This is a genomic window from Rhodococcus rhodnii NBRC 100604 (assembly GCF_001894925.1).
GTDB lineage: Bacteria > Actinomycetota > Actinomycetes > Mycobacteriales > Mycobacteriaceae > Rhodococcus_F > Rhodococcus_F rhodnii.
The window spans coordinates 172,475-287,817 of sequence record NZ_BCXD01000003.1 but is presented as its reverse complement, the minus strand read 5'-3'; the positions used below and the strand labels follow the sequence as shown (position 1 = coordinate 287,817).

Here is a 115,343-nt window from a genome sequence, read left to right as displayed (position 1 = left end):
GCCGATCGTGCGCAGTCGCCGGACACCGTGCGCCGCGGCGTGACCGCGGGGCGAGCGCTCGGCGCCGATCCCGTCGCGCGGTTGCGCGAGCATCACCGTCACGCGTGCGAGACCTTGCAGCGGCTCGACGACGACTGGATCGTGGCCACTCCCGTCGGCGGAATGCGGGTGTCGGAGTACCTGCGGACTCGCACGTTCGAGCTCGCCGTCCACACGCTCGACATCGCGACGGCCGCGGATGTCGAGGCCGCTCTGCCGACGCCGGTCGCCGACAGCGCCCTCGCCCTCGCCGGGGAGATCGCGGTCCGCGCGGGTGAGGCCCGCACCGTGTTGTTCGCGCTGACCGGCCGATCCGGGCTGCCCGAGGGCTTCGGTGTGCTCGGCCACGCCCGCGCGGGAGAGGTGGCGTCCGGCGGTTAAGCTGGACGGCGCGTGTGTGACCCGCACGCCCCTTCGCATGCCTCGCCGCCGAGGGGGACCTTCTCGCGACCAGATGCCCGCGACCGGAGAACAAGGACCGTTTCAGTGCAGACCCACGAGATTCGCAGGCGCTTCCTCGACCACTTCGTCGAGGCCGGCCACACCGAGGTGCCGAGCGCTTCGCTGATTCTCGACGATCCGAACCTCCTGTTCGTCAACGCGGGCATGGTGCAGTTCGTGCCGTACTTCCTCGGTCAGCAGACCCCGCCGTTCGACACCGCGACGAGCGTCCAGAAGTGCGTGCGCACCCTCGACATCGAGAACGTCGGCGTCACGACGCGGCACAACACGTTCTTCCAGATGGCGGGCAACTTCAGCTTCGGCGACTACTTCAAGGAGGGCGCGATCACCAAGGCGTGGTCGCTGCTCACCGGCTCGCAGGACGACGGCGGGTACGGGTTCGACCCCGAGCGCATCTGGGTGACGGTCTACCTCGACGACGACGAGGCGCTCGGGATCTGGCGCGACGTCGTCGGCGTTCCGGAGGAGCGGATCCAGCGCCGCGGGATGGCCGACAACTACTGGTCGATGGGCATCCCGGGTCCGTGCGGCCCGTGCTCGGAGATCTACTACGACCGTGGCCCCGAGTACGGCGCCGACGGCGGTCCCGAGGCCGACGAGGATCGGTACCTCGAGATCTGGAATCTCGTCTTCATGCAGAACGAGCGCGGCGAGGGCATCGGCAAGGACGACTTCGAGATCCTCGGTCCGCTGCCGAAGAAGAACATCGACACCGGGATGGGTGTCGAGCGTGTCGCGTTCCTGCTGCAGGGCGTCGACAACGTGTACGAGACCGATCTCGTGCGTCCCGTCATCGCGAAGGCCGAGGAGCTCTCGGGTCGCGTCTACGGCGCCTCGGACACCGACGACGTCCGGTTCCGGGTCATCGCCGATCACGCCCGCACCGCCGCGATGCTCATCGCCGACGGCGTGAACCCGGGCAACGACGGCCGCGGCTACGTGCTGCGCCGGCTGCTGCGCCGCATCGTGCGTTCGGCCCGGCTGCTCGGGGCCGAGGGCGCGACGATGCTCGAGTTCATGACGGTCGTCCGCGACACGATGGCGCAGTCGTATCCCGAACTCGCGAGCGACTTCTCGCGCATCTCGACGGTCGCCGTCGGTGAGGAGACGACATTCCTCACCACTCTCGCCTCCGGATCGAAGCTCTTCGAGGGCGCGGCGGAGACGGTCCGTGCGTCGGGCGGCAGCACGATCGGCGGGGAGCAGGCGTTCACGCTCCACGACACCTACGGCTTCCCGATCGACCTCACCCTCGAGATGGCGTCCGAAGCGGGTCTCACGGTGGACGAGGAGGGCTTCCGGTCGCTGATGGCCGGGCAGCGGCGCCGGGCGAAGGAGGACGCGCAGTCGCGTAAGCACGCGCATGCCGATCTCTCCGTCTACAAGGAGTTCGTCGACCGCGGTCCCACCGAGTTCACCGGCTTCGAGGAGCTCGTGTCCGAGGCGACCGTCCTCGCGATTCTCGACGGCGGCGTCCGCGTCCCGGCCGCGACCGCGGGCTCGAGCGTCGAGGTGATCCTCGATCGCAGCCCGCTCTACGCCGAGTCCGGTGGCCAGATCGCCGACCTCGGCACCATCACCGCTCCCGGCCTCACGGCGAAGGTCGACGACGTCCAGAAGATCGCGAAGACCGTGTGGGTGCACAAGGTCACGATCGGCGAGGGGCAGCTCACCGAGGGCGACACCGTCGTCGCGTCGGTCGATCCGCAGTGGCGCAAGGGTGCGACCCAGGGACACTCCGGAACGCACATGGTCCATGCGGCACTGCGAGAGGTGCTCGGCCCCAACGCGGTCCAGGCCGGCTCGCTCAACAGGCCCGGCTACCTGCGCTTCGACTTCTCGTGGCAGGGACAGCTCGCCGAATCGCAGAAGCAGGAGATCGAGGCCGTCGCGAACGAGGCGATCGCCGAGAACTACGCAGTCAACACCTTCGAGACCGATCTCGACAAGGCGAAGAAGATGGGCGCGATGGCGCTCTTCGGCGAGAACTACGGCGACCGCGTCCGCGTCGTCGAGATCGGCGGCCCGTTCTCGATGGAGCTGTGCGGCGGCACGCACGTCGCGACGTCCGCCCAGATCGGTCAGGTCACGCTGCTCGGTGAGCAGTCGGTCGGCTCGGGCGTGCGCCGCGTCGAGGCGTACGTCGGGCTCGACGCGTACCGCCATCTCGCGAAGGAACGCGCACTGCTCGCCGGGCTGTCGTCGTCGCTCAAGGTTCCCGCCGAGGAGATCCCCGCGCGGGTCGAGTCGCTCGTCGATCGCCTGCGTGTCGCGGAGAAGGCGCTCGACGCCGAGCGTGCGAAGGCGGTGCTCTCCGCGGCCGGCACGTTCGCGGACAAGGCGGAGCGGGTCGGCGACGTCCGGCTCGTCGCCGAGGCGGCACCGAGCGGTGTGAGCGCCGCGGATCTGCGCACCCTGGTGGGCGACATCCGCGGTCGCATGGGTGCGGACGCGGCGGTCGTCGTGCTGCTCGGCGACGCCGACGGCAAGGTTCCGTTCGTCGCCGCCACCAACCGCGCCGCACAGGATCTCGGTGTGAGCGCAGGCGATCTCGTCCGTGAGTTCGCGCCGCTCGTCGGCGGACGCGGCGGCGGCAAGGCCGACATGGCACAGGGGGCAGGGTCCGACCCGACGGGCATCCCGCAGGCGCTGGGCGTCGTTCGGGACCGGGTCGCCGAGATCGCGGGCTGAGCGTGCCGGAACCCGACCGGCCCGGGGTGGACGACCCGGGCCGCGGCCGGCGCATCGCGATCGACGTCGGTTCCGTGCGCATCGGTGTCGCGTCGAGCGACCCCGACGGCATCCTCGCGACGCCCGTCGAGACGGTCCCGCGCTCACGCGAGCGCGGCCTGGCGGCACCGGATCTGCGACGCCTCGCCGCGATCGTCGAGGAGTACGAGGCCGTGGAGGTCGTCGTCGGCCTGCCCCGGACGCTGAAGGGACGCCAGGGGACCTCGGCCGACGCCGCGATCGCGTTCGCCGAGCGACTCGCCCGCGTCGTCGATCCGGTCCCGGTTCGACTCGCCGACGAGCGCCTCACTACGGTGAGTGCGTCGCGCGCCCTCCGCGAGAGCGGAGTGACGGCACGGGGACAGCGATCGGTCATCGATCAGGCCGCCGCCGTCGCGATCCTGCAGGCGTGGCTCGACGAGAGGTCGCGAACGCGGCCCGACTGACGGAGGGAGTGGGATCGGTGAGCGCAGTGGGCTCGGTGAACACGCAACTCGCGCCGGACGGCGTGGGCGAGGACGGAACGGTCGAGTCCGCAGCGATCGGGGCGAACACACGTGAGCGGGGGGCCACCGATGGGTGACCACGGCCGCCGGGGCGGCGACTCCGGCTGGAATCCCTATCGGCGCGACGAGAATCCGGACGAGACTCCTCGCCATGGGGATCAGCAGTACGGGGATCATCGGTACGAGGATCATCAGTACGGGGATCAGCAGTACGGGGATCATGAGTACGGCGATGCTCGTCACGGCGATGCCGGTGAGCCGTACGAGTACGAGTACGACGCACGCCGCGACGATCCGGAGCGCTTCGCGAACGACGAGACGCAGGTGATCCCCGCATACCGCGACGACATGCCCGACTCGCACGACGGATACGCCGCCGGCGCGTACGAGGGGCACGGCTACGAGGGCGACGAGTACGGCCACGCCCCGTACGACCCCGATGCGGTCGACACCGGGTACGCGCGCGACGAATTCGAGCGAGACGAACCCGCGCGCGACGAGTTCGATCCCGACGACGACTGGGACGACGGCTCCGATCGCGCCGCGCCCGCCGCGGTGGGCGGCCGCGCCGCCCGCCGTACCTCCACCCGCCGCCGGCGGGGGAAGGTCGTCGGTGGCCTTGCCGCCGTCCTGATCCTCGTCATCGGTGCCGGACTCGTCATGGTGGGCGGCCGTGCCTTCTTCGGCGACGATCCGGCCGATTTCGCGGCAGGAGAGGCGGGGGCGGACACCGTCATTCGCGTCCATCCCGGCGACACCGCCGAACAGGTCGCGGTCGAGATGGCGGACAACGGCGTCGTCGCGAGCAGTGCGGCGTTCTACCGCGCGGCGCTCGCGAGCGAATCGATGAACGCCCTGCAGCCCGGCTTCTACTCGATTCCCACGACGATTCCCGCGAGCGAGGCCGTGGAGCTGCTCGCCGATCCGGAGTCGCGCGTCGGGCAGATCATCATCTCCGAGGGGCGCCAGCTCCACGACAGCGCCGACGTGCAGACGGGCGCCGTGAAGAAGGGCATCTACACCCTCATCTCCGAGGCGAGCTGCGTCGGAGATTCCGGTGCCGAATCGTGCATCACGCGCGACGAACTCGACGCCGCGGGTTCGGGTGACCCTGTGGCTCTGGGGGTTCCGGACTGGGCGATGGATCGTGTCGCGACCGTTCCCGACCGGGTGCGTCAGCTCGAGGGCCTCATCGCGGCCGGAAGCTGGGATTTCGATCCCACTGCCTCGCCCACCGAGATCCTCGCCCATCTGGTCACGTCGAGCGCCGAGCGCTACGAGGAGACCGGCCTGCGCAGTGCCGGCGACTCGGTCGCGATGTCGCCGTACGATCTGCTGATCTCGGCGTCGCTCATCGAGCGCGAGTCGATGCCGGGCGACTTCGCGAAGGTCTCGCGCGTCATCGTCAACCGGCTCGAGGTGGGACAGCCGCTGCAGTTCGACTCGACGGTGAACTACGCCCTCGACACCACCGAACTCGCGACGACGGACGACGACCGCGCCGAGATCACGCCGTGGAACACGTATGCGAGCGCCGGACTGCCCGCGACGCCGATCGCGTCGCCGAGCATCGAGGCGCTGCAGGCGGCGGAGAATCCCGAGCCGGGGGACTGGCTGTACTTCGTGACGATCGACGCGCAGGGCACGACTCTGTTCACGCACGACTACAACCTCCATCTCGACAACACGCGTCATGCGCTCGACGCCGGGATCCTCGACAGTGGACGCTGATCGGTGAACGGAGTCCCCGCATGACGGACGAACGGCGCCGTGCCGCGGTGCTCGGCAGTCCCATCGAGCATTCGCGCTCGCCCGCACTGCATCTGGCGGCGTACGCGGCCCTGGGTCTCCGTGGCTGGACGTACGAGCGGATCGAATGCGACGGCACGCGCCTGCCCGAGTTGGTCGCGTCGCTCGGCGACGAGTGGATCGGTCTCTCGGTGACGATGCCGGGCAAGGTCGCCGCGCTCGAGTTCGCGAGCGAGCGGACCGATCGCGCGGTGGCGGTGGGCTCGGCGAACACGCTCGTGCGCACCGCGACGGGCTGGCGTGCCGACTGCACCGACATCGACGGCGTGATCGGGGCGCTGCGCGACGGCGGACTCGGCGACGTGACAGGCCGCGCCGCGGTCGTCGTGGGTGCGGGGGGCACGGCGCGTCCGGCTCTGCTCGCCCTCGCCGAGCTCGGCGTGCGCGAGGTCGCTCTCGTGGCCCGCGACGCCGGACGCGCCGAGCCGACCCTCGCGTGCGGTACCGGAGCGGGCCTCGACACGACCTTCGTGCCGATGGACTCGCCGGACCTCGCGGAGCGGTGCGCGGCGTCCGCTGTGCTCGTGAGCACGGTTCCCGCGGTGGGCGCCGCCCCCGTCGCCGCGGCGCTCGCCCGTGCGCCGTTCGTGCTCGACGCGATCTACGATCCGTGGCCCACGCCGCTCGCCACCGCGGCCGAGCGCAGCGGCGCGGTTCTCGTGGGCGGGCTCGCGATGCTCGTCAACCAGGCGTACGGCCAGGTCGAGCAGTTCACGGGGATGCCCGCGCCGCGCGAGGCGATGCGGGCCGCGATCACGACCCCGGGAATCGATCCACAGCTCCTGGGCAATCCCCAGAAGCACTGATCGGGCGGCGGGCACACGCCGCCCGCGGGTGAGGATCGGCGGATGGATCCGCTGCCCCTCGCCACGGTCGCCGTGGCTCTGGCCGCCGGTGCCGGAATCGGCCGGGCGTCACGTGTCTACGCGGCACGGGTGACCGGCGCGGTCCCGCCGCCTCTCGTCGCGGAATCGGTCGGTGCCGCAGCGGGCCTCGTCGTCGGGGCGTGGGGGCTGACGGTCTCCGCGGCGACGGCACCGCTGGCGGCGTGGTGCGTCGTGCTCACGGTGTGCGATCTCGCGTCGCGCCGGCTCCCGAACGCGCTGACGCTCGGGGGAGCGGCCGCGGTCGCACTCGCGGGCGTGGTGTCCGCGCGCCCGACGGCGGTCCTGCTCGGTGCCGGCCTGCTGGGCGGTGCGTATCTCGTCGTCCACGTCGCGGCGCCGGGCGGACTGGGCGGCGGCGACGTCAAACTCGCCGCACCGCTCGGCGGAGTGACGATGCTCGCGGGACCCGAACAGTGGGTCGGCGCGGCGATCGCGGCCCCGCTCGTGACGGCCGCCGTCGGCCTCGCGTTCGTGATCGCCCGCGGCCGGGCGGGGGTGCGCACGCCTGTCCCGCACGGTCCCGCGATGTGCGCGAGCACGCTGGTCGCGGTGTGCGTGCGCCCGTGGTGAGCGTGGTGGGACTCCCGTGCGGGCCGCACCGCGCGCTCATGGAAAGATGAATGCGTGCTGCGTTGGACAACCGCCGGAGAATCCCATGGTCCCGCCCTCGTGTCGATGCTCGAGGGCATGGTCGCGGGCGTCGAGACGACGTCGCAGGACATCGCGACCCAGCTCGCGCGACGGCGCCTCGGCTACGGCCGCGGCGCACGCATGAAGTTCGAGGCCGACGAGGTCTCGATCCTCGGTGGCGTCCGCCACGGCCTCACGCTGGGCGGTCCCATCGCGATCCGCATCGGCAACACCGAGTGGCCCAAGTGGGAGACCATCATGGCCGCGGACCCGGTGGATCCCGCGGAGCTCGACGGCCAGGCGCGTAACGCGCCGCTGACGCGCCCGCGCCCCGGGCACGCCGACTACTCGGGCATGCTCAAGTACGGCTTCGACGACGCCCGCCCCGTGCTCGAACGTGCGAGCGCCCGCGAGACCGCGGCCCGCGTCGCCGCGGGCACCGTCGCCCGCAACTTCCTCCGTCAGCTGTTCGGCGTCGAGGTGCTCTCGCACGTCGTCTCGATCGGCGGCTCGACGCCGTACACCGGCCCCGTCCCGGGGATCGGCGACGGCGCGGCCATCGACGCGAGCCCCGTGCGCGCGTTCGGCGAGGAGGCCGGCGCCGAGATGATCGCCGAGATCGACGCCGCCAAGCGCGACGGCGACACGCTCGGCGGTGTGGTCGAGGTCGTCGTCCACGGTCTGCCGATCGGGCTGGGCTCGTTCGTGAGCGGTGCGGAACGGCTCGACGCGCGGCTCGCGAGCGCACTCATGGGCATCCAGGCGATCAAGGGCGTCGAGGTCGGTGACGGTTTCGAGACCGCGCGCCGCCGCGGCAGCCTCGCGCACGACGAGATGGTCCCCGGCCCGGACGGCGTCGTCCGCTCGACCAACCGCGCGGGTGGCCTCGAAGGCGGCATGACCAACGGCGAGGCGCTGCGGGTGCGTGCCGCGATGAAGCCGATCTCGACCGTGCCGCGCGCGCTCGCGACGGTCGACATGGCGACGGGCGAGGAAGCCGTCGCGATCCATCAGCGCTCCGACGTGTGCGCGGTGCCCGCGGCGGGTGTCGTCGCGGAGGCGATGGTCGCGCTCGTCGTCGCACAAGCGGCGCTCGAGAAGTTCGGTGGCGACTCGCTCGCGGAGACGGCCGGCAACTTCCGGCGCTACGCCGAGACGGTCGCGGAGCGCCCGCCACGATGACGCCGCGTGCCGTGATCGTCGGCCCGCCGGGAGCCGGCAAGTCGACGATCGGCCGCCGTCTCGCGAACGCGCTCGGCGAGCCGTTGCTCGACACCGACGCCGCGATCGAGGCGCGGGTCGGGTCGTCGATCCCGGAGTTCTTCGCCGCACACGGCGAGCCCGCGTTCCGCGTGATCGAGGAGGAAGAGGTCGCCCGGGCGCTCGCCGAGCACACGGGAGTCGTGTCGCTCGGCGGTGGAGCCGTGCTGTCCGAGCGCACACGCGCCGCACTCGCGGGGCATGTCGTCGTGTCGCTCGAGATCAGTGTCGCGGAGGGGCTGCGCCGGACGGGCGCGAGCTCGGGACGCCCGCTGCTCGCCGGTGGCGACGTCGGTGCGAAGTACCGCGCCCTCATGCGCCGCCGCCGCCCGCTCTACCGGGAGGTCGCGACGGTTCGGATCCGTACCGACGGCCGCAGCCCGGCGCGCGTCGTCGCCCATCTCGTGGACAAGCTCGACCGGCTCGGCGCGACGCCGGACCGAACGCAGGAAGGAACCGACCAGTGACAGAACCCGTGACCATCGAGGTGCGCACCGCCGAGCCCTACCCCGTGGTCGTCGGCCGGGGCCTGCTGTCGGACATCGTGGAGTCGGTCGCCGGGACGCGGACCGTCGCGATCATCCACCAGCCGCCGCTCGTCGAGACCGCGAAGGTGTTGCGCGACAAGCTTCTCGACGCGGGGATCGACGCTCACAGCGTCGAGATCCCCGACGCCGAGGACGGCAAGGACCTTCAGGTCGCGGGATTCTGCTGGGAGGTGCTGGGCCGCATCGGGCTCGGCCGCCGTGACGTCGTCATCGGCCTCGGGGGCGGTGCCGCCACCGACCTCGCAGGCTTCGTCGCCGCGACGTGGATGCGCGGTGTGCGCGTCGTCCACGTCCCGACGACGCTGCTCGCGATGGTCGACGCCGCCGTCGGCGGGAAGACCGGCATCAACACGGAGGCGGGCAAGAACCTCGTGGGCGTGTTCCACGAGCCGTCGGCGGTCTTCGTCGACCTCGCGACACTCGAGAGTGTGCCGCGCAACGAGCTGATCTCGGGTATGGCGGAGATCCTCAAGGCCGGATTCATCGCCGACCCGGCCATCCTCGATCTCGTCGAGGCCGACCCGGAGGCCGCGCTGGACCCGTCGGGGAGTGTGCTTCCCGAACTGATCCGGCGGTCCATCCAGGTCAAGGCCGACGTCGTCGCCGTCGATCTGCAGGAGTCCGACCTGCGGGAGATCCTCAACTACGGCCACACGCTCGGTCACGCGATCGAGCGCCGCGAGCGGTACCGGTGGCGTCACGGCGCCGCCGTCGCCGTGGGCATGGTGTTCGCCGCGGAACTCGGCCGGCTCGCGGGCCGGCTCGACGACGTCACGGCGGACCGGCATCGCACGATCCTCGCGTCCGTCGGGCTGCCGACGACGTACGACGCCGACGCGTTCTCGCAGCTCTACGAGGGCATGCAGACCGACAAGAAGAACCGTGCGGGACTGCTGCGGTTCGTCGTGCTCGACGGGCTCGCGCGTCCGGGTCGCCTGGAAGGGCCCGAGCCGAGCCTGCTGGCCGCTGCCTACGCCGCCGTCGGACGCGAGCCCGACGGCTCGGGATCGGGCGCGATCCTGCTCTGAACCGACGCGATCCTGCTCCGAACCGAACAGGGGTGGTCGGCGGACGCGAACGTCAGCGCGGAGCCGACCACCCGCTGTCGTCGGTACGGGCGTCGCGCGGATCCTCGACGCGCGGGATGACGGACGTCGCCGCGTCGTCGCTGTCGTAGCCGGTGGAGTCGTCGTGATCGGCGGGCGCCGCGGCGGTTCGGTTGTCGTCCGTGCCGGAACGGGACTTGAGGCGTAGCAGCAGGCGGGTGAGACCGCCCGCGGCGACGGCGGGCAGGAACACCGCGAGAATCGTGAACGCGGCCCCCGACGTCAGCTCGAAGAACAGGCCGTTCTGGGTCGCGAGCACCCCCGGGATCAGCGTGACCAGCCAGCACAGCAGGCCGCTCGCGAATCCGGTGACGACGGCGGCCTTCAGCCACACGATCGTGGCGACGGGCGCACTCTCGTCGTCCTGCAGCTCGGGCTCGCTGCGCGCGTCCCGAACCCCCCACCACGCCGCCACGGCGATCACGACGACGAAGCCGATCGTGCGCGACACGACGCCCTGGAGCGGCCACTGCACGATCGCGAACCCCAGCAGGACACGTACGACGACGTGCACGGCGGTCATCCCGATCGCGCGGATCCGCCACGAGGACTGCGAGTCCGCGGCCGACCGCGACGCCGTCAGCCTGCTCGCCCACCCGCCCGTCGACCCGGCGGCGTTCTTCGCCCAGGAAGTCATGGAGGGAGCGTACTTCGTGTGTGTCTCGGCGCACACCGCCGGGCAGTGCGCGCGTCCACGCACGAGTAGGTTGAGGGAATGCCTGCCGATCACGCCGCGCGCCGCGCCCGACTGCGCGCTCTGCTCGACGGTGCCGGGGTCCGGAGCCTCCTCGTCACCGATCTGCTCAACATCCGGTATCTGACGGGATTCACCGGGTCGAACGCCGCGCTGCTCGTCGACGGCGCCGGTGACGACCGCACCGTCGTGTGCACCGACGGCCGCTACGTGACGCAGATCGCGGAGCAGGTGCCGGGGCTGCGGGTCGAGATCGCCCGCGGCAGCGCGCGGGCGCTGATCGAACTCGCCGTCGCCGAGAACGTCGACAGCGTCGGCTTCGAGAGTCACGTCGTGACGGTCGAGCAACTGGAGCAGTGGCAGGCCCTGCCTGGTGCGGTGCCGCTGGTCCCCGCACCCCGGCTCGTCGAGCAGTTGCGCATGATCAAGGACGAGTTCGAGGTCGGGCAGCTACGCGCCGCGTGCGCCGCGGCCGACGCCGCGCTCGCGGACCTGATCGCGCGGGGTGGACTGCGGCCCGGGCGGACCGAGCGCGAGGTGGGTCGCGAACTCGAGTCGCTCATGCTCGACCACGGCGCGAACGGCATCTCGTTCGAGACCATCGTCGCGGCCGGAGCGAACTCCGCCGTGCCGCATCACCGGCCGACGGATGCCGTCCTCGCGGACGGCGACTTCGTCAAACTCGACTTCGGCGCGGAGGTCGGTGGCTACCACTCCGACATGACGCGGACCTACGTGCTGGGCCGCGCCGCTGATTGGCAGCGCGAGGTGTACGACCTCGTCGCGGCCGCGCAGGCGGCGGGCCGCGCGGCGCTCGCACCCGGTGCCCTCGCGCGCGACGTCGACGCGGCGGCGCGCGCCGTGATCGTCGAGGCCGGGCACGGTGAGCTGTTCCTGCACGGTCTCGGGCACGGCGTCGGGCTCGAGATCCACGAAGCGCCGGGAATCGGCCAGCTCGGCACCGGTACACTTTCGGTCGGTGAGGCCGTCACCGTCGAGCCCGGCGTGTACTTCGAGGGCCGCGGCGGTGTGCGGATCGAGGACACGCTCGTGGTGCGCGACGACGAACCCGAGCTGCTCACGCTCACCACCAAGGAGTTCACGGTCGTCTGACCGGACACCGCCCGCGACGGGGACTGCCCGTCGCTCGGCGCGGCCGACCACGGTGGCCCGCCCGAGTCCCATCACCGACGTACGTACATCGAGGAGACGCGAAGCAAGTGGCTTCCACCAGTGATTTCAAGAACGGCCTGGTTCTGCAGATCGACGGCCAGCTGTGGTCGATCGTCGAGTTCCAGCACGTCAAGCCTGGCAAGGGGCCGGCCTTCGTTCGCACGAAGCTCAAGAACGTGATGTCGGGCAAGGTCGTCGACAAGACCTTCAACGCGGGTGTGAAGGTCGAGACCGCGACGGTCGACCGCCGCGACATGACGTACCTCTACCACGACGGCACCGACTACATCTTCATGGACGGCGACACCTACGACCAGATCCCGATGTCGGAGGAGACCGTCGGTTCCGGCGCGAAGTTCCTGCTCGAGAACACCGAGGTCCAGGTCGCGACGCACGAGGGAACGCCGCTGTTCGTCGAGCTCCCGGTGACGGTCGAACTCGTCGTCCAGCACACCGATCCCGGCCTGCAGGGCGACCGCTCGACGGGTGGCACGAAGCCCGCGACGCTTGAGACGGGCGCAGAGATCTCGGTCCCGCTGTTCATCAACACCGGCGACAAGCTCAAGGTCGACTCCCGCGACGGCTCCTACCTCGGGCGAGTGAATTCCTGAGTGTCCGCTTCCGAGAAGAAGGCGGCGCCCCACAAGAAGCTGGGCGCCCGCCACAAGGCACGCAAGCGTGCCGTCGACCTGCTCTTCGAGGCGGAGGCGCGTGACGTCGACGCCGCCGACCTCGCTCGCGAGCGAGGCGAACTGGCCCGCAGCGACGACACCGTCACTCCGGTGCCGGCCTATGCGCTGACGCTGGTCGACGGTGTCGCGGACAATCTCGACCGCGTGGACTCCGTCATCGAGTCGCATCTGACGGACTGGACCCTCGACCGCCTGCCCGCGGTCGACCGGGCCATCCTGCGCGTCGCGGTGTACGAGCTGTTCCACACCGAGGACGTCCCGCCCGTCGTGGCGGTGGACGAGGCGGTCGAGCTCGCGAAGGCGCTCTCGACCGACGAGTCGCCCGCTTTCGTCAACGGCGTCCTCGGCCGCATCGTGCTGCTCGCGCCGCAGGTGCGCGCGGCAGCGGCCGCGACGGCACGCGACGAGTCCGCACAGGCGGAGTCGAACGGCACGGAGTCGAACGGCACGGAGTCGAACGGCACGGACACGGGTAGCGCGGAGTCGAACGAAACCGGGCCGGACGCGACCACCGGCGACGAGGACTCGGCCCGCGACTGACGCGGTGCCGGGCGGCGATGCCCGGACCTGCGGCAGGTGACGCCCGTCGCAGTCCGGGGCGGCCCGGCCCGGCCGCTCCGGCGCGGTATCCGGTCGCTGATATTCTGAACAGGTCAGGCATCCTTTAACGATCCGTCCCGTGAGGCGGAGAAGGAGGTCGTTGTATGCGTGCGTCCGACGAGGCACACTCCGCCGGCTCCGATCCGGCGGCAACACCACCCCACGATTCCCGCGACGTCACGCGCTCCGCGTCCGACGACGCGCGGGAGTTGCTCTCCGCGGCCGACGTAGGCCGCACCATCGCGCGCATCGCGCACCAGATCATCGAGAAGACGGCGCTCGACGGCGGTGAGCCCGCCCACGTCGTCCTGCTCGGGATTCCGACGCGCGGCACGATCCTGGCGCAGCGCCTCGCCGAGAAGATCCAGGACTTCGCGTCGGTCGCGCCGCCGACGGGTTCGATCGACATCACGCTCTACCGCGACGACCTGCGCATCAAGCCGCATCGTCCGCTCGAGCGGACGTCGGTTCCGGAGGGCGGCATCGACGACGCCCTCGTCGTGCTCGTCGACGACGTCCTGTTCTCGGGGCGGTCGGTGCGGTCCGCGCTCGACGCACTGCGCGATCTCGGTAGGCCGCGTGCCGTCCAGCTCGCGGTTCTCGTCGATCGAGGCCACCGTGAGCTGCCGCTGCGCGCCGACTACGTCGGCAAGAACGTGCCGACGTCGCGCAGCGAGGACGTCAGCGTGCTGCTGACCGAGATCGACGGCCGTGACGGCGTGCTCATCTCGGGCGGCAAGAACGGCGGGGGTGCCGCGTGAAGCATCTGCTCTCGATCGCCGATCTCACCCCGGATCTGGCACGCGGGATCCTCGACGACGCCGAGCAGTTCGAGCAGACGTTGCTGGGCCGCGAGGTCCGCAAGCTGCCGACGCTGCGCGGACGCACCGTCATGACGGTCTTCTTCGAGAACTCGACGCGCACCCGCGTGTCCTTCGAGATCGCCGGCAAATGGATGAGCGCCGATGTGATCAACGTGTCGGCGTCGAGTTCGTCGGTCAAGAAGGGCGAGTCGCTGCGCGACACCGCGATGACGCTCCACGCAGCGGGCGCGGACGCGCTCGTCGTGCGGCACCCGGCTTCGGGCGCCGCGCATCAGATCGCGCGGTGGATCGCGGCCGAGGACGGCAGCAGCCCGTCGGTGATCAACGCCGGGGACGGCACGCACGAGCACCCCACCCAGGCCCTGCTCGACGCGCTCACACTGCGGCAGCGGCTCGGCGGGATCGAGGGCAGGCGCGTCGTCATCGTCGGCGACATCCTGCACTCGCGCGTCGCGCGGTCCAACGCGCTGCTGCTGAGCATGCTCGGTGCCGAGGTCGTTCTGGTCGCGCCGCGGACGCTGCTGCCGGTCGGTGTCGACGAGTGGCCGGTGACGGTCTCGCACTCGCTCGACGCCGAACTGCCCGGCGCCGACGCGGTCGTCATGCTGCGGGTGCAGGCCGAGCGCATGAACGGCGGTTTCTTCCCGTCGGCACGCGAGTACTCGATCCGGTACGGCCTGAACGAGCGGCGCCTCGCCGCGCTGCCCGATCACGCCGTCGTGCTGCATCCCGGACCGATGCTGCGCGGTATGGAGATCGCGTCCGCGGTCGCGGATTCGCCGCGCGCCGCGGTCCTGGACCAGGTCACCAACGGTGTCCACGTCCGGATGGCGGTGCTGTTCCGGCTGCTCGCGGCCTCCGACGAACCGGGGGTGGCGCTATGACCGGTAGTCACGACACAGCCACGCACCTGCATTCCGAGTACAGCGAGACGGGAGAATCCGTGTTCCTGCGAGACGTCCGGCCGTACGGCGAAGGCGATCCGGTCGACGTCGCGATCGAGAACGGCGTGATCGCCGAGATCGGTGCCGGTCTCACGCCGGCCGAGGGCGCCGAGGTGATCGAGGGCCGCGGCCAGATCCTGCTTCCCGGATTCGTCGACATCCACACGCACCTGCGCGAGCCCGGCCGCGAGGACACCGAGACGATCGACTCGGGTTCGGCGGCGGCCGCACTGGGTGGCTACACCGCGGTGTTCGCGATGGCGAACACCGATCCGGTCGCCGACACCGCCGTCGTCACCGATCACGTGTGGCGCCGCGGCCGCGAGGTCGGGCTCGTCGACGTGCATCCCGTCGGTGCCGTCACCGTCGGACTCGCGGGCACGCAGCTCGCCGAGATGGGAGCGATGGCGTCGGGCGCCGGCGGCGTCCGGGTGTTCTCGGACGACGGCCACTGCGTGTCCGACTCCCTCGTGATGCGCCGTGCGCTCGAGTACGCGGCGTCGCTCGACGTCCTGATCGCCCAGCACTCCGAGGATCCCCGGCTCACCGACGGCGCCGTCGCGCACGAGGGCCCGACGGCTGCGCGGCTCGGGCTCGCGGGCTGGCCGCGCGCCGCCGAGGAGTCGATCGTCGCGCGCGACGCGCTGCTCGCCCGCGACGCCGGTGCGCGCCTGCACGTGTGCCACGCCTCGACGGCGGGCACTGTCGAACTGGTGCGGTGGGCGAAGGGCCAGGGCATCGCGATCACGGCCGAGGTCACCCCGCACCACATCCTGCTCGACGACTCACGGCTCGAGACCTACGACGGCGTCAACCGCGTGAACCCGCCGCTGCGGGAGCGTTCCGACGTCCTCGCACTGCGCCGCGCCCTCGCGGACGGCGTGATCGACTGCGTCGCGACCGATCACGCACCGCACGCGGAACAGGACAAGTGCTGCGAGTTCGCGCTCGCGCGCCCGGGCATGCTCGGACTCGAGACGGCGCTGTCCATCGTCGTCGCCACGCTCGTGCGGCCGGGCGATCTCGACTGGCGCGGCGTCGCCCGCGTCATGAGCGAGCGCCCCGCACAGATCGTGCGCCTCGGCGACCAGGGCCGGCCGATCGCGGCCGGAGAGCCCGCGAACCTGACGCTCGTCGATCCCGACGTCGAGTGGACGGTGACCGGCCCCGCACTCGCGTCGATCGCGGACAACACCCCGTACGAGTCGATGACGTTGCCCGCGAAGGTGACCGCGACGATCCTGCGCGGCAGGACGACCGCGCGCGACGGGCAGGTACGGAATCACGAACCGACACGGGGGCACGAACGCGCAGGAGGTACCCGCTGATGGATCTCGAACGCTGGTTGTGGGTGATCGGCTGCACCCTCTTCTGGATCGCGATGATCGCCCTCATGTACAAGGGCTGGCGCGGCCGCGCCCGACGACAGACCGAGCAGATCGGCGAGTTGCCGGCGGTGCCGGAGAGCCTCGGCGAACCGATCGTCCGCGGCGTCACGGGACTGTACGTCGGCAGCACGCTCGCCCCGAGCTGGCAGGACCGCGTCGTCGTCGCCGACCTCGGCGAACGCGCCAACGGCGAGCTCACGCGCTTCGCGACGGGCATCCTCCTCGACCGTGACGGCGCGATGCCGATCTGGATCCCGCAGGACGCGATCATCGCGGTCCGTACCGAACGCGGGCTCGCGGGGAAGGTCATGACGAAGGACGGCGTGCTCGTCGTCCGGTGGGCGCTGCCGAACGGCACCGAGCTCGACACCGGCTTCCGTGCCGACGACAAGAGCGTCTACCCGGACTGGACCGCCCCGCTCGCCACCACGACACCGGACGCCCCGCAGGCCACCGAGCCCGGCGCGAGCGCGTCCACCACGAACGACAGCAGCAACGGAGAACACGCATGAGCGGCACGGACCGCATCCACGACACCCTCGCCGTCCTCGCGCTCGAGGACGGGAAGATCTTCCGCGGCACGGTCTTCGGTGCCGTCGGGCAGACCCTCGGCGAGGCGGTCTTCAGCACCGGGATGACCGGCTACCAGGAGACGCTCACCGACCCCAGCTATCACCGGCAGATCGTCGTCTCGACGGCGCCGCAGATCGGCAACACCGGCTGGAACGACGAGGACGACGAGTCGGTCGGACCGGACGGCGCGTCGTCGGGCGCCCGGATCTGGGTCGCCGGCTACGTCGTGCGCGATCCGTCGCGCCGCGTCTCCAACTGGCGCGCCACCGGCTCGCTGCAGGACGAACTCGAACGGCAGGACGTCGTCGGGCTCGCGGGCATCGACACCCGCGCGCTCGTGCGCCACCTGCGCACGCGCGGGTCGATGCGTGCCGGAATCTTCTCGGGAGACGCGCTCGCGACCACCGCGGACGGCGCGCTCGACACCGACGAGCTGGTGCGCCGCGTGCGCGAGCAGCCGTCGATGCTCGGCGCCGACCTCGCGGGCGAGGTCACGACGTCCAGCGGGTACGTCGTCGAGCCCGACGGCGATCCGCTGTACACCGTCGCCGCGATCGACCTCGGCATCAAGACGAACACGCCGCGGATGTTCGCGCAGCGCGGCGTCCGGGTGCACGTGCTCCCGGCCACGGCGACGCTCGAGCAGATCCGGGACGTCGAGGCCGACGGGGTCTTCCTCTCCAACGGCCCGGGCGACCCCGCGACCGCCGACGGCGCGGTCCGGCTCACCGAACAGGTACTCGGCGAGCGGATCCCGCTGTTCGGCATCTGCTTCGGCAACCAGATCCTCGGCCGTGCCCTCGGCCGTAGCACCTACAAGATGAAGTTCGGTCATCGCGGCATCAACATCCCGGTCGTCGATCACGAGACCGGCCGCGTCGCGATCACGGCGCAGAACCACGGGTTCGCGCTCGACGGCGAGGCGGGGGAGGAGTTCGACACCCCCTTCGGCCGCGCGATCGTGAGCCACACGTGCGCGAACGACGGCACCGTCGAAGGCGTCCGCCTGCTCGACGACTCCGCGTTCTCGGTGCAGTACCACCCCGAGGCCGCCGCTGGCCCGCACGACGCCGCGTACCTGTTCGACCGCTTCACCCGCCTGCTGTCCGCACGAACCGGAGTCACGAAGTAATGCCACGCCGTACAGATCTGTCCCACATCCTCGTGATCGGCTCGGGCCCGATCGTCATCGGCCAGGCCTGCGAGTTCGACTACTCGGGCACGCAGGCGTGCCGGGTGCTGCGCGAAGAGGGCCTGCGCGTGTCGCTGGTCAACTCCAACCCGGCGACGATCATGACCGACCCCGAGTTCGCCGACTCGACCTACGTCGAGCCGATCACTCCCGAGTACGTCGAGAAGGTCATCGCCCGCGAGGCGGAACTCGGCCGGCCGATCGACGCCCTGCTCGCGACGCTCGGCGGCCAGACGGCCCTGAACACGGCCGTCGGGTTGTACGAGAACGGTGCGCTCGAACGCCACGGCGTCGAACTCATCGGCGCCGACTTCGACGCGATCCAGCGCGGCGAGGACCGGCAGAAGTTCAAGGACATCGTCGAGAAGGTCGGCGGCGAGTCCGCGCGCTCGCGTGTGTGCCACACGATGGAGCAGGTCCACGAGACCGTCGCCGAACTCGGCTACCCCGTCGTCGTGCGCCCGTCCTTCACGATGGGCGGCCTCGGCTCCGGCATGGCCTACGACGAGACGGACCTCGACCGGATCGCCGGCGGCGGGCTCGCGGCGTCGCCGACCGCGAACGTGCTCATCGAGGAGTCGATCCTCGGCTGGAAGGAGTACGAGCTCGAGCTCATGCGTGACGGCCGCGACAACGTCGTCATCGTGTGCTCGATCGAGAACGTGGATCCCGTCGGCGTCCACACCGGCGACTCCGTGACGGTCGCTCCCGCGATGACGCTCACCGACCGCGAGTACCAGAAGATGCGCGATCTCTCGATCGACATCCTGCGCGAGGTCGGCGTCGACACCGGCGGATGCAACATCCAGTTCGCACAGGACCCGCGCGACGGCCGGCTCGTCGTCATCGAGATGAACCCGCGCGTGTCGCGGTCGTCGGCGCTCGCGTCGAAGGCGACCGGCTACCCCATCGCGAAGATGGCCGCGAAGCTCGCGATCGGCTACAACCTCGACGAGATCGTCAACGACATCACCGGGGAGACGCCGGCCTGCTTCGAGCCGACGCTCGACTACGTCGTCGTCAAGGCGCCGCGGTTCGCGTTCGAGAAGTTCCCGGGCGCCGACGCGACCCTCACGACGACGATGAAGTCGGTCGGCGAGGCGATGTCGATCGGCCGCAACTTCACCGAGGCGCTCGGCAAGGTCATGCGGTCGCTCGAGACGAAGCGCGCCGGCTTCTGGACGGGCCCCGACGTCGAGGCGCAGTCGCTCGACGAGCTGCTCGACGAGCTGCGCGTGCCGCACGACGGCCGCCTCTACGGCATCGAGAAGGCGTTCGCGCTCGGGGCGACCGTCGAACAGCTCTACGAGGCGACGGCCGTCGACCCGTGGTTCCTCGACCAGATCCTGCAGATCCACGAGCTCGGCGAGAAGCTGCGCGACGGCGGTGAACTCGACGAGCACACGCTGCGCTTCGCGAAGCACACCGGGCTGTCGGATCGCCAGATCGCGGCACTGCGTCCCGAGCTCGCGGACCAGGACGCCGTCCGCGCGCTGCGCGAGCAGTGGAACGTGCACCCCGTCTACAAGACGGTCGACACGTGTGCGGCGGAGTTCGAGGCGAAGACGCCGTACCACTACTCGACGTACGAGCTCGACCCCGCGGCGGAGAGCGAGGTCGCCGAGCAGCGGGACAAGCCGAAGGTGCTGATCCTCGGTTCGGGACCGAACCGGATCGGGCAGGGCATCGAGTTCGACTACTCGTGCGTGCACGCAGCGCAGACGCTGTCGGAGGCCGGGTACGAGACCGTCATGGTCAACTGCAACCCGGAGACGGTCTCGACCGACTACGACACCGCGGACCGGCTCTACTTCGAGCCGCTGACCTTCGAGGACGTCTTCGAGGTCTACCGCTCGGAGACGCAGTCGGGCACCGTCGCGGGCGTCATCGTGCAGCTCGGCGGGCAGACTCCGCTGAGCCTCGCGAAGAAGCTCGAGGCCGCCGGTGTGCCCATCGTGGGGACCTCGCCCGCCGCGATCGACCTCGCGGAGCACCGCGGCGAGTTCGGCCGCGTTCTCACCGAGGCCGGCCTGCCCGCGCCGAAGTTCGGGACGGCGACGTCGTTCGCCGAGGCACGCGCGACCGCGGACGCGATCGGCTACCCCGTGCTGGTGCGGCCCTCGTACGTGCTCGGCGGGCGCGGCATGGAGATCGTGTACGACGAGACGTCCCTCGAGGACTACATCTCGCGTGCGACGGAACTGACGCCCGAGCATCCGGTCCTGGTCGACCGCTTCCTCGAGGACGCCGTCGAGATCGACGTCGACGCGCTGTTCGACGGCGAGCAGGTCTACCTGGGCGGTGTCATGGAGCACATCGAGGAGGCCGGCATCCACTCGGGCGACTCGGCGTGTGCGCTGCCGCCGATCACGCTCGGCCGCGCGGACCTCGAGAACGTGCGCCGCTCGACCGAGGCGCTCGCCCGCGGCATCGGCGTGCGGGGCCTGCTCAACGTGCAGTACGCGCTCAAGGACGACATCCTGTACGTCCTCGAGGCGAACCCCCGCGCCAGCCGCACCGTGCCGTTCGTGTCCAAGGCGACGGCGGTGCAGCTCGCCAAGGCGTGTGCGCGCGTCATGCTCGGCGAGTCGATCGCGCAGCTGCGCGAGAACGGCATCCTGCCCGCGACCGGCGACGGCGGCGACGCCCCGATGTCGGCGCCCATCGCCGTCAAGGAGGCGGTCCTGCCGTTCAACCGGTTCCGCCGCGCCGACGGCAGCAGCATCGACACGTTGCTGAGCCCCGAGATGAAGTCGACGGGCGAGGTCATGGGTATCGACGCCGACTTCGGGACGGCCTTCGCGAAGAGCCAGACCGCGGCCTACGGTTCGCTGCCGAGTTCGGGAACGGTCTTCGTGTCCGTCGCGAACAAGGACAAGCGCTCGCTGATCTTCCCGGTCAAGCGGCTCGCCGATCTCGGCTTCCGGATCGTCGCGACCGACGGCACCGCGGATGTGCTGCAGCGCAACGGCATCGTGTGCGATCGCGTGCACAAGGCGTCGGGCGAGGATCTGCCCGAGGGCACGCGCACGATCGTCGATCTCATCAAGGACGGCGAGATCGCGATGATCGTCAACACGCCCTACGGCAACGCGGGCCCGCGTGTCGACGGATACGAGATCCGCAGCGCCGCGGTGCGTCGCAACGTTCCGTGCATCACGACGGTGCAGGGCGCGTCGGCCGCGGTGCAGGGCATCGAGGCGGCCCGGCGCGGCGAGATCGGCGTGCGGTCGCTGCAGGAGTTGCACGCCAGCATGAAGGGCGTCGGGGCATGAAGGGCGTCGGGGGCATGACCGGTCTCGGCGCGGGGGGAGAGCGCGCATGAGGCCGGCCGGATGAGCGAGCCGGACGCACGCCCCTGGAGCGAACGTCTGCGGTCGGCCGTCGCCGGCCGCGGACGGCTCTGCGTCGGGATCGATCCGCATCCCGAACTGCTCGACGCGTGGGGGCTGCCGCACACGCCCGTGGGGCTCGAGACCTTCGCGCACACGTGTGTCGAGGCGTTCGGCGGCGAGGTCGCCGTCGTCAAGCCACAGGTGGCGTTCTTCGAGGCGTACGGCAGTGCCGGGATCGCGGTCCTGGAGCGCACCCTCGCGGACCTCGTCGAGCTCGGTGCCCTCGCCCTTGCGGACGCCAAGCGCGGCGACATCGGGTCCACGATGGCTGCATACGCGGGCGCCTGGCTCGGCGACGGTTCGCCGCTGGCCGCCGACGCAGTGACGCTCTCGCCGTACCTGGGCTTCGACGCGCTCGCGCCCGCGCTGGACGTGGCCGCACGGACGAGTCGCGGCGTGTTCGTGCTCGCGCGCACGTCGAACCCGGAGGGTGGCGACCTGCAGCGGTCCGTCGGCTCCGGTGGTGTCGGTGTCGCGCAGTCCGTCGTGGCCGCGGCAGCCCAGCGCAACCGCGAGACGGCCGATCTCGTGGGCCTCGTGGTCGGTGCGACACGCGGACACGGGCTCGACCTGGGAGAGTTCGAGGGACCGGTGCTCGCGCCGGGGGTCGGCGCACAGGGAGCGACGGCGAGCGATCTCGCCTCGGTCTTCCCCGATCATCGGGAACTGTTGTTGCCCAACGTCTCTCGAAGCGTGCTGCGTGCCGGACCCGATCCGGCAGCACTGCGAGAGGCTGCCGTGCGCACCCGCGACGAGATCGAGGCCGCACTGCGTTGACCGGCACCCAATAGCGCACCGGGAGCACGCGATCGTGGCCGGGGGGCGGGTTCGCAATCCCGCTGCGTGCTGGGTACGGTCGCTATCGCCGCTGGTTATCCGGCGGTACGAGTGTTTTTTGCCAACGACGAGACGGAGGAACCGTGGCCCTTCCCCAGTTGACCGACGAGCAGCGTGCCGCTGCTCTGGAGAAGGCGGCTGCAGCGCGTCGAGCCCGGGCCGAGCTCAAGGACCGGCTCAAGCGCGGCGGCACCGACCTCAAGCAGGTCCTCAAGGATGCCGAGAGCGATGAGATCCTGGGCAAGATGAAGGTCTCGGCGCTGCTCGAGGCCCTGCCGAAGGTCGGCAAGGTCAAGGCGCAGGAGATCATGACCGAGCTCGAGATCGCCCCGACCCGCCGGCTGCGCGGGCTCGGCGATCGCCAGCGCAAGGCCCTGCTCGCCCGGTTCGACTTCGACGCCTGACCGAGGCGTGAACGAGAACGCGAACACGAGGGGTCGGCTGGTGGTACTGGCCGGCCCCTCGGCCGTCGGCAAGTCGACGGTCGTGCGAGAACTCCGTCGCCGCCTGCCCGAACTGCACTTCTCGGTGTCCGCGACGACACGAGCACCCCGGCCCGGAGAGGTCGACGGAACCGACTACCGGTTCGTCGGCCGCGACGAGTTCCAGGCGATGATCGATCACGGGCAGCTGCTCGAATGGGCCGACATCCACGGCGGGCTGCAGCGATCGGGTACCCCCGCCGAACCGGTCGAGACCGCCCTCGCGGCAGGTGAGCCCGTGCTCGTCGAGGTCGACCTCGCCGGTGCGCGCGCCGTGCGGGCCGCCAAGCCCGAGGCGACGCTCGTGTTCCTCGCACCGCCCAGCTGGGAGGTTCTCGTCTCCCGGCTCACCGGCCGCGGCACCGAACCCGCGGAGGTCGTCGAACGCCGGCTCGCCACCGCGCGGGTCGAACTCGCGGCCCAGCAGGAGTTCGACGTCGTCCTGATCAACGACGATGTCGAACGCGTCTGCGACGAATTGGTACGATTGTTGGTCGGACAGCCCGACGACGCCGCCGAACGCTTCTGAGCGTTCGCGCACCACGCCGATCCCACCGTCCGTCCACCCGCTCTCGACGTTCAGGAGACACCCGAGTGAGCAGCAGCACCACTGCGCCGAACATCCCGTCGCCGGGCGAAGCCCCCGTGTACGACACCCCGCTCGGAATCACCAACCCGCCCATCGACGAACTGCTCGAACGCACGTCGTCGAAGTACGCGCTCGTGATCTACGCGGCCAAGCGGGCTCGGCAGATCAACGACTACTACAACCAGCTCGGCGACGGCATTCTCGAGTACGTCGGCCCCCTCGTGGAGCCCGGCCTGCAGGAGAAGCCGCTGTCGATCGCGATGCGTGAGATCCACTCCGACCTCCTCGAGCACACCGAAGGCGAGTGACGCGCGTACGGGGGAGCGAGGCCGTGACCGACAGCGACACGCCGACCGACAGCACAGCACCGAGCGTCGGCACAGCACCGAGCGTCAGCACGGCAGCGGGCGACGGTGAGACGCCGCCGCATGCGCGCCGGCGCATCGTCGTCGGTGTGGGCGGCGGGATCGCCGCCTACAAGGCGTGCTCGCTCGTCCGCCTCTTCACCGAGGCAGGACACGACGTCCGGGTGATCCCCACCGAGTCGGCGCTCGAATTCGTGGGCGCCGCGACCTTCGAGGCCCTGTCGGGCCACCGCGTCGACACGGGCGTCTTCGAGGACGTTCCGGCGGTGCCGCACGTACGGCTCGGCCAGCAGGCCGATCTCGTCGTGGTGGCGCCGGCGACCGCGGATCTGCTCGCGCGCGCCGCGCACGGCCGCGCCGACGACCTGCTCACCGCGACGCTGCTGACGGCGCGGTGTCCGGTCGTCTTCGCGCCCGCGATGCACACCGAGATGTGGGAGCACCCCGCCACCGCCGAGAACGTCGCCGTCCTGCGCCGCCGCGGCGCGACGGTGATCGAGCCGGCGTCCGGACGGCTCACCGGCAAGGACACCGGCGCAGGCAGGCTGCCCGAGCCCGCCGAGATCGCGACGATCGCCACGCTGCTGCTCGAACGCGACGACGCCGTCCCACGCGACCTCGAGGGCGTGCGGGTGCTCGTCACCGCGGGCGGTACCCGCGAACCGGTCGATCCCGTCCGTTTCCTCGGCAACCGCAGCTCCGGGAAACAGGGCTACGCGCTCGCCCGGCTCGCCGCGCAACGCGGCGCACGGGTCGTGCTCGTCTCCGGCTACACCGCGGGCCTCGACGAGCCCGCCGCCGTGGACACCGTGCACGTGAAGACAGCCCTCGACATGCGCGAGGCCGTCGAGAAGCACGCGGCGGACGCCGACGCGATCGTCATGGCCGCCGCCGTCGCCGACTTCCGGCCGACCGTCACGGCCGTCAGCAAGATCAAGAAGGGCGACGGCGAACCGGACGCGATTCCGCTCGCCAAGAATCCCGACATCCTCGCGGGGATCGTCGAGTCCCGCAGCGCCGGAACCCTCGACGCGGACACCGTGATCGTCGGTTTCGCCGCCGAGACCGGGGACGAGAACGGTGACGTCCTCACGTACGCGCGGGCCAAGCTCGCGCGCAAGGGCTGCGATCTGCTCGTCGTCAACGCCGTCGGTGAGGGCAAGGCCTTCGAGGTCGACGACAACGACGGCTGGCTGCTCGGCGCCGACGGCTCCGAGTGCGCGCTCGAGCACGGCTCCAAGTCGCTCATGGCCAGCCGCGTCCTCGACGCCGTCGCGCAGCGCGTCGTCCGCTCGCGTGACGAACACACCTGAGCGCAACACTTCACCGCGGTCCGGCCGCGCGCTATGGTCCGACGGGCCGCGTTTCAGCACTTCTCCCCATCACACGTTCGTCGAGAGGACATTCTCCGTGAGCACGTCCGGTAGTCGCCTATTCACCAGTGAGTCCGTGACCGAAGGCCACCCGGACAAGATCTGCGACGCGATCAGCGACTCGATCCTCGACGCACTGCTCGCGGAGGATCCGCACGCCCGAGTCGCCGTCGAGACCCTCGTGACGACCGGTCAGGTCCACGTCGCGGGCGAGGTCACGACGAGCGCCTACGCGGACATCCCGAAGATCGTCCGCGACACCGTGCTCGAGATCGGCTACGACTCCTCGGCGAAGGGCTTCGACGGCAACTCGTGCGGCGTCAACGTCGCGATCGGCGCGCAGTCGCCCGAGATCGCGCAGGGCGTCGACACCTCGCACGAGGCGCGCACCGGCGGACTGTCCGACGACGAGATCGAGCGGCAGGGCGCGGGCGATCAGGGCCTGATGTTCGGCTACGCGACGACGGACACGCCCGAGCTGATGCCGCTGCCGATCGCGCTCGCCCACCGGCTGTCGCGGCGGCTCACCGCGGTCCGCAAGTCGGGGATCCTCCCGTACCTGCGCCCCGACGGAAAGACCCAGGTCACCATCGAGTACGACGGCGACACGCCGGTCCGCCTCGACACCGTCGTCATCTCGACGCAGCACGCCGCGGACATCGATCTGGACAACCTTCTCACGCCCGATCTGCGCGAGAAGGTCCTCGGCTCGGTGCTCGCCGAACTCGACATGCCCTCGCTCGACACCTCCGAGATCCGGTTGCTCGTCAATCCCACGGGCAAGTTCGTGCTCGGCGGGCCGATGGGCGACGCGGGCCTGACCGGCCGCAAGATCATCGTCGACACCTACGGCGGCATGGCCCGCCACGGCGGCGGCGCGTTCTCGGGCAAGGATCCGTCCAAGGTCGACCGCTCGGCCGCGTACGCGATGCGCTGGGTCGCCAAGAACGCGGTGGCCGCCGGTCTCGCGGAGCGCATCGAGGTCCAGGTCGCGTACGCGATCGGCAAGGCCGCGCCCGTCGGGCTCTTCGTCGAGACGTTCGGGACCGAGAAGGTCGATCCCGCCGCGATTCAGCGCGCGATCGGCGAGGTCTTCGATCTGCGCCCCGGCGCGATCATCCGCGATCTCGACCTGCTGCGCCCGATCTACGCGCAGACCTCGGCGTACGGGCACTTCGGCCGGACCGACATCGACCTGCCGTGGGAGAGCACCGACCGCGCCGACAAGCTGCGCGCCGCCGCGGGGCTCTGATCCTGCCGCGCCGATGGTGACGGGCGCACGCACGGCCGCGCCCACCGCCCCCGTCGCCCGGGTGCTGCCGCTGCTTCCGCTGCCGCACCTCGATCGCGAGTTCGACTACCTCGTCCCCGAGGAGTTCGACGGCACCGCACGGCCCGGCGTCCGGGTGCGGGTGCGGTTCGCGGGACGGCTCGTCGACGGATTCCTGCTGGGACGCACCGACGCGAGCGAGCACACCGGCAAGCTCGGGTGGCTCGAGCGCGTCGTCTCCGGCGAGCAGGTCCTCACCGACGAGATCGCAGACCTGGCCGAGCGGGTCGCCGCCCGCTACGCCGGAACCCGCGCCGACGTCCTGCGGCTCGCGATACCGCCACGCCATGCGCGCGTCGAGTCCGACGCGCCGCCGGAGCCCGCCGTCGTCGACGAGAGCGCGGTCGACGCCACGCCGTGGGGGCGCTACCGCCACGGCGACGCCTTCGTCGACGCCGTCCGCAGCGGGCGAGGCCCCCGGGCGGTGTGGCAGGCGACGCCGGGCGAGGACTGGCCGCGTCGGCTCGCCGAGCTGGCCGCGCTCGCCTCGACGGACGGTCGCTCGGCCGTGATCGTCGTCCCGGACCAGAAGGATCTCGACCGCGTCGTGGCCGCGGCGAGCGACGTCGTCGGTGCGGGCGGCGTCGTCGGGCTCGCGGCCGGACTCGGGCCGTCGGCACGCTATCGCCGCTGGCTCGCCGCGTTGCGCGGAACCGCCCGGATCGTCGTCGGTCCCCGCAGTGCCGTGTTCGCGCCGGTGCCCATCCTCGGTCTGCTCGCCGTGTGGGACGATGGCGACGAATCCCACGCGGAGCCCCGCGCGCCCTACCCGCACAGCCGTGAGGTCGCGGCGCTGCGCGCGTACGCGAGCGGCTGCGCCCTCGTCGTCGGCGGCCACGCCAGGACCGCGGAGAGCCAGCTGCTCGTCGAGACGGGGTGGGCGCACGATCTGGTCGCGCCACGCGAGACCGTCCGGCACGAGATGCCCGCCGTGACGGCGCTCGCGGACAGCGAGCGTGCGCTCGCACGTGATCCGCTCGCGCGCGCCGCCAGGCTGCCTGCCATCGCGTTCGCGGCCGCGCGTGCGGCCCTGGAGCGCGACGAGCCCGTCCTCGTCCAGGTACCGCGCCGCGGCTACGTGCCGTCGCTCGCGTGCGCGCGCTGCCGTACGCCGGCGCGCTGCCGGCGATGCAACGGCCCGCTCGAACTGCCCGACACCGCGGACGCGGACGGTGCCGCGTCGCCGACGTGCCGATGGTGCGGCACGGCCGACGCGGGCTACCGGTGCGGGACCTGCGGTGGCCGCGCGCTGCGCGCCGTCGTCGTGGGCGCGGGCCGCACCGCGGAGGAGCTGGGCAGGGCGTTCGCGGGCGTCCCCGTCCGGACGTCGGGTGGCGACGCCGTGCTCGCGGACGTCCCCGGTGGCGCGTCGCTCGTCGTCGCGACGGTCGGGGCCGAGCCGTACGCCCCGGACGGCTACGGTGCCGCGCTGCTGCTCGACGGCTGGGCGCTGCTCGGCCGCCCCGACCTTCGTGCCGCCGAGGAGACCCTGCGCCGCTGGACGGCCGCGGCCGCGCTCGTGCGGCCCGGCCGAGACGGCGGGAGTGTCGTCGTCGTGGCGGACTCGTCGATCCCGACGGTCCAGGCACTCGTGCGTTGGGACCCGGTCGGTCATGCCGCGGGACAGCTCGCCGAGCGCGTCGAGGTCGGGTTCCCGCCCGCGGTGCATCTCGCCGCGATCGACGGCACGGCGGCAGCGATCGCCGACATGCTCGAGGCCTCGGAACTGCCCGAGGGGACCGAGCGGCTCGGCCCAGTGCCGTTGCCGGCCGGTGCGCGCCGGCCGTTCGCGGGTGACGACGCCGATCCCGCGGACGTCGAGCGCATGCTCCTGCGGATTCCGCGCGGCGGTGGCCGCGCGCTCGCCGCGGCTCTGCGGGCAGCGCAGGCGGTACGGGGCGCGCGCAAGGCGGCGCACCCGGCGCGCGTGCAGATCGACCCGTTGCACATCGGCTGACGCCGCTCCCGGCTCGTCGCCGGACGTTGCCACCTTCCCGACGCCGATATATCGTTGATGCATCTCGATAGAAAGGAGAAGCATCATGGAACGGATGCAGCGAGAATTCCCATATCGCGACCCGCGCGGCCACGGCCGCGGACGAGGCGGTCGCGGACCGTACGGTGGCCCCGCGGACTTCGGGGGCGCAGGGTTCGGACCCGGTGTCGGGCCCGGCCAGTTCGGCCCCGGTGGACGGGGCCGAGGCAGAGGCGGCCGTGGCCGGCGCGGCGATGTCCGCGCCGCGATCCTGCTGCTGCTGAAGGAACGCCCCATGCACGGGTACGAGTTGATCCAGGAGATCGCCTCCCGCAGCGACGGAGTCTGGCGCCCGAGCCCCGGCTCGGTGTACCCGGCACTCTCGCAACTCGAGGACGAGGGGCACGTCGTCGTCGAACGACTCGCCGGCCGCAAGACCGCGCGGCTCACCGAATCCGGGACGGAGTACGTCGAGGCGACCGACCTCGGGACGCCCTGGGACGACGTGCGCGCCGCCGCGGACGACGGAGGAGGCGACCTGCGCCGCGCAGTGGGCGCTCTCACGGGCGCGGCCGGACAGGTCGCCGTCGTGGGAACCGACGCGCAGCGGCGACGCGCGGTCGAGATCGTGGACGAGGCGCGCCGGTCGCTGTATCGGCTCCTCGCGGACGACCTCGATCCGGAGCGCACCGACTCCGCCGACGGCGCGGACCTGTCGCCACGCGGAGGCGGCGAGCAGACCGCCGAGTGACTGCGACACGATCGCCGCGCACTCGTGGCCGAGCGGTGACCGCGTCCGGGCACGCCGCGGCCGGCGGTGCGCGACGATCACGACATGCGGATCGTCCGGGAAGCGGTGTCGGGAGTCGTCGTTCCGCTCGTCGTCGTGTCGATCCTGGTCGGCGCCGTGATCCTCGGCACCTCGGAGGCGAACGCGGCTCCCGCACCCCAACTCCCCGTGGGTGCGACCGTGCCCACCGAGCCCGGTCCGCGCCAGTTCGGTCGTAGCGAGGCGACGCGCTACGACCGTGACCGTCCCGGCGCGGCGCCCGCGGGCACCAACGACTTCGGGTGCGTCCCGAGCGCAGCCCACCCGCGCCCGGTGATCCTCGTCCACGGCACCGATGCGAGCGCCTACTCGGACTGGGCGATGATCGCCCCGATACTCGTCGACGACGGCCGGTGCGTGTTCGCCCTCGACTACGGGCGCGTGCCGGACCGCGACGGCAACGCACTCGGCGACATGCGTACCAGCGCACACCAACTCGCCGCGTTCGTCGACGTGGTGCGCGAGCGGACGGGAGCGGAGTCCGTCGATCTCGTCGGCTACTCGCAGGGCGCGAACGTCGCCCGGTGGTACGTCAACCTGCTCGGCGGCGCGGCCGTCGTGGAGCGGTGGGTCGGGCTCGCGTCGCCGTCACGCGGCAGCATCGCGTACGGCCTCGCCCCGCTGCTCGCGGCGATCCCCGGCGGACCCGATCTCGTCGAGGCGCTCACCTCGCTCGCGGTGCGGCAGCAGATGGCCGGGTCTCCCGAACTCGCCGAACTCAACGCGGGCGGTGACACCGTCCCCGGCGTGACGTACACGACCATCGGCTCACGTGTGGACGAGATGATCCAGCCCGCGTCGTCGATGGCGCTGGACGGGCCGGACACGCACGCCGTCTTCGTGCAGGACGGCTGTCCGCAGGACCTCTCGGGCCACTTCCTCGCACCGTACGACCCCTACGTCGCCGACCTCGTGCGCCTCGCGCTCGACCCGTCCGCCGAGCCGCGCGCAGCGTGCGTCCCCGTCCGCCTCGGTACCGGTATCGCGCAGGTCGTGCTCGATTCGCACTCGTAGCAGTGCCTGCTCGCGCAGCGGTGGGAATCGCGGGGCGTGCGCACCCATAGAATCGGGAGAATGCGCATCGTCTTCGCCGGGACTCCCGACGCGGCCGTTCCCTCCCTGGAACGGCTCCTCGCGTCACCACGCCACGACGTCGTCGCCGTGGTGACGCGACCCGACGCCGCGTCAGGTCGCGGTCGGCGCGTCGTACGGTCGCCGATCGGCGCCCTCGCCGACGAGGCTGGCATCGAGGTGCTCATGCCGTCGCGGCCCTCCGACGAGGACTTCGTCGCGCGGCTCACCGAACTGGCTCCGGACTGCTGTCCCGTCGTCGCGTACGGGGCGCTCGTCCCGCCGCACGTGCTCGCCGTCCCCCGGTACGGCTGGGTGAACCTCCACTTCTCGCTGCTGCCCGCGTGGCGCGGCGCCGCGCCCGTCCAGGCCGCGATCGCGGCGGGCGACGAGATCACCGGCGCGAGCGCCTTCCGGCTCGAGGAGGGGCTCGACACCGGGCCCGTGTTCGGCGTGGCGACCGAACGCGTCCGGCCCGACGACACGTCCGGCGTGCTGCTGGACAGGCTCTCCCACAGTGGCGCCGCGTTGCTCGAATCCGTACTCGACGGCATCGAGGACGACACCGTCCACGCCGAACCGCAGCCCGCCGAGGGCGTCTCGTACGCACCCAAGATCACGGTCGAGAACGCCCGCGTCGACTGGACGACTCCGGCCGCCGCCGTCGATCGCCACATCCGTGCCGTGACACCGGCACCCGGCGCGTGGACGTCGATCGGGGACACGCGCGTCAAGCTCGGCCCCGTCCGGGTGACCGACGACGTCGTACCCGCGGGCACCGTCGTGGTCGAGCGAAAGCGGGTGCTCGTCGGCACCGCGTCGACGGCCGTCGAACTCGGCACCGTCCAGCCGCAGGGAAAGAAGCAGATGATCGCCGCGGACTGGGCCCGCGGCGCACGACTCGACGGTGAGGTGACGGCGTCGTGAGCGACACCGAGAGTGGACAGGGCAGCGGCGGCAAGGGCAGTGGTGGCCGTCGCGGGGTGCGCAGCGACCGCAGCGGCGACAGCAGGCGCCCGGCGCGCGGCAGCGGAGCGGCCCCCGGCCGGGGACGCTCCGGCGGCCGTGGCCCCGCGGCTCCCGCACGCCCGGCCGAGAGCGATCCCGCCCGCGCGGCGGCCCGCGACGTCCTGCGCGCCGTGCGCGAACGCGACGCCTACGCGAACCTCGCACTCCCGAAGCTGCTGCGCGAGCGCCGGATCAGCGGCCGCGACGCGGCGTTCGCGACGGAATTGACCTACGGTTCCGCGCGTGCGCTCGGCTTCCTCGACGCCGTGATCGCCGACGCCGCGGGCCGGCCGGTCGCCGACATCGATGGGCCGCTCCTCGACATCCTGCGGCTCGGCACCTATCAGCTGCTGCGCACCCGGACGCCCACCCACGCGGCCGTCGCGACGAGCGTCGACATGGCGCGCACCGAGCGGGGCAAGGGCGGCGCCGGATTCGTCAACGCCGTGTTGCGGAAGGTGAGCCGGTCGTCGGCCGACGAGTGGATCGACGCTCTCGCCCCCGACGCCGCGAAGGACCCCGTCGGGCATCTCGCGTTCCGCTACGCGCATCCGCGGTGGATCGCGCAGGCGTTCGCCGACGCGCTCGGTTCCCGTGCCGACGAACTCGAAGCGCTGCTGACTGCGGACGACACGCGCCCCGCCGTGCATCTCGTCGCACTGCCGGGACGCATCACCGCGGAAGAACTCGCGCTCGTCGTCGGCGGCACCGAGAGCGAGCAGTCGCCGTACGCGGTGCATCTCGACGGCGGCGATCCCGGGTCGCTCGAACCCGTCCGCGACGGGCTCGCGCGCGTCCAGGACGAGGGCAGCCAGATCGTCGCGCGCGCACTGACTCTCGCGCCACTGGAGGGCGAGGACGGCGGCCGCTGGCTCGATCTGTGCGCCGGCCCCGGCGGCAAGTCTGCGCTGCTCGGCGCGCTCGCCGACATCGACGGCTTCCGCGTCGACGCCGTCGAACCCGCCGAGCATCGCGCCGAACTCGTGCGTAAGGCGGTCTCCGATCTGCCGGTCGACGTGCACGTCGTCGACGGCCGCGACTCCGGGCTCGAGCCGGGCTACGACCGCATCCTCGTCGACGCTCCGTGCACAGGTCTCGGCGCATTGCGCCGCCGTCCCGAAGCGCGGTGGCGGCGCGAACCGTCCGACGTCGGGCCGCTCGTCACGCTGCAGCGCGAACTGCTCGCGGCGGCAGCGGAACTCGTGCGGCCGGGCGGCGTCGTGCTCTATTCGACGTGTTCGCCGCACCTGTCGGAGACGGTGAGCGTCGCCTCCGATGCCGCGCGGCGTCACGGGCTCGTGGAACTCGACACCCGTGAGCTGATCCCGGGAGTGGGGGAGACGGGTGACGGCCCGTCCGCACAGCTGTGGCCGCACCGTCACGGCACCGACGGGATGTTCCTCGCCGCGCTGCGCAAGCCGCTGTAGCCCGCACCGAGCGGGCCGTTTCCGGAGCATCGGCCGAGTGGCGGTCCCGCCCACCGCCCGCTCGGCGAGTGGAGTCAGTCGTGGTGGGCAACGATGTTGATCACCGCGCCGTCGGGAGCGCGGACGAAGAATCGCCGCACACCCCACTCCTCGGTGGTGAGTGGATGCACGATCTCGACACCGGCGGCGACCGCTTCCTCGTACGCGGCATCGACGTCGTCCACGTGCAGCGAGAGCACCGAATCCGCGGGCGCGGTCGCGTCGTGGGTGACCAGTTGCACGTGCGCTCCGGTCTCGGGATCGGTGAAGCGCGCGACCCAGCCGAGGTCGAACTCCTTGGTGCTCAGACCGAGGAAGTCGGTGTAGAACGGTGCAGCGCTGTCGATGTCGGCGACCGGCAGATTCGTGGTGACGCGCATGACTCGCATCACCCGATCGTCGTCCCGGTACGCCCCGGATGTCCAGGGTCCGCTGTGTCCAGGGCCCGCCGGCTCCGCGCCGTGCTCGATAGGCTGGCGTCATGCGTGGTGACTGCTGATGCGTGGCGAATACAAGGTCCCCGGCGGCAAGCTCGTCGTCGTCGACGTCGAGGTGGCGGCCGGCAGGCTCTCGCAGGTGTCGCTCTCGGGCGACTTCTTCCTCGAACCCGACGAGGCGCTCGGCGACATCACCGCCGCCGTCACGGGCATGCCGACGACCGCCGACGCCGCGCAGCTCGGGCACGCGATCTCGGGCGCCCTCGGCGACGGCGCGTCGCTGATCGGGTTCACGCCCGAGTCGGTGGGTGTCGCGATCCGTCGTGCGCTCGGACACGCGACCGGCTGGTACGACCACACCTTCGACGTGATCGAGCCGGTGGTCCTCGATCCCGCGATGCACGTCGCGCTCGACGAGGTGATCACCCGCGAGGTCGCGACGGGGGAGCGGCCTCCGACCCTGCGGTTCTGGGACTGGGACGCTCCGCTCGTCGTCATCGGCTCGTTCCAGTCGGTGCGCAACGAGGTCGACGAGGCGGCCGCCGCGCGCCACGGCATCGGCATCGTGCGCCGCATCTCCGGCGGCGGCGCGATGTTCATGGAACCGGGCAACTGCATCACCTACTCGCTCGCCGTCCCCACCTCGCTCGTCGACGGGCTCACGTTCGAGCAGTCGTACGCGTTCCTCGATCAGTGGGTCATGGGCGCGCTCGCGGACGTCGGCATCACCGCCCGCTACGTTCCGCTCAACGACATCGTGTCCGACCAGGGCAAGATCGGCGGCGCCGCCCAGAAGCGGTTCGCGGCGGGCGCCGTGCTGCACCACGTGACGATGTCCTACGACATCGACGCCGACAAGATGTCGGAGGTGCTGCGGATCGGCCGGGAGAAGATCTCCGACAAGGGAATCACGAGCTCAGGCAAGCGCGTCGACCCGATGCGCTCGCAGACGGGCATGGCACGCGACGCCATCGTCGCCGCGTTCCTCGCACACTTCCGCGCCCGCTACGAGACCCGGACCAGTACCTACACCGACGCCGAACTGGCGGCCGCCCGCGATCTGGTCGAGTCGAAGTTCACGACGACGGACTGGACGAATCGCGTCCCCTGAGACCCCGTGCGGGTACGCCCGAACCCCCGGGATCGGTAGCCGCGATGCGCCGTAGACTGCGGGCGTGGCCCACCCGATGATCGCCCCGTCCATCCTGTCCGCCGACTTCGCGCGGCTCGCCGACGAGGCGGCCCGCGTCGAGGGCTCCGAGTGGCTGCACGTCGACGTCATGGACGCGCACTTCGTGCCCAATCTGACGCTCGGCCTTCCCGTCGTGCAGAGCCTGCTCGCCGCGACGGACATCCCGCTCGACTGCCACCTCATGATCGACGATCCGGGCCGCTGGGCGCCGGGCTATGCGGAGGCGGGCGCCTACAACGTCACCTTCCACGCCGAGGCGACGGACGACCCGCGGGCGGTCGCCCGCGACATCCGAGCCGCGGGCGGCAAGGCCGGTCTGTCGGTGAAGCCGGGGACACCGATCGAGCCGTACCTCGAGATCCTGAAGGACTTCGACACGCTCCTCGTGATGAGCGTCGAGCCCGGCTTCGGCGGCCAGTCGTTCATTCCCGATGTCCTCGGCAAGGCGCGGGCCGTACGCGAACTCGTCGACTCCGGCGAGCTGACCCTCGTCGTGGAGATCGACGGCGGCATCAACGCCGACACCATCGAGGCCGCGGCCGAGGCGGGCGTGGACTGCTTCGTCGCAGGTTCCGCCGTGTACGGCGCGCAGGATCCGGCCCTGGCCGTCCGTGCGCTGCGCGAGCAGGCCGCGGCGGCTTCGCCCCACCTGACGCTGGCCTGACGGTGGCGGCTTCGCGCGGAGGTGCCGCAGCGCGCTCGCGGCACGACGCCGACGAGATCGACGCCGCGATGCAGATCGCGATCGGCGCGTCCGAGACCGTCCGCGGCTCGACGAGTCCCAACCCGCCCGTGGGCGCGGTGATCCTCGACCGTGACGGCCGTATCGCCGGTGTCGGCGCTACGCAGCCCCCGGGCGGCCCGCACGCCGAGATCGTCGCGCTCGAGGCCGCGGGCAGGGCGGCGCGCGGCGGCACGGCCGTCGTCACGCTCGAGCCGTGCGATCACCAGGGCAGGACCGGGCCGTGCAGCCGGGCGCTCGTCGACGCCGGCATCGCCGAGGTGCACTTCGCGGCGGCGGACCCCAACCCGCGTGCCGCGGGCGGGGCAGGGACGCTCGCGGAGGCCGGCGTCTTCGTCTCCCGCGGGGTGCGCGAACGCGACGTGGAGACCGGGCCGCTGCAGGCGTGGCTCCATCGCGAACGGACCGGTCGGCCGCTCGTCCGCTGGAAGTACGCGGCGTCGCTCGACGGGCGCAGCGCCGCCGCCGACGGCACGAGCCAGTGGATCACCGGCCCCGCCGCGCGTGCTGTCGTGCACGCCCAGCGCGCGACGCTCGACGCGATCGTCGTCGGCACGGGAACCGTGATCGCCGACGACCCCTGGCTCACCGCCCGCACCCCGGAAGGCGACCTCGCAGCGCATCAGCCGGTGCGCATCGTCGTCGGCCTGCGGGACATCCCGGAGGGCGCGCGCGTACTCGACGACGCCGCCCCGACCGTTCTGGTGCGCACCCACGACCCGGCGGAGATCGCGGCCGCGCTCGCCGACTACACCGACGTGCTCGTCGAGGGTGGGCCACGCCTCGCGGGCGCCTTCCTCGCCGCGGGCCTCGTCGACCGGATCGAGGCGTACATCGCGCCGATCGTCCTCGGCGACGGCCCGGCCGCCGCGGTCTCGGCCGGCGTGACGACGCTCGCGCACGCCCACCGCTTCCGATTCGAATCCGCGGAATCCGCCGGACCCGACGTGCTGTTGCACTACGTGCGGGACGAGGCCACCGACAGCGCGACGCCGGCAGGCGGCCGCGACCAGCAGACGAGCGAAGGGACGTGACGGCGAGTGTTCACCGGAATCGTGGAGGAACGCGGCGAGATCACGGCGAAGGACGACCTGCCCGACGCGGCACGGTTCACGGTGCGCGGCCCGGTCGTGACGTCCGACGCCGGCCACGGTGACTCGATCGCGGTCAACGGCGTGTGCCTCACCGTCGTCGAGGTCCTCGCGGACGGTGCCTTCACCGCGGACGTGATGCAGGAGACCCTCGACCGGTCGAGCCTCGGCGCGCTCCGTGTCGGCAGCCACGTGAACCTCGAGCGTGCCGCCGCCGTCGCGAGCAGGCTCGGCGGCCACCTCGTCCAGGGACACGTCGACGCGACCGGCCGCGTCCTCGAACGGCGCCCGTCCGAGAACTGGGAGGTCGTGCGGATCTCGCTGCCCGACTCCGTGTCGCGGTACGTCGTCGAGAAGGGGTCCGTCACCGTCGACGGCGTCTCGCTGACCGTCTCGGCGGTGAGCGAGCCGAACGCGGCCGACGGGTGGTTCGAGATCTCGCTCATCCCGACGACCCTCGACCTCACGACGCTCGGCTCCGCGGAGCCGGGAACCGCCGTCAACCTCGAGGTGGACGTCATCGCGAAGTACGTCGAGCGGCTGCGCGCGAGCGGCCACTGACCGCAGGGCGTCCACGCCGGGCGGGGGCGTACGCATCAGGGGAAGTAGTGTTGACACGCACGCCGGGCGACGATTCCGAGTGGCGCAACGATCCGAGTGGAGTGGAAGTGACCAGGTTCGACAGCATCGAGCGCGCCGTCGCCGACATCGCGGCGGGCAAGGCGGTCGTCGTCGTGGACGACGAGGACCGTGAGAACGAAGGCGATCTGATCTTCGCCGCCGAGAAGGCGACGCCGGAGCTCGTCGCGTTCATGGTCCGCTACACCTCGGGCTACCTCTGCGTCCCCATGACGGGCGCCGACTGCGACCGCCTCGGCCTGCCGCCGATGTACGCGACGAATCAGGACAAGCACGGCACCGCGTACACCGTGACGGTCGACGCGAAGGACGGCATCGGCACCGGCATCTCGGCGTCCGACCGCGCGACGACGATGCGCAAGCTCGCCGACGAGACGACGGGTGCCGCCGACTTCACGCGTCCCGGCCACGTCGTGCCGCTGCGGGCCAAGGAGGGCGGCGTGCTGCGCCGTCCCGGGCACACCGAGGCGGCCGTCGATCTGGCACGCATGGCCGATCTGCGTCCCGCGGGCGTGATCTGCGAGATCGTGAGCCAGAAGGACGAGGGCGAGATGGCCCGCACCGACGAGCTCCGCGTGTTCGCCGACGACCACGACCTCGCCCTCATCTCCATCGCCGACCTCATCGCGTGGCGCCGCAAGCACGAGAAGCAGGTCGTGCGCGTCGCGTCGGCCCGGATCCCGACGCGTCACGGCGAGTTCACGGCCGTCGGCTACAAGAGCCTCTACGACGACGTCGAGCACGTCGCGCTCGTGCGCGGCGACGTCGCGGGCCCGGACGGCGACGGCGCCGACGTGCTCGTCCGCGTCCACTCGGAGTGCCTCACGGGTGACGTGTTCGGCTCGCTGCGGTGCGACTGCGGTCCGCAGCTCGACGCCGCGCTCGACATGGTCGCGCAGGAGGGCCGCGGGATCGTGCTCTACATGCGGGGCCACGAGGGCCGCGGCATCGGGCTGCTGCACAAGCTGCAGGCGTACCAGCTGCAGGACGCCGGCGTCGACACCGTCGACGCGAACCTCCAGCTCGGGCTCCCCGCGGACGCCCGCGACTACGGCACCGGCGCGCAGATCCTCGTCGACCTCGGCGTGACGTCGATGCGGCTGCTCACGAACAACCCGGCCAAGCGGGTCGGACTCGACGGCTACGGGCTCGAGATCGTCGATCGCGTCGCGATGCCGTTGCGTGCGAACTCGGAGAACCTCACCTACCTGCGCACCAAGCGCGACCGCATGGGGCACGACCTCGTCGGGCTCGACGAGTTCGAGGTCGACACCCCCGCCGAGCCGGGCGACTACTTCCAGGCGAGCGGGCAGGGAGACGCGCCGTGAGTGGTGAGGGCCGCCCGGAGCTGCAGCTCGCGGACGCCAAGGGTCTCAAGCTCGGCATCGTCGCCGGACGGTGGCATCACGACATCAGCGAGGCACTGCTCGCCGGTGCGCTGCGCGTCGCGCAGGCGTCCGAACTCTCCGACGAGGACGTCACCGTCGTTCGCGTCGCCGGTGCGATCGAGCTCTCCGTCGTCGCGCAGCAACTCGCCCGCACCCACGACGCCGTCGTCGCGCTCGGCGTCGTGATCCGCGGCGGGACCCCGCACTTCGAGTACGTGTGCGACGCCGTGACGGCGGGCCTGACCCGCGTCGCGCTCGACGAGAGCACCCCCGTCGGGAACGGCGTGCTCACGACCGACACCGAACAGCAGGCAGTCGACCGGTCCGGATTGCCCGGCTCGGTCGAGGACAAGGGCGGCGAGGCGTGTGCGGCGGCGCTCGACGCCGCGGTGAGCCTGCGCCATCTCCGCCAACCCTGGACCGAGAGCTCGTTCTGAGCGCTGGGTCGTGGGGACGACCGTGAACGACCCGGCCGCGCCCCGACGATCGACGGCCCGAACATCGAGAGGTACCCATGACGCCGTCCGGCCAGCCCGAGACCGACATCGAATGGACGACGATCGGACGCCCGCGCAAGACGACCCGGTACGCCGTCGCGGTCGCGGTGGGCCTCGTGATCCTGCACGTCACGTTCGCGATCCTGCTGCGCGGTGACACCAGCACGGGCGTGTTCTTCCGCCCCGCCGATCAGCTCGCCTTCGTGGGCATCGGCATCGTGCTCGCCGCGGGTGTGCTCACCCTCGCGCGGCCGCGGCTCGCGGTCTCGCCCGCGGGCGTGCGCGTGCGCAATCCGTTCACCGAACGCACCTTCGCGTGGCACGACGTCCACGGAATGAGCTTCCCCGACGGCGCCGCGTGGGCGCGTCTCGAGCTTCCCGACGACGAGTTCATGTCGGTGATGGCGGTCCAGGCCAACGATCGCGAACGCGCCGTCGACTCCGTCCGGTCGTTCCGCGAGGCGGAGGCACGCTACACGCGGGAGTGACGGACCGGGCGGCTACCGTGGGTGTCGTGCCCGATCCGTCGACCTACCGCCCCGCCCCCGGAACGATCCCCACCGATCCCGGTGTCTACAAGTTCCGCGACGTGCACGGCCGCGTCGTGTACGTCGGCAAGGCGAAGAACCTCCGGTCGCGGCTGACGTCCTATTTCGCGGACGTCGCGAGCCTGCATCCCCGGACCCGGCAGATGGTGACGACGGCCGCGAGCGTCGAGTGGACCGTCGTCACGACCGAGGTCGAGGCGCTGCAACTCGAGTACAACTGGATCAAGGAGTTCGATCCGCGGTTCAACGTCCGCTATCGCGACGACAAGACGTACCCGGTCCTCGCGGTGACGCTGAACGAGGAGTATCCGCGACTGTTCGTCTACCGCGGTCCGCGCCGCAAGGGCGTCCGGTACTTCGGCCCGTACTCGCACGCGTGGGCGATCCGCGAGACGCTCGATCTGCTGTTGTGGGTCTTCCCCGCGCGCACGTGCTCGGCTGGAGTGTTCAAGCGCCACAGCCAGATCGGCCGGCCGTGCCTGCTCGGGTACATCGACAAGTGTTCGGCGCCGTGCATCGGCAGGGTGAGCGCCGACGAGCATCGCACGATCGTCGACGACTTCTGCGACTTCCTCGCGGGCCGCACCGACCGCATGGTGCGCGAGCTCGAACGCCGGATGCGCGTCGCCTCGGACGACCTCGACTTCGAGACGGCGGCGAGGCTCCGCGACGACATCGGGGCGCTGCGGCGTGCCCTCGAGAAACAGGCGGTCGTGTTCGGCGACGGCACCGACGCCGACGTCGTCGCGTTCGCCGACGACGAGCTCGAGGCGGCCGTCCAGGTGTTCCACGTGCGCGGCGGCCGCGTGCGCGGCCAGCGCGGGTGGGTCGTCGAGAAGGCGGGCGACGTCGTCGATCGCTCACTGCTCGCCGGGACCGACGACGCAGCGCCGCAGGACCGGGCGCCGCACGACGGCACGGATGCGGGCAGCAGGGACCTCCCGCTGCTCGTCGAGCAGTTCCTCACCCAGTTCTACGGCGAACAGGCCGCGCTCGCGGACGCCGCCGCCGGCACGGAGGCGGCGTCCGCGGTGCCGCGCGAGGTCCTCGTCCCGGTCCTGCCGCCGGACGCCGAGCAACTGCAGGAGTGGCTCACCGAACTCCGCGGGAGCAGGGTCCGTCTTCGGGTGCCGCAGCGCGGCGACAAGAAGGCGCTCGCCGAGACCGTCGCGCGCAACGCGGGGGAGGCGCTCGCGCAGCACAAGCTGCGCCGGGCCGGCGACTTCACGTCGCGGTCCGCGGCGTTGCAGGGGATCCAGGAGGCGCTCGGACTCGACTCCGCACCGCTGCGGATCGAATGCGTCGACATCAGCCACGTCCAGGGCACCGACGTCGTCGCGTCGCTCGTCGTGTTCGAGGACGGGCTGCCCCGCAAGTCCGACTACCGGCACTACGCGATCAAGGAGGCCGCGGGCGACGGCCGCTCCGACGACGTCGCGAGCATCGCCGAGGTGACGCGGCGGCGCTTCCTGCGGCACAACCGGGACCTCCAGTCGCTCGCCCAGCAGACGGGCGCCGGGGCCGTCCCCGACGCCGAGGACCTGCGGGACGAGAACTCCGGGGGAGACGGCGGCGATCTGGCGCCCGAGGCGGCGATCGACCCCAAGACCGGCCGCCCACGCCGGTTCGCGTACCCGCCGAACCTCTTCGTCGTCGACGGCGGTGCGCCGCAGGTCGCCGCGGCGGCGGCCGTCCTCGACGAACTCGAGGTCACCGACGTCGCCGTGATCGGGCTCGCGAAGCGGCTCGAGGAGGTGTGGGTCCCCGGCGAGGAGGACCCCGTGATCCTGCCGCGCACCAGCGAGTCGCTGTATCTGCTGCAACGTATCCGCGACGAGGCACACCGGTTCGCGATCACCTTCCACCGGAGCAAGCGCTCGCGGCGGATGACGGCGTCGGCGCTCGACTCCGTCCGCGGGCTCGGCGACACCCGGCGCCGGGCGCTCGTCGAGCACTTCGGGTCCGTCGCGCGCATCCGCGAGGCGTCCGTCGACGAGATCACGGTGGTGCCGGGGATCGGTGTCGCGACCGCCCGGGCCGTGCTCGCGGCGCTCGGTGGCAGCGATCCGCGACACGACGACGCCGGACCGGTGACGGACTCCGCCGCCGTGGGTGAGAATTATGCTGCCGATCGGCCGTCCACCACCACGACGGCGGCGGCGGCGGACGACGGCGATCCCCAGCCGCGTGTCGGACACGTCCCACGAAGCCTCACGAGAACGGAAGCGGAGTGAAGAACCAGGATTCGTCAGTGCCGGTCGTGCCGCCCCGGGCGCCGATGGATTTTCTGCTCGTGACCGGCCTGTCCGGCGCGGGCCTGCAGACCGCGGCGAAGGTCCTCGAGGATCTCGGCTGGTACGTCGCCGACAATCTCCCGCCCGAACTCGTCGCCCGGATGGTCGACCTCGGCATCGAGAGCGACTCGCCGATCGAACGGCTCGCCGTCGTCATCGACGTCCGCAGCCGGCTGTTCACCGGCGATCTCGTGTCGGTCCTCGACGTCCTCGGCAGCAAGCCCGTCCACGTGCGCGTGCTCTATCTCGACGCCGACGACGCCGTCCTCGTGCGCCGCTTCGAGCAGGTGCGGCGCTCGCATCCGCTGCAGTACGACGGCATCGACGGGACGCTCTCGGAAGGCATCGCCGCCGAGCGTGCGCAGCTCGCGCCGATCAAGGCGACCGCCGATCTCGTGATCGACACGTCGTCGCTGTCGGCGCAGCAGTTGCGTCACCGGCTCGAGGACGCGTTCGCGACGGACATCGATCACGCCGTCCAGGTGACGGTCCAGTCGTTCGGATTCAAGTACGGCCTCCCCATCGACGTCGACGGCGTGTGCGACGTCCGGTTCCTGCCCAATCCGCACTGGATCCCGGAACTGCGGCCCCTCACGGGCCAGTCCTCGGCGGTGAGCGAGTACGTTCTCGCCCAACCCGGCGCGCAGGACTTCCTCGACACGTATCGTCACGTGCTCGAGCTCACGGTCGCGGGGTACCGGCGGGAGGGGAAGCGCTACATGACGATCGCGGTGGGATGCACGGGCGGCAAGCATCGCAGTGTCGCGATGACCGAAGCCCTCGCGCAACGGTTGCGCGACGATCGCGGCCTCGCGGTCCGCGTCGTGCACCGGGACGTGGGGCGCGAGTGAGCGCGGCGGTGAATCCCGAGCCCGCCGAACGGCAGGTTCTTCCGGAACGTCACGATTCCGCCGGCGGAGCCGAGGGTCCCTCGATCGTCGCGCTGGGCGGCGGCCACGGCCTGTACGCCACGCTGCGTGCCGCCCGGCGGGTCGCCGACGCCGTGACCGCGGTCGTGACGGTCGCCGACGACGGCGGCTCCTCCGGCCGGCTGCGTGCCGAACTCGGCGTGATCCCGCCCGGCGATCTCCGGATGGCGCTGGCGGCCCTCGCGGACGACGCGTCCGACGTCGCCGAGTGGACCGAGACCATCCAGCACCGCTTCGGTGGCACCGGCGCGCTCGCGGGGCACTCCGTCGGCAATCTCCTTCTCGCGGGGCTCACCGAGGTGCTCGGCGATCCCGTCGAGGCGCTGGACCGGCTCGCCCGGTTGCTGCGGGTGCGCGGCCGCGTCCTGCCGATGTCGCCGGTCGCTCTCGAGATCGAGGCCGACGTGCAGGGCCTCGAATCGGATCCGCGGGTGAGCCGCTGCATCCGCGGCCAGGTCGCGGTGGCGACGACCCCCGGCAAGGTCCGGCGCGTGCGGTTGCTGCCGCACGATCCGCCCGCCTCGCCCGCGGCGGTGAGTGCCGTCGAGTCCGCCGACATGGTGGTCCTGGGCCCGGGCTCGTGGTTCTCGAGCGTCATCCCGCACGTCCTCGTGCCGGAACTGTTCGAGGCGCTCCGCACGACCCCCGCGCGCAAGGTCCTGGTACTGAATCTGGCGCCCGAGCCGGGCGAGACCACCGGATTCTCCGCGGAACGCCATCTGCACGTACTGTCGCAACACGCACCGGGATTCACCGTCGATCACGTCGTCGTGGATTCCGCGTCCGTTCCGTACGGGCGCGAACGCGAGCACCTCGCCCGTGCCGCGCGCGGGCTGAACGCGGACGTCGTCTACGCCGACGTCGCCGCCACGGGAACGCACGTTCACGACGCGGCGGCACTGGCCGCCGTCCTCGCCGACCTCGCGTCCGCGCCGCGCGGTCGTACGGCGATCGCACCGCAGGGAGAGAGGAAGAGCGCTTCGTGGCAATGACAGCGGAGGTCAAGGACGAACTGAGCAGGCTCGTCGTGACGCAGGTGAGTTGCCGCAAGGCGGAGGTCGCGTCGCTGCTGCGATTCGCCGGGGGCGGCGGACTGCACATCGTCGGTGGCCGGGTCGTCGTCGAGGCCGAGGTCGACATGGGCTCGATCGCACGCCGGCTCAAGCGCGACATCTTCGATCTCTTCTCGTACAACGCCGATGTCCACGTGCTCGGCGCGGGCGGACTGCGCAAGTCCGCGCGCTACATCGTCCGGATCGCGAAGGACGGCGAGGCGCTCGCGCGCCAGACGGGCCTGCTCGATCTCCGCGGCCGCCCCGTCCGCGGCCTTCCCGCCCAGGTCGTCGGCGGCACGGTCGGCGACGCCGAGGCGGCGTGGCGCGGCGCGTTCCTCGCTCACGGATCGCTCACCGAGCCCGGCCGCTCGTCGGCGCTCGAGGTGAGCTGCCCCGGCCCCGAGGCCGCGCTCGCCCTCGTCGGCGCCGCCCGGCGGCTCGGCATCTCGGCGAAGGCGCGCGAGGTGCGCGGCGCCGATCGCGTCGTCATCCGCGACGGCGAGGCCATCGGCGCCCTGCTGACGCGAATGGGTGCCCAGGACACCCGCCTGGTGTGGGAGGAGCGCCGCATGCGGCGCGAGGTGCGGGCGACCGCGAACCGGCTCGCGAACTTCGACGACGCGAACCTGCGCCGGTCCGCGCGCGCCGCCGTCGCCGCGGCCGCACGCGTCGAACGCGCCCTCGAGATCCTCGCCGACGAGGTCCCCGATCATCTCGCCGCAGCGGGGCAACTGCGTGTCGAGCATCGGCAGGCGTCGCTCGAAGAACTCGGCCAGCTCGCCGATCCGCCGATGACCAAGGACGCCGTCGCGGGCCGCATCCGCCGGCTGCTCTCGATGGCCGACCGCCGCGCGAAGGAACTCGGTGTCCCGGACACCGAATCCGCCGTCACCGCCGAGCTGCTGGACGACGCCTGAGCGCTGCGCGCACGTGACGGACGCGCGCTGCACGCATGTGTGGGTAGGCGTCACGGCGCCACCGCGTCCGCATTAGGGTGGAAGACGACGTCGGCGGCCGCATCCGGCCCGTCGGCGCGACCGGCATGCAGCCCCGCGCCACGGCACGACTGCACGTCCACACACTGCCGCACACTGGTACGCAACACTGGTTAAAGGAGCACACTGTGACGATCCGCGTAGGCGTGAACGGTTTCGGCCGAATCGGACGCAACTTCTTCCGGGCCCTCGACGCGCAGAAGGCGTTGGGAACCACCGACATCGAGATCGTCGCGGTCAACGACCTCACCGACAACGCGACCCTCGCCCACCTGCTCAAGTACGACTCGATCACGGGCCGGCTGCCGTACGACGTCTCCGTCGACGGTGACGACATCGTCGTCGGTGACCAGATCATCCGCGGCCTGTCGATCAAGGAAGGCCCGGCCGCACTGCCGTGGGGCGACCTCGGCGTCGACGTCGTCATCGAGTCGACCGGCATCTTCACGGACGCCACCAAGGCGAAGGGGCACCTCGACGCGGGTGCCAAGAAGGTCGTCATCTCCGCTCCGGCGAAGAACGAGGACATCACCATCGTCATGGGCGTCAACGACGGCGACTACGACGGCAGCCAGAACATCATCTCCAACGCGTCGTGCACGACGAACTGCCTCGCGCCCGTCGCGAAGGTCCTCGACGACACCTTCGGCATCGAGCACGGCCTCATGACGACGATCCACGCGTACACCGCGGATCAGAACCTGCAGGACGGCCCGCACAAGGATCTGCGTCGTGCGCGCGCCGCCGCGCTGAACATCGTGCCCACCAGCACGGGCGCCGCGAAGGCCATCGGCCTCGTCCTCCCGCAGCTCGTCGGCAAGCTCGACGGCTACGCGCTGCGCGTGCCCGTCCCCACGGGCTCGGTCACCGACCTCACCGTGACGCTCGGCAAGTCGGCGACCGCCGAGGACGTCAACTCGGCGATGAAGCAGGCGTCCGAAGGCGCGCTGAAGGGTCTGCTGAAGTACACCGAGGACGAGATCGTGTCGAGCGACATCGTCACCGATCCGCACTCGGCGATCTTCGACTCGAAGCTCACCAAGGTCAACGGCGGCGAGGTCAAGGTCGTGGCGTGGTACGACAACGAGTGGGGCTACTCGAACCGTCTCGTCGATCTCGTCGGCCTGGTCGGCAAGTCGCTCTGACCCACCGCCGCTCGGCACGAGACCCGCATCGCACGACCCGCATCGCACGAGACACGAAGTGAGAACCACTGTGACTACATCGAGCACGTCGCCCGGCGCGTCGGTGCCGACCCTCGAGGATCTGCTGGAGGCCGGCGTCGCCGGCCGCGGCGTCCTCGTGCGGTCGGACCTCAACGTCCCGCTCGACGGCGACCGGATCACCGATCCGGGCCGGATCATCGCGTCCGTCCCCACCCTGAAGGCGCTCGCGGAGGCCGGCGCGAAGGTCGTCGTGACGGCGCACCTCGGCCGCCCGAAGGGCGAGCCGGATCCGGCGTTCTCGCTCGCGCCCGTCGCGGCGCGGCTCGCCGAGGAACTCGGACGCAACGTGCAGCTCGCGTCCGACGTCGTCGGCCAGGACGCCCTCGCACGGTCGGAGGGGCTCACCGACGGTGACGTCCTGCTGCTCGAGAACGTCCGGTTCGATCCGCGCGAGACGAGCAAGGACGACGCCGAGCGGGAGGCCCTCGCCCGCGCGCTGGTCGAGCTCGTCGGCGACGACGGCGCGTTCGTGTCGGACGGCTTCGGTGTCGTGCACCGCAAGCAGGCGTCGGTGTACGACGTCGCGAAGCTGCTCCCGCACTACGCGGGACGGCTCGTGGCGGCCGAGGTCGAGGTGCTGCGGACCCTCACCGAGGATCCGGAGCGGCCGTACGCGGTCGTGCTCGGCGGCTCCAAGGTGTCGGACAAGCTCGCGGTGATCGAGGCGCTCGCACCGAAGGTCGACACCCTGGTCATCGGCGGCGGCATGTTCTACACGTTCCTCGCGGCGCAGGGCCTGGAGGTCGGCAACTCGCTGTGCGAGGAGTCGATGATCGACACCTGCCGCGAGTTGCTCGACCGGTTCGCGGACGTGATCCACCTTCCGGTGGACGTCACGGTCGCCGACGCGTTCGCGGCGGATGCGGACTCGAAGGTCGTCGCGGCCAACGCGATCCCCGAGGGCTGGATGGGGCTCGACATCGGCCCCGACTCGGTCGCGCGGTTCGCGACGATCCTCACCGGTGCGCGCACCGTTTTCTGGAACGGCCCGATGGGCGTGTTCGAGTTCCCGCGGTTCTCGGCCGGGACGCGCGGCGTCGCGGAGGCCATCGCGCAGGCGACCGGCAAGGGCGGCTTCTCGGTCGTCGGCGGCGGCGACTCCGCTGCCGCGGTGCGTCAGCTCGGCCTGCCCGACTCCGGCTTCTCGCACATCTCGACCGGAGGCGGTGCGTCGCTCGAGTACCTCGAGGGCAAGACCCTTCCCGGCCTGGAGGTGCTCACCGATGGCGCGTAAGCCGCTGATCGCCGGCAACTGGAAGATGAATCTGAACCATCTCGAAGCCATCGCGCTGGTGCAGAAGGTCGCGTTCTCGTTGCCCGCGAAGTACTTCGAGAAGGTCGATGTCACGGTGATTCCGCCGTTCACCGACATTCGCAGTGTCCAGACGCTCGTCGAGGGCGACAAGCTGCTGCTCACGTACGGCGCGCAGGACGTCTCGCAGCACGAGTCCGGTGCCTATACCGGTGAGATCAGTGCCGCGATGCTCGCGAAGCTCGGCTGCACGTACGTCGTCGTCGGGCACTCGGAGCGTCGCACGCTGCACGCCGAGACCGACGAGGTCGTCCTCGCGAAGGCGAAGAAGGCGCTCGAGCACGGGATCACGCCGATCGTGTGCATCGGCGAGGGTCTCGAGGTGCGCGAGCAGGGCGATCACGTGTCGTACTGCGTCGACCAGTTGCGGGCCTCGCTCGCCGGGCTCTCGGCGGACGATCTCGCGAAGATCGTCGTCGCGTACGAGCCGGTGTGGGCGATCGGCACCGGCAAGGTGGCGACCCCCGCCGACGCGCAGGAGGTGTGCGCTGCCGTCCGTTCGGCGCTCGCCGATCTCGCCGGCGCGGACGTCGCGGCGGGTGTCCGCATCCTGTACGGCGGCAGCGTCAGCTCGAAGAACGTCGGCGACATCGTCGGGCGTGCGGACGTCGACGGAGCTCTCGTCGGCGGCGCGTCGCTCAAGGCCGACGACTTCGCGACGCTGTCCGCGATCGCGGCCGGCGGGCCGCTGTAGGCGCTTCGCGCTCGTGCGCGACTTTCCGGTCTCCAGGCCGGAAAGTCGCGCACGACCGCGGGCTTGTAGGGTGTACGGAGAGTTCGTACGCGACCCGTCCCTGTTCCGACCGTTCCGATTCGAGGGTGGACCGAAAACGCCATGGCGCTGTTCCTGGATGTTCTGCTGGTGATCACCAGCGTGCTGCTGATCCTGCTGGTGCTGCTGCACCGTGGCAAGGGTGGCGGCTTGTCCAGCCTGTTCGGTGGTGGCGTCCAGTCGAATCTGTCGGGCTCGACCGTCGCGGAGAAGAACCTCGACCGTCTCACGGTCTTCACGGCCCTGATCTGGGTCATCGCCATCATCGGCATCGGGCTCGAGATCCGCTTCGGCTGACGCCTCGTCGCCTTTCCTGCGGGCGCACGCGCCCCGTTCGATACTGGAGTCATGACCTCCAGTGACTCGACCTCACCCGACTCGCCCATGGGGGCCGTCGCCGATCGCAAGGTCGGCAGTGTCCACGACACGCCGCGCGACGCCCCCGAACCCCTCCGTCAGGACATCCGGCTCCTCGGCGGGATTCTCGGGTCGATCGTCCGCGACCATGCCGGTGAGCGCGTCTTCGATCTCGTCGAGGCCGCACGCACGTCGGCGTTCGCGGTGCGGCGCTCGGAGCTCGATCGCCAGGACCTCGCCGAGCAGCTCGCGGCCGTCTCCGACGACGACGCCGTCGAGATCGTCCGCGCCTTCAGCCATTTCGCGCTCCTCGCGAACGTCGCCGAGGACATTCACCGTGAGCGTCGCCGCGCCGTGCACGTCGCGGCGGGGGAGCCCGCACCGGACAGCACGCTCACCGCGACGTGGCGCAAGCTCGACGCGGCGGGGCTCTCGGCCGAGCACGTCGCCGCGGTGCTGCACGACGCCGTCGTGTCGCCCGTCGTCACCGCTCATCCCACCGAGACCCGTCGCCGCACGGTGTTCGACACCCAGTCGCAGATCTCGGCGGCGATGCGCGAGATCGATCGCGGTGGCCTGACGCCCGGTGAACGCGAGCGGCTCGAGCAGGCTCTGCGCCGGCACATCCTCACGCTGTGGGACACCGCGCTCATCCGGCTCTCGCGGCTGCGGATCCAGGACGAGATCGAGGTCGGGCTGCGCTATTACGACGCCGCGTTCTTCGAGGTCGTCCCGCAGGTGAACGACGAGGTCCGCGACGCGCTGCGGGCCCGCTGGCCGGAGGTGGGGCTCGGCGGCGCGCCGACCGTGCGGATGGGCTCCTGGATCGGGGGAGACCGCGACGGCAATCCCAACGTGACCGCCGACGTCACCATGCGGGCGACGCAGCGGGCGGCGCAGGTCGCTCTCGAGCACCATCTCGGCGAACTCGCGCACCTCGAACAGGAGTTGTCGATGTCGGCGCGCATCGTCGAGGTGTCCGCCGAGCTCGATCTCCTCGCGTCGGCGTCCGGCGACGACGCCGAGAACCGGCTCGACGAGCCGTACCGTCGCGCGGTGTGGGGACTGCGCGGACGCCTCTCCGCGACCGCCCGCCGCATCCTCGGATTCGTTCCGGCACACGGCGTCACGGCCGACCTCGAGCCGTACGACGGCCCCGGCGAACTCGCCGCGGATCTCACCGTGATCGACACCGCGCTGCGGCGCTCGGGAAGCGACGTCATCGCCGACGACCGCCTCGCGCGGGTGCGTTCGTCGGTCGCGACCTTCGGGTTCCATCTGAGCGGCCTCGACCTCCGGCAGAACTCGGACGTGCACGAGGAGGTCGTCGCCGACATGCTGGCGTGGTCGGGCGTCCACACGGGATACGCCGACCTGGGCGAGGACGACCGCATCGCGCTGCTCTCGGACGTCCTCGCGACGAGACGTCCGATCACGGCGCCCGGCGCACGGCTGAGCGACCTCGCGGCCAAGGAACTCGCGATCGTGCGGGCCGCCGCGGACGCGGTCGCCGCCCTCGGGCCCGACGCGATCCCGAACTACGTCATCAGCATGTGCACGTCCGTCTCCGACATGCTCGAGGTCGCACTGCTGCTGAAGGAGGCCGGGCTGTTCGATCCCGGCGACGACGACACCGAGCCGTCGTGCCCGGTCGGCATCGTCCCGCTGTTCGAGACGATCGACGATCTCGCCGGTGGCGCGAGCACTCTCGAAGCGGCACTGCGGATTCCGCTGTATCGGCGGCTCGTCGCGGCTCGCGGTGGCGTGCAGGAGGTGATGCTCGGCTACTCGGACTCGAACAAGGACGGCGGCTACCTCGCCGCGAACTGGGGGCTGTACCGGGCAGAACTCGAACTCGTCGAGGCGGCCGCCCGCGCGGACGTCCGGCTGCGGTTGTTCCACGGGCGCGGCGGCACCGTCGGGCGCGGTGGTGGACCGAGCTACGAGGCGATTCTCGCGCAGCCGCCCGGCGCGGTGCAGGGGTCGCTGCGGCTCACCGAACAGGGCGAGGTGATCGCCGCGAAGTACGCGGAACCGCCGCTCGCACGCCGCAACCTCGAGGCCCTCGTCGCTGCGACGCTCGAGTCGTCGCTGCTCGATCTCGAGGGACTGGGCGACGACGCCGAGGAGGCCTACGCGATCCTCGACGAACTCGCCGTCCTCGCACGCGGCGCATACGGCGACCTCGTCCACGACACCCCGGGATTCGTCGAGTACTTCGAGACCGCTACCCCGGTCGGCGAGATCGGCGCCCTCAACATCGGATCACGCCCCGCGTCCCGCAAGCAGACGACGGCGATCTCCGATCTGCGGGCGATCCCGTGGGTCCTCGCCTGGACCCAGTCGCGGGTGATGCTGCCGGGCTGGTACGGCACGGGCACCGCCTTCGAGCAGTGGATCGACGGTGACGACGCGAAACGCGAGCGGCTCGCGGATCTGTACCGACGCTGGCCGTTCTTCCGCTCGGTGCTCTCGAACATGGCACAGGTGCTGGCGAAGTCCGATCTCGGGATCGCCGAGCTGTACTCGCGGCTCGTCCCCGACGAGGACCTGCGACGGCGCGTGTTCGACCGCATCACCGCGGAACACGAGCGCACGCTCGCGATGTACACCGCGATCACGGGCAACGACACGCTCGTCGCCGACAACCCGTCGCTCGACCGGTCGGTGCACAACCGCTTCCCGTACCTCGAACCGCTGAACCTGCTGCAGGTCGAGATGCTGCGCCGCTACCGCGCTGGCGACGACTCGGACAAACTGCGTCGCGGCATCCTGCTCACGATGAACGGGCTGGCCACCGCGCTGCGCAACAGCGGATAGCGCGGGGCGAGGCGGCCGGACGTACGTGAGCGGGGGAGGGAACCGAACGCCCCGCGCGTGCGTCTGTTGCAGTATCGGGCCCGACACCCGGGCCGGCATCCGCAGCAGGAGGCACCGGTGAGCCGACAGGACGAACTGCGTTTCCACAGGCGATCGCGCTCGAACGGCCGCATGGTGTGGCCGTGCACCGCGGTCCGCGTGCCACGCCGCGGAGATCTGCCGGACGGCGGCGCGAGCGAACCCGCGACGACTCCGGCCGACGACGAATCCTGAGCCGGCTCAGCTCTCGGGCAGCTCGGACGCCGCCGCGGTGTCGAGGAACCACACCGTCGCGGACCGTCCGCGGGCACCGGCCGCGGGCACCTCGTGGACGTCGGCGTCGCCACCGATCGCCGCGGCGGCCGGAGCGGCCTTGTCGGAGCCCGTCACGAGGAACCAGACCTCGTCGACGTTGCGCAGCGCCGGATACGTCAGCGTGATGCGGACCGGCGGCGGCTTCGGGGAGTCGTGCACGGCGACGACCGCCGCGGTCTGCTCGTCGAGCGCGGCGTGGCCGGGAAACAGCGACTCGATGTGACCGTCGGGGCCCATGCCCAGCAGATGCACGTCGAACTCCGGCGCCGGATCGCCCCGGCGCGCGAGCAGTTCCCCGTAGGCCCGTGCCGCGGCCTCGGCGTCGTCGCCGAACTCGCCGCCCGCCGCAGGCATCGGGTGCACCCGATCGGGATCGACGTCGATGTGCTCGAGCAATGCACGACGAGCCTGCAGTTCGTTGCGGTCGCCGTCGTCCTCGGGCACGAATCGCTCGTCGCCCCAGTAGATGTCGACGTGACGCCAGTCGACGTCCGACTGCGATCGGCGCACGTGGTCGAGTACGGCGATACCGGCACTGCCGCCGGTGAGGACGATCGAGCACACACCGCGCTCGGCCTGCACCGCGGCGATCTTCTCGACGAGGCGTTTGCCCGCGGCCTGCGCGACGGCGTCGAGGTCGTCGAACACTTCGATACGAACGGTCACGGCCTGTCTCCTTCGGTCGTGTCGGTGGTGAAGGTCGTGTCGGTGAAGGTCGTGCGGTCAGCGGGTCAGGACGTCACCTTCGCGAGGCCCGCGAGCGCTCCGGCGTAGATCTCGTCCGCGTCGAGGCGCCGCAGTTCCTCGGCGAGGCAGTCGTGCGTCGGCCGCCGCCCGAGCGCGACGAGCGCATCGGGTGCGCCGGTCCGCGACACTGTGGCCGTGGTTCCGGTCTGCGGCCGGCTGATCGTGAGCGATCCGCCGCCCTCGAAGTTCAGCTGGGCGTAGAGCGGACCCTCCTCGCGGCGGACCGGGACGTCGCCCAGCCTGCTCGCGAGCCAGCCCGCGAGCATGTCGACCGCGGGTTCGGTGGCGAGTCCGGAGACCGTCGCACCGACGACGGTGGCGTACGGCGGCTGATCGAGCGCGGAGACGAGCAACGCGCGCCAGCCGGTGACCCGGCTCCACGCGAGATCGGTGTCGCCGGGCGTGTACGTCGCGAGTCGCGCACGGATCACCGCACCCGGATCGGGGGCGCCCGTCGCGTCGGTGATGCGGCGCACCGCGAGCCGGCCGATCGGGTCGGTCGCGGGACTCGGCGGTGCCTCCTCCGGCCACCACGCGACGACCGGTGTGTCGGGCAGCAGGAACGGCACGACGACGCTCGACGCATGATCGGCGAGCTCGCCCGAGAGCCGCAGCACGACCACCTCGGATGCTCCCGCGTCGCCACCGACCCGGATCTGGCCGTCGAGCCGGCGCGGCGCGTCCCGGTCACCGCGGACGACGACGATGACGCGGCACGGATGCTCGCGGCTCGCCTCGTTCGCGGCGTCGATGAACTGCTCGGACTCCTCGCTCTCGCGGAACGACACCACGAGCGTCAGGACGCGGCCGAGCGTGACCGCGCCACCGATCTTGCGGAGCTCGACGAGCTTCTTGGAGACGTCGACGGTCGTCGTCTCCGGCATGTCGACGATCATGAGCTCACGGCCTCCTCCACTCGCGTCCCGCACGGGCCAGCATCTCGTCCGCCGACGACGGGCCCCACGTGCCCGCTTCGTACGGCTGCGGACGTCCCGCCCGTGCCCAGTGCTCGAGGACCGGATCGAGGATCGACCACGACAGTTCGACCTCCTCGTTGCCGGGGAACAGCGACGGCTCGCCCAGCAGCATGTCGAGGATGAGGCGTTCGTACGCCTCGGGCGACGTCGTGGTGAACGCCTGACCGTAGCTGAAGTCCATCGTCACGTCGCGGACCTCCATGCCCGACCCGGGGACCTTCGAGCCGAAGCGCAGCGTGACGCCCTCGTCCGGCTGGATCCGGATGACGAGCGCGTTCTGCCCGAGTTCCTCGGTCATCGTCTGATCGAACGGCAGATGCGGTGCACGCTTGAAGACGATCGCGATCTCGGTCACCCGCCGCCCGAGCCGCTTGCCCGTCCGCAGGTAGAAGGGGACGCCCGCCCATCGGCGCGTGTCCACCTCCACGGTGATCGCGGCGAACGTCTCGGTCGTCGAGTCGGCCGCGAAGCCCTCCTCCTCGAGCAGCCCGACGACGGGGAGCCCGCCCTGCCAGCCCGCCGCGTACTGCCCGCGCGCCGTCGTCGTGTCGAACGGTTCGACGGGCCGTGTCGACCGCAGTACCTTGATCTTCTCGGCCTGCAGCTCGGTCGGCTCGAAGCTGATCGGCTCCTCCATCGCGGTGAAGGCGAGCAGCTGCAGCAGGTGGTTCTGGATGACGTCGCGCGCCGCGCCGATGCCGTCGTAGTACCCGGCACGGCCCCCGAGACCGATGTCCTCGGCCATCGTGATCTGGACGTGGTCGACGTAGTGCGCGTTCCACAGCGGATCGAACAGCTGGTTCGCGAAGCGCAGCGCCAGGATGTTCTGGACCGTCTCCTTGCCCAGGTAGTGATCGATCCGGAACACGGCGTCCTCCGGGAACACCGAGTTCACGAGCGCGTTGAGTTCGCGCGCGCTGCCGAGATCGTGCCCGAAGGGCTTCTCGATCACGACGCGGCTCCACCGATCGTCCGTCGCGTCGGCGAGCCCCGTACGGGAGAGCTGTTCGAGCACGACGGGAAACAGTGTCGGCGGGATCGCGAGATAGAAACCGTGATTGCCGCCCGTGCCCCGTTCGCGATCGAGGGTGCCCAGTGTGTCCGCGAGCCGCCGGTACGCGTCCGGGTCGTCGAAGTTGCCCTGCACGAACCGGAGTCCGTCGGCGAGGCGTTCCCACACGTCCTCACGGAACGGCGTGCGGGCGTGTGCGCGCACGGCGTCGTGGACGATCTTCGCGAAGTCGTCGTCCTCCCACTCGCGCCGGGCGAACCCGACCAGCGCGAACCCAGGCGGAAGCAGCCCACGGTTCGCGAGGTCGTAGATCGCCGGCATGAGCTTGCGGCGCGCGAGATCGCCTGTGACGCCGAAGATCACGAGCGCACCGGGCCCCGCGACCCGCGGCAGCCGCTTGTCGCGGGCATCACGCAGCGGATTGACCGGACGCGCGGTGCGAGGGCCGTCGGACGGGGATGCGGGGTGCCGGTGCGCTCCGCTCACCGCCGTCAGCTCTTCTGACCGTGTTCGCGCAACTGCTCGGCCGTCGCGTCGAGCAGCTGCTCCCACGACTTCTCGAACTTGTCGACACCTTCGGTCTCGAGCACGGTGAAGACGTCGTCGAGATCGATCCCCGCCGCGGCGAGGTCGTCGAACACCTGCTGCGACGCGGCGGCCGTCCCCGACACGGTGTCGCCGTGGACATCCGCGTGATCGGCGACGGCGTCGAGCGTGGCCTCGGGCATGGTGTTGACGGTGTGCGGCGCCACGAGCTCGGTCACGTAGAGCGTGTCGGAGTAGTCGGGGTTCTTGACCCCGGTCGACGCCCACAGCGGACGCTGCGTCCGTGCGCCCTGCTCGGCGAGCACCTGGAACCACGGCTGGATCTCGAAGACCTGCTCGTACGCCGCGTACGCGAGCCGGGCGTTCGCGAGCGCCGCCTTGCCGCGCAGGGCGAGCGCCTCGTCGGTGCCGATGGCCTCGAGCCGCTTGTCGATCTCGGTGTCGACGCGGGAGACGAAGAACGACGCGACGGAGTGGATCGTCGCGAGGTCGTGCCCCGCCTCCTTCGCCGCCGACAGGCCGTCCAGGTAGGCGGCCATCACCATCTCGTAGCGCTCGACCGAGAAGATCAGCGTCACGTTGACGCTGATGCCCTCGGCGAGGACGCGTGTGATCGCCGGGACGCCGGCGAGCGTCGCGGGAATCTTGATCAGGAGATTCGGGCGGTCGACGATCTTCCACAGCTCGACCGCCTGCGCGACGGTCTTGTCCGAGTCGTGCGCGAGCCGCGGATCGACCTCGATGGAGACCCGGCCGTCGACACCACCCGACGCCTCGTACTGCGGTGCGAGGACGTCGCACGCGCGGCGGACGTCGTCGGTCGTGACGGTCCGGATCGCCGCGTCGACGTCGGCACCGCGCGCTGCCAGCTCGCGGATCTGATCGTCGTACGCGTGGCCCTTGCTCAGGGCGCCCTGGAAGATCGTCGGGTTGGTCGTGACGCCCACGACGCTCTTCGTCGCGATCAGGTCGGCGAGATTGCCGGACTCGATCCGATCGCGTGAGAGGTCGTCGAGCCACACCGACACACCCGCGTCGGACAGTGCCTTCAGGTTGGGGTTCTGTGCGGCCATGCTCATCCCTTCACTCGTGCGAGCGAACGCTGCGCTGCGGCAGTGACGGTCTCGGGGGTGAAACCGAACTCGCGGAACAGGGTCTCGAAGTCGGCGGAGGCACCGAAGTGCTCGATCGACACGATCTCGCCCTCGCTGCCGACGTAGCGGTACCACGGCATCGCGATACCGGCCTCGACGACGACACGTGCCTTGACGGTGGGCGGGAGCACGCCGTCCCGGTAGGCCTCGTCCTGCTCTTCGAACCATTCGAGGCACGGCATCGAGACGACACGCGTCGGGACGCCGTCGGCCTCGAGCGTCTCGCGCGCGGCGACGGCGAGCTGCACCTCCGAGCCCGTCGCGACGAGGATGACCTCGGGCACGCCGTTCGACGCGTCGGTGAGCACGTATCCGCCGCGCTTGACGCCGTCGTAGCTCGTGCCCTCGAGCACCGGCACGTTCTGGCGGGTGAGCGCGAGGCCCACCGGTCCGCGGGTCTGATCGATCGAGCCGCGCTCGAGCGTCGTGCGCCACGCGTGGACGGTCTCGTTCGCGTCGGCGGGACGCACGACCGACAGTCCCGGGATCGCACGGAGCGCCGCGAGATGCTCGATCGGCTGGTGCGTCGGACCGTCCTCGCCGAGCCCGATCGAGTCGTGCGTCCACACGTAGGTGACGCCGAGCTTCATGAGCGCAGCGAGCCGGACGGCGGGACGCATGTAGTCGGAGAACACGAGGAACGTGCCGCCGTACGGACGCGTCGGGCCGGCGAGCGCGATGCCGTTGAGGATCGAGCCCATCGCGTGCTCGCGGACGCCGAAGTGCAGCGTGCGGCCGTAGGGGCGCGCCGACCACATCGTCGTCGAGATCGACTCGGGACCGAACGAATCCGAGCCCTTGATCGTGGTGTTGTTGCTCTCGGCGAGGTCGGCCGAACCGCCCCAGAGCTCGGGGAGCACGTCGCCGACGGCCTGCAGGAACGACGCCGACGCCTTGCGCGTCGCCATCCCCGACGGGTCGGTGTCGAAGGCGGGAAGCGCGTCGGTCCAGCCGTCGGGCAGCCCGTACGTGCTCAGCCGCTCGAGCAGGGCGGCGTTCTCGGGATTGCGCTCGGCCCAGGCGTCGAACGAGCCCTGCCACTCGCGGTGCGCGGTGGCACCGCGCACGAGTGCCTCGCGGGTGTGCGCGATCACCTTCTCGTCGACCTGGAAGTTCTGCTCGGGGTCGAAGCCGAGGACCTCCTTGACCTTCGCGACCTCGTCCGCGCCGAGCGCGGCACCGTGCGCGGCACCCGTGTTCATCTTGTCGGGAGCCGGGAACCCGATGATGGTGCGCAGCAGGATCAGCGACGGCTTGTCGGTGACCTCGCGCGCGGCCTTCAGCGCGTTCTCGATCGCGACGACGTCCTCGCCGCCCTCGACGACCTGCACGTGCCAGCCGTACGCCTCGTAGCGTGCCGCGGTGTCCTCGGTGAACGCGATCGTGGTGTCGTCCTCGATCGAGATCTTGTTGTCGTCGTAGATCACCGTCAGGTTGCCGAGTTGCTGGGTGCCGGCGAGCGACGACGCCTCCGACGTCACGCCCTCCTGCAGGTCACCGTCCGAGGCGACGACGTAGACGTGATGATCGAACGGGCTCTCGCCGGCCGGAGCCTCCGGGTCGAACAGGCCGCGCTGGCGCCGCGCGGACATCGCCATCCCGACCGCCGACGCGAGTCCCTGGCCGAGCGGGCCCGTCGTGATCTCGACGCCACGGGTGTGGCCGTGCTCGGGGTGTCCCGGTGTCTTCGAGTCCCACGTGCGGAGCTGCTCGAGATCGGACAGTTCGAGCCCGTAACCGGCGAGATAGAGCTGGATGTAGAGGGTCAGGCTCGAATGCCCGCACGACAGGACGAACCGGTCGCGGCCGATCCAGTCGGCGTCCGCGGGATCGTGCCGCATCACACGCTGGAAGAGCGTGTACGCGAGCGGCGCGAGGCTCATCGCGGTGCCCGGGTGTCCGTTGCCGACCTTCTGCACCGCGTCCGCAGCCAGCACGCGGACGGTGTCGACGGCCTTGGTGTCGAGTTCGGTCCAGTCCTCGGGGTGGACCGCTGTCGTGAGGTCGCGAATCTCGTCTGTTGTCGACACGAGCGGGGGTCTCCTGACGTAGGTACTTGAACGATGGGTACGTGAACGGTGGGTACGTGATCGGTGGACGTTCGGCCCACGAGCGCCTCGGGTTTCGAGTGGCCCGCATGCTTTCCTAGCGTAGCCCTACGCCACGCCGGGAAAGTGGGCTGCACGAATCGCGAGCGTCGGGGCGATTCGGGCCGGTGGTGCCCTGGCGTCTACCATCGTTCGTAGTAGAGGTGGAGGTCCGCGACAGCCCGGGCAGAACCTCCCGATTCTCGCGGGTCGCCCAGTGCGTCGAAGCCGCGGGGAAACACGCGTACGACGTCGAGGTGTGTGCAAACGGTGCGAGGAGAGAACGTGCGGACAGGGCAGGGCCCGACCGGACACGGATTCGGCAGCCCGGCGGCCGCGCCGGTGGGTGCGCGCCCGGACACGGTGTGGGGCCGGATCGGCGCCACGGTGCTCGCGTACCTGGCGCTCACCAAGCCACGAGTCATCGAGCTGCTGCTCGTCGCGACGATCCCCGCGATGCTGCTCGCCGATCGCGGCGGCGTCGACATCGTGCTGATCCTCAGCACGCTGTTCGGCGGCTGGATGGGCGCGGCGTCGGCGAACTCGCTGAACTGCGTCGTCGACGCCGACATCGACAAGGTCATGAAGCGCACCGAGCGCCGCCCGCTCGCTCGTTCCGCCGTCCCGACCAGGAACGCCCTCGTCTTCGGGCTGGCGCTGGGCGTGGCGTCGTTCGTGTGGCTCTGGTGGCGCGCGAACCTGCTCGCAGGCGTGCTGGTCGTCATCACGATCGCGTTCTACGTGCTCGTGTACACGATGGTCCTCAAGCGCCGCACGTGGCAGAACGTCGTGTGGGGCGGCGCCGCCGGCTGCATGCCGGTGCTCGTCGGCTGGGCGGCCGTGACGGGATCGCTCTCGTGGGAGCCCGTCCTGATGTTCCTCGTCGTCTTCTTCTGGACGCCGCCGCACACGTGGGCCCTCGCGATGCGCTACAAGGAGGACTACCGCGCCGCGGGCGTCCCGATGTTCCCCGTGGTCGCGAGCGAAGAGCGCGTCACGCTGCACATCATGATCTACACGTGGGCGACGGTCCTGACCACCTTCGCGCTGATCCCCGCCGCGGGTGCGCTCTACGCCGTCGTCGCCGTCCTCGCCGGACTGTGGTTCATCGTCATGGCGACCCAGCTCTACCGCAGCGTCCGTGGCGGCGCGCCGGTCAAGCCGCTGCGCCTGTTCCTGCAGTCGAACAACTACCTCGCGATCGTCTTCGTGGGTCTCGCCGTCGACTCGGTGCTGGGGCTCACGACGATCGCGGAGATGCTCTTCTAGCTCCGGCCTGTCGGTTCGCCTCGTTCCCCCCTCGTCTCGTTCGCCTCAGGGTCTCGTTCGCCTCAGGGTCTCGTTCGCCTCAGGGGACGAGGACGATCGACCCCGTCGTGCGGCGGCCCTCGAGGTCGCGGTGCGCGTCCGCGGCGTCGGCGAGCCGGTAGCGCGCACCGACGCGCAGCCGGAGCCGCCCGTCCGCGAGCGCGGCGAACACGTCACCCGCACGCCACTCGAGTTCGGCGCGGTCCCGGATGTGGTGCACGAGCGTCGGCCGGGTGAGGAAGACCGAGCCGGCCGCGTTGAGCCGTTGCGGATCGACCGGCGGCACGGGGCCCGACGCCGCACCGAACAGGGCGAGCGTTCCCCGGATCCGGACGCACTCCAGGCTCGTGTCGAACGTCGCCGCGCCCACGCCGTCGTAGACGGCCGCGGCGCCCTCGCCGTCCGTGAGCTCGCGGACGGCGCCGGCGACGTCGTCGTCGTAACGCAGCACCAGCTCGGCGCCCGCCTCGCGGGAGAGCCCGGCCTTCGCATCGGTGCTCACCGTCGTCACCACCCGTGCGCCCCGTGCGACGGCGAACTGCGTCAGCAGCAACCCGACACCACCGGCGCCGGCATGCACGAGCACGGTCTCGCCCGGCGCGACGGGATGCGTCGAGTGCGACAGGTAGTGCGCCGTCATCCCCTGCAGCAGGGCGGACGCCGCGACGTCGTCGGCGACGCCGTCCGGAACCGCGACGGCGGCCGCGGCGGGAACCACGACGCGCTCGGCGTAGCTGCCCGACGCCGACGCCCATGCCACGCGGTCACCCACCTCGATGTCGCGCACCCGCGACCCGGCGGCGATCACGACACCCGCGCCCTCCTCGCCCGGGACGAAGGGGAGGGCCCGGGGATACGCGCCCGAGCGGTGATAGGTGTCGATGTAGTTGACGCCGATCGCGGCCGGCGCGACGAGCAGCTCGTCGTCGCCGGGCACCGGCTCCGCGGTCTCGGTGCTCACCAGCGCTTCGGGGCCGCCCGTCTCGGTCACCTGTATCGCCCGCATGCGACTGTTCTAACACGCGGGTGCTGTGCGGGGTCGCTGCACGACTCCGGTGCGCCGCACGTATTCTCGGAGCATGAGCACCGAGACGGCCGGCACCGCGACAGCACCGGAGCACATCGTGAAGGTCCTCGACGCGTTCGCGTCACGGCACGGCGGGTCGGCCAGCGCCGTCCTGCAGCCCGTCAGCCGCGGCAAGGTCCGCATCACCCTCGTCGGCGAGGACGGCGTCATCGGCGATCAGCTGGTGCAGGACGTCGCGACGGCGGAGGCGGCGGTCAACGCGGCCGATCACGTCACGACGTCGGACGGCTGGACGCGCGAGCTCACCTCGATCGCCGAGCCCGCCCCCGGGCATTGGGCCAAGATGGCGGCCTGGGTCGCTCACCAGACCCGTTTCCCCAAGCCGCGCGGCGAGCGCTGACGAGCCCCTGCCCCCGCCGGGTGGTTCCACCCCGGCTCTCCCACCGCAGCAGAAGACCCCCGCACCGATCGTCGGTGCGGGGGTCTTCCGTTCGTGGGGTGGTGCGGGTCAGGCAGTCGGCACCGACTGCTCTGACGGCACCTTCTCCCGCGTGCGACCGGCGGCCCACAGCGCTGCGGTCGCGGCCGTGCAGGCACCGGCGCCGGCGACGTGGAGGATCACGAGGACCTCGGGGACGCCCGTGAAGTACTGCACGAGTCCGATGAGCGACTGGGCGACGACGAGCGCGATGACGACCGCGAGCCGCTTCTTGATCGCCGCACTCATGCCGACCGCGGCGAGGCCGAACGACAGGCCGACCAGGAGCGCTAGATACGCGATGAGGAGTTCGGCGTGCAGGTGCACGAGGGAGACGATTTCGATCTCCAGTCGCGGGACCGGGTTCTCGATGCTCTTGTCGCCCGCGTGCGGACCCGCACCGGTGACCATCGTTCCCGCGACGAGCGTCCCGGCCAGCGCGAGCCCGCTCAGTGCCGTGAGGATGCGCAGTGGCTGCGGGATCGTCTGCACGGTCTCCGCGTCGTCGTCGGGCTCGCCGACCTTCGCGTAGAGCACCGTCGCGAGCCAGACCATGAGCATCGACGCGAGCATGTGGATCGCGACCGTCCACCACACCAGCCCTGCCAGCACCGTGATCCCGCCGATGATCGCCTGCAGGACGGTGCCTGCGGGCATCAGCCATGCGTAGACCAGGATCTCGCGACGCCGTCGGGCGCGGGTGACGGCGAGCACGATCGCGGCCGCGGCGAGCACGACGACGAAGGTGAGCAACCGGTTGCCGAACTCGACGACCTGGTGAAGGACGGCGACCTCACCGTGCCCCACCGGCGTGAAACTGCCGGGGAAGCACTGCGGCCACGTGGGGCAGCCGAGGCCCGACGCAGTGACGCGGACGACGGACCCCGTGATCGCGATGCCACCCTGCGTGAGGATGACGATCAACGCGGTGATCCGCTGTGCCCTCAACGAGGGAAGGGGAAGACGGTCGACGAGGCTCAGAAACCCGCGGTACAGCACGGGTTCGATGGTAGTCGAGGTCAACTACACGCTGTCGTTGGGGCCGGTGTCGTCGAGGCCGCCCGCGACGGGGTCGCGCTCAGGAGAGGAACTCGGCGCCGATCTTGCGCGCCCATTCCTCGGCCTGTGCGGTGGGCTTCACCGAACCCGACGCGTCGTGGCGTGCGTGTTCGCCGACCTGCTCGGCACCGAGCGAGACGAGTTTCGCGGCCATGATCTCGCCACCACGATTGAACGTGTCGTAGACGCTGTCGCCCATCCCGAAGAGGGCGAAGCGGACACCCGTCAGATCCGGCTCGTCGTCCTCGAGAGCCTCGTGGAAGGGTTCGGCACCCGTCGGCAGTTCGCCGTCGCCGTACGTCGAGCACACGACGACGTGGAAATCCTCGGGATCGAGATCGCCGGGGTCGTAGTCGGTCATGTCGTACAGCGCGACGTCTCCGTCGCCGAACTCGCTCAGCACGTCGACGAGGTGCTCGGCGACCTGCTCGGCCGTTCCGGCTTCGCTGCCGTAGAGGATGACCACTGCCATGGGTGTGCTCCTGTTCGTTCCCGGTGCTCGGTGTGTGCGGTCAGTAGACGTCGCGCACGTAACGCTTGGTGGTACGGAGGTCGGCGACGTAGTCGCTCGCGGCGCCGGGCGTCGCACCGCGGTGTTCGGCGACGAGCGAGACGAGGGTGTCGTCGACGTCGGTGGCCATCGTGGTGTCGCCGCACACGTACAGGTGGGCGCCGCGGTCGAGCCACGCGACGAGTTCGTCGCCGCGCTCGCGCATGCGGTGCTGCACGTACTGCTTGGCGGTGGGATCGCCGTCGCGTGAGAACGCCAGATCGAGTTCGGTGAGGACGCCGCGATCACGGAAGTCGGCGAACTCGTCGCGGTAGAGGAAGTCGTGCTCGCGCGTACGGTCGCCGTAGAACAGCCAGGCGCCGCCCGTCGCGCCGCGCGCGTCACGTTCCTGCAGGAAGGCGCGGAACGGTGCGACGCCCGTGCCGGGACCGATCATGATCACGGGCGCGGCGTCGTCGGCGGGAAGCCGGAACGACTTGTTGCGGACGAGGAAGATCGCGGCCTCGCCGCTCTCGCCGAGCCGGTCGGCGAGGTGCGTCGAGCACGCACCGGAGCGGGGGCGGTCGGTCGCCGCGCCGCGCACCGTCGAGACCGTCAGGTGCACGACACCGGGATGGACACTCGGCGCCGAGGAGATGGAGTACGTGCGGTGCGCGAGCGGGCCCGCGAGCGCGACGAACTCCTCGACGCTCGGCGGCGACGGGAGCAGGTCGAGGACGTCGGCGGCGTCCTTGCCGCGTCGCCACAGCTCGCGCGTGGTGCGGTCGGCGGCGATGTCGAGCAGCTCCGGCGGACCGCCGTGCGTCGCGACGTACTCGAGCAGGTCGCGGCTCGGCAGCGTCAGTTCACGGCGCGTGCGCAGCACGTCGGCGAGCGGCAGCTCGTATCCGGCGACCACGGCCTCGGGGCTCGCGCCGAGCCGCGTCAGGACGGCGTCGACGAGGGCGGGGTCGTTGACCGGATGGATCCCGAGGCCGTCACCGGGTTCGTACTCGATGCCGCTGTCGGCGAGATCGAGGACGTGGTGGCGGACGTCCTTGGACGATCCGGGGCCGGTGAGCCGGGTCGACGTCACGACGCGTGCCGCGAACGGATTCTTCCGGTTCCAGGGTGACCGGGACGCGCGGGCGCTGCGGCGGACGGCACTCGTCACGGCTGTTCACTCCTGCTTCGCTCGGGTGGACGGGGCTCTCGCGTGCCCGTCGGCGGTGGTCGGGCCCCGACGGCAGTCGTGCGGGCGACGACGCGCCAGATTAGTCGGGCCGAACTCGCCGGTGCAACCGCCTCGTGCTCACGTGAACCGGAAGAACCGGACCGCCGCGGCTGCGCTCACCGCGGCCCACAGCGCCAGCACCACGAGCGAGATCCAGTCGAGCGAGCCCGCGAGCGCGGCGTCGAGCGCATGGGCCATCGCGCCCGACGGCAGCACCCGCGCGGCGTCGATCCACAGCTGCGGTACGTCGCCGCGGAGCATCACGAGGCTGCCGACGCCGAGCAGCACGAACCACACGATGTTCGCGAGCGCGAGGACGATCTCGGCGCGCAGCGTGCCGCCGAGCAGCAGGCCCATCGCGGCGAACGTCACGGTGCCGACGGCGATGACGACGGCGCCGAGCGCGAGGCCGGCGGCGTCCGGACGCCAGCCCAGCGCGACACCGATCGCCCCGAGCAGCAGCGACTGGAGTGCGACGACGACGAGCACCGCGCCGCTCTTGCCGCCGATGATTCCCCAGCGGGGGAGCGCGGTCGCGCCGATACGCTTGAGCGCGCCGTAGCGGCGGTCGAAGCCGACGGCGATCGCCTGTCCCGTGAACGCGGTCGACATCACCGCGACCATCATCACCGCGGGGAGCACCGTGGCGACGCGGGTGTCGCCGAGGTCGCCGATCGGGATGAGGGTGATCCCGACGAGCAGCGTGATCGGGATGAACATCGTGAGCAGCAGTTGCTCGCCGTGCCGCAGCAGCAGTTTGAGTTCCATCGCGATCTGCGCCCGCAGCATCGCGGCGGGCCGCGCGGGGACCGGCCGCGGGGTGAAGGTTCCTGGTGGGAACCGGTTGTCGGTGCCAAGGTCTCGCGTGTTCACGACAGGGTCGCCTCGTTCGTCGTGCCGAATGTGCTGATGTCGCCGAATGCGCGCGGCGCGCCGATGCTCGTCATCCGCGCAGCTCGCGACCGGTGAGGTCGAGGAAGACGTCTTCGAGGCTGCGCTGATCCACGCGCAGCTCGTCGACGAGAACGTCGTGGTCGGCACACCATCGCGTGACGAGGGCGACGAGTTCGGGTTCCACCGGGCCGGCGACGACGTACGTTCCGTGGGTCGCCTCGGCGGCGGTGAAGCCTGCGGGAAGCCGCTCCGTGAGGGCCGCGACATCGAGGCCCGCGCGGGTGGTGAGGCGCAGCGTTCCCTCGGCGCCCCGGCTCGTGACCTCGCTCGGCGAGCCGGACGCCACGACGCGGCCGTGATCGATGATGACGAGCTGATCCGCGAGTTCCTCGGCCTCGTTCATCAGATGAGTCGTGAGCAGGACCGACACGCCGTCGCGCCGCAGTGCGTCGATGAGCTCCCACACCAGCAGCCGGGCCTGCGCGTCGAGACCGGCGGTCGGCTCGTCGAGGAAGACGAGTTCGGGACGGCCGACGAGCGCGCACGCGAGGGCGAGCCGCTGCTGCTGGCCGCCTGAGAGCCGCCGGTAGGGCGTGCGGCGCGCCTCGTCGAGGCCGAGCCGGTGCAGCAGCCAGTCGGGATCGAGCGGGTCGTCGCTGTAGGACGCGACGAGCGAGAGCATCTCGCCGGCCTTCGCGCCCGGGTAGGCGCCGCCGCCCTGCAGCATGACGCCGATGCGCGGGCGCAGTCGTGCGGAGTCGGCGACCGGATCGAGCCCGAGGACGCGCACGGTGCCCTCGTCGGGCGACGCGAAGCCCTCGCACATCTCGACCGTCGTGGTCTTGCCGGCGCCGTTCGGGCCGAGCAACGCGAGAACCTGCGCGTGCTCGACGGTCATGTCGAGGCCGTCGACCGCCGCGACGCCACCGAAACGCTTGACGACATTCGACACCTGGACGGCCGCGGACGCGGTGGATCGGACGGTCACGGACAATCAGCGTAGGCCCCGGTCGTGAGCGCCACGCCGCCCGGACCCCGTCGTCGTGACCCCGGGCACGTCGGGGTCGGTGGTGGACTCGCCGGCCGCGCCGTCGCGACCCGGTGGGTCGACGCGCCACGGCAGCGTGCTCCGCGTCGCGACGATGAGCAGCCCGACGGTGAAGACGGTCGCGATCGCGGCCTGCACGATGACGAACGGCGGGTACTCGCCGCCGTTCGGCATGAGGATGACGCTGACGATCGACGAGAACGCGACGGCGGGAACGCGGAAGGCGGGTGCTGTCGCCCACGCGGCGAGCGGGATCACCGCCCACAGCAGGTACCAGGGCTGCACGACGGGGAAGAGCAGGACGACGGCGCCGAGCGACAGACCGAGTGCGCCGACGGCGTGGACTCGGCCGAACAGCGTCGCGAGCAGCATGCGGAGCGTGACGACTGCCGCGACCACCGCCGCGATCGGGCGGGTCAGCGACAGGACGGCGGTGGTGTGGTCGCCGAGCCCGAGCAGGACACCGACCGCGCCCGTCGCGACGCCGAGCAGGGTCGGAATGGACATCCAGCTGCGGACGGCGCTCGCGGTGCCGAGCGTCCCGAGCCACCCGAAGCCGAGGCCGGACGCGAGGCTCACGCCGACCAGCACGACCACGACGACGCCGGCGAGCGCGAGTGCCGCGCGCAGGACGTCGCGCCACGTACCGCCCCACCGCCGAGCGAGGGCCATGCCGACGAATCCGAGCGCGAGCAGCGACGGGATCTTGATCGTCGCCGACAGTGCGACGAGGGCGGCGCCGCCGACGAGCAGCCACAGCGTGCGGCCCCGGATCGGGCCGGTGGATTCGATCGCGCGCAGCGCGAGTTCCATGCCCGCGAGCATGAGCCCGATCATGAGCGCTTCGTTGTGGATGCCGGCGACGAGATGGAAGAGCAGCAGCGGGTTCGCGGCGCCGAGCCACAGCGCCGTGACGGGGGCGACGCCGCACCGCCGCGCGAGCCGCGGCAGCGCCCACACGATCAGGGCGACGCCGGCGAGCGCGAGGACGCGGTGCAGCAGGATCCCGGCGATGATGTTCTCGCCGGTGAGCCACGTGATCCCTTCGCCCATCCACAGGAAGCTCGGGCCGTAGGGTGCGGGCGTCTCGCGCCAGATGTTGGGGACGGTCCTGGTGAGGACGTGATCGACGCCGAGCGCCTGGGCAGGTCCGATCGCGTAGGGGTCGAGGCCGCGCGCGGCGATCTCGCTCTGGGCGAGGTACGAGTACACGTCCTTGCTGAACATGGGCGGGGCGACCGCGAGCGGCACGATCCACAACAGCAGGGTGCGATCGAGCTGGCGGCGGCCGAGCCGGTGCCGGACGCCGTCGCGGACGGTGCCGATCGCGAGCCGCCCGAGCAGCAGCCACGCGAGGACGACCATGACGGTGCCGCACATCGTGAGCGTGAGCGCCGCGCCGGGGATGCGGCTGGGCAGACCGAGCAGACGGAGTCCCTGCACGGGGTTCTGCAGCACGGGCTGCGCGCCGGCCCCGAGGGCGCCGATCGCCATGAGCAGCGTTCCGGTGGCGCCGAATCGTCGGATGTTGCGGAGGCCGCGGAGTTCGGCCGTACCGAGTCCGGGTGCGGCGCTCTCGTCGCCGTGCAGGCTCCCCGTCACCCCTGCTCGAGAGGCGGCATCGAGGCCGAGAACGCGACGGCCGAGGTGCACCGTGCGCGACGCGACCGTACGGGCGAGCGTCGCGGTCGGCCGAGCGGCCGGCCCGGGGTCGGGTGTCGGTTCGGTCGAGCGCTCGGGCGGGGTCGGCACAAGGGAGAGGGTAACGGCGCGGCCCGCGGCCACGAGCGCCCGCGCTCCCGTCGTGCAGGTCACACGTGGGGTTCCGGTAGGGCACCCTTAGTGGAATCACGTCCGGAATTACGTCACACTGGTGTTGTGAAATCCGATCCGACGACTGCCGACACGCGTGGCGACGCCGCGCTCGCCGGCGCGGGGACGGCACACGGCGCCACCACACCCGGGGCCGCCACGCACGAGGGCGACACCCGGACCGCCGTGGTGGACATGCTGCTGCAGCAGGGCCCCGTCACCGCGAGCGAGGTGGGGCGTGCCCTCGGCCTCTCCGCGGCGGGCGTGCGACGGCACCTCGACGCGCTCATCGAGGCGGGGGAGGCCCGCGAGGTCTCCCACCGTCACCGCGCGTCCCGCGGCCGCGGGCGGCCGGCGAAACGATTCCAGATCACGGCCCAGGGGCGCCGCAGGCTCGGCCACGCGTACGACGACCTCGCGGGCGCCGCGCTGCGTCAGCTCCGCGAGGTCGGCGGCGACGCCGCGATCACCGAGTTCGCGCGGCGCCGCGTCGACACCATCGTCGATCGCGTCGCACCCGCCGACGGACCCCGCGACATCGCCCGCGCCGCCGACGAGGTCGCGGACGCGTTCAACGACGCCGGGTTCGCGGCGTCGACGCGCCCCGTCGGGCACGGCGTCCAGATCTGTCAGCACCACTGCCCGGTCTCGCACGTCGCCGAGGAGTTCCCGGAACTGTGCGACGCCGAGCGCGAGGCCCTCACCGAGATCCTCGGCACGCACGTGCAGCAGCTCGCGACGATCGCGAACGGCGACGTCGCGTGCACGACCCACGTCCCGCTCGTGTCGCCACCGGACCCGGCGGAGCCCGAGCCGACGGCGCGTGATCGATGACCGAGATCACCCGCCCCAGGAACAACAGCATCTCCGACAACGTTGTCACTCACCGGCGACCAGCCCTCGCCGGACACCGCACCAGCCTCCGGAAGGAGACCGTATGACTGTCACACCCGATCAGGTGACACCCCCGAACGAGCCGCTGACGCAGGAAGAGACGATCGCGTCGCTCGGGAACTACGGCTACGGCTGGGCGGACTCCGACGCCGCCGGTGCCGCCGCGCAGCGCGGCCTGAACGAGGCCGTCGTCCGCGACATCTCGTCGAAGAAGAGCGAACCCGAGTGGATGCTCGAGGCACGCCTGCGCGCGCTGCGCACCTTCGACAAGAAGCCGATGCCGAACTGGGGCAGCAACCTCGAGGGCATCGACTTCGACAACATCAAGTACTTCGTGCGCTCGACGGAGAAGCAGGCACAGTCCTGGGAAGAGCTGCCCGAGGACATCAAGAACACGTACGACAAGCTCGGCATCCCCGAGGCGGAGAAGCAGCGCCTCGTCGCGGGCGTCGCGGCACAGTACGAGTCCGAGGTCGTCTACCACCAGATCCGCGAGGACCTCGAGAGCCAGGGCGTGCTCTTCCTCGACACCGACTCGGGTCTGCGCGAGCACCCCGAGCTGTTCCAGGAGTACTTCGGCACCGTCATCCCCGCAGGCGACAACAAGTTCTCGGCGCTCAACACCGCGGTGTGGTCGGGCGGCTCGTTCATCTACGTCCCGCCGGGCGTCCACGTCGACATCCCGCTGCAGGCCTACTTCCGGATCAACACCGAGAACATGGGCCAGTTCGAGCGGACGCTCATCATCGTCGACGAAGGCGCGTCCGTGCACTACGTCGAGGGCTGCACCGCACCGATCTACAAGACCGACTCGCTGCACTCGGCGGTCGTCGAGATCATCGTGAAGAAGGGCGGCCACTGCCGCTACACGACGATCCAGAACTGGTCGAACAACGTCTACAACCTCGTCACCAAGCGCAGCAAGGTCGAGGCCGGCGGTTCGATGGAGTGGATCGACGGCAACATCGGCTCCAAGGTCACGATGAAGTACCCGGCCGTCTGGATGACCGGCGAGTACGCCCGCGGCGAGGTCCTCTCGGTCGCGTTCGCGGGTGAGGGCCAGCACCAGGACACCGGCTCGAAGATGCTCCACCTCGCGCCGCACACGTCGTCGACCATCGTGAGCAAGTCGGTCGCCCGCGGCGGTGGCCGCGCGTCGTACCGCGGGCTCGTCCAGGTCAACAAGGGCGCGCACGGGTCGAAGTCGACCGTCAAGTGCGATGCGCTGCTCGTCGACCAGATCAGCCGCTCCGACACGTACCCGTACGTCGACATCCGCGAGGACGACGTCACGATGGGTCACGAGGCCACCGTGTCGAAGGTCAGCGACGACCAGTTGTTCTACCTCATGAGCCGCGGCCTGACCGAGGACGAGGCGATGGCCACCGTCGTCCGCGGCTTCGTCGAGCCGATCGCGAAGGAACTCCCGATGGAGTACGCGCTCGAGCTCAATCGCCTGATCGAACTGCAGATGGAAGGGGCCGTGGGCTAAGTGACTTCTCCCGCGACAGGAGTGCAAGACGCCGTTCGGGGCGAGAACCCGGGTTCCGCGAGCATCGTGCCCGCATCCAACAAGGGCGAACGGTTCACGTCGTTCGACGTCGATGCCTTCGAGGTCCCGCACGGCCGCGACGAGGAGTGGCGGTTCACCCCGCTGCGGCGGCTGCGCGGCCTCCACAACGGCACGGCACCCGCGACGGCGACCGCGACGGTCGACGTCGAGGTGCCCGCCGGCGTCACCGCCGAGACGGTCGGCCGCGACGACGCGCGCCTCGGTGAGGGCGGCGTGCCGTCCGACCGCATCGCCGCGCAGGCGTACTCGAGCTTCGGCAGCGCGACCGTCGTGACGATCCCGGCGGAACTCGAGACCGCCGAGCGCATCCTCGTGCGCGTCACCGGCCCGGGCGAGGGCGAGACCGCCTACGGCCACGTCCAGATCCGGATCGGCGCGTTCGCGAAGGCCGTCGTCGTCCTCGACCAGGTCGGCAGCGGCACCTATGCCGAGAACATCGAGTTCGTGCTCGGCGACAGCGCGCACCTCACCGTCGTCGCCGTTCAGGACTGGGCCGACGACGCCGTGCACGTCGCGCAGCATCACGTGCGCGTCGGCCGCGACGCCGTGCTGCGGCACACCTCGGTGAGCCTCGGCGGCGACCTCGTCCGCATCACGGGCACCGTCGAGTACGCGGGCCCCGGCGGCGACGCCGAACTGCTCGGCCTGTACTTCGCCGACGACGGCCAGCATCTCGAACAGCGACTGCTCGTCGACCATTCGCAGCCGCACTGCAAGTCGAACGTCGTCTACAAGGGCGCGCTGCAGGGCGATCCCGAGTCGGACAAGCCCGACGCGCACACCGTGTGGATCGGCGACGTCCTCATCCGCGCCGAGGCCGAGGGCACCGACACGTTCGAGCTCAACCGCAATCTGGTGCTCACCGACGGCGCCCGCGCCGACTCGGTGCCGAACCTCGAGATCGAGACCGGCGAGATCGTCGGCGCCGGGCACGCGAGCGCGACCGGCCGGTTCGACGACGAGCAGCTGTTCTATCTGCGTGCTCGCGGCATCCCGGAGGAGCAGGCGCGCCGCCTCGTCGTGCGCGGGTTCTTCCACGAGATCATCCAGAAGATCGCGGTGCCCGACGTGCGTGAACGGCTCGAAGCCGCGGTCGAGGCCGAGCTCGCCGCGATCGGCGCCTGACCGACCTTTCTCTCATTTCTCGCAAAGGAACTTCCATGACCGACCAGACCCCCTCCGTTCTCGAGATCAAGGATCTGCACGTCGACGTCGCGCAGACCGACGAGAACGCCGAGCCGATCCACATCCTCAAGGGCGTGAACCTCACGGTGCGCTCGGGTGAGACGCACGCGATCATGGGCCCCAACGGCTCCGGCAAGTCGACGCTCTCGTACGCCGTCGCCGGGCACCCGAAGTACCAGGTGACCTCGGGCTCGATCACGCTCGACGGCGAGGACGTCCTCGAGATGAGCGTCGACGAGCGTGCCCGCGCGGGCCTGTTCCTCGCGATGCAGTACCCCGTCGAGGTGCCCGGCGTCTCGATGTCGAACTTCCTGCGCACGGCGGCGACCGCCGTCCGCGGCGAGGCCCCCAAGCTGCGGCACTGGGTCAAGGAGGTCAAGGGTGCGATGACCGACCTCGACATCGACCCCGCCTTCGGCGAGCGTTCCGTCAACGAGGGCTTCTCGGGCGGCGAGAAGAAGCGCCACGAGATCCTCCAGCTCGGGCTGCTGCACCCCAAGATCGCGATCCTCGACGAGACCGACTCGGGTCTCGACGTCGACGCGCTGCGGGTCGTCTCCGAGGGCGTGAACCGCTACAAGGAGACCGACCACGGCGGAATCCTGCTCATCACGCACTACACCCGCATCCTCCGGTACATCCACCCGGAGTTCGTCCACGTCTTCGTCGACGGGCGGATCGTCGAGTCGGGTGGTCCCGAACTCGCCGACGAGCTCGAGGAGAAGGGCTACGTGCGCTTCCAGCAGGCTGCCGCGCAGGGCGCCTGATCCGTACTCCGACAGCAGGTCCACACCTCGACAGCAGGGAGGCACCGTGACGACGGAGCTCACCGACGTGCGCCGTTCCGGGGCATTCGACATCGCGGCGATCCGTGCCGACTTCCCGATCCTCGCGCGTACCGTGCGTGACGGGAAGCCGCTCGTCTATCTGGACTCGGGCGCGACGTCGCAGCGTCCGGTGCAGGTGCTCGACGCCGAACGCGACTTCCTCACGACGTCGAACGCCGCGGTGCATCGCGGCGCGCATCAGCTCGCCGAGGAGGCGACGGACGCGTACGAGGGAGCACGGGCGGCGATCGCCCGGTTCGTCGGTGCCGGCGCCGACGAACTCGTGTTCACGAAGAACGCGACCGAGGCCCTCAACCTCGTGACGTACACCCTCGGCGACGACCGCTGGGACCGTGCCGTCGGGCCGGGCGACGAGATCGTGATCACCGAACTCGAACACCACGCGAACCTCGTGCCGTGGCAGGAACTCGCGCGCCGCACCGGCGCGACGCTGCGCTGGTACGGCGTCACCGACGACGGCCGCATCGACCTCGACTCGCTCGAGCTCACCGATGCCGTGAAGGTCGTGGCGTTCACGCACCAGTCGAACGTCACCGGCGCACTCGCGCCCGTCGGCGAACTCGTGCGCCGCGCCCATGCGGTCGGCGCGCTCGTCGTCCTCGACGCGTGCCAGTCGGTCCCACACATGCCGGTCGACTTCCACGCGCTCGGCGTCGACTACGCGGCGTTCTCGGGCCACAAGATGCTCGGGCCGTCGGGCGTCGGCGTGCTCTACGGCCGGCGTGAACTGCTCGCCGCGATGCCGCCGTTCGTGACGGGCGGATCGATGATCGAGACCGTCACGATGGAGGGCTCCACGTACGCGCCGCCGCCGCAGCGGTTCGAGGCCGGCGTCCCCATGACGTCGCAGGTCGTCGGGCTCGGCGCGGCGGTCGAGTACCTCGAGGCGATCGGGATGGACGCCGTCGCCGCCCACGAGCACGCGCTCACCGAGGCCGCGTTGCGCGAACTCGGCGCCATCGAGGGCGTCCGGATCGTCGGGCCGACCACGACCGAGGCACGCGGCGGCGCGGTGTCGTTCGTCGTCGACGGCGTTCACGCGCACGACCTCGGCCAGATCCTCGACGACGACGGCGTCGCGATCCGCGTCGGTCACCACTGCGCGTGGCCGCTGCACCGGCGTTTCGGTGTCGCTGCGACGGCGCGCGCGTCGTTCGCGGTCTACAACACGCTGGGCGAGGTGACGGCGCTCGCGAACGGCGTGCGCCGCGCACAGGACTTCTTCGGCGTCGGGAAGGGTTGAGAACCGCACGTGCGAATGGAACAGATGTACCAGGACGTGATCCTGGACCACTACAAGCACCCCCACGCCCGGGGGCTGCGGGAGCCGTACGGCGCCGAGGTGCACCACGTGAACCCGACGTGCGGTGACGAGGTGACGCTGCGCGTCGACGTGTCGGCCGACGGCGTCGTCCGCGACGTCTCGTACGACGGTCAGGGCTGCTCGATCAGCCAGGCGTCGACATCCGTCCTCACCGACCAGGTCATCGGCGCGAAGATCGACGACGCCCTCGCGACGGTAGCGGCGTTCGGCGAGATGGTCGGCAGCCGCGGCACCGTCGAAGGCGACGAGGACGTCCTCGGCGACGGCATCGCCTTCGCCGGCGTCGCGAAGTATCCCGCGCGAGTCAAGTGCGCACTGCTCGGCTGGCTCGCGTTCAAGGACGCGCTGGCCCAGGCCGTCGCGACCCCGCACACGGCCGCCGGCACGAGGATCGACGACACGACATCCGACAACGGAGGACAGGCATGAGCGAGACGACGCCCGACAACACGGCCCCCGCGGCCCAGAACTCCTACCTCACCCAGGGCACCGTCCCGGTCGCCGACCGGCTCGACGACCTCGAGGAAGCGATGCGCGACGTCGTCGACCCCGAACTCGGCATCAACGTCGTCGACCTCGGCCTGGTCTACGGCATCACCGAGGACGACGACGTCGTCACCGTCGACATGACCCTCACGTCGGCGGCCTGCCCGCTCACGGACGTCATCGAGGATCAGGCCAAGGGTGCGCTGGTCCGGTCGGGACTGACGGACGAGCTGCGCATCAACTGGGTCTGGATGCCCCCGTGGGGCCCGGACAAGATCACCGACGACGGGCGCGAGCAGTTGCGGGCACTGGGCTTCACCGTCTGAGCGACACCGCACTGTCACCGTCTGAGCGACACCGCACTCTGGCGCTCGAGCGACACCGCGCCCTTCGGGATCGCGAGCACGAGGACGAACGTCACGACAGCGAGCGTCAGGACGAGAACGCCGACGGCGACGAGTCCCGCAGCCGGATCGGTACCGCTCAGTGTCGCGTGCGCGAGCATCATCGTCGCGATCGACGTGCCGACGCCCTGACCGACGGTGCGGACGACGGTGTTGGTGCCCGTCGCTTCGCTCGTGTTCCGCTGCGGGACCGCTTCCACGACGAGGTTGGGGAGCGCGGTGAAGGCGAACGCGGTCGCGATCGAGACGACGACGATCATGAGCGCCATGACCGCCAGTGAGTCGTGACCGACGATCAGCAGTCCCGTGCCCACCGCGAACAGTGCGGTCCCGAGCAGCATCGCGGTCCGCGCGCCGGTGGCGGCCGCGATGCGCCCGCTCAACGGGGTGAACGCGAAGCCCACCATTGCTCCGAGGAACGAGATCCAGCCGGCGTGGGTGGGGGAGAGGCCGTGCCCGAACCCGCCCGCCTCGGAGGTCTGCAGCACGAGGGGGACGATCATGGTGATCACGCCCATCGGGCCCGCGGCGATCGTGAGCGTCGCGATCATCGTGATCGCGTACTTGCGGTGCGTGAACAACCTGAGGTTCACGATCGGGTTCGGGATGCGCAGTTCACGGACGACGAGCAGGCCGAGCGCGGCGACACCGCCGACGACGAGTGCGAGGACGCGGACGTCCGACCATCCCCAGCTCTGAGCCTTGTTGACGCCGAGCAGGATCGCGGCGACCGCGCTGGACAGCATCACGGCACCGAGATGGTCGATCGGCTCGCGCGTCGCCACGGTGCGGGGTTGCCACGGCAGCACGAACACCACGAGCAGCAACGCGCCCGTCGCATAGACCGCCGTGACGACGAAGATCAGGTGCCAGCTCGCGAAATCGATGAGCGCCCCGGCGACGAGCAGCGACGCCGCGCCCGCGGCCACCGCGGAGCCCGAGATGAGCGAGACGGCGACCGGGACCCGCGCGGCGGGAAGGTGGGCACGGGCGATTCCGATGCACAGCGGCAGGATCGCGCCGGCTGCGCCCTGGATGGTCCGCCCGACGACGATCGAGGTGAGGCTGTCGCCGAGAGCGCTCACGAGCGAGCCGACCGCAGCAGCCGCGAGGACGACGACGAGCACCCGTTCGCGGCCGTAGAGATCGCCGAGACGACCGCACACCGCCGCGGACGCAGCAGCGACGAGCAGGAACGACGTGACCGCCCAGCCCGCCGTCGCGGCGTCGGTCTCGAACTCGGCGATGAGGGTCGGCATCGCCGCGAACATCATCGACGTCTCGAAGGCGCTGATGATCTCCACGAGTACGAGAACGGTGACGACGACCCATGCAGGCCGGGTTCGTCGGTAGCGGGCTCCGGGCGGCGTCTCTGCCGCCTCGGCTACGTCTGAGTTGACATTCGACATGACCCCGAGCAGAACCGGGACGGCCGATCGGTGCGGACGACTTCTCGGTGAACGGGACCGCGCGGCGGTCAGGCTCGCTTGCGCGCGGGTGCCTTCTTGGCGGTCCCCCCGGATTTCTTCGCGGCGGTCTTCCCGCCTGCGCTCTTCGCCTTGCTCTTCTTGCCGTCACCGGACCGGTCGCCGCCGGCGGCCTCGACGCTGCGCTGCAGTGCGGCGACGAGGTCCACGACCTCGGCGTCGGAGCCGGACTCGGCGGCGTCCTCGGTTGCGATCACCTTCTTGCCGCCGCTGCGGATCATCTCGTCGAGAAGAGCCCGCAACTGGACCTGATAGTCGTCGGTGAACTCCTCGGGACGGAAGTCGTCGGCCATCGACTCGACGAGGGTCTCGGCCATCGCGAGCTCCTTGTCCTTCGGCGTCTCGGCGTCGCCGAGGACCGGGAAGCTCGCCTCGCGCACCTCGTCGGGCCACAGCAGCGTCTGGATGGTGAGGACGCCGTCGCGCGAGCGCAGCGCGGCGAGTCGCGTGCGCTGCCGCAGCGTGAAGTGCACCAGCGCGGTGCGCTCGGTGTTCTCGAGCGTCGTCGCGAGCAGGACGTACGCCTTCGGCGAGTTGCCGTCCGGTTCGAGGTAGTAGCTCTTCGCGAACAGGATCGGATCGAGCTGATCGGACGGGACGAACTGCAGCACCGGGATCTCGTGTTTCTCGGCGGCCGGAAGCTTGTCGAAGTCCTCGTCCGTGAGCACGACGCGCACGCCGTCGTCGGACTCGTAGGCCTTGTCGATGTCGGAGTACGGGACGACCTCGCCGTCCTTCTCGCAGACGCGCTGGTAGCGGATGCGGCCGCCGTCGACGGCGTGGACCTGGTGGAACCGGATGTCGTGATCCTCCGTCGCGGAGTACACCTTGACCGGGACGTTCACCAGGCCGAACGCGATCGAGCCCTTCCAGATGGAGCGCATGACCCCACTATCGCCCATGTCGCGGGGTTTCGGGTGTTTCCTGCTCCAGATTTCGGTGGCCTCGCTGCACCCGCGGCGGAGTTCACGTAGCGCGGGGCGGAAAAACAGCGTTCACCTCAGCGGTGAACGAGTGGACAATATCGCGGCAACAACGTCACCAGGGGGATGACACCGGACCTCGCGCCGACGACGCTCACGTCGTGAACAATCAGCGAACCCGTCGACACCGCCTGCAGCTGCTGCTGTCCGCAGGAGCTCTCACGCTCGCCCTCGCCGCGACCACCACCGGCACCGCTGCCGCGAGCCCGGACACCGCTGTGAGCGGGATCGACAAGACCGTCGTCATCGGCCTCGACGGCACCATGCTCGCCGAAGTGCGTGACGCGGCGGCGCCGAACCTCCACCGCCTTCTCGCGGAGGGCGCGAGTGCGGAGGCCTCGATCGCCGGGCATCCGACGATCTCCGGGCCGTCGTGGTCCACGATCCTCACGGGTGTCTGGCACACCGAGCACGGCGTCGTCGACAACTCGTACCTGGGCGCGCGCTTCGACCGCTACCCGTCCGTCTTCACGCGCATCGAACGCGAGCGGCCGGAGCTGCGCACCGCCTCCATCGCGACGTGGGACGGCATCGCGCGGATCGCGACGTCCGGCCCGCCCGCCGCCGATGTCGTCGTCACGACGCCGGGGGCGAGCATTCTTCCCACGATCGACGCGCGGACCGCGACCTCGGTCGTCGCGGAGATCGAGACGAACGGGCCCGACTTCCTGTTCACCCAACTCGATCACGTCGATGCCGTCGGCCATGTGGGCGGCACGAACTCGCCGCTGTACCGGACGGCGATCGAGCGCGTCGACGTCGAGGTCGGCCGGATCGTCGACGCCGTGGACGCCCGCCGCGCGGCGACGGGGGAGAACTGGACGGTCCTCGTCGTGTCCGACCACGGCCACACCCCCACGGGTGGACACGGCGGGCAGAGCCCGCACGAGGCGTCGACCTTCGTGATCGCTCGCGGCGACGGAATCGAGGCGGGCCGGGTGAACGCCGGCTTCACGCTCGCCGACGTGACCCCGACGGTGCTCGCGAATCTGGGCCTCGACGTGCCCGCCGAGCTCGCGGGAACGCCCGTTCCTCGTTCCGGTCAGTCCGTACCGGCCTGAGCGTCCGTCGTGCGGCCGGTGACGGCACGCAGCACGGTCCGGCGCGTGGCGGGCGTGAGATGCGCGAAGACGTGTCCCATCGCCGCCGCGGTGCCGGCCGTGCTCGCTTTCGGTGCCAGATAGTCGGCCTGGACGGCGTGGGGCGTCGCGAAGAACGCGTCGAAGAACTCGCGCAGCTCACCCGGATCGAGCTCGAGGAGGGTCCGGAGTCCCGCGTCGCGGAGCGACTGCACCGGACGCGGGAGGGAGCGGGGACGGCGGCCGTGGGCGAGGGCCCGCGCGTACGGGTCGGCGAGCGCGAGCGCGGCTCCCACGCTGTATCCGGAACCGGGATGCATCATGCCCGCGCGCACCCCGAATCCGGTGTGCCGGGCGCGCGGACTCTCGACCGCGAACGCGACGCGCTCCGTACGTTCCGTGCCGTCGAGGCGGACTCCCCGGGCCGCGAGCCGTGCGTGGAGTCGTGTGCGCAGCTCCGGGATCGGGAGGGCCGGGCGACCGACGAGGCACGTCTCCTCGAGGAGAACGTGCTCGGCGTCGAGCGGTACGGCGTAGAGAAAGCTCGGGGGAGCGGAGGCCGCGGCGCCGTTGTCGCCGCGCCAGTCCATGAACAGCGCGTCCGCCTCGCCGAGTGCGGGCCGGGCGCGGGCCGCGGGAACGACGAGCCCGAATGCCGTCTGCATCGCCCGCCTGCGACCGGCCTCGGGCCCCCGGGCGTCGACGACGGTCGTCGCCCGCACATGCGTGCCGTCGGCGAGTTCGACGTCGTCCCGTCCGACGGATGCTGCTTCACCTGTGACGATGTGGTAGCTGCCGTCGCGAAGCAACGATTGCAGTCGCGGTGTATCCAATACTGCATAGGTGCGGTCGAGTCGCCGGTGGATCGTGACGCGCCCCGTGGTGACGCGACGTGTGGTGACGACGGTGGGGTGTGCCCGCGTCGCGACGGCGTCGCGCTGGAGCCACTCCGGCAGATCGCGCTGCCAGACGCCGTAGGTGGGGGACCAGCGGCGATCGGGACCGCGGTCGATCCCGACGACGGACAGGCCGTGGGCGGCGCATCGGGTGGCGAGGGCGCTGCCCGCCGGCCCCAGGCCGACGACCGCGACGTCGGCGATGCGATCGCCCGGGGAGTGCGGTGCCGTCGCTGCGTCGTCGGTCATGCGGTGAGCATCCCACGGGCCGATCGAGACGGTCTGTGCTTGTCGGTGACGGACGGAACACATGGAAATCCCGAACAAGTGCAGCGGGGTCCTCCACGGCGATTCGAGAGCATCCCGGACCAACGGTAGAATGGACGTTTCGTGCCGGTGTGCGTCTCGTGCCGCCGGTGTGTGCCGCGAGCGCCGAAGGAGAATCGTTGATCACCGCCACCGACCTGGAAGTACGAGCCGGGGTGCGCACACTGCTCACCGCGCCCGGTTCGGCGCTGCGCATCCAGGCGGGCGACCGGATCGGCCTCGTCGGCCGCAACGGCGCGGGCAAGACGACGACGCTGCGCATCCTCGCGGGGGAGGGCGAGCCCTACGCGGGCGCCGTCGTCCGCACGGGTGACCTCGGCTACCTCCCGCAGGATCCGAAGGAAGGCGATCTCGAGGTCCTCGCGAAGGACCGCGTTCTCTCTGCACGCGGACTCGACGAGATTCTGCGCCGGATGGAGAAGCAGCAGGCGCTCATGGCCGAGGCCGTCGACGAGACCGTGCGCGACCGCGCCGTCCGCAAGTACGGCTCGCTCGAGGAGCGCTTCTCGCAGCTCGGTGGCTACGTCGCCGAATCCGAGGCGGCGCGGATCTGCCACAGCCTCGGGCTGCCCGATCGCGTTCTCGGTCAGGCCCTGCACACCCTCTCGGGCGGACAGCGTCGCCGCGTCGAGTTGGCGCGCATCCTCTTCGCCGCCTCCGACGGCTCGGGCGGCAAGTCCGACACCACGCTGCTGCTCGACGAGCCGACCAACCACCTCGACGCCGACTCGATCACGTGGCTGCGCGGGTTCCTGCAGAACCACGACGGCGGCCTCGTCGTGATCAGCCACGACGTCGACCTCCTGGCGGATGTCGTCAACAAGGTGTGGTTCCTCGACGCCGTGCGCGGTGAGGCCGACATCTACAACATGGGCTGGAAGAAGTACCTCGACGCCCGCGCGACCGACGAGGCACGGCGCAAGCGCGAGCGTGCGAACGCCGAGAAGAAGGCGGGCGCGTTGCGGGCGCAGGCCGCCAAGCTCGGTGCGAAGGCGACCAAGGCGACGGCCGCGCAGAACATGGCGAAACGTGCCGACAAGCTCATGAACGATCTCGACGAGGTCCGCGTCGCCGACAAGACCGCGAAGATCCGGTTTCCCACGCCCGCCGCGTGCGGCAAGACGCCGCTCATGGCGCGTGAGCTCACCAAGGTGTACGGCTCGCTGGAGATCTTCACGGGCGTCGACCTCGCGATCGATCGCGGCTCGCGGGTCGTCGTCCTCGGTCTCAACGGCGCGGGCAAGACGACGCTGCTGCGGCTGCTCGCCGGCACCGAGAAGCCGGACCTCGGCGAACTCGTGCCCGGGCACGGCCTCAAGGTCGGGTACTTCGCGCAGGAGCACGACACGATCGACGACACCGCGTCGGTGTGGGAGAACATCCGCCACGCGGCCCCGGATGCGGGAGAACAGGATCTGCGCGGACTGCTCGGCGCGTTCATGTTCACCGGCCCGCAGCTCGACCAGCCCGCGGGCACGCTGTCGGGTGGCGAGAAGACGCGACTCGCGCTCGCGGGTCTGGTGTCGTCCGCCGCGAACGTGCTGCTGCTCGACGAGCCGACCAACAACCTCGATCCGATCTCGCGCGAGCAGGTGCTCGACGCGCTGCGCAGCTACGAGGGCGCCGTCGTGCTCGTGACCCACGATCCCGGTGCCGCCGAGGCGCTCGACCCCGAACGCGTCATTCTGCTGCCGGACGGGACCGAAGACCACTGGTCACAGGACTACCTGGATCTCATCTCGCTCGCCTGAATCGTGCGAGAGTGGCGGGATGGGAGCGCCATCCGAGCCCGCCACCGTGATCCGACGGCCCCGTATCGTGCGGAACCTCTCGGGGTCGTCGGCCGCCGAGCAGTTCGCCGTCGTCGCGATCGTCACGATTCTGGTGACCCGCGCCTATCTCGAGGCCACCGGCTATCCGCAGGTCGGTGGGGGAGACCTGCACATCGCGCACGCGCTGTACGGCGGTGCGCTCATGATGATCGCGCTGCTCGTCGGCTGGGCGCTCATCGGGTACGGCGCGCGGGTCTTCGCGATCGCCGCCGGCGGTGTGGGATTCGGATTGTTCCTCGACGAGGTCGGCAAGTTCGTCACGAAGGACAACGACTACTTCTACGCACCGAGTGCCGAGATCATGTTCGTCCTCGTCGTACTCGTGATCGTCGGGGGGCGTGCGGTGCGCGATCTGCGCCCGCTGAACGCCGTGGAGATGCTCGCGTCCGCCAACGCGATCGCGACCGAGGGGCTCGCGCACGGTCTGGCGGACTACCGGCGCGAGACCGCCCACACCCTGCTCACCCGCTCGGCGGCCGCGGGAACCGACGCCGCATCGATCGCGGCCGTCCGCGCGCTCGTCGACGCGGCACCGCAGGCCGGCGACCGACTGTACCGGGTGCACTGCTGGACGCGCGATCACGTCGAACGGTGGTTCACGAGTCCGCGCTGGGTGCCGATCCTCGGATGGCTCATGGTGGCGAGCGCCGCTGCCGGACTCGCGCTGACGGTGCTCGGCGTCGTGGTGGGGCGCCTCTACATCGACGATTCTGCGGCACCCGAGTTCGCCGGGGTCTCGGTGGCTCAGATCCTGTCGGGGATCGTCGCGGTCGTCGTCCTGTCGTTGGCGCTGCCCGCCCTCGTCGCGCGCCGCAGGACGCGCGGACTGTGGCCGTTGCGGATGCTGCGAATGGCAGCGCTCGTCGGCCTGCTGCTCAACGCGTTCATCGATTTCGCGACGGAGGGCTTCGGCGCCCTCCTCGGCGTCGCGACGGGGCTGTTCTCGCTCGCGGTGCTGTCGCTGCATCTGCAGCGAGCACTCGACGATCCCGCGACGACGGTGAGGTGAGACCGCCGGTGACGTGAGCGGGCGTCAGTCGCGCCGCCGCACCGAGTTCTCGACGAGGTCGAGGACCGCGGACAGGTCGGACGACGCATTGCCGGCCGCGAGCCGGGCGATCAGGCCGTCGAGCACGAGATCGAGGTACTCGACGAGGACGTCCGTCGGGACGTCGTCACGGAGGCGATCCGCCTCCTTCTGTGCGGCCAGGCGTGCGATGGTCGCGTCGGTGAGCTCGGCCGAACGTTGCGACCAGCTGCGGCGGAACTCGGGGTCGGTGCGGAGCCGCCGCGCGATCTCGAGCCGCGTCCCGAGCCAGTCGAAATCTTGGGGGCTCGCGAGCATGTCGCGCATGACCTGGACGAGACCGCCTTCGGCGACGACGTCGGCCATCCGCCGGGCGTCCTCGTGCGCGAGGGCGAGGAACAGCCCGTCCTTGTCCTTGAAATGGTGGAAGATCGCGCCGCGCGAGAGCCCGGTCGCCTCTTCGAGCCGTCGCACCGTCGCGCCGTCGTAACCGTATTCGGCGAAACAGCGCCGAGCGCCGTCGAGGATCTGGCTGCGCCGCGCCGCGAGGTGATCCTCACTGACCTTGGGCACTGATTCGCTCCTTCGTCGCTCGTGAGCGACTTTCCGGTGTGGGGGCCGGAAAGTCGCTCACGAGCAGGGCCTCAGTTGCCCTTGATCATGTTGCGCAGCACGTACTGCAGGATGCCGCCGTTGCGGTAGTAGTCCGCTTCACCGGGGGTGTCGATGCGCACCACGGCGTCGAACTCGACGGTCTCGCCGCCGTCCTTCGTCGCGGTCACCTTGACGGTCTTCGGCGTCTTGCCCTCGTTGAGCGCCTCGATGCCCGAGATGTCGAAGACCTCGGTGCCGTCGAGATGCAGGCTGTCGGCCGACTCGCCCTCGGGGAACTGCAGCGGGATGACGCCCATGCCGATGAGGTTCGAGCGGTGGATGCGCTCGAACGACTCGGTGATGACGGCGCGCACGCCCAGCAGGCTCGTGCCCTTGGCCGCCCAGTCACGCGAGCTGCCCGAGCCGTACTCCTTGCCGCCGAGGACGACGAGCGGGATGCCGGCGTTCTGGTAGTTCTGCGACGCGTCGTAGATGAACGCCTGCGGTCCGCCGTCCTGCGTGAAGTCGCGGGTGTAGCCGCCCGAGACGTCGTCGAGGAGCTGGTTGCGCAGCCGGATGTTCGCGAACGTGCCGCGAATCATGACCTCGTGGTTGCCGCGGCGCGAGCCGTAGGAGTTGTAGTCCTTGCGCTCGATGCCGTGCGAGTCGAGGTACTGCGACGCGGGCGTCCCGACCTTGATGTTGCCGGCGGGCGAGATGTGGTCCGTCGTGACCGAGTCGCCGAGCTTCGCGAGCACGCGCGCACCCTTGATGTCGGTGACGGGCTCGGGGTTCTCCGGCATGCCCTCGAAGTACGGCGCCTTGCGGACGTACGTCGAGTCCTGATCCCACTCGAAGGTCTTGCCTTCGGGGGTCGGGATGCTGCGCCAGCGCTCGTCGCCCTTGAAGACGTCGGCGTAGCCCTTCGTGTACATCTCCTGGTTGATCGAGGACGAGATGGTGTCCTGGATCTCCTTGGCGGACGGCCAGATGTCCTTGAGGAAGACGTCGTTGCCGTCGGTGTCCTTGCCGAGGGCGTCGTGCTCGAAGTCGAAGTCCATCGTGCCGGCCAGCGCGTACGCGATGACGAGCGGCGGCGACGCGAGGTAGTTCATCTTCACGTCGGGCGAGATGCGGCCCTCGAAGTTGCGGTTGCCGGAGAGCACGGCGGTCGCGGTGAGGTCCTCGTCCTGGATCGCCTTGCTGATGGCCTCGTCGAGCGGACCCGAGTTGCCGATGCACGTCGCGCAGCCGTAGCCGGCGAGGTAGAAGCCGAGCTTCTCGAGGTACGGCGTCAGGCCGGCCTTGTCGTAGTAGTCGGTGACGACCTGCGAGCCGGGCGCGAGGGACGTCTTGACCCACGGCTTCGACGACAGGCCCTTGTCGACGGCGTTGCGCGCGAGCAGCGCGGCACCGAGCATGACCGACGGGTTCGACGTGTTGGTGCACGACGTGATGGATGCGATCGCGACGGCGCCGTGGTCGAGGACGAAGTCGCCCATCTCGTCGCTGTGGACCTTGACGGGCTTGGAGGGGCGGCCCTCGGAGCCGTTCGCTGCCGACTGCACGTCGACGGCGTCGTCCTCGGCGAACGAGAGCGCGGCGGGATCGCTCGCGGGGAACGACTCCTCGATCGCCTCGTCGAGCTCGGTCGACGGCGCCGGGTGGTTCTCGCCGACGTAGTTGTGGATGTCCTTGCGGAACGCCGTCTTCGCGTCCGACAGCAGGATGCGGTCCTGCGGGCGCTTCGGGCCGGCGATCGACGGGACGACCGTCGAGAGGTCGAGCTCCATGTACTCGGAGTACTCGGGCTCACGCTCGGCGTCGTGCCACAGGCCCTGCTCCTTCGCGTACGCCTCGACGAGCGCGAGCTGCTCGTCGCTGCGGCCGGTGAGGCGCAGGTAGTTCACGGTCTCGTCGTCGATCGGGAAGATCGCGGCGGTGGAGCCGAACTCGGGGCTCATGTTGCCGAGCGTCGCGCGGTTCGCGAGGGGGACCTCGGCGACGCCGCCGCCGTAGAACTCGACGAACTTGCCGACGACGCCGTGCTGACGCAGCATCTCGGTCACCGTGAGGACGACGTCCGTCGCCGTCACACCGGGCTGGATCTCGCCGGTCAGCTTGAAGCCGACGACGCGCGGGATGAGCATCGAGACCGGCTGGCCGAGCATCGCGGCCTCGGCCTCGATGCCGCCGACGCCCCAGCCGAGCACGCCGAGGCCGTTGACCATCGTCGTGTGCGAGTCGGTGCCGACGCAGGTGTCGGGGTACGCCTGGCCGTTCCGGACCATGACGGTGCGCGCGAGGTGCTCGATGTTGACCTGATGGACGATGCCGGTTCCGGGCGGGACGACCTTGAAGTCGTCGAACGCACCCTGGCCCCAGCGCAGGAACTGGTAGCGCTCGCCGTTGCGCTGGTACTCGATCTCGACGTTGCGCTCGAACGCGTCGGGACGGCCCGCGACCTCGAGGATCACGGAGTGGTCGATGACCATCTCGGCGGGCGAGAGGGGGTTGACCTTGTCCGGGTCGCCGCCGAGGGCCTCGACGGCCTCGCGCATCGTCGCGAGGTCGACGATGCAGGGGACGCCGGTGAAGTCCTGCATGATCACGCGCGCGGGCGTGAACTGGATCTCGACGTTCGGGTCGGCGCTGGGATCCCAGTTCGCCAGGGCGTCGATGTGGTCGGTGGTGATGTTGGCGCCGTCCTCGGTACGCAGCAGGTTCTCGGCGAGAACCTTCAGTGCGTAGGGCAGCTTCTCGGTGCCGGGCACGGCCGAGAGGCGGAAGATCTCGTAGGAGTTCTCACCGACCTCGAGCGTGCCCTTGGCGCCGAACGAATCGATACTCGTGCTCACGTCAGCTCCACTCGTCTTCGATGCGCCGTCGACCGGGCTGTGTCGGCGGCGGCGGTCTGCGATGGCCCGTCGAACCGTGCACCGAGGCTGACGGCGCTGGTCGGCGGCGGGTTCCGCATCCTGGACCCAGTTTAACAGTACGCTTGTCCTGTGAAATGCCGGGGATACGCCCCGGCAGCGGTTCGGCGGGAGAGCGCGCGTCGCCGAACCCGGCGCGGGGCGGGGACCGGACCCGACTTCGATCATCACGCACCCGCAGGGGCGAGGGCAAACGTCGGCAGGTGCGGCGCCCGGCGCCCGGCCGCTCGGGCGAACGAGGTTGCCGCCACGCGAACGCCGCGCGAACACGGCAGGGATTCGGACACGACGGGCACCGGGCTCGCGCACCGCCGTCGGCACGTGACGTAGGGTTCATCGGAAGTTTCCGGCCCAGAATGGATGAGAGCGTGACGTTGTCCGATTTCCCGGTCGCATCCGTGCTGCAGGGCGCTTCCTCGCCCGCCGCCACGTCCGCGACGCTCCTGCACGCCGCCCCCGCACGGACCGAACTGCCGGAGGGAGCCGACGTCGACGAGATCCTCGCCGACGTCGCGGAAACCGGCGTGTACGCCTCCTCGTCCGACACCGCAGCCGACCTCGCCGAGGTCGTCGATCGTGCCCGGGACGAGGGAATCGACCTCAGTGTCGTGGTGGTCGACGGCCGCACGGACCGTGATTCGCAGCTGCGCGATCTCGCGACGGACGTGGGTGAGCAGGAGGGCGGCACGGTCCTCGTGCTCGGCCACGATCAGGTCGGCTCGTTCAGCGACACCGTCGCGCGGGTGACGCTCGAATCGGGCCAGGACCACACGTACACCGGCGATCCCGTCTCGGCCGCCGACAACTTCCTCGGCGAGCTCACCGCCCCCCAGCCGCCGTGGGGTCTCTTCGCGGCGCTGCTGTTCCTCGTCGTTGCGCTCGCGTCCGTGGGCGTCGTCGTCGCGAAGGTACGCCGCGCCTCCGCGCCGCGTTCCTGACACCCCGGCGCCGCGTCCCGGAGCGCCCGGCTCACCCGAACCCGCAGCTCATCTGCGCTATTGGCGCGCGCAGTGATTTGTGACTATTGAGCCACGGGTCCACGAATGTGTCGTACGGTGCTCGTGGTGGTCTTTGGGGAAGAAGTCCATCAGGCGGGTGAGCGTGCCTCTCTGTGGGTGGTGTGACGCGCGTGCTGTGGCCTCTTCCTGTCCTGGTCCTCGCATACCGCGGGACTGCGGGCCCGAGGAGGATGCAATGGGACGAACGCGAGGGACGACCGGATCGTGGGTGCGCCGCTGCCGGCGCGCCGTGATGCTCGGCGTGACACTCGTCGCGCTCGTGGCGATCGGGTCCACGGGAAGCGTCGTGGCGGTGCCGCCGCCACCACCGAATCCGGGCGACGACGAGCTCGCGTCGGCGGGCGCGCTCGTGCAGTCGGGTATCGGCGAACTCGGTGCACTGGTCACTCTCGTCGCCGAGGCCGATCAGCAACTCGCACGGCTGGACGACGAGGTGGCGATTCGTCGCGAAGCCGTCAATCGTGCGCTCGTGGACCTGCAGAACGCGCGGGCGGCGGCCGACACGGCGGCCGCGGTGGTGCAGGCGTCGCAGCAGGCGCTGCGCGACGCGACCGCCCAGATCTCGGCGGCGCAGCACGACTTCGACGCGTTCGCCCGCTCGCTGTACACCGGCGGCCCCGACACGTCCTCGCACGCGGCACTGCTCGGTGCGTCGAGCCCCGACTCGGTGCTCGACCGCGCGCAGATCCTCGACCGGCTCTCGCTGGGCCGCGACGCCGTCCTCGACGAACTGCAGCGTGCCCGCACCCAGTCGGCGAACCGCGACTCGGCGGCACGCGCGGCGAAGCAGGAGGCGGACTCCGCGGCGTCGCAGGCGGAGTCGCAGCGCGCCGCGGCCGAGCAGGCGATCGCCTCGGCGCGAGACGCGCTCGCCTCCCAGGCCGACCGCAGATCACGGCTCGAGGGGGAGCGCACGTCCGCGCAGGCGCGCCTCGACGAAGCTCGCGCGGCCTTCGGTGGCCTCGAATCGAGCCGCGCCGCGTACGAGACGTGGGACGAGCAGCGTCGCGCCGAGGAGCAGGCACAGGCCGAGGCCGAGGCGGCGGCCCAGCGTGCCGCGCAGCAGGCCGCGGCACGAGTCGCGGCGAACGCCGCCGCCCGCGAACTCGCCTCGCAGCTCGCCGAACTCGCCGTTCCGCACACCGACCTTGAGGAGTACACCCCGACGCCGCGGCGGTCGACACCGACGACGCAGATCCCGACCGTCACCGGATCCGCGGCGATCGAGACCGTCGTCGATCGCGGAATGTCGCAGCTCGGCGTCCAGTACGCGTGGGGCGGCGGCGACGAGAACGGCCCCACGCTCGGCATCCGCGACGGCGGCGTCGCCGACAGCTACGGCGACTTCGGCAAGATCGGCTTCGACTGCTCGGGACTGATGATCTACGCCTTCGCGGGCATCGGCATCTCGCTGCCGCACTACACCGGCTACCAGTACCTCGCGGGTGAGCAGGTGCCGTCGGCGCAGATGAAACGCGGCGACATGATCTTCTACGGCCCCAACGCGAGCCAGCACGTCGGCCTGTATCTCGGCGACGGGCAGATGCTCGAGGCGCCGCAGTCCGGGTCGGTCGTGAAGGTCTCGCCCGTGCGCTGGGACGGTATGACGCCGTACGTCGTCCGCATGGTCTCCTGACGGGCGCGGCGCGGGCGGTCTGCGGCACACGTGCCGCGGGCCTGGAATAGTGGGGAACGACAGCGGCATGCACGCGCACGTGCCACCCGCTCGGGCGGGGCGCGGTGCGCGGTGGGGCCGGACGGTTTCGGGTGAAAGCGGTGGATTCTTGGCGACGTCAGGCGACGGCACGGTGAGCGGCAGCAACGACGATCGGGACGGGGACGGGGCCGTGTCCGAGGGGGCCACGTCGAGCACGCCGCCGTCCGGATCACCGGACGAGCAGCGGCCGGCCGGGGAACGGACCGCGACGGCGCAGCAGAAGGAGACGGCGCAGCAGAAGGCGGCCGCGGCCGACGGGACCGCACCGAGCGAGACGGGGCAGGCACAGCCCGCCGCGCCGAACCGGTCCGCTCCGTCCACCCAGCCCACCCAGCCAGTTCCGTCCACCAAGCGCACGTCGCCCGCCCCGTCACCGGCGGCTGCCGGGTCCCCGATCGACGTCGCCTCCGACGCGCAGGTGCTCGAACGCGTCGTCTACGAGGTCAAGCGCGTCATCGTCGGGCAGGACCGGCTCGTCGAACGCATCCTCGTCGGCCTGCTCGCGCGCGGGCACGTGCTGCTCGAAGGCGTGCCCGGCGTCGCGAAGACGCTCGCCGTCGAGACGTTCGCCAAGGTCGTCGGCGGCAGCTTCTCGCGCGTGCAGTTCACCCCCGACCTCGTCCCGACCGACATCACCGGCACCCGGATCTACCGACAGGGCCGCGAGGAGTTCGACACCGAACTCGGTCCCGTCGTCGCGAACTTCGTGCTCGCCGACGAGATCAACCGTGCACCAGCGAAGGTGCAGTCGGCGCTCCTCGAGGTCATGGCCGAACGGCACGTCACGATCGGCGGCAAGCGCTACCCGATGCCCGATCCGTTCCTCGTGATGGCCACGCAGAACCCCATCGAGAACGAGGGCGTCTATCCGCTGCCCGAAGCGCAGCGCGACCGCTTCCTGTTCAAGGTCCTCGTCGACTACCCGACGGTCGACGAGGAACGCGAGATCGTCTACCGGATGGGCGTCGCAGCACCGGAACCGCATCGTGTCCTCGGCCCCGAGGAACTCGTCCGGCTGCAGAAGGTCGCGAGCGAGGTGTTCGTGCATCACGCGCTCGTGGACTACGTCGTCCGCGTGATCGCCGCGACCCGCACGCCCGCGCAGTGGGGCCTGCACGAGGTGGCCGGGTGGATCTCCTACGGTGCGTCGCCGCGCGCGACGCTCGGCATCATCGCGGCCGCGCGGGCGCTCGCGCTGCTGCGGGGCCGCGACTACGTCGTGCCGCAGGACGTCCTCGAGGTGATCCCCGACGTGCTGCGTCACCGGCTCGTGCTGTCGTACGACGCGCTCGCCGACGAGGTCTCGCCCGACGACGTCATCGGCCGGGTACTGAGCACCGTCGGGCTCCCGCAGGTCGGCGCGCAGCCCACACCCGCGCCGCAGGCGCAGCCGCAGCACGCACCCGCACCGGCGACCGCCCCCGCGCGCCCGCTGTGACGGAGCGGCCCGCGTGGGCGCCGCCGTCGTTCGACTCCGGCAACCTGCACGATCCGGCACTGTCGGCCGCGCTGCGCACCCTCGAACTCTCGGTGCGGCGCAAGCTGGACGGCGTCCTCCACGGTGATCACCAGGGCCTCATCCCCGGCCCGGGCTCCGAGCCGGGGGAGTCGCGCCCGTATCAGCCCGGCGACGACGTCCGCCAGATGGATTGGTCGGTCACGGCGCGCACGACGCACCCGCACGTGCGTCGCATGGTCGCCGACCGCGAACTCGAGACGTGGCTCGTCGTGGACCTGTCGTCGTCGCTGGACTTCGGGACGGCGGCGTGCGAGAAGCGCGATCTCGCGGTCGCGGGGTCGGCGGCGATCACGTATCTCACCAGCGGCGGCGGCAACCGGATCGGTGCGGTCGTCGCGACGGGCGCGCAGACCTGCCGCGTTCCGCCGCGCGGCGGGCGGCCGCACGCGCAGGAACTGCTGCGGCGCATCGCCACCACACCGCATCCGCCCGAAGGGGTGCGCGGTGACCTCCCGGGCGCGCTCGAAGCGATGCGGCGTCCGCAACGCAGGCGCGGGCTTGTCGTCGTCGTGAGCGACTTCCTCGGGCCGCTCGACTGGGAACGGCCGTTGCGGGCACTGTCGGCGCGCCACGATCTGCTCGCCATCGAGGTGCTCGATCCCCGCGATCTCGAACTGCCGGACGTCGGTGACGTCGTGCTGCACGATCCCGAGTCGGGTGCGACGCGGGAGTTCTCGATCACGGGGCAGCTGCGAGCCGACTTCGCCCGTGCCGCCGCCGCGCACCGCGACGAGGTCGGCCGCGCGTTGCGACGCTGCGGCGCGCCCCGGCTGTCGCTGTCGACCGATCGCGACTGGATCGCCGACGTCGTGCGGTTCGTCGCGTCCCGCAAGCACAGCGGCGGGGCGGCGTTCGGGCCGGGAAGGACACGATGAGCCTCTCCGACTTCCGCAGCCCGCTGTGGCTGCTGTTCCTGCTCGTCGTGGCGGCCCTCGTCGCCGGCTACGTCGTGGTGCAGCGGCGGCGCAAGCGCGACACGCTGAAGTTCGGCAACTTCGCGCTGCTCGATTCCGTCGCGCCGAAACGCAGCAAGCGCTGGCAGCACGTGTCCGCGATCCTCGTCGTCCTCGGTCTGGTGTTCTTCACGGTCGCGCTCGCGGGACCGACGAAGGAACAGAAGGTTCCCCGCAATCGTGCGACGGTGATGCTCGCGATCGACGTGTCGCTGTCGATGCAGGCGACGGACGTCGCGCCGTCCCGGCTGCAGGCGGCCCAGGACGCCGCGAAGTCGTTCGCCGACAACCTCACGCCCGGGATCAATCTCGGTCTCGTCGCGTTCGCGGGCACGGCGTCCGTGCTCGTGTCGCCGACGACGGACCGGGAAGCGACGAAGACCGCGATCGACAACCTCCAGCTCAGCGAGCGGACCGCGACGGGCGAGGCGATCTTCACGTCGCTGCAGTCGATCTCGACGCTCGCGGCCGTCATCGGCGGCAGCGAGGCGCCGCCACCGGCCCGCATCGTGCTGCTGTCCGACGGCAAACAGACCGTGCCCGAAAGTTCCGACGATCCGCGGGGCGGATTCACGGCGGCGCGGCAGGCGCAGGATCAGGGCGTGCCGGTCTCGACGATCTCGTTCGGCACGTCCTACGGCAGCGTCGACATCGAGGGCGACCGGATCCCGGTGCCCGTCGACGATCCGTCGCTCCGCGAGATCGCGAACCTCTCGGGCGGCAGCTTCTTCACGGCGTCGAGCCTCGAGGAACTGCGGCGTGTGTACGAGACGCTCGAGGAGCAGATCGGCTACGAGACGACCCGCGGCGACGCGAGCAGGCCCTGGCTGATCCTCGGTGTCCTCGCGACCGCCGCCGGCCTCACGGTGTCGCTCGTGCAGCGGCAACGGCTACCGTGACCCGCGCCGCGCCGCTCACCCGCACGGCGATCCCGCGATCGCCCGCCGACGACAACCAGATAGGTTCTTGCGCATGGCGAACTCACCAGTAACCGAACGCCCCTCACGCTCCGTCCTCGTGACGGGAGGCAACCGCGGGATCGGTCTCGCGATCGCGCAGCGGCTCGCCGCGGACGGCCACAAGGTCGCGGTCACCCATCGCGGCTCCGGCGTCCCGGAGGGGCTGTTCGGCGTCGTGTGCGATGTGACCGACACCGAGTCCGTCGACCGCGCCTTCGCCGAGGTCGAGGAGCATCAGGGGCCCGTCGAGGTCGTCGTCGCGAACGCCGGCATCACCGACGACACGCTGCTCATGCGGATGAGCGACGAGCAGTTCGAGAAGGTCGTCGACGCGAATCTCACGGGCGCGTTCCGCGTCGCCAAGCGTGCGACCCGTTCGATGCTGCGGGCGCGGTTCGGCCGGTTCGTGTTCCTCGGGTCGGTCGTCGGCATGGCCGGCGGACCGGGCCAGGTGAACTACGCGGCCTCGAAGGCCGGCGTCATCGGCGTCGCCCGGTCGCTGACCCGCGAACTCGGCTCCCGCTCGATCACCGCGAACGTCGTCGCGCCCGGCTTCATCGACACCGACATGACGGCGGCGATGGAGGACAAGTACCGCGACATGGCCGTGCAGGCGATCCCGCTGCAACGGATCGGCCGTCCCGAGGACGTCGCCGCCGTCGTGAGCTTCCTCGCGTCCGACGATTCCGCGTACGTCTCGGGCGCCGTGCTGCCGGTCGACGGCGGCCTCGGCATGGGCCACTGACGAGCGTCCCGGCACCGGACGATCCATCCCCACACCCATTTCGACTTCAGGAGGCACCTCGATGGGCGGACTGCTCGAGGGCAAGACGATCCTCGTCACCGGCATCATCACGGACGCGTCGATCGCGTTCCACACCGCGAAGGTCGCGCAGGAGCAGGGCGCGACGGTGATCATCACCGGGTTCGACCGGCTGCGGCTCATCGACCGCATCGCGAGCCGGCTCCCGCAGCCGGTGCCGCCGGCGCTCGAACTCGACGTGCAGAACCCCGAGCATCTCGAGACGCTCGCCGACCGGGTCCGTGAACTGGCGCCGAACGGCATCGACGGCGTCGTCCACTCGATCGCCTTCGCACCGCGCACGTGCCTCGGTACCCCGTTCTTCGACGCCCCCTGGCAGGACGTGAGCACCGCCCTCGAGGTGTCGGCGTTCTCGTACGCGGCCGTCGCGAAGGCACTGCTGCCCGTCCTCAACGACAACGCGTCGATCGTCGGCATGGACTTCGATCCCGCGCGTGCCGTCCCCTTCTACAACTGGATGTCGGTCGCGAAGGCGAGCCTCGAGTCGGTCAACCGCTACGTCGCGAAGGAGGTCGGCGGCCGCGGTATCCGCTCGAACCTCGTGGCGGCGGGTCCGATCAAGACGCTCGCGGCGAAGGCGATCGCCGGTACGGCGACCGGTCCGGCCAAGCAACTCGACGAACTCAACACCGCGTGGGACGAGCGCGCACCGATCGGCTGGGACGTCGACGACCCGACGCCCGTCGCCAAGACGGTCTGCACGGTTCTCTCCGACTGGCTTCCGGGAACGACGGCGTCGATCGTGTACGTCGACGGCGGCGCCCACGCGATGGCCGGCTGATCGGCCGAACTCCGTAACCCCATCCCACACGGCCACGCGAGACGAGGGCAATCGACGACATGATCGACGCGGTGCTGGTCCTGTCCTTCGGTGGTCCCGAGCGGCCCGAGGACGTCCGGCCGTTCCTCGAGAACGTCACGCGTGGCCGTGGGATCCCGCCCGAACGGCTCGACGAGGTCGTCGAGCACTATCTGCACTTCGGGGGAGTCTCGCCGCTCAACGCCCTCAACCGCGACATCATCGCGCGGCTCGAGGCTCTGCTCGCCGAGGAGGGCATCGATCTGCCGGTGTACTTCGGCAACCGCAACTGGCATCCGATGATCGAGGACACCGTCGCGCGGATGCGCGACGACGGGATTCGCGACGCGGTCGTGTTCGCGACGTCGGCATGGGCGGGATACTCGGGGTGCCGGCAGTACCACGAGGACATCGGCAGGGCGCGTGACGCCGTCGGCGAGGGCGCACCGCACCTGCGGAAACTGCGTCAGTACTACGATCATCCGCTGCTGATCGGCGCGTTCGCCGACGCCGTCGAGGCCGCGGCCGCGACACTGCCCCCGGCGACGCGCGGCGAGGCCCGGCTCGTGTTCACGGCGCACTCGGTGCCGGTCGCCGCGGACGCCGCGGCGGGCCCCGCCGCGGCCGGCGGCCGGCTCTACAGCCGTCAGGTCGCGGAGGCGGCGCGGCTGATCGCCGAGCGCGCGGGGGTCGACGAGTACGACCTCGTGTGGCAGTCGCGGTCGGGCCCGCCGGCAGTGCCGTGGCTCGAGCCCGACATCGTCGATCACGTCCGCGCGCTGCACGACCGCGGCGTGCCCGGTGTGCTCGTGTGCCCCGTCGGCTTCGTCTCCGATCACCTCGAGGTCGTGTGGGATCTCGACACCGAGGCCGCCGACGCCGCGGCGGAGCTCGGCATGGACTTCGTGCGCGCCGCGACCCCCGGCACCGATCCGCGGTTCCCGCAGCTCGTCGTCGAACTGCTGCGGGAGATCCGCGACGGCGCACCGGCCCGCCGGCTCGGACACGAGCCGCAACTCGGGTCGGCGTGCGACGGCGCGGTGTGCGCGGTGCAGTGTTGCGTGCCCGCGGCGCGGCGTCCCGCCCGCACCTGAATCATCAGGCCCCGGCCCGCCCGGTTTCACCCTGCCCGGCCCGGGTATTCGATCGGTGCACTCGCTTCCGGACCGAACGGTGCCCCGTGATTTCCTCCTCCGCACGACCGACCTTGCCGCCGGGCGCCGTCCGCACGGTGGCGGATCTCGCTCGCCGTCTCGGCACCGGCATCGTCGGTGACCCGGCCGCGGCGGGTCTCGCGGTGACCGGGATCGGTGACGACTCGCGCACGCTCGCGGCGGGCGACGCCTACGTCGCGCTGCCCGGCGAGCACCGGCACGGCCTCGACTTCGAGGAGCAGGCCGCCGCCGCGGGGGCGGTCGTCGTCGTGAGCGACCGGCCCGCCCGGACGCTGCCGACGCTGCTCACGGCGACCCCGCGTGCCGAGGTCGGTCCGCTCGCCGCGTGGTTCCACGGATCGCCCTCGCATCGGCTGTCCGTGCTCGGCGTGACCGGAACGAACGGCAAGACGAGCACCGCGCACTTCGTCGACGCGGGACTCACGGCGACAGGAGCGTCGAGTGGGCTGATCTGCGGGACCTGTATCCGCGGCCCGGGCCTCGACGTCGTGCCCGAGCGGACGACGCCCGAGGCCACCACGCTGCAGCGCACGCTCGCACATTTCGTGCGCGAGGGCGTCGGCGCGTGCGCGATGGAGGTGTCGTCGCACGCCGTCGTCCAGCATCGTGTCGACGGAACGCGCTATCACGTGATGGCCTTCACGAACCTCGGCCACGACCACCTCGACTACCACGGCTCGATGGAGCAGTACTTCGCGGCGAAGGCGGCGATGTTCACCCCCGATCGCACCGCGGCCGCCGCGATCGACATCGACGATCCCTACGGTGCACGGCTCGCCGCCACCACGCGTGTCGCGACGTGGACGTGTTCGCTGCGGCATCCCGCCGCCGACGTGTACGCCGACCGGATCGAATGCGACGGGGCCGGATCGCGGTTCGTCGTGCACTCGCCGAGCGGCGACGTCGCCGTCGCGCTGACGACCCTCGGACCCCATCAGGTCGCGAACGCGGTGGTCGCACTCACGGCCCTGCTCGCGGACGGGCGCGACGTCGAGGCCGCGGCCGCCGGCATCGCGGCGATGCACGGTGTCCCCGGACGCTGCGAGCCGGTGTGGGCGGGCCAGCGGTATCTCGCCCTCGTCGACTACATGCACAACCCGCACTGGCAGCGGGCCCTGCTGCCGTATCTGCGGACCCTCGCGAGCGGCCGGCTCATCCTCGTCCTGGGTGCGCGGGGGTGCCGCGATCACACCAAGCGTGCCCCGCTCGGACGTGCCGCGGCCGAGTACGCCGACCTGGTCGTGGTGACGGACGACAGTCCCGAGGACGAGGACCCGGCCGCACTGCGAGCGGCCGTGCTGGCGGGCGCGCACGAGGTGCGAGACCCGCACACGCGGGTCGTCGAGATCCCCGACCGGCGGACGGCGTTCGACGAGGCCGTCACCGCGGCGGGGCCGGGCGACGTCGTCGTGGTCGCGGGCCGCGGCACCGACCCTGTCCAGCGGTTCGGATCGCGTGTCGTCCGGTTCGACGATCACGCCCAGTTGCACGGCGCGATCGTGGCGGACCGGCCCCGAACGCGGTGATCGGCGGGTGGCTCAGGCGGGCGGCGCGGGCCGCCGTGTGCGGGCGCTCGCGTTGATCGCCGCGGTGCGTGCGGTACGGACCGCCGTGCGCAGCGGCCGCAGCTGATGCTCGAGCCCGCGGGCCGAGGCGCCGTCCACACCCTGCGCGCCCGTGACGCCGTCGGCGGCCGTGAGGATCGCGTCGACATGATCGGCGGAGTCGAGGATGCGCTGAGCACGCGGCGGCAAGGACGCCGGCCAGGTGTGCAGCGAGGCCTCGGTCAGTGCCGCGGCGACGGCGCGCCGCGCGGTGTCGGGGGAGTGCGTCACGACGGAGAGCTCGGCGACCGCCGTCGCGGCCGACCGCACGGCCTCCCGCATCGCGTACTCGGCCGCGCCGAGCGTGCTCGTGTCCTGCGCGAGCGGGATCTCGGGGACGTCGTGGACGGTCCAGCGCAGGACGTCCTGCCCCTCGGCTGCGGCGACGATGCCGACTCCCGGCTCGCCGGGCGGCCCGACGAGGACACCGCTGCCCGCACCGAGGGCGGCAGCGGCGAATCGGGTGCCCGCGGGCAGGCCGCGCACGTCGCCCGTGGTCGGCAGCACGAGTACCACCTCGGCGTCCGGGCGGTCCGCCGTCGCGCGCCGCACCGCGTGCAGCAGCGCGGTGACACCGGTGTCGGCGGGCTCGGGATAGGGCAGGCCGGTGCGGCCGGCCGACACGGCGTCCTGCGCGAAGACGATGTGCACGGGCGCCCAGCGCAGCAGCGCGTCGACGACGTCGTCCGGTGCGCTCTCGCCACGGAGCCAGGACGCGCTCCAGGCGGCGAAGGATGTCGCGGGGGTGGTCACGACAATCCAGCATAAGACGGCGTGGCGACACCCGCCGCCGATGCGCCTGCCCTACGGTCGGATGCCGTGAGCGAGAGATACGGCGACATCTTCGCGGGCCACCCCCGCCGCGCCCGGCGCACGGCGCCCGTCGTCGAGGCGCGTCGCGAACTCGTCGTCGAGGACGCGGTGGACGGGTTCTGCGGCGCCGTGGTGGGGATCGAACGCACCTACGACGGTGATTTCGTGCGGCTCGAGGATGCGAGGGGACGCACCCGGCTGTTCGCGATGCGCGAAGCGGCGTTCCTCGTCGACGGCGCGCCCGTGACTCTGACGCGGCCGCGACCGGCCCCGGCGGTGTCGCCGACGCGCTCCGCGTCCGGTTCGACCCGCGTCGAGGGGCTGCGGGCCCGGACGGCGCGCGCGAGTCGGATCTGGGTCGAGGGCGTGCACGACGCCGCGCTCGTCGAACGCGTGTGGGGACACGACCTGCGCGTCGAGAGCGTCGTCGTCGAACAGCTCGAAGGGCTCGACAATCTCGCGCAGCGGCTCGACGAGTTCGGACCGGGACCGGGACGCCGCGTCGGTGTGCTCGTCGACCACCTCGTCACGGGATCGAAGGAGACCGCGCTGACGACCGGCCTCGGCCCGCACGTCATGGTGACCGGCCACCCGTACGTCGACGTGTGGCAGGCGGTACGGCCCGCCTCGGTCGGTATCGAGGCGTGGCCGGTCGTGCCGCGCGGCGAGGACTGGAAGACGGGCATCTGCCGGCGGCTGGGGTGGGGCACGCCGCAGGACGGCTGGCGGCGGGTCCAGGGCGGCGTGACGAGCTTCCGCGATCTCGAGGCGCCGCTCATCGGCGCCGTCGAGCGGCTGGTCGATTTCGTCACCGAGTGACCGGTCGGCATGGCCGTCCTCACACCGCCGAGACCTGGGGGTTTCGTCCGTCTGGTTAGATGGGAGACGTGGCTGCACTCATGTGGCTCGTGGCGAGCGTCGTGCTCGCGGGGGCCGAAGCACTTGCGGGCGAACTGTTTCTGCTGATGTTGGCGGGCGGTGCGCTGACCGCCGCCGGTTTCAGCGCCGTGACCGACTTCCCGGTGTGGGTCGACGGGCTCGTGTTCGGTGCGTCGTCGCTGTTGCTGCTGGTCGCGGTGCGACCCGCGCTCAAGCGCCGGTTCGCGACACCGCCGCCGACGCAGACCGGAACGGCCGCGCTGCCGGGCAAGCAGGCACTCGTGCTCGAAGACGTTGCACAGCACTCGGGCCGGATCAAGCTCGACGGCGACGAGTGGACCGCACGTCCGCTCGACGTCACCGAGTCGTATCCCGAGGGCAGCACCGTGACTGTGATGGAGATCGACGGCGCGACCGCCGTCGTCTGGAGGGGACCGTAGGTCCGGGCGAGCGCCGCCGCGGACCGGAAAGAGAGAAGTGTGTAGATGGCCGCATTGATCGCACTCGTCGTGATCGTGTTGTTCGTGGTGGTTCTGGTCGCCAAGTCCGTCTCGCTCGTCCCGCAGGCCGATGCCGCGGTGATCGAACGGCTGGGCCGGTATCAGCGCACGGTGTCGGGGCAGCTGACGTTCCTCGTTCCGTTCATCGACCGGATCCGCGCCAAGGTGGATCTGCGTGAGCGTGTCGTGTCGTTCCCGCCGCAGCCGGTGATCACCGAGGACAACCTGACTCTGAACATCGACACCGTCGTCTACTTCCAGGTGACGAACCCGCAGGCCGCGGTGTACGAGATCAACAACTACATCGTGGGTGTCGAGCAGCTCACCACGACGACGCTGCGCAACGTCGTCGGTGGCATGACGCTCGAGCAGACCCTGACCTCGCGCGACTCGATCAACCGCCAGCTGCGCGGCGTCCTCGACGAGGCGACCGGCCGGTGGGGCCTGCGTGTCGCGCGAGTCGAACTCAAGAGCATCGATCCGCCGCCGTCGATCCAGGAGTCGATGGAGAAGCAGATGAAGGCGGACCGTGAGAAGCGCGCGATGATTCTCACGGCCGAGGGCAACCGCGAGTCGTCGATCAAGACGGCCGAGGGCGCCAAGCAGGCCGCGATCCTCGACGCCGAGGGCGCGAAGCAGGCCGCGATCCTCGGCGCCGAGGGCGAGCGTCAGGCGCGCATCCTGCGGGCGCAGGGTGACCGCGCGGCGCGCTACCTCGAGGCGCAGGGCGAGGCGAAGGCCATCGAGAAGACGTTCGCCGCGATCAAGGCGGGCAAGCCCACGCCCGAGGTTCTCGCGTACCAGTACCTGCAGACGCTGCCCGAGATGGCGCAGGGCGACGCGAACAAGATGTGGGTCGTGCCGAGCCAGTTCGGCGACGCGCTCGAGACGTTCGCCCGCAAGATGGGCAGCCCGGGCGACGACGGCGTCTTCCGGTTCGAGCCGCCCCCGCACGACGACACCGAATCGCGTCCCGCCGAGGACACCGAGGACGTCTCGGAGTGGTTCGAGACGAAGTCGGATCCGGCGATCATGGAGGCGCTGCGCAAGGCAGAGGTCGAGGCTCGCCGCCCGGTCGAGGACCCGAACCAGGCCGCAGTCCTGCGCCGCAAGGCCGCGGAATCGCGCGATTCGGGCGGTTCGGACGCCGCAGCGGAGCTGCAGGCCGGATCGGTGCCGCCGGTGCCGCCGACCGAGGACGGAGCGAACTGAACGATCGGGTACCGTCGCTGGGCGCACCTCGGGGTGCGCCCAGCGACGTGTCCGAAGCGTGGTCGCGCCGGCCAGGTCGCGGAATCGAAGTGCGAAGGTGAGCAGGGAAGCAGTGAGCGAAGCCGAGGAACCCGCGAAGGTGACGGTCGTCGTCCCGACGTACAACGAGCGCGACAATCTGCCGAAGCTGGTGGATCGGCTCGCCGAGCAGCAGGTGCCGAACCTGCACGTGCTCGTCGTCGACGACAACTCGCCCGACGGCACGGGTGACGTCGCGGAGAAGCTCGCCGTGGACGGCCCCGTCCCGGTGTCCGTGCTCCATCGCACCGAGAAGAACGGCCTCGGCCGCGCGTACGTCGAGGGGATGGCGCGGGCGCTCGCGGAGGGCGCGGACGTCGTCATCCAGATGGACGCCGATCTCTCGCATCCCGCCGAGGCGATCCCGCGGATGCTCGACGTGCTCGCGACGACCGACGCCGCCGTGGTGCTCGGGTCGCGCTACGTGCCGGGCGGTGCGACGGCGAGCGAGTGGCCGTGGCACCGGAAGGCGTTGTCGACGTTCGCGAATCGCTACGTCAACACGATCCTCGGGCTCGGGGTGCGTGACGCGACCGCCGGTTTCAAGGCGTGGCGCGGCGACACGCTGCGCGCGATCGACGTCGAGTCGGTCGGGTCGAACGGCTACTCGTTCCAGGTCGAGATGAACCATCGTGTCGTGCGCCGCGGACTGTCGATCGCCGAGGTGCCGATCCGGTTCGAGGAGCGCAGCGACGGCGTCTCGAAGATGAGTCTCGCGGTGCAGCTCGAGTCCGCAGTGGTTCCCTGGAAGCTCCGCTTCCGTAAGTGATGGTGCTGCAGCCGGTCAGGTCAGCATGACGCGGCCGATGGCGGCGGCGCCGAGCGACCACAGCACGCTCGTGAAGGTTCCGATGATGAACTGTTCGGAGGCCTGGGGTTCGCGGAGTTCGGGGTAGCGGGCGAGCCCCTTGACGGCGAGGACGATCGCGATGCCCTCGGGCCAGCCGGCGAGGACTGCGGCGGCGACCGCGGCGCGTTCGAGGACGCCGATGACCCGGCCACCGCGAAGCGGCCCGTCGTCGCCACGGCGAAGCGGCCCGTCGTCGCCACGGCGAAGCGGCCCGTCGTCGCCACGGCGAAGCGGCCCGTCGCTGCGGGGCCGATCTTCCGTGTCCCGGGCATCGTCGGTGCGGGTGGTGGTGCGCCGCGCGATGCGGAAGACGGCGAGGACCAGCGGGCCGCCCGCGGCGACGGCCGCGACCGCCGCGGCGACGACGACGAGCGCGAGCATCACACCGCGGGCGGGCGGTGCGGCGGCGGTCGTGATCGCGGCGACGGCGAGTGCGCCGAGCGCGAGCAGTGGCGGCACCACTCGCGGAGCCCTGGTGAGCTGCAGCGCGGGGGACAGGGCCGCGACGGCGAGCGCCACGACGACGAGTGCGATCATCGGTCGCTCCGTTCGAGCAGTCGGGCCGCGAGGGTGCGCCCGGGGGTCTCGAGTGCCCATCCTGCGGCGGCGAGTCGTTGCGACACGGCCTGTTTGGTGATGCCGAGGTGCGTCGCGGCTTCGGTCTGGTTGAGCCCGTCGCGGATGAGGGCGACGGCGCTGCGGCCGTCGGGGGAGCGGCGGTCGAGGATCGCTGCGACGAGTGCGAGCGCGGTGTCGGCGTCGTGTGCGCTCTCGGTGTCGGGTCCGGTGACGGCGGTGCGGGTGAGGGCGCGTTTGGCGCGCTCGACGGCGTCGCGCGCGGCCTCGAACGCCGGGCCGCGGCCGGCGCGGGTTTCGGCGGGCAGGGGGAGTTCGACGGGGCCCGCGCCGATGCCGACGGCCCAGTGGCCGTCGTCGACTGCGGTGAGAGCGACGTCGACGGCGACGGTGGCGTCCTCGACGACGCCCTGGATCTCGTCGCCCGCGGTGCGCTGGAATGCGCGGACGACCGGCATGTCGCGCAGCGTCGTCAGCAGGTCGGTGACACGATCGACGTCACGGCGGCTGCCGCGTTGATCGATCGTGAGGACGAACACGAGTCCAGGCTAGAAGGTGGACTTCTATAAATCAAGGCTTGAAGCTTGATTGCTTGATATCAACCTTGAGGGCTTGTCTTGCGCGGCGGGGTGATCTCGGTGTCGCTGCCGGGATCGGGCATGTGCGACGCCCGCCGCAGGTCGAACACGAGTCCCGACATGCCCACGATCACACACACCACCGAGATCGCCAGCAGCCCGGGATGGGTGCCGCCGGCGGCGGCGTCGCCGAGAATCACCACCGCGGCCGTCCCGGGGACGATGCCGACCAGGGTCGCGATCGTGTAGGGCAGCGCCCGCACCGACGACACTCCCGCGACGTAGTTCACGACGGCGAACGGCACGAACGCGATGAGCCGCAACGACGCGACGGCGAGCGCGCCGCGACGGACGAGGTGCGCGTCGACGCGGCGGACCGCGGGATGCGACAGGTGCTGCCACACCGCCTTGCGTCCGATCGCGCGCACCAGCAGCAGGGCGGCGACCGCGCTCAGCGTCGTTGCGACGATGGTGAGAGCGAGACCCAGCAGCGGGCCGAACAGCACCCCCGCGCTGAGCGTGAACACCGTTCGGGGGAACGGCAGGATGGTCACGAGGGCGTGGGCCACGACGAACAGCACGGGCAGCAGCGGACCCGCGTGATCGGCCCACTCCCGGATCGCGGCGACCGTCGGCATCGGCACGGTCAGGACGACGATCACGGCGACGACGAGAGCGCCCAGCGCCGCGAGGGCACGACGATCGCGGAGAATCCGGGAGACACGAGGCCGGGAGATGCGGGGAACGAGCCGTGCGAGACGGAACACGACTAGCGAGCCTACCCTGCGACGATCGCCGCGGACCCGCGCGTGCGGGCGAGGTTCCCCACACGTTCGACGAGGTCCTCGAAGAAGGCGACGGGGTCGGTCGCGGTCACGATGTCGGCGTTCGGTTCGCGTCCCCAGTGGCCGACCCAGTCCGCGACCGTCATACCCCGGGTGAGGCTGCCGGCGAGTTCGACGTCGACCGTCGCGGGCCGCATCGTCACGGGAACCCGGCCGAGCGCGAAGGCGGCTGCGAACGGGTCGTGCATGTGCGCGAGGTAGCCCTGATCGTGGGTGCGGTGGAAGTCCATGTAGAACCGGATCGCGTCCGACAGGTGACGCACGATCGGGTTCGAGGCGCGCGAGCGGACGGTGGGCGGATCGTCGGGGGAGAGCAGTTCCGGCGGTGCGCTTCCCGACCGGACGGCGAGCAGCCGCAGGTGCTCGGGCCGCATCTCGATGGTCTCGGTGACGTCGAGCCCGCAGATCACGGGCCGCCGTCCCGCGGGGAGGCCGGAGAACGCCGCGAACACCTCGGCCGCCGCTTCGGGGTCGACCGAGATGTTCCATTCGGCCGTGGGTGTCGTGTTGCCGGGGTGGCCGAAGGCGCCGCCCATGACGACGATGCGCTGCAGCAACTTCGGCAGTTCCGGTTCGGCGCGTACGGCGAGGGCCAGCGTCGTCAGCGGGCCGGTGACGAGACCGGTGACCTCGCCGGGGTGTGCCCGCGCCACGTCGATCCACAGTTGCGCACCGCTCTGCGGCGACGTCGTGCGCCGCGGTGGCGGCAGCACCGCGTGCCCGACGCCGTACGGGCCGTGGGTGTCCTCGGTGGTGCGGAGCGGGATGGTGAGAGGCGTCGCGGCGCCGAGTGCGACCTCGACGTCGTCGGCGCCGCAGAGGTCGAGCCACGCGAGGGTGTTCGTCGCGACCTGCGCCACGGGGACGTTGCCCGCGGTCGCGACGATGCCGCGTACCTCGGCTTCCGGCGAGGCGAGCAGGTACAGCAGGGCGAGCGAGTCGTCGATTCCGGTGTCGACGTCGACGAGCAGCGGCGTGCTCACGCGACCAGCACCGTCGGCTCGTGGTGGACGGGGAACGCGACCGACCGCGCGATGAAGCACTTCTCGTGCGCGTCGGCGTGGAGTGCACGCGCACGTTCGGCCACGGCCGCCTCGGTGACGGTCACGACCGGCCGCAGCGTCACGTCGTCGAACTGCCCGGCGCCGTCCGGCAGTTCGGTCATCGTGCCCGAGGGCTGGTCCCGGTATCCGACGACGACGATTCCCGCGCTCGCCGCGAGACCGAGATACCACAGCATGTGGCACTGGGACAGCGACGCGACGAGTAGTTCCTCGGGATTCCAGCGGGTCGGGTCGCCGCGAAACGCGGTGTCGGCGCTGCCCGGCAGGTCGGGTTTGCCCGTCGCCGACACGACGTGGTCGCGATCGTAGGCGGTGAGGGACGTCGTCCCGTCGCCCCTGTCTCCGGTCCACGTGACGGTGAGCGAGTACGAGTGCGTGCTCATCCCCTCACTGTGGCATCTCTGCGATCGCGTGTGCGGAGATCCCCGGTGTGTGCGGGCGCGACACCGGGATGCTCACTACGATGAGACGATGGTCACACGCCGTGCACGCCGAATCCTGCGGACCCGGGCCGGACGAATCGCTGCAGGAGTACTCGGCGCGGTGTCGGGGGTCCACCTGGCGGCGCAGCTCGCGTCGGCGACGACGGTCGCCGAGGCGTCGCAGTGGCTGCTCATGCCCGCGCTGGCGGCGATGGTCGCGGCCGAGACCGGAGGCCGCACCCGGCTCGTGCGGTGGATGCTCGCGGGGCTCGCGCTGTCGTGGCTCGGCGACGTCGCCCCCGATTTCGCGAGCGGCGACACCGCGTTCCTCACGATGATCGGGTTCTTCCTGCTCGCGCAGCTGGCCTACATCGCCGGGTTCACGCCGTATCGGCACGAGTCGGTGCTGCGCCGCGCCCCCGGCGTCGTCGCGGGATACGGCGCCGCGGTCGTCGCGCTCGTCGCCGGATGTGCCGCGGGCGCGGGCTCGCTGCTCGTCCCGGCGCTCGTGTACGGCGTGGTCCTCGCGACGATGGCGGTGCTCGCGACAGGTCTCGGCAGGGCCGGTGCCGTGGGCGGCGCGCTGTTCTTCGTCTCGGACGCGATGATCGCGCTCGACGCGTTCGCGGTGTGGTTCACCCCGCCCGCGACGGGGTTGTGGATCATGGCGACCTACATCGGCGCTCAGACGCTGCTGTCGGTCGCCGTGATCGAGCACTCGCGACGCTCCGCCGCACCGAGCAGCGTCGCGCAGCGCTGACCCAGCCTCTCCCGCAGGACGCTCGCGTCGCGCGCGAGCTCCTGTTGCCGCCGCACGTACTCCGCGCGGCCCGCGGGCTCCTCGATGCGCACCGGGTCGCGGCCGTACTCGCGCAGATCGTAGGGGCTCGCCGCCATGTCGAGTTCGCGCGTCGCAAGCGCATGCTCGAAGCAGTCCATCACGAGTTCGGAGTCGACCAGCGGCACGAGTTTGTACGCCCACTTGTAGAGGTCCATCCCGGCGTGCAGGCAGCCCGGCTGCTCCGAGGCGAGCTGGTCCTCGCGCACGAGCGTGCGCTCGTTGCGTGGCGCCGCGTCGGGAGTGAAGAAACGGAACGCGTCGAAATGCGTGCAGCGCAACGGCAGCGACTCGACGACGGCGTCGGTGTCGGCGCGCGAGAGGCGCAGCGGCACCTGCTCGTGACGGACGTCGGGATTCGTCCCGACGCCCGCGCGGTAGACCATCGCCCACTCGTGCAGCCCGAAGCACCCGAGCACGGCGGGACGTGACGCCGTCGCGGCGAGCAGATCGGCGACGAACCGCACGGCATCGAGCCGCTTGCGCAACGTCGCGTCGGTGACGGCGACCAGGCCGCCGCCGGCCCTCCCGTACCCGCTGCGCTCCGCGTACTCGTCGGCGTCGGCGAGGGCCACGCCGTGGCCGGGGTGCCACCGGCGCAACCGGCCCGGCGAGTTGCTGTAGTAGGTGAACAGGAAGTCCTCGATTGGGTGGCGGATTCCGGCGGCGCGCCGCGCCACGTGCGGCTCGGTGTATCGAGCGGCGCGGGCGTCGTGGGCGTCGCGTCGCGCCGTCCACTCCTCCCGGTCCAGCACGACGTGTGCCGCCGTCGCCTGTGCCGCCTCCCCGTCGGTCATCGGAGCGTCACCATCCCGTCGGCAGCGGCCGGCCCTCCGCGAATCCGGCGGCCGACTGGATGCCGACGATCGCCCGTTCGTGCAGTTCGGGGATCGTGCGGGCACCCGCGTAGGTGCACGTGCTGCGGACGCCGGAGCAGATGTGGTCGATGAGGTCCTCGACGCCGGGACGCTCGGGGTCGAGCCGCATCCGCGACGACGAGATGCCCTCCTCGAACAATCCCTTGCGGGCGCGGTCGAAGGCGGTGTCGGTGCTCGTCCTGGCGGCGACGGCGCGCTTGGACGCCATGCCGAAGCTCTCCTTGTACGCGGCGCCGGAGCGGTCGTGGAGCAGGTCGCCCGGTGACTCGTAGGTGCCGGCGAACCACGAGCCGATCATGACGTTCGACGCGCCCGCCGCCAGCGCGAGGGCGACGTCGCGCGGGTGACGCACGCCGCCGTCGGCCCACACGTGGGCGCCGAACGCGCGCGCCTCCTGTGCGCACTCGTACACCGCCGAGAACTGCGGCCGTCCGACACCGGTCATCATGCGGGTCGTGCACATCGCGCCGGGGCCCACGCCGACCTTGACGATGTCGGCGCCCGCGGCGACGAGATCGCGGGTGCCCGCTGCGGAGACCACGTTGCCCGCGACGAGCGGGACGCCGAGATCGAGTCCCCGCACGAGGGTGAGGGCGTCGATCATCTTCTGCTGGTGGCCGTGCGCGGTGTCGAGGACGAGGGTGTCGACGCCGGCGTCGACGAGTTCCTTCGCCTTCGCGGCGACGTCGCCGTTGACCCCGACCGCGGCCGCGACCCGCAGCCGCGACTGCGCGTCCACGGCGGGCCGGTACAGCTCGGCGCGCAGCGCGCCGGTGCGGGTGAGCACCCCCGCGAGGGCGCCGTCGTGATCGGTGAGGACGGCGACGTCCTCGTGGGCGGCGTCGAGCAGATCGAAGACGTCGCGCGGCGACGTGTCGACGCGGGCGGTGACGAAGTGGGTGATCATGACGGCGCGCAGCCGCGTGAACCGGTCGACGTCGGCGCACGCCGCCTCGGTGACGAGACCGACGGCGCGGCCGTCGTCGACGACCACGACGGCGCCGTGGGCACGCTTGGAGACGAGCGCGAGCGCGTCGGACACGGCGGCGTCGGGTCCGAGCACGACGGGGGAGTCGGCGACGAGGTGACGGCTCTTGACGAACGAGACGGTGTCGGCGACGGCGTCGCCCGGCAGATCCTGCGGGAGCACGACGAGTCCGCCGCGGCGCGCGACCGTTTCGGCCATGCGGCGGCCGGCGACGGCGGTCATGTTGGCGACGACGAGCGGAATGGTGGTGCCCGAGCCGTCGACGGTGGCGAGATCGACGTCGAAACGCGAGGTCACCTCGGTGTGCTGGGGGACCATGAACACGTCGTCGTAGGTCAGGTCGTGGGCGGGCGCGTGGCCGTCGAGGAATTGCACGTGTCCCTACGATACCGGGGCCGCCGGGGGTGTGCCGACGCTCACCTCCGCGCGGGCTCGTGAGAGGGCCACCGTCGCGACGATCATGACGACGATCGCGATCGCGACGACCACGGTGCCCGCCGTTCCGGTGTGCAGGTGCTCGCCGAGCACGGTCACGCCGAGGAAGACCGCGGCGAGGGGTTCGGCGATGGTGAGGGCGGGCAGCGACGCGGTGAGCGGCCCTGCGGCGAAAGCGCGCTGCTGCAGGTAGACCCCGGCCGCTCCGCACCCGACGAGCAGCCACGTCTGCCATCCGGTGAGCGCCGAGAACACGCCGTGCTCGAACTGGTCGACGACGTGCTTCGTCAGGGCCGCCGCGACGCCGTAGAGGGTGCCGCACGCGACGCCGAAGCCGAGTGCCCGCACACGGGGCGCGAGCGGGGCCAGGCCCGCGGCGCAGGCCGCGACGACCACGACGCCGACGACGGCGAGCGCGGGCGCCCACTGCGGAAAGCCCGGATCGCGTTGCTGTTCGGTCGGATCACCGACGACGAGGAACACCGCGAGCGCGACGGCGAGGGTGCCCGCGAGCAGCCACGCCGTCCGGCCGACGGGCGTGCGCGCGAACCACGCCGACAGCGGCAACGCGAACAGCAGGGAGGCGGTGAGCAGCGGCTGCACGACGAGAACCGACCCGAACGCGAGGGCGGCGGCCTGGAACAGATAGCCGCCGCCGTCACCGGCGAGACCCGCCCACCACCGCGGGCTGCGGATCAGCGTCCGCAGCAGGTTCGCTTCGCCCGACGCGGCCGCGGCGCTCGCCGCCTCGCGCTGCTGGGCGACCGAGGCGATCGCGAACAGCAGCGCGGCGACGACGGCGCACGCGACCGACAGCACGGCGGGGTCCGTCAGGCCCGGACTTCGCTGCGGTCGCCGCTCCAGAGCGTGTGGAACTTCGCGCCCGGCTCGGCGTCGACGCGCTCGTAGGTGTGGGCGCCGAAGTAGTCGCGCTGAGCCTGCGTCAGCGCTGCGGGGAGCCGGTCCGCGCGCAGTCCGTCGTAGTACGACAGCGACGACGCGAACGCGGGGACGGGGACGCCGAGTGTCGTCGCGACGGAGACCACCCGGCGCCAGCTGTCGATGCCGTCGGCGATCGCGTCGCGGAAGTAGGGCTCGACGACGAGCGTCGTCAGCTCCGGGTTCCGCTCGTAGGCCTCCTTGATGCGGTTGAGGAACCGCGCGCGGATGATGCAGCCACCGCGCCAGATCGTCGCCATGTCGCCGGGCGCGATGTTCCAGTCGTATTCGACGCTGCCCGCGCGGATCTGATCGAAGCCCTGCGCGTACGCGACGATCTTCGACGCGTAGAGCGCGCGCCGGATGTCCTCGGTGAACTGGTCGACGTCGGTCGGCGGCGCCGCGAGGGTGCCGGACTCGAGGCCCCGCGCCGCCGCGCGCTGCTCGCGATGACCCGACAGGGCCCGCGCGAACACGGCCTCGGCGATGCCGGTCACGGGGACACCGAGATCGAGCGCCGACTTCACCGTCCACCGGCCGGTGCCCTTCTGCTCGGCCGCATCGACGATGACGTCGACGAGCGGTGTGCCGGCGGCGTCCTTCTGGCGCAGAACTTCCGCGGTGATCTCGATGAGGTAGCTCTCGAGCTCGCCGCCGTTCCACTCCGCGAAGATGTCCGCGATGCGGTCGGTGCCGAGCCCGAGCGTGTTGCGCAGCAGGTTGTAGGCCTCGCCGATGAGCTGCATGTCGGCGTACTCGATGCCGTTGTGGACCATCTTGACGAAGTGGCCGGCACCGTTGGGTCCGACGTGGGTGCAGCACGGTGTGCCGTCGACGTGCGCCGAGATCTTCTCGAGCATCGGACCGAGCGACTCGTACGAGACGGCGGGTCCACCGGGCATGATCGACGGACCGTTGAGCGCGCCCTCCTCGCCGCCCGAGATTCCTGCACCGACGAAGTTGAGGCCGCGCTGGGCCATCGCCGCCTCGCGCCGCATCGTGTCGGTGTACAGGGCGTTGCCGCCGTCGATGATGATGTCGCCCTCGTCCATGACGGCCGCGAGCTCGTCGATCACCTGATCGGTGGCGTCGCCGGCCTTCACCATGATCAGGACGCGGCGCGGCTTCTCGAGGGCCCCGACGAACTCGGAGATCGATTCGGTGCGGACGAAATCGCCGTCGCCACCGTGCTGATCGAGCAGTGCATCGGTCTTGCCGATCGAGCGATTGTGCAGGGCGACGGTGTAGCCGTTGCGCGCGAAGTTGCGGGCGATGTTCGATCCCATGACGGCGAGACCGGTGACGCCGATCTGCGCGAGACGCTGCTGTCCGCCGTGATTCTGGGGTGTCTCGTTGCTCATTCCTACAGCTTTCCCTCTCGGAGTATGCCAGGTGAAACGTTGCCGAAAATGCCGCGTGCGGCGCGCCACGGCGTGCGGCGAGCCGCGAAACTCTCTCGGGGAGCATGGCACACGGCCACCGCGCGCTTCACGCGCGTGGTGGCCGGGGATTCGCGGGAGTGGGCGTCAGAGTCCGCCGGCGCGGAACAGCCGGCCGAGTTCGGTGAGCCACGGAACGGCGACGGCGATCGTGGGGACGACGAGGATCGCGGCCGATGCCGCGTACGCCGCGAGCGAGAGGGCACGGGTGTCGCGTTCGGCGCCCGCCAGTCGCTGGATGCGCAGCAGCGTGGTCGGTCCGCCCGCGGCCATCGCGCCGCGCGGCGCCGCCGCCGACGAGCACGTGACGAGGGCCCGCGCGAGGTGGGTGGGACCCGTCGCGCGGACGGCCTGATCGTCCGCGAGCATCTCGACGAGCATCTGGACGGCGCCGAGCGCGGAGCGGCTGCGGACGAAGCGGGGGAAGGCGTCGTTCACGGCGGTGAACGCCTCGAGGACGAGATCGTGGCGGGCACGCAGATGGGAGCGCTCGTGAGTGAGGATCGCGCGCAGTTCGTCGTGCGAGAGGTTCGCGAGCGTGCCCTGGCTGAGGACGACGCGCTGCCGGAGCCCCGGCAGGCAGTAGGCGATGGGATCGGCGAGATCGAGCACCCGCAGATCCGGCGTGTGGGCGAGTACCTCGGCCGCGTGGGTGTGATCGGTGATCTCGCTCGTGTCGCAGCGATCGAGGATGTCGACGAGGGTGCGGTGGCGGGCGCGGCGGCGGCGCGTGCGCACCCCGACGCGGACGATCGAGAACATCAGCCGCGCACCGATGAGCAGGGTCAGCGCGAAGACGGTGACGTAGGTGATCCACAGGGGGAGGCCGAGTGCGTCGATCTCGGCGAGCGGCGCTGTGGTCGGGCGGCCGTCGGGACCGGGAACGAGGAGCTGGCTGGCGATCGCGAGCCCGGCGCTGAACGCGGAGAGCACGGCGGCCAGTGCGACGGCCTGCCACAACACGAGGGCCGCCCGCGGTGTGCGGTGCGGCCAGGACGCGCGTGCCAGCAGCGCGGGAACGGGGCCGGCGAGCAGCAGCGCGAGCAGTCCGAAGACCAACGCAGTCGTGTTCATGGCACCCCCATCATGCACGAGCGTCCCGCTGTGGCGACGAGACGGTCGGGCCGAGTGGACGAGTAGGTCAGCTCACGCGTCGAGACGGATCGCCGTCGGGCACGGCACGGATCGAGGGCCGCGACGTTTCGCGGGTCTCGAGGGCCGCGAGCGCCTCGCGCAGGGCCGCGGCCTCGTCGGCACCGACCTGCTCGACGAAGTGGACGAGGGCCGCCTGCCGCGAGCCCGAACGGTCCGCCTGCTGCAGTGCGTCGACCATGAGACTCGCGACGAGTTCCTCGCGGCGGTGCACGGGGAGGTACCGGTGCGCGCGGTCGTCGCGACGCTGGACGACGAGGTCCTTCTTCGCGAGTCGCTGCAGCACCGTCATGACGGTCGTGTACGCGAGTTCGCGGCGCGCCGAGAGTGCCTCGTGCACCTGCCGCACCGTCTGGGGCTCCGAGGACTCCCAGAGATGGTCCATCACCGCACGTTCGAGTTCGCCTAGTCCAGCCATGCAGCGATTCTACGTACGTCTGCGGCCTGCGTCGTACTACCCCTGGTAGTAAAAGCCCAGGTCGTCTTGTGGTAATCGTCACGTCGGACTCCACTTCGCCCGCATAGGCGGCCCGCGAAGGCCCGTTTCTCGTGTGCTTCTTTCCCGCGACATGCCTGCGCGCGTACTACGCTCGCGCCGTGAGCGCAGGAACGAAGGGCGATCGTCCTCGCGACGAGGCGATTCCGGACGCGGTCCCGGCGGCGTTGGCGCAGGTCACCGTCCGCGCGCGACGTGTCGTCGCGGCGCTGGGGCGCGCACCGGTCTCGCTCGCGTTCCTCGTCGCCCTCTGGGTGGCGGCCGTCGTCTCCGGGTCGGTCCTGCACGGCCCGTCGCACTGGCTCGCACCGCGCGTCGGGCTCGGTGTCGGCCCGGTCGAACACGGGCACCTGTGGGTGGTCGTCACGTCGGGGCTGTGGGCGCACGGGCTGCTCGCGTACGTCGTGGCGACGATTCTCGTGCTCGCCGTCGCGGTTCCCGTCGAACGCCGGATCGGGTCGGGCAGGTTCGCGGTCGCAGCACTCGTGTCCCAGGTGCTCGGCGCCCTGCTCACGCTCGGGTTCGCCGGCGCGATGCGGCTGCTCGACGAGAGCTGGGGGTTCCGGCTGCACCTCGGCGTCGCCATCGGCCCCGGGCCGTGGATCCTCGGTGCGCTCATGGCGGCCACCGCGCACATGGGAACCCTGTGGCGGCGCCGGATCCGGGTCGCCGTCCTCGCGTTCACGCTCACGCTCGCGCTGTTCGGCGGGCAACTGCAGGACGTCTTCCGGGTGCTCGCGGCCGTCGTCGGGCTCGTGGTGGGCGTGTGGCTCGTGGGCCGTTCCGCGCGCGGGCCGCGGATCTCGGGCACGCGGCGCGAGGGCCGGGTGCTCGTCGCGATCGTCGTTGCGGCGGGCGCACTCGGGCCGGTCGTCGCCGCGCTCTCGCCGGATGCCGTCGGGCCGCTGGCCGTGCTGAGCGAGATGGTGCGCAGCACGATGTGGACGGCGCCCGAGGTGCGCGAGTTGTGCGTGGCGTCGGCGACCGATCCGGACTGCCGTCGCGGGTTGCTCGAGCTTCGGTTCTCGGGGATCGGCCCGACGCTGCTGTCGATCCTTCCGCCGTTGTTCGTCGTCGCGCTCGCCGACGGGCTGCGCCGCGGCAGGCGCTTCGCGTGGTGGGCCACCGCCGTCGCGCAACTGGTGCTGCTGGCGGCCTCCCTGGGCAACTACCTCGTCCGCTACGTGTCCGCGACCGACCGCTCGACGCTGTTCTACGGGCTCGACGATCCGAACCTCTACCGCACCTTCGCCCCGTTCCTGGTGCCCGCCGTCGTCCTCGCCATCCTGCTCTCCACCCGGCGCTGGTTCGACGTCCGTGCGCCGCGCGGCACCTACCGGCGGTTCTGGACGCGGATCGCGCTCGTGGCGCTCGCCCTCGCCTCGGTGTACGTGCTCGGGGCGCTTCTGGACCGCGACGGCTTCGACCGGCCGCCGGGTGCCGCGACGCTGCTCGGCCACGTCTTCGAGCAGTTCGTGCCACCCGTCTATCTGCAGTGGCTCGATCCGTCGGTGCTGCCGGTGTCGGTCGTCGCGACGTTCCTCTACGAGTGGACCGGCGTCGTGTTCTGGGTCCTCGCCTGCGTGCTGGTCCTCGCGACGTTCCTGTCGCCGGCCGCGGGCAGCGACACCGACTCGCAGCGCGCCCGCGAGCTGCTGAGCTCCTCGACCGGCAGCCCGCTGGCGTGGATGACGACCTGGGACGGCAACAGCTACTGGTTCGGCCCCGACGGCCGCTCCTACGTCGCGTACCGCGTGATCGGCGGCGTCGCCCTCACGACAGGCGATCCTGTCGGGCCACCCGACCGCCTGCGGTCGTCGATCGTGCATTTCGCGGAGTTCGCCGCGGCGAACGGATGGACGCCGTGCTTCTACTCGGTCACCGAGGAGACGCGCGCCGCCGCAGCGGGCCTCGGGTGGGGTGCGATCCGGGTCGCGGAGGAGACGGTCCTCGATCTCGGGTCGATCGCGTTCACCGGCAAGCGCTTCCAGGACATCAGGACGGCGCTGAACAAGGCGCGCAAACAGGGCATCGCGGCCGAGTGGGTCCGTTTCCCGTCGGCGCCGCTCGCGCTCACCGACCAGATCACCGCGATCTCGGAGGAATGGGTCGCCGACAAGGACATGCCCGAGATGGGGTTCACGCTCGGCGGTATCGACGAGATCGACGACCCGCAGGTGCGGTGCCTGCTCGCCGTCGACGCCGACCGCACCGTCCACGGCGTCACCTCGTGGCTGCCGGTGTACCGCGACGGCGAGATCGTGGGATGGACGCTCGACTTCATGCGGCGCCGCGCCGACGGCTTCCGTCCCGCGATGGAGTTCCTCATCGCGTCGGCGGCGCTCGACCTCGAACGCGAGGGGTACGAGTTCGTGAGCCTGTCGGGTGCACCGCTCGCCAAGATCGAGGACGAGCCGGACGCGGAGCGCGGCGCGGACTCGGGCGCGCTCACGTCGGTGCTCGGCGGCGTCCTCGATCTGCTCGGCCGGACCCTCGAACCCGTCTACGGGTTCCGGTCGCTGCTCGCGTTCAAGGCGAAGTTCAAGCCCCGCTACGAGTCGCTGTACCTCGCGTACCCGGACCCGGCGGCGTTGCCGAGCATCGGCAACGCCGTGGGCCGCGCGTACCTGCCGGACATGTCGTTCGGCCAGGGACTACGGCTGGTGAGGTCGGTCGTCGGTGGCAGGCGCTGACCGGACGGGTCCGCCGACCGAGCCGTAGACGTGCCGCGTCCCGACGGGGACGACGAGCGGGCGGTCGGACACCGGATCGTCGATCACGGTCGCCTCCAGGCCGAAGACGTCGCGGAGCAGTTCCGCGGTGACGACCTCGGACGGCGGACCCGACGCGACGATCGCGCCCTCCTTCATGACGACGAGTTCGTCGCTGTAGCGGACCGCGAGATTGAGATCGTGCAGCACCATGACGACGGTGCGGCCGTACTCCTCGTGGAGCCGGTCGACGAGGTCGAGGACCTCCATCGAGTGCGCGAGATCCAGGTACGTCGTCGGCTCGTCGAGAAGCAGGATGTCGGTGCCCTGCGCGAGCGCCATCGAGATCCACGCGCGCTGCCGCTGCCCGCCGGAGAGCTCGTCGACACGGCGGTCCGCGAGGTCGGCGATGCCGGTGAGCTCGAGCGCCGCCGTCACCTCGGTCTCGTCGTCGGACGACCACTGCCGCAGCCACGACTGGTGCGGGTGGCGCCCGCGTGCCACGAGGTCGGCGACGAGGATGCCGTCGGGCGCGATCGGCGCCTGCGGCAGCATTCCGAGGACGCGCGCGACCTCCTTGGTCTTCATCGTCCCGATCGCCTTGCCGTCGAGCAGGACCGACCCCGAGCGCGGCTTCGAGAGCCGGCCGAGTGCGCGCAGCAGGGTCGACTTGCCGCAGCCGTTGGGGCCGATGATCGTGGTGACGACGCCGGTCCGCACCGTGAGATCGAGCCGGTCGATGACGACGCGGTCGCCGTAACCGAGTCGCAGGGCGTCGGCGCGCAGGGTGTGCGCGCTGGAGACTTCTGCGTCCGGCCGTGTGGGTGCACTCATGCCGTCACCTTTCGATTGTTGCGGACGAGGAGATAGAGCAGGAACGGGCCGCCGAGGGCGGACGTCACGATGCCGACGGGCAACTCGACCGGCAGCACGGTGCGCGCGATCAGGTCGGCGCCCACGACGAGGACCGCGCCGGTGAGGGCGGACGCGACGACGGGCGGCCCCGACGCGCGGGTGAGCCGGACGGCGATCTGCGGGGCGGCGAGCGCGACGAATCCGACGGGCCCGGCCGCCGCGGTCGCGACGGCGGCAAGCACGACGGCGACGAGGAGCATCGCGCCCTGCGCGGCCTGGAGCCGGATGCCGAGCGACGCGGCGTTCTCGTCGCCGAGCCGGAGGACGCCGAGCGTGAAGGTGCCGGCGAGGGCGATCGCGCCGAGCACGGCGACCGCCACGGCGAGCGGCCACACCGCCGACCAGTTCGCGCTCGCGACGGAGCCGTTGAGCCACACCTGCGCGCGGGAGACGTCGTTGATGTCGCCCGAGACCATGACCCAGCCGGTGACGGCCACGAGCATCGCGTTGATCCCGATACCGACGAGGATCAAGCGATAGCCCTCGACGCCGCGGCGCCACGAGAGCAGATAGATCGCGGCGCCCGTCGCGAGGGCACCGGCGAGTGCGGCGAGGGGGAGGCCGAGCATCGCGAGGGCACCGACGAAGGCGCCGCCGCCACCGAGGACGAGCAGCGCGACCGCAGCGGCGCTCGCACCGGCGGTGATGCCGAGAATGTCCGGGCTGGCGAGCGGATTGCGCGAGACCGACTGGGTGAGCGCACCCGCGATCGCGAGCGCGACGCCGATGAGCAGCGCCGTGAGCGCACGCGGCAACCGCAGGTCGTGCACGATGAACTGCTGCGCCCGGGTTCCCCCGCCCGCGAGGACGGCGAGGACCTCGGGGATCGACATCGGATAGTCGCCGAGTCCGATCTCGAGGCAGAACAGGACGACGAGCGCGGCGAGCAGCGCGAGGTTGACGCCGATCGCGAGCGGCCGCAGCACGACCGAGAGCGGGCCGACGCGCAGCGCCCGCCGGGGGAGCCGCGTGTGCCCGCCCGGCGCGGGCAGTG

General features: G+C 71.1%; 105 protein-coding genes and 1 pseudogene (1 of these 106 cut by a window edge). 73 read left to right on the top strand and 33 right to left on the bottom strand.

Annotated features, from left to right (window positions below; translation table 11 throughout):
- From RR1_RS03560 to aroB, 9 genes are all read left to right on the top strand, one after another.
- On the top strand, positions 1-420 hold the 3' portion of the coding sequence (locus tag RR1_RS03560) for a maleylpyruvate isomerase family mycothiol-dependent enzyme (protein ID WP_010838863.1). 240 nt of this gene lie to the left of the window's left edge; the window shows 420 of its 660 coding nt (coding positions 241-660); its start codon lies beyond the left edge, outside the window; the stop codon is at positions 418-420.
- 105 nt (positions 421-525) lie between these two features.
- Positions 526-3,192 (top strand): alanine--tRNA ligase, encoded by a 2,667-nt coding sequence (gene alaS / locus RR1_RS03555; protein WP_010838864.1) that lies wholly within the window; start codon positions 526-528, stop codon positions 3,190-3,192.
- Positions 3,189-3,677: a Holliday junction resolvase RuvX gene (gene ruvX, locus RR1_RS03550; protein WP_040773835.1), complete on the top strand. Its 489-nt coding sequence runs from the start codon at positions 3,189-3,191 to the stop codon at positions 3,675-3,677. Before alaS ends, ruvX begins: the two co-directional genes overlap by 4 nt.
- A 129-nt stretch (positions 3,678-3,806) precedes the next feature.
- Positions 3,807-5,468: an endolytic transglycosylase MltG gene (locus RR1_RS03545; protein WP_010838867.1), complete on the top strand. Its 1,662-nt coding sequence runs from the start codon at positions 3,807-3,809 to the stop codon at positions 5,466-5,468.
- Positions 5,469-5,488: 20 nt separating this feature from the next.
- Entirely contained in the window at positions 5,489-6,352 is an 864-nt protein-coding gene (locus RR1_RS03540; RefSeq protein ID WP_010838868.1) for a shikimate dehydrogenase, read from the top strand.
- A 42-nt stretch (positions 6,353-6,394) separates the two neighbouring features.
- Positions 6,395-7,003, top strand: a complete 609-nt coding sequence (locus RR1_RS03535) for a prepilin peptidase (RefSeq protein ID WP_010838869.1) — start codon at positions 6,395-6,397, stop codon at positions 7,001-7,003.
- Positions 7,004-7,057: 54 nt separating this feature from the next.
- A complete protein-coding gene (gene aroC / locus RR1_RS03530) occupies positions 7,058-8,245 on the top strand; it encodes a chorismate synthase (protein ID WP_040773841.1) in 1,188 nt (395 codons plus the stop codon).
- Complete coding sequence (locus tag RR1_RS03525) at positions 8,242-8,790, top strand: shikimate kinase (RefSeq protein WP_010838871.1); 549 nt, start codon at positions 8,242-8,244, stop codon at positions 8,788-8,790. The genes aroC and RR1_RS03525 overlap by 4 nt, the downstream gene beginning before the upstream one ends.
- Positions 8,787-9,899, top strand: coding sequence for a 3-dehydroquinate synthase (aroB, locus tag RR1_RS03520; RefSeq protein WP_040773844.1), 1,113 nt, complete (start codon positions 8,787-8,789; stop codon positions 9,897-9,899). The genes RR1_RS03525 and aroB overlap by 4 nt, the downstream gene beginning before the upstream one ends.
- 52 nt (positions 9,900-9,951) lie before the next feature.
- Here the strand turns inward: aroB and RR1_RS03515 are convergent, their stop codons facing one another.
- Positions 9,952-10,614 (bottom strand): B-4DMT family transporter, encoded by a 663-nt coding sequence (locus RR1_RS03515; protein ID WP_010838873.1) that lies wholly within the window; start codon positions 10,612-10,614, stop codon positions 9,952-9,954.
- Between the two features lie 78 nt (positions 10,615-10,692).
- On the opposite strand from RR1_RS03515, the gene RR1_RS03510 reads away from it, so the two are divergent.
- The 20 genes and pseudogenes from RR1_RS03510 to RR1_RS03415 all read left to right on the top strand — a co-directional run bounded on the left by RR1_RS03510 (position 10,693) and on the right by RR1_RS03415 (position 32,738).
- Complete coding sequence (locus RR1_RS03510; protein WP_010838874.1) at positions 10,693-11,784, top strand: M24 family metallopeptidase; 1,092 nt, start codon at positions 10,693-10,695, stop codon at positions 11,782-11,784.
- 107 nt (positions 11,785-11,891) lie between these two features.
- The gene (efp, locus tag RR1_RS03505) at positions 11,892-12,455 is read left to right on the top strand and encodes an elongation factor P (protein ID WP_010838875.1); all 564 of its coding nucleotides are present in this window, start codon (positions 11,892-11,894) and stop codon (positions 12,453-12,455) included.
- A pseudogene (gene nusB, locus RR1_RS03500) lies at positions 12,456-12,932 on the top strand (transcription antitermination factor NusB); the annotation flags it as partial.
- 308 nt (positions 12,933-13,240) lie between these two features.
- Positions 13,241-13,897 carry a bifunctional pyr operon transcriptional regulator/uracil phosphoribosyltransferase PyrR gene (pyrR, locus tag RR1_RS03495; protein ID WP_010838877.1) on the top strand — a complete coding sequence of 219 codons (657 nt, stop codon included), beginning with the start codon at positions 13,241-13,243 and terminating at the stop codon, positions 13,895-13,897.
- Positions 13,894-14,844, top strand: coding sequence for an aspartate carbamoyltransferase catalytic subunit (locus RR1_RS03490; protein WP_010838878.1), 951 nt, complete (start codon positions 13,894-13,896; stop codon positions 14,842-14,844). Before pyrR ends, RR1_RS03490 begins: the two co-directional genes overlap by 4 nt.
- Positions 14,841-16,232: a dihydroorotase gene (locus tag RR1_RS03485; protein ID WP_010838879.1), complete on the top strand. Its 1,392-nt coding sequence runs from the start codon at positions 14,841-14,843 to the stop codon at positions 16,230-16,232. Before RR1_RS03490 ends, RR1_RS03485 begins: the two co-directional genes overlap by 4 nt.
- Positions 16,232-16,804: a PH-like domain-containing protein gene (locus tag RR1_RS03480; RefSeq protein WP_010838880.1), complete on the top strand. Its 573-nt coding sequence runs from the start codon at positions 16,232-16,234 to the stop codon at positions 16,802-16,804. The genes RR1_RS03485 and RR1_RS03480 overlap by 1 nt, the downstream gene beginning before the upstream one ends.
- Positions 16,801-17,997, top strand: a complete 1,197-nt coding sequence (gene carA, locus RR1_RS03475; protein WP_010838881.1) for a glutamine-hydrolyzing carbamoyl-phosphate synthase small subunit — start codon at positions 16,801-16,803, stop codon at positions 17,995-17,997. The genes RR1_RS03480 and carA overlap by 4 nt, the downstream gene beginning before the upstream one ends.
- Complete coding sequence (carB, locus tag RR1_RS03470) at positions 17,997-21,332, top strand: carbamoyl-phosphate synthase large subunit (RefSeq protein WP_010838882.1); 3,336 nt, start codon at positions 17,997-17,999, stop codon at positions 21,330-21,332. The genes carA and carB overlap by 1 nt, the downstream gene beginning before the upstream one ends.
- 60 nt (positions 21,333-21,392) lie before the next feature.
- Positions 21,393-22,229, top strand: a complete 837-nt coding sequence (gene pyrF, locus RR1_RS03465; protein ID WP_010838883.1) for an orotidine-5'-phosphate decarboxylase — start codon at positions 21,393-21,395, stop codon at positions 22,227-22,229.
- A gap of 143 nt (positions 22,230-22,372) precedes the next feature.
- The gene (gene mihF, locus RR1_RS03460; protein ID WP_010838884.1) at positions 22,373-22,693 is read left to right on the top strand and encodes an integration host factor, actinobacterial type; all 321 of its coding nucleotides are present in this window, start codon (positions 22,373-22,375) and stop codon (positions 22,691-22,693) included.
- Between the two features lie 7 nt (positions 22,694-22,700).
- Positions 22,701-23,300 (top strand): guanylate kinase, encoded by a 600-nt coding sequence (gene gmk / locus RR1_RS03455; protein ID WP_010838885.1) that lies wholly within the window; start codon positions 22,701-22,703, stop codon positions 23,298-23,300.
- Positions 23,301-23,392: 92 nt separating this feature from the next.
- Positions 23,393-23,668: a DNA-directed RNA polymerase subunit omega gene (gene rpoZ, locus RR1_RS03450; protein ID WP_040773934.1), complete on the top strand. Its 276-nt coding sequence runs from the start codon at positions 23,393-23,395 to the stop codon at positions 23,666-23,668.
- Positions 23,669-23,802: 134 nt separating this feature from the next.
- The gene (coaBC, locus tag RR1_RS03445; protein WP_051111228.1) at positions 23,803-25,038 is read left to right on the top strand and encodes a bifunctional phosphopantothenoylcysteine decarboxylase/phosphopantothenate--cysteine ligase CoaBC; all 1,236 of its coding nucleotides are present in this window, start codon (positions 23,803-23,805) and stop codon (positions 25,036-25,038) included.
- Positions 25,039-25,135: 97 nt separating this feature from the next.
- The gene (gene metK, locus RR1_RS03440; RefSeq protein ID WP_040773847.1) at positions 25,136-26,350 is read left to right on the top strand and encodes a methionine adenosyltransferase; all 1,215 of its coding nucleotides are present in this window, start codon (positions 25,136-25,138) and stop codon (positions 26,348-26,350) included.
- A gap of 13 nt (positions 26,351-26,363) precedes the next feature.
- The gene (locus RR1_RS03435) at positions 26,364-28,385 is read left to right on the top strand and encodes a primosomal protein N' (RefSeq protein ID WP_083581004.1); all 2,022 of its coding nucleotides are present in this window, start codon (positions 26,364-26,366) and stop codon (positions 28,383-28,385) included.
- Between the two features lie 85 nt (positions 28,386-28,470).
- Positions 28,471-29,154 carry a PadR family transcriptional regulator gene (locus RR1_RS03430; RefSeq protein WP_238559006.1) on the top strand — a complete coding sequence of 228 codons (684 nt, stop codon included), beginning with the start codon at positions 28,471-28,473 and terminating at the stop codon, positions 29,152-29,154.
- An 84-nt stretch (positions 29,155-29,238) separates the two neighbouring features.
- Entirely contained in the window at positions 29,239-30,246 is a 1,008-nt protein-coding gene (locus RR1_RS03425) for an alpha/beta fold hydrolase (RefSeq protein ID WP_040773511.1), read from the top strand.
- Positions 30,247-30,306: 60 nt separating this feature from the next.
- Complete coding sequence (gene fmt, locus RR1_RS03420; RefSeq protein WP_010838504.1) at positions 30,307-31,230, top strand: methionyl-tRNA formyltransferase; 924 nt, start codon at positions 30,307-30,309, stop codon at positions 31,228-31,230.
- Positions 31,231-31,286: 56 nt separating this feature from the next.
- On the top strand, positions 31,287-32,738 hold the full coding sequence (locus tag RR1_RS03415) for an RsmB/NOP family class I SAM-dependent RNA methyltransferase (RefSeq protein ID WP_072713598.1): 1,452 nt from the start codon (positions 31,287-31,289) through the stop codon (positions 32,736-32,738).
- A gap of 74 nt (positions 32,739-32,812) precedes the next feature.
- On the opposite strand, the gene RR1_RS03410 is transcribed toward RR1_RS03415, so the two are convergent.
- Positions 32,813-33,166 (bottom strand): VOC family protein, encoded by a 354-nt coding sequence (locus RR1_RS03410; RefSeq protein WP_040773988.1) that lies wholly within the window; start codon positions 33,164-33,166, stop codon positions 32,813-32,815.
- 109 nt (positions 33,167-33,275) lie between these two features.
- Between RR1_RS03410 and lplAB the strand changes: the two genes are divergently transcribed.
- From lplAB to RR1_RS22235, 17 genes are all read left to right on the top strand, one after another.
- Entirely contained in the window at positions 33,276-34,325 is a 1,050-nt protein-coding gene (lplAB, locus tag RR1_RS03405; RefSeq protein WP_010838899.1) for a lipoate-protein ligase LplAB, read from the top strand.
- 64 nt (positions 34,326-34,389) lie between these two features.
- Positions 34,390-35,070, top strand: coding sequence for a ribulose-phosphate 3-epimerase (gene rpe, locus RR1_RS03400; RefSeq protein ID WP_010838900.1), 681 nt, complete (start codon positions 34,390-34,392; stop codon positions 35,068-35,070).
- A 68-nt stretch (positions 35,071-35,138) separates the two neighbouring features.
- Entirely contained in the window at positions 35,139-36,182 is a 1,044-nt protein-coding gene (gene ribD, locus RR1_RS03395; RefSeq protein WP_051111231.1) for a bifunctional diaminohydroxyphosphoribosylaminopyrimidine deaminase/5-amino-6-(5-phosphoribosylamino)uracil reductase RibD, read from the top strand.
- A gap of 6 nt (positions 36,183-36,188) precedes the next feature.
- The gene (locus tag RR1_RS03390) at positions 36,189-36,800 is read left to right on the top strand and encodes a riboflavin synthase (protein ID WP_010838902.1); all 612 of its coding nucleotides are present in this window, start codon (positions 36,189-36,191) and stop codon (positions 36,798-36,800) included.
- Between the two features lie 107 nt (positions 36,801-36,907).
- On the top strand, positions 36,908-38,206 hold the full coding sequence (locus RR1_RS03385; RefSeq protein WP_051111229.1) for a bifunctional 3,4-dihydroxy-2-butanone-4-phosphate synthase/GTP cyclohydrolase II: 1,299 nt from the start codon (positions 36,908-36,910) through the stop codon (positions 38,204-38,206).
- On the top strand, positions 38,203-38,703 hold the full coding sequence (ribH, locus tag RR1_RS03380; RefSeq protein WP_010838904.1) for a 6,7-dimethyl-8-ribityllumazine synthase: 501 nt from the start codon (positions 38,203-38,205) through the stop codon (positions 38,701-38,703). Before RR1_RS03385 ends, ribH begins: the two co-directional genes overlap by 4 nt.
- Positions 38,704-38,780: 77 nt before the next feature.
- Positions 38,781-39,251: a PH domain-containing protein gene (locus RR1_RS03375; protein ID WP_010838905.1), complete on the top strand. Its 471-nt coding sequence runs from the start codon at positions 38,781-38,783 to the stop codon at positions 39,249-39,251.
- A gap of 26 nt (positions 39,252-39,277) precedes the next feature.
- A complete protein-coding gene (gene uvrC / locus RR1_RS03370; protein ID WP_040773994.1) occupies positions 39,278-41,545 on the top strand; it encodes an excinuclease ABC subunit UvrC in 2,268 nt (755 codons plus the stop codon).
- Between the two features lie 44 nt (positions 41,546-41,589).
- A complete protein-coding gene (gene rapZ, locus RR1_RS03365) occupies positions 41,590-42,456 on the top strand; it encodes an RNase adapter RapZ (protein ID WP_051111230.1) in 867 nt (288 codons plus the stop codon).
- 83 nt (positions 42,457-42,539) lie between these two features.
- Positions 42,540-43,526 (top strand): gluconeogenesis factor YvcK family protein, encoded by a 987-nt coding sequence (locus RR1_RS03360; protein WP_071990756.1) that lies wholly within the window; start codon positions 42,540-42,542, stop codon positions 43,524-43,526.
- Positions 43,523-44,506, top strand: a complete 984-nt coding sequence (whiA, locus tag RR1_RS03355) for a DNA-binding protein WhiA (protein WP_174555398.1) — start codon at positions 43,523-43,525, stop codon at positions 44,504-44,506. The genes RR1_RS03360 and whiA overlap by 4 nt, the downstream gene beginning before the upstream one ends.
- Positions 44,507-44,712: 206 nt before the next feature.
- Positions 44,713-45,729, top strand: a complete 1,017-nt coding sequence (gap, locus tag RR1_RS03350; RefSeq protein ID WP_040773999.1) for a type I glyceraldehyde-3-phosphate dehydrogenase — start codon at positions 44,713-44,715, stop codon at positions 45,727-45,729.
- Positions 45,730-45,799: 70 nt separating this feature from the next.
- Positions 45,800-47,044, top strand: coding sequence for a phosphoglycerate kinase (locus tag RR1_RS03345; RefSeq protein ID WP_040773974.1), 1,245 nt, complete (start codon positions 45,800-45,802; stop codon positions 47,042-47,044).
- Positions 47,034-47,816 (top strand): triose-phosphate isomerase, encoded by a 783-nt coding sequence (gene tpiA / locus RR1_RS03340; protein WP_010838913.1) that lies wholly within the window; start codon positions 47,034-47,036, stop codon positions 47,814-47,816. The genes RR1_RS03345 and tpiA overlap by 11 nt, the downstream gene beginning before the upstream one ends.
- Positions 47,817-47,957: 141 nt before the next feature.
- A complete protein-coding gene (gene secG, locus RR1_RS03335) occupies positions 47,958-48,191 on the top strand; it encodes a preprotein translocase subunit SecG (protein WP_010838914.1) in 234 nt (77 codons plus the stop codon).
- Between the two features lie 87 nt (positions 48,192-48,278).
- On the top strand, positions 48,279-51,071 hold the full coding sequence (gene ppc / locus RR1_RS03330) for a phosphoenolpyruvate carboxylase (RefSeq protein WP_010838915.1): 2,793 nt from the start codon (positions 48,279-48,281) through the stop codon (positions 51,069-51,071).
- Between the two features lie 117 nt (positions 51,072-51,188).
- Complete coding sequence (locus tag RR1_RS22235; protein WP_169847019.1) at positions 51,189-51,344, top strand: hypothetical protein; 156 nt, start codon at positions 51,189-51,191, stop codon at positions 51,342-51,344.
- Positions 51,345-51,350: 6 nt separating this feature from the next.
- Here RR1_RS22235 and pgl read toward each other — a convergent pair whose 3' ends face one another.
- From pgl to tkt, 5 genes are all read right to left on the bottom strand, one after another.
- Positions 51,351-52,091 carry a 6-phosphogluconolactonase gene (pgl, locus tag RR1_RS03325; RefSeq protein WP_010838917.1) on the bottom strand — a complete coding sequence of 247 codons (741 nt, stop codon included), beginning with the start codon at positions 52,089-52,091 and terminating at the stop codon, positions 51,351-51,353.
- 65 nt (positions 52,092-52,156) lie between these two features.
- Positions 52,157-53,068, bottom strand: coding sequence for a glucose-6-phosphate dehydrogenase assembly protein OpcA (opcA, locus tag RR1_RS03320; protein WP_010838918.1), 912 nt, complete (start codon positions 53,066-53,068; stop codon positions 52,157-52,159).
- A 4-nt stretch (positions 53,069-53,072) separates the two neighbouring features.
- On the bottom strand, positions 53,073-54,647 hold the full coding sequence (gene zwf, locus RR1_RS03315; RefSeq protein WP_010838919.1) for a glucose-6-phosphate dehydrogenase: 1,575 nt from the start codon (positions 54,645-54,647) through the stop codon (positions 53,073-53,075).
- Between the two features lie 5 nt (positions 54,648-54,652).
- Positions 54,653-55,780 (bottom strand): transaldolase, encoded by a 1,128-nt coding sequence (tal, locus tag RR1_RS03310; protein ID WP_010838920.1) that lies wholly within the window; start codon positions 55,778-55,780, stop codon positions 54,653-54,655.
- Positions 55,781-55,782: 2 nt separating this feature from the next.
- Positions 55,783-57,891, bottom strand: coding sequence for a transketolase (gene tkt, locus RR1_RS03305; protein ID WP_010838921.1), 2,109 nt, complete (start codon positions 57,889-57,891; stop codon positions 55,783-55,785).
- A 399-nt stretch (positions 57,892-58,290) separates the two neighbouring features.
- On the opposite strand from tkt, the gene RR1_RS03300 reads away from it, so the two are divergent.
- Positions 58,291-59,217, top strand: a complete 927-nt coding sequence (locus RR1_RS03300) for a heme o synthase (protein ID WP_371836776.1) — start codon at positions 58,291-58,293, stop codon at positions 59,215-59,217.
- 79 nt (positions 59,218-59,296) lie between these two features.
- Here the strand turns inward: RR1_RS03300 and RR1_RS03295 are convergent, their stop codons facing one another.
- Positions 59,297-60,262, bottom strand: a complete 966-nt coding sequence (locus tag RR1_RS03295; protein WP_010838924.1) for a quinone oxidoreductase family protein — start codon at positions 60,260-60,262, stop codon at positions 59,297-59,299.
- A gap of 73 nt (positions 60,263-60,335) precedes the next feature.
- On the opposite strand from RR1_RS03295, the gene RR1_RS03290 reads away from it, so the two are divergent.
- On the top strand, positions 60,336-60,683 hold the full coding sequence (locus tag RR1_RS03290) for a hypothetical protein (protein ID WP_072713596.1): 348 nt from the start codon (positions 60,336-60,338) through the stop codon (positions 60,681-60,683).
- Between the two features lie 108 nt (positions 60,684-60,791).
- On the opposite strand, the gene RR1_RS03285 is transcribed toward RR1_RS03290, so the two are convergent.
- The 6 genes from RR1_RS03285 to mptB form a co-directional block, all read right to left on the bottom strand.
- Positions 60,792-61,760: a COX15/CtaA family protein gene (locus tag RR1_RS03285; RefSeq protein ID WP_010839638.1), complete on the bottom strand. Its 969-nt coding sequence runs from the start codon at positions 61,758-61,760 to the stop codon at positions 60,792-60,794.
- Positions 61,761-61,839: 79 nt separating this feature from the next.
- Positions 61,840-62,292: a flavodoxin domain-containing protein gene (locus tag RR1_RS03280; protein ID WP_010839639.1), complete on the bottom strand. Its 453-nt coding sequence runs from the start codon at positions 62,290-62,292 to the stop codon at positions 61,840-61,842.
- A gap of 40 nt (positions 62,293-62,332) precedes the next feature.
- Positions 62,333-63,484 (bottom strand): diflavin oxidoreductase, encoded by a 1,152-nt coding sequence (locus RR1_RS03275; protein WP_010839640.1) that lies wholly within the window; start codon positions 63,482-63,484, stop codon positions 62,333-62,335.
- Between the two features lie 138 nt (positions 63,485-63,622).
- On the bottom strand, positions 63,623-64,417 hold the full coding sequence (locus RR1_RS03270) for an ABC transporter permease (protein ID WP_040774743.1): 795 nt from the start codon (positions 64,415-64,417) through the stop codon (positions 63,623-63,625).
- 70 nt (positions 64,418-64,487) lie between these two features.
- Positions 64,488-65,426 carry an ABC transporter ATP-binding protein gene (locus RR1_RS03265; RefSeq protein WP_010839642.1) on the bottom strand — a complete coding sequence of 313 codons (939 nt, stop codon included), beginning with the start codon at positions 65,424-65,426 and terminating at the stop codon, positions 64,488-64,490.
- A 6-nt stretch (positions 65,427-65,432) separates the two neighbouring features.
- Positions 65,433-67,088, bottom strand: a complete 1,656-nt coding sequence (gene mptB, locus RR1_RS03260; protein WP_371836775.1) for a polyprenol phosphomannose-dependent alpha 1,6 mannosyltransferase MptB — start codon at positions 67,086-67,088, stop codon at positions 65,433-65,435.
- A 276-nt stretch (positions 67,089-67,364) separates the two neighbouring features.
- Here mptB and RR1_RS03255 point away from each other — a divergent pair, with 276 nt between their 5' ends.
- The 7 genes from RR1_RS03255 to RR1_RS03225 all read left to right on the top strand — a co-directional run bounded on the left by RR1_RS03255 (position 67,365) and on the right by RR1_RS03225 (position 73,934).
- Positions 67,365-68,132, top strand: coding sequence for a helix-turn-helix transcriptional regulator (locus tag RR1_RS03255; RefSeq protein ID WP_010839644.1), 768 nt, complete (start codon positions 67,365-67,367; stop codon positions 68,130-68,132).
- A gap of 103 nt (positions 68,133-68,235) precedes the next feature.
- Complete coding sequence (gene sufB, locus RR1_RS03250) at positions 68,236-69,684, top strand: Fe-S cluster assembly protein SufB (protein ID WP_010839646.1); 1,449 nt, start codon at positions 68,236-68,238, stop codon at positions 69,682-69,684.
- Positions 69,685-70,890 (top strand): Fe-S cluster assembly protein SufD, encoded by a 1,206-nt coding sequence (gene sufD / locus RR1_RS03245; RefSeq protein WP_040774745.1) that lies wholly within the window; start codon positions 69,685-69,687, stop codon positions 70,888-70,890.
- Between the two features lie 35 nt (positions 70,891-70,925).
- A complete protein-coding gene (gene sufC, locus RR1_RS03240) occupies positions 70,926-71,717 on the top strand; it encodes a Fe-S cluster assembly ATPase SufC (RefSeq protein WP_010839648.1) in 792 nt (263 codons plus the stop codon).
- 67 nt (positions 71,718-71,784) lie between these two features.
- Positions 71,785-73,041 (top strand): cysteine desulfurase, encoded by a 1,257-nt coding sequence (locus RR1_RS03235; protein WP_040774757.1) that lies wholly within the window; start codon positions 71,785-71,787, stop codon positions 73,039-73,041.
- 9 nt (positions 73,042-73,050) lie between these two features.
- Positions 73,051-73,551: a Fe-S cluster assembly sulfur transfer protein SufU gene (sufU, locus tag RR1_RS03230; protein WP_040774746.1), complete on the top strand. Its 501-nt coding sequence runs from the start codon at positions 73,051-73,053 to the stop codon at positions 73,549-73,551.
- Positions 73,548-73,934 carry a metal-sulfur cluster assembly factor gene (locus tag RR1_RS03225; protein WP_010839651.1) on the top strand — a complete coding sequence of 129 codons (387 nt, stop codon included), beginning with the start codon at positions 73,548-73,550 and terminating at the stop codon, positions 73,932-73,934. The genes sufU and RR1_RS03225 overlap by 4 nt, the downstream gene beginning before the upstream one ends.
- Before the next feature lie 14 nt (positions 73,935-73,948).
- On the opposite strand, the gene RR1_RS03220 is transcribed toward RR1_RS03225, so the two are convergent.
- Both RR1_RS03220 and ku read right to left on the bottom strand, forming a co-directional pair.
- Positions 73,949-75,421, bottom strand: a complete 1,473-nt coding sequence (locus RR1_RS03220; protein ID WP_010839652.1) for an MFS transporter — start codon at positions 75,419-75,421, stop codon at positions 73,949-73,951.
- Between the two features lie 68 nt (positions 75,422-75,489).
- On the bottom strand, positions 75,490-76,383 hold the full coding sequence (gene ku, locus RR1_RS03215) for a non-homologous end joining protein Ku (RefSeq protein WP_010839653.1): 894 nt from the start codon (positions 76,381-76,383) through the stop codon (positions 75,490-75,492).
- Positions 76,384-76,583: 200 nt separating this feature from the next.
- Between ku and RR1_RS03210 the strand changes: the two genes are divergently transcribed.
- Positions 76,584-77,543, top strand: a complete 960-nt coding sequence (locus tag RR1_RS03210) for an alkaline phosphatase family protein (RefSeq protein ID WP_040774747.1) — start codon at positions 76,584-76,586, stop codon at positions 77,541-77,543.
- Here the strand turns inward: RR1_RS03210 and RR1_RS03205 are convergent.
- Complete coding sequence (locus tag RR1_RS03205) at positions 77,525-78,706, bottom strand: lycopene cyclase family protein (protein WP_051111286.1); 1,182 nt, start codon at positions 78,704-78,706, stop codon at positions 77,525-77,527. The two genes, RR1_RS03210 and RR1_RS03205, sit on opposite strands and share 19 nt — an antisense overlap.
- 197 nt (positions 78,707-78,903) lie before the next feature.
- On the opposite strand from RR1_RS03205, the gene RR1_RS03200 reads away from it, so the two are divergent.
- Both RR1_RS03200 and RR1_RS03195 read left to right on the top strand, forming a co-directional pair.
- Positions 78,904-80,535: an ABC-F family ATP-binding cassette domain-containing protein gene (locus RR1_RS03200; RefSeq protein WP_040774763.1), complete on the top strand. Its 1,632-nt coding sequence runs from the start codon at positions 78,904-78,906 to the stop codon at positions 80,533-80,535.
- 19 nt (positions 80,536-80,554) lie between these two features.
- The gene (locus RR1_RS03195) at positions 80,555-81,625 is read left to right on the top strand and encodes a hypothetical protein (protein ID WP_051111287.1); all 1,071 of its coding nucleotides are present in this window, start codon (positions 80,555-80,557) and stop codon (positions 81,623-81,625) included.
- 24 nt (positions 81,626-81,649) lie between these two features.
- Here RR1_RS03195 and RR1_RS03190 read toward each other — a convergent pair whose 3' ends face one another.
- Entirely contained in the window at positions 81,650-82,216 is a 567-nt protein-coding gene (locus RR1_RS03190; RefSeq protein WP_010839658.1) for a TetR/AcrR family transcriptional regulator, read from the bottom strand.
- A gap of 71 nt (positions 82,217-82,287) precedes the next feature.
- A complete protein-coding gene (gene acnA / locus RR1_RS03185) occupies positions 82,288-85,083 on the bottom strand; it encodes an aconitate hydratase AcnA (RefSeq protein WP_174555397.1) in 2,796 nt (931 codons plus the stop codon).
- 458 nt (positions 85,084-85,541) lie between these two features.
- Here acnA and RR1_RS03180 point away from each other — a divergent pair, with 458 nt between their 5' ends.
- From RR1_RS03180 to RR1_RS03140, 9 genes are all read left to right on the top strand, one after another.
- A complete protein-coding gene (locus tag RR1_RS03180; protein ID WP_238559062.1) occupies positions 85,542-86,111 on the top strand; it encodes an Rv1476 family membrane protein in 570 nt (189 codons plus the stop codon).
- 256 nt (positions 86,112-86,367) lie between these two features.
- On the top strand, positions 86,368-87,828 hold the full coding sequence (locus tag RR1_RS03175) for an NlpC/P60 family protein (protein ID WP_040774748.1): 1,461 nt from the start codon (positions 86,368-86,370) through the stop codon (positions 87,826-87,828).
- A gap of 211 nt (positions 87,829-88,039) precedes the next feature.
- On the top strand, positions 88,040-89,347 hold the full coding sequence (locus tag RR1_RS03170) for an AAA family ATPase (protein ID WP_081634231.1): 1,308 nt from the start codon (positions 88,040-88,042) through the stop codon (positions 89,345-89,347).
- Positions 89,344-90,303 (top strand): DUF58 domain-containing protein, encoded by a 960-nt coding sequence (locus RR1_RS03165; protein WP_010839664.1) that lies wholly within the window; start codon positions 89,344-89,346, stop codon positions 90,301-90,303. The genes RR1_RS03170 and RR1_RS03165 overlap by 4 nt, the downstream gene beginning before the upstream one ends.
- On the top strand, positions 90,300-91,280 hold the full coding sequence (locus RR1_RS03160; protein WP_010839665.1) for a VWA domain-containing protein: 981 nt from the start codon (positions 90,300-90,302) through the stop codon (positions 91,278-91,280). Before RR1_RS03165 ends, RR1_RS03160 begins: the two co-directional genes overlap by 4 nt.
- Positions 91,281-91,353: 73 nt before the next feature.
- Positions 91,354-92,085 carry a 3-oxoacyl-ACP reductase FabG1 gene (fabG1, locus tag RR1_RS03155; protein ID WP_010839666.1) on the top strand — a complete coding sequence of 244 codons (732 nt, stop codon included), beginning with the start codon at positions 91,354-91,356 and terminating at the stop codon, positions 92,083-92,085.
- 61 nt (positions 92,086-92,146) lie between these two features.
- Positions 92,147-92,944: an NADH-dependent enoyl-ACP reductase InhA gene (gene inhA, locus RR1_RS03150; RefSeq protein ID WP_010839667.1), complete on the top strand. Its 798-nt coding sequence runs from the start codon at positions 92,147-92,149 to the stop codon at positions 92,942-92,944.
- A 59-nt stretch (positions 92,945-93,003) separates the two neighbouring features.
- Positions 93,004-94,056, top strand: a complete 1,053-nt coding sequence (locus RR1_RS03145) for a ferrochelatase (RefSeq protein WP_010839668.1) — start codon at positions 93,004-93,006, stop codon at positions 94,054-94,056.
- 86 nt (positions 94,057-94,142) lie between these two features.
- Positions 94,143-95,663, top strand: coding sequence for a Mur ligase family protein (locus RR1_RS03140; protein ID WP_238559063.1), 1,521 nt, complete (start codon positions 94,143-94,145; stop codon positions 95,661-95,663).
- A 12-nt stretch (positions 95,664-95,675) separates the two neighbouring features.
- On the opposite strand, the gene RR1_RS03135 is transcribed toward RR1_RS03140, so the two are convergent.
- Positions 95,676-96,494 carry an Rv1486c family protein gene (locus RR1_RS03135; RefSeq protein ID WP_010839670.1) on the bottom strand — a complete coding sequence of 273 codons (819 nt, stop codon included), beginning with the start codon at positions 96,492-96,494 and terminating at the stop codon, positions 95,676-95,678.
- Positions 96,495-96,560: 66 nt separating this feature from the next.
- On the opposite strand from RR1_RS03135, the gene RR1_RS03130 reads away from it, so the two are divergent.
- The 4 genes from RR1_RS03130 (at position 96,561) to RR1_RS03115 (ending at position 99,992) form a co-directional block, all read left to right on the top strand.
- Positions 96,561-97,373, top strand: a complete 813-nt coding sequence (locus RR1_RS03130) for a DUF3097 domain-containing protein (RefSeq protein ID WP_010839671.1) — start codon at positions 96,561-96,563, stop codon at positions 97,371-97,373.
- A 68-nt stretch (positions 97,374-97,441) separates the two neighbouring features.
- A complete protein-coding gene (locus RR1_RS03125) occupies positions 97,442-97,873 on the top strand; it encodes an NfeD family protein (protein WP_040774750.1) in 432 nt (143 codons plus the stop codon).
- 45 nt (positions 97,874-97,918) lie between these two features.
- Complete coding sequence (locus RR1_RS03120) at positions 97,919-99,145, top strand: SPFH domain-containing protein (RefSeq protein WP_010839673.1); 1,227 nt, start codon at positions 97,919-97,921, stop codon at positions 99,143-99,145.
- A 112-nt stretch (positions 99,146-99,257) separates the two neighbouring features.
- Complete coding sequence (locus RR1_RS03115; RefSeq protein ID WP_040774751.1) at positions 99,258-99,992, top strand: polyprenol monophosphomannose synthase; 735 nt, start codon at positions 99,258-99,260, stop codon at positions 99,990-99,992.
- Positions 99,993-100,007: 15 nt separating this feature from the next.
- Here RR1_RS03115 and RR1_RS03110 read toward each other — a convergent pair whose 3' ends face one another.
- Genes RR1_RS03110 through RR1_RS03090 form a run of 5 tightly spaced genes read right to left on the bottom strand, consistent with a single transcriptional unit; the run spans position 100,008 to position 103,519 of the window.
- Complete coding sequence (locus RR1_RS03110) at positions 100,008-100,610, bottom strand: hypothetical protein (protein WP_010839675.1); 603 nt, start codon at positions 100,608-100,610, stop codon at positions 100,008-100,010.
- Positions 100,607-101,188, bottom strand: a complete 582-nt coding sequence (locus tag RR1_RS03105) for a hypothetical protein (protein ID WP_010839676.1) — start codon at positions 101,186-101,188, stop codon at positions 100,607-100,609. Before RR1_RS03105 ends, RR1_RS03110 begins: the two co-directional genes overlap by 4 nt.
- A gap of 59 nt (positions 101,189-101,247) precedes the next feature.
- A complete protein-coding gene (locus RR1_RS03100; RefSeq protein ID WP_010839677.1) occupies positions 101,248-101,994 on the bottom strand; it encodes a TVP38/TMEM64 family protein in 747 nt (248 codons plus the stop codon).
- A gap of 11 nt (positions 101,995-102,005) precedes the next feature.
- Positions 102,006-103,055, bottom strand: a complete 1,050-nt coding sequence (locus tag RR1_RS03095) for a nucleoside hydrolase (protein ID WP_010839678.1) — start codon at positions 103,053-103,055, stop codon at positions 102,006-102,008.
- A complete protein-coding gene (locus RR1_RS03090) occupies positions 103,052-103,519 on the bottom strand; it encodes an OsmC family protein (protein WP_010839679.1) in 468 nt (155 codons plus the stop codon). Before RR1_RS03090 ends, RR1_RS03095 begins: the two co-directional genes overlap by 4 nt.
- 88 nt (positions 103,520-103,607) lie before the next feature.
- On the opposite strand from RR1_RS03090, the gene RR1_RS03085 reads away from it, so the two are divergent.
- Positions 103,608-104,318, top strand: coding sequence for a lysoplasmalogenase (locus RR1_RS03085; RefSeq protein ID WP_051111288.1), 711 nt, complete (start codon positions 103,608-103,610; stop codon positions 104,316-104,318).
- On the opposite strand, the gene RR1_RS03080 is transcribed toward RR1_RS03085, so the two are convergent.
- The 6 genes from RR1_RS03080 to RR1_RS03055 form a co-directional block, all read right to left on the bottom strand.
- Positions 104,243-105,193 carry a hypothetical protein gene (locus tag RR1_RS03080; protein ID WP_010839681.1) on the bottom strand — a complete coding sequence of 317 codons (951 nt, stop codon included), beginning with the start codon at positions 105,191-105,193 and terminating at the stop codon, positions 104,243-104,245. The genes RR1_RS03085 and RR1_RS03080 overlap by 76 nt on opposite strands.
- Positions 105,194-105,200: 7 nt before the next feature.
- Positions 105,201-106,637: a GuaB1 family IMP dehydrogenase-related protein gene (locus RR1_RS03075; protein ID WP_010839682.1), complete on the bottom strand. Its 1,437-nt coding sequence runs from the start codon at positions 106,635-106,637 to the stop codon at positions 105,201-105,203.
- Positions 106,638-106,643: 6 nt separating this feature from the next.
- Positions 106,644-107,516 (bottom strand): DMT family transporter, encoded by an 873-nt coding sequence (locus tag RR1_RS03070; RefSeq protein ID WP_010839683.1) that lies wholly within the window; start codon positions 107,514-107,516, stop codon positions 106,644-106,646.
- Positions 107,517-107,527: 11 nt separating this feature from the next.
- Entirely contained in the window at positions 107,528-108,997 is a 1,470-nt protein-coding gene (gnd, locus tag RR1_RS03065; protein WP_010839684.1) for an NADP-dependent phosphogluconate dehydrogenase, read from the bottom strand.
- Between the two features lie 165 nt (positions 108,998-109,162).
- A complete protein-coding gene (locus tag RR1_RS03060) occupies positions 109,163-110,149 on the bottom strand; it encodes a M56 family metallopeptidase (RefSeq protein ID WP_010839685.1) in 987 nt (328 codons plus the stop codon).
- Between the two features lie 67 nt (positions 110,150-110,216).
- Complete coding sequence (locus RR1_RS03055; protein WP_010839686.1) at positions 110,217-110,645, bottom strand: BlaI/MecI/CopY family transcriptional regulator; 429 nt, start codon at positions 110,643-110,645, stop codon at positions 110,217-110,219.
- Positions 110,646-110,866: 221 nt separating this feature from the next.
- Between RR1_RS03055 and RR1_RS03050 the strand changes: the two genes are divergently transcribed.
- Positions 110,867-113,416 carry a phosphatidylglycerol lysyltransferase domain-containing protein gene (locus RR1_RS03050; protein WP_174555396.1) on the top strand — a complete coding sequence of 850 codons (2,550 nt, stop codon included), beginning with the start codon at positions 110,867-110,869 and terminating at the stop codon, positions 113,414-113,416.
- Here the strand turns inward: RR1_RS03050 and RR1_RS03045 are convergent.
- Positions 113,378-114,268 carry an ABC transporter ATP-binding protein gene (locus RR1_RS03045; RefSeq protein WP_010839688.1) on the bottom strand — a complete coding sequence of 297 codons (891 nt, stop codon included), beginning with the start codon at positions 114,266-114,268 and terminating at the stop codon, positions 113,378-113,380. The genes RR1_RS03050 and RR1_RS03045 overlap by 39 nt on opposite strands.
- Positions 114,265-115,341, bottom strand: coding sequence for a FecCD family ABC transporter permease (locus RR1_RS03040; RefSeq protein ID WP_040774781.1), 1,077 nt, complete (start codon positions 115,339-115,341; stop codon positions 114,265-114,267). Before RR1_RS03040 ends, RR1_RS03045 begins: the two co-directional genes overlap by 4 nt.
- Between the last annotated feature and the right edge of the window lie 2 nt (positions 115,342-115,343).

What these genes read in the sequence shown, in the direction of transcription:
- RR1_RS03145 (WP_010839668.1), top strand. Translation starts at nt 93,004, where the DNA reads ATGATCGACGCGGTGCTGGTCCTGTCCTTCGGTGGTCCCGAGCGGCCC.
- sufB (WP_010839646.1), top strand. Translation starts at nt 68,236, where the DNA reads ATGACTGTCACACCCGATCAGGTGACACCCCCGAACGAGCCGCTGACG.
- sufC (WP_010839648.1), top strand. Translation starts at nt 70,926, where the DNA reads ATGACCGACCAGACCCCCTCCGTTCTCGAGATCAAGGATCTGCACGTC.
- RR1_RS03120 (WP_010839673.1), top strand. Translation starts at nt 97,919, where the DNA reads ATGGCCGCATTGATCGCACTCGTCGTGATCGTGTTGTTCGTGGTGGTT.
- RR1_RS03510 (WP_010838874.1), top strand. Translation starts at nt 10,693, where the DNA reads ATGCCTGCCGATCACGCCGCGCGCCGCGCCCGACTGCGCGCTCTGCTC.
- RR1_RS03540 (WP_010838868.1), top strand. Translation starts at nt 5,489, where the DNA reads ATGACGGACGAACGGCGCCGTGCCGCGGTGCTCGGCAGTCCCATCGAG.
- ppc (WP_010838915.1), top strand. Translation starts at nt 48,279, where the DNA reads ATGGGGGCCGTCGCCGATCGCAAGGTCGGCAGTGTCCACGACACGCCG.
- RR1_RS03435 (WP_083581004.1), top strand. Translation starts at nt 26,364, where the DNA reads ATGGTGACGGGCGCACGCACGGCCGCGCCCACCGCCCCCGTCGCCCGG.
- RR1_RS03090 (WP_010839679.1), bottom strand. Translation starts at nt 103,519, where the DNA reads ATGAGCACGCACTCGTACTCGCTCACCGTCACGTGGACCGGAGACAGG.
- RR1_RS03280 (WP_010839639.1), bottom strand. Translation starts at nt 62,292, where the DNA reads ATGGCAGTGGTCATCCTCTACGGCAGCGAAGCCGGAACGGCCGAGCAG.
- rapZ (WP_051111230.1), top strand. Translation starts at nt 41,590, where the DNA reads ATGGATTTTCTGCTCGTGACCGGCCTGTCCGGCGCGGGCCTGCAGACC.
- RR1_RS03515 (WP_010838873.1), bottom strand. Translation starts at nt 10,614, where the DNA reads ATGACTTCCTGGGCGAAGAACGCCGCCGGGTCGACGGGCGGGTGGGCG.
- RR1_RS03480 (WP_010838880.1), top strand. Translation starts at nt 16,232, where the DNA reads ATGGATCTCGAACGCTGGTTGTGGGTGATCGGCTGCACCCTCTTCTGG.
- carB (WP_010838882.1), top strand. Translation starts at nt 17,997, where the DNA reads ATGCCACGCCGTACAGATCTGTCCCACATCCTCGTGATCGGCTCGGGC.
- RR1_RS03410 (WP_040773988.1), bottom strand. Translation starts at nt 33,166, where the DNA reads ATGCGAGTCATGCGCGTCACCACGAATCTGCCGGTCGCCGACATCGAC.
- RR1_RS03160 (WP_010839665.1), top strand. Translation starts at nt 90,300, where the DNA reads ATGAGCCTCTCCGACTTCCGCAGCCCGCTGTGGCTGCTGTTCCTGCTC.
- tal (WP_010838920.1), bottom strand. Translation starts at nt 55,780, where the DNA reads ATGGCCGCACAGAACCCCAACCTGAAGGCACTGTCCGACGCGGGTGTG.
- ku (WP_010839653.1), bottom strand. Translation starts at nt 76,383, where the DNA reads ATGCGCTCCATCTGGAAGGGCTCGATCGCGTTCGGCCTGGTGAACGTC.
- RR1_RS03060 (WP_010839685.1), bottom strand. Translation starts at nt 110,149, where the DNA reads ATGAACACGACTGCGTTGGTCTTCGGACTGCTCGCGCTGCTGCTCGCC.
- RR1_RS03375 (WP_010838905.1), top strand. Translation starts at nt 38,781, where the DNA reads ATGACGCCGTCCGGCCAGCCCGAGACCGACATCGAATGGACGACGATC.
- RR1_RS03225 (WP_010839651.1), top strand. Translation starts at nt 73,548, where the DNA reads ATGAGCGAGACGACGCCCGACAACACGGCCCCCGCGGCCCAGAACTCC.
- RR1_RS03220 (WP_010839652.1), bottom strand. Translation starts at nt 75,421, where the DNA reads ATGTCGAATGTCAACTCAGACGTAGCCGAGGCGGCAGAGACGCCGCCC.
- RR1_RS03430 (WP_238559006.1), top strand. Translation starts at nt 28,471, where the DNA reads ATGGAACGGATGCAGCGAGAATTCCCATATCGCGACCCGCGCGGCCAC.
- RR1_RS03290 (WP_072713596.1), top strand. Translation starts at nt 60,336, where the DNA reads ATGAGCACCGAGACGGCCGGCACCGCGACAGCACCGGAGCACATCGTG.
- carA (WP_010838881.1), top strand. Translation starts at nt 16,801, where the DNA reads ATGAGCGGCACGGACCGCATCCACGACACCCTCGCCGTCCTCGCGCTC.
- RR1_RS03195 (WP_051111287.1), top strand. Translation starts at nt 80,555, where the DNA reads ATGGGAGCGCCATCCGAGCCCGCCACCGTGATCCGACGGCCCCGTATC.
- pyrF (WP_010838883.1), top strand. Translation starts at nt 21,393, where the DNA reads ATGAGCGAGCCGGACGCACGCCCCTGGAGCGAACGTCTGCGGTCGGCC.
- lplAB (WP_010838899.1), top strand. Translation starts at nt 33,276, where the DNA reads ATGCGTGGCGAATACAAGGTCCCCGGCGGCAAGCTCGTCGTCGTCGAC.
- RR1_RS03205 (WP_051111286.1), bottom strand. Translation starts at nt 78,706, where the DNA reads ATGACCGACGACGCAGCGACGGCACCGCACTCCCCGGGCGATCGCATC.
- inhA (WP_010839667.1), top strand. Translation starts at nt 92,147, where the DNA reads ATGGGCGGACTGCTCGAGGGCAAGACGATCCTCGTCACCGGCATCATC.
- RR1_RS03045 (WP_010839688.1), bottom strand. Translation starts at nt 114,268, where the DNA reads ATGAGTGCACCCACACGGCCGGACGCAGAAGTCTCCAGCGCGCACACC.
- RR1_RS03535 (WP_010838869.1), top strand. Translation starts at nt 6,395, where the DNA reads ATGGATCCGCTGCCCCTCGCCACGGTCGCCGTGGCTCTGGCCGCCGGT.
- gnd (WP_010839684.1), bottom strand. Translation starts at nt 108,997, where the DNA reads ATGAGCAACGAGACACCCCAGAATCACGGCGGACAGCAGCGTCTCGCG.
- pyrR (WP_010838877.1), top strand. Translation starts at nt 13,241, where the DNA reads ATGCGTGCGTCCGACGAGGCACACTCCGCCGGCTCCGATCCGGCGGCA.
- RR1_RS03080 (WP_010839681.1), bottom strand. Translation starts at nt 105,193, where the DNA reads ATGACCGACGGGGAGGCGGCACAGGCGACGGCGGCACACGTCGTGCTG.
- whiA (WP_174555398.1), top strand. Translation starts at nt 43,523, where the DNA reads ATGACAGCGGAGGTCAAGGACGAACTGAGCAGGCTCGTCGTGACGCAG.
- RR1_RS03525 (WP_010838871.1), top strand. Translation starts at nt 8,242, where the DNA reads ATGACGCCGCGTGCCGTGATCGTCGGCCCGCCGGGAGCCGGCAAGTCG.
- ribD (WP_051111231.1), top strand. Translation starts at nt 35,139, where the DNA reads ATGCAGATCGCGATCGGCGCGTCCGAGACCGTCCGCGGCTCGACGAGT.
- RR1_RS03110 (WP_010839675.1), bottom strand. Translation starts at nt 100,610, where the DNA reads ATGATCGCACTCGTCGTCGTGGCGCTCGCCGTCGCGGCCCTGTCCCCC.
- RR1_RS03175 (WP_040774748.1), top strand. Translation starts at nt 86,368, where the DNA reads ATGGGACGAACGCGAGGGACGACCGGATCGTGGGTGCGCCGCTGCCGG.
- tpiA (WP_010838913.1), top strand. Translation starts at nt 47,034, where the DNA reads ATGGCGCGTAAGCCGCTGATCGCCGGCAACTGGAAGATGAATCTGAAC.
- opcA (WP_010838918.1), bottom strand. Translation starts at nt 53,068, where the DNA reads ATGATCGTCGACATGCCGGAGACGACGACCGTCGACGTCTCCAAGAAG.
- RR1_RS03055 (WP_010839686.1), bottom strand. Translation starts at nt 110,645, where the DNA reads ATGGCTGGACTAGGCGAACTCGAACGTGCGGTGATGGACCATCTCTGG.
- fabG1 (WP_010839666.1), top strand. Translation starts at nt 91,354, where the DNA reads ATGGCGAACTCACCAGTAACCGAACGCCCCTCACGCTCCGTCCTCGTG.
- RR1_RS03085 (WP_051111288.1), top strand. Translation starts at nt 103,608, where the DNA reads ATGGTCACACGCCGTGCACGCCGAATCCTGCGGACCCGGGCCGGACGA.
- secG (WP_010838914.1), top strand. Translation starts at nt 47,958, where the DNA reads ATGGCGCTGTTCCTGGATGTTCTGCTGGTGATCACCAGCGTGCTGCTG.
- fmt (WP_010838504.1), top strand. Translation starts at nt 30,307, where the DNA reads ATGCGCATCGTCTTCGCCGGGACTCCCGACGCGGCCGTTCCCTCCCTG.
- RR1_RS03425 (WP_040773511.1), top strand. Translation starts at nt 29,239, where the DNA reads ATGCGGATCGTCCGGGAAGCGGTGTCGGGAGTCGTCGTTCCGCTCGTC.
- RR1_RS03545 (WP_010838867.1), top strand. Translation starts at nt 3,807, where the DNA reads ATGGGTGACCACGGCCGCCGGGGCGGCGACTCCGGCTGGAATCCCTAT.
- RR1_RS03295 (WP_010838924.1), bottom strand. Translation starts at nt 60,262, where the DNA reads ATGCGGGCGATACAGGTGACCGAGACGGGCGGCCCCGAAGCGCTGGTG.
- RR1_RS03485 (WP_010838879.1), top strand. Translation starts at nt 14,841, where the DNA reads ATGACCGGTAGTCACGACACAGCCACGCACCTGCATTCCGAGTACAGC.